106 protein-coding genes, 2 tRNA genes, 3 pseudogenes and 1 other annotated feature (1 of these 112 running past the window's edge) are annotated in these 115,343 nt (G+C 53.1%); of the genes and pseudogenes, 67 read left to right on the forward strand and 44 right to left on the reverse strand.

The genetic code is table 11. The annotated features are described in order from the left end of the window. The 17 genes and pseudogenes from GYRE_RS15730 to ugd all read left to right on the forward strand — a co-directional run. Window positions 1-620, forward strand: a 620-nt coding sequence (locus tag GYRE_RS15730) for an MOP flippase family protein (protein ID WP_038256511.1), incomplete at its 5' end; no start/stop codon positions are given. Window positions 621-633: 13 nt separating this feature from the next. Continuing rightward, complete coding sequence (gene wcaK / locus GYRE_RS15735; RefSeq protein WP_038256678.1) at window positions 634-1,914, forward strand: colanic acid biosynthesis pyruvyl transferase WcaK; 1,281 nt, start codon at window positions 634-636, stop codon at window positions 1,912-1,914. Beyond that, window positions 1,911-3,130: pseudogene (wcaL, locus tag GYRE_RS23900) on the forward strand (colanic acid biosynthesis glycosyltransferase WcaL). The gene wcaK and the pseudogene wcaL overlap by 4 nt, the downstream one beginning before the upstream one ends. Before the next feature lie 12 nt (window positions 3,131-3,142). Continuing rightward, window positions 3,143-4,555: a colanic acid biosynthesis protein WcaM gene (gene wcaM / locus GYRE_RS15750; RefSeq protein WP_038256517.1), complete on the forward strand. Its 1,413-nt coding sequence runs from the start codon at window positions 3,143-3,145 to the stop codon at window positions 4,553-4,555. A 145-nt stretch (window positions 4,556-4,700) separates the two neighbouring features. Then, complete coding sequence (gene galF / locus GYRE_RS15755) at window positions 4,701-5,594, forward strand: GalU regulator GalF (protein WP_006820750.1); 894 nt, start codon at window positions 4,701-4,703, stop codon at window positions 5,592-5,594. A 363-nt stretch (window positions 5,595-5,957) separates the two neighbouring features. After that, window positions 5,958-7,040, forward strand: a complete 1,083-nt coding sequence (rfbB, locus tag GYRE_RS15760) for a dTDP-glucose 4,6-dehydratase (protein WP_038256520.1) — start codon at window positions 5,958-5,960, stop codon at window positions 7,038-7,040. A gap of 59 nt (window positions 7,041-7,099) precedes the next feature. Continuing rightward, window positions 7,100-8,044 carry an NAD-dependent epimerase/dehydratase family protein gene (locus GYRE_RS15765; protein ID WP_038256521.1) on the forward strand — a complete coding sequence of 315 codons (945 nt, stop codon included), beginning with the start codon at window positions 7,100-7,102 and terminating at the stop codon, window positions 8,042-8,044. Then, entirely contained in the window at window positions 8,044-9,087 is a 1,044-nt protein-coding gene (locus GYRE_RS15770) for an MraY family glycosyltransferase (RefSeq protein ID WP_006820747.1), read from the forward strand. The genes GYRE_RS15765 and GYRE_RS15770 overlap by 1 nt, the downstream gene beginning before the upstream one ends. Then, window positions 9,080-9,640, forward strand: coding sequence for a PglD-related sugar-binding protein (locus tag GYRE_RS15775; protein ID WP_038256523.1), 561 nt, complete (start codon window positions 9,080-9,082; stop codon window positions 9,638-9,640). Before GYRE_RS15770 ends, GYRE_RS15775 begins: the two co-directional genes overlap by 8 nt. Before the next feature lie 38 nt (window positions 9,641-9,678). Continuing rightward, window positions 9,679-11,574 (forward strand): polysaccharide biosynthesis protein, encoded by a 1,896-nt coding sequence (locus tag GYRE_RS15780; protein WP_038256524.1) that lies wholly within the window; start codon window positions 9,679-9,681, stop codon window positions 11,572-11,574. A 73-nt stretch (window positions 11,575-11,647) separates the two neighbouring features. Next, window positions 11,648-12,187 (forward strand): dTDP-4-dehydrorhamnose 3,5-epimerase, encoded by a 540-nt coding sequence (gene rfbC, locus GYRE_RS15785; protein WP_006820743.1) that lies wholly within the window; start codon window positions 11,648-11,650, stop codon window positions 12,185-12,187. After that, a complete protein-coding gene (locus GYRE_RS15790; RefSeq protein WP_038256526.1) occupies window positions 12,184-13,002 on the forward strand; it encodes an NAD-dependent epimerase/dehydratase family protein in 819 nt (272 codons plus the stop codon). The genes rfbC and GYRE_RS15790 overlap by 4 nt, the downstream gene beginning before the upstream one ends. 36 nt (window positions 13,003-13,038) lie before the next feature. Further along, the gene (locus GYRE_RS15795) at window positions 13,039-13,575 is read left to right on the forward strand and encodes a serine O-acetyltransferase (protein WP_038256528.1); all 537 of its coding nucleotides are present in this window, start codon (window positions 13,039-13,041) and stop codon (window positions 13,573-13,575) included. A gap of 1 nt (window position 13,576) precedes the next feature. Next, window positions 13,577-14,587 carry a WaaS/CpsH family glycosyltransferase gene (locus GYRE_RS15800; protein ID WP_038256530.1) on the forward strand — a complete coding sequence of 337 codons (1,011 nt, stop codon included), beginning with the start codon at window positions 13,577-13,579 and terminating at the stop codon, window positions 14,585-14,587. Window positions 14,588-14,627: 40 nt separating this feature from the next. Continuing rightward, window positions 14,628-15,497, forward strand: coding sequence for a glucose-1-phosphate thymidylyltransferase RfbA (gene rfbA / locus GYRE_RS15805; RefSeq protein WP_038256531.1), 870 nt, complete (start codon window positions 14,628-14,630; stop codon window positions 15,495-15,497). Between the two features lie 230 nt (window positions 15,498-15,727). Next, window positions 15,728-17,134 carry an NADP-dependent phosphogluconate dehydrogenase gene (gene gndA, locus GYRE_RS15810; RefSeq protein ID WP_038256533.1) on the forward strand — a complete coding sequence of 469 codons (1,407 nt, stop codon included), beginning with the start codon at window positions 15,728-15,730 and terminating at the stop codon, window positions 17,132-17,134. A gap of 238 nt (window positions 17,135-17,372) precedes the next feature. Next, complete coding sequence (gene ugd / locus GYRE_RS15815; protein WP_006820737.1) at window positions 17,373-18,539, forward strand: UDP-glucose 6-dehydrogenase; 1,167 nt, start codon at window positions 17,373-17,375, stop codon at window positions 18,537-18,539. Between the two features lie 50 nt (window positions 18,540-18,589). Here ugd and GYRE_RS15820 read toward each other — a convergent pair whose 3' ends face one another. Then, window positions 18,590-19,594 (reverse strand): NAD-dependent epimerase, encoded by a 1,005-nt coding sequence (locus tag GYRE_RS15820; protein ID WP_006820736.1) that lies wholly within the window; start codon window positions 19,592-19,594, stop codon window positions 18,590-18,592. A gap of 232 nt (window positions 19,595-19,826) precedes the next feature. Here GYRE_RS15820 and wzzB point away from each other — a divergent pair. After that, a pseudogene (gene wzzB, locus GYRE_RS15825) lies at window positions 19,827-20,812 on the forward strand (LPS O-antigen chain length determinant protein WzzB). Between the two features lie 50 nt (window positions 20,813-20,862). On the opposite strand, the gene hisIE reads toward wzzB, so the two are convergent. The 9 genes from hisIE to hisL form a co-directional block, all read right to left on the reverse strand. Further along, window positions 20,863-21,462, reverse strand: a complete 600-nt coding sequence (gene hisIE / locus GYRE_RS15830) for a bifunctional phosphoribosyl-AMP cyclohydrolase/phosphoribosyl-ATP diphosphatase HisIE (protein ID WP_038256535.1) — start codon at window positions 21,460-21,462, stop codon at window positions 20,863-20,865. Then, window positions 21,456-22,232 carry an imidazole glycerol phosphate synthase subunit HisF gene (gene hisF / locus GYRE_RS15835; RefSeq protein WP_038256538.1) on the reverse strand — a complete coding sequence of 259 codons (777 nt, stop codon included), beginning with the start codon at window positions 22,230-22,232 and terminating at the stop codon, window positions 21,456-21,458. Before hisF ends, hisIE begins: the two co-directional genes overlap by 7 nt. Next, complete coding sequence (gene hisA, locus GYRE_RS15840; protein ID WP_038256541.1) at window positions 22,214-22,951, reverse strand: 1-(5-phosphoribosyl)-5-[(5-phosphoribosylamino)methylideneamino]imidazole-4-carboxamide isomerase; 738 nt, start codon at window positions 22,949-22,951, stop codon at window positions 22,214-22,216. Before hisA ends, hisF begins: the two co-directional genes overlap by 19 nt. Then, window positions 22,951-23,541: an imidazole glycerol phosphate synthase subunit HisH gene (gene hisH / locus GYRE_RS15845; protein WP_006820731.1), complete on the reverse strand. Its 591-nt coding sequence runs from the start codon at window positions 23,539-23,541 to the stop codon at window positions 22,951-22,953. Before hisH ends, hisA begins: the two co-directional genes overlap by 1 nt. Then, window positions 23,541-24,608, reverse strand: coding sequence for a bifunctional histidinol-phosphatase/imidazoleglycerol-phosphate dehydratase HisB (gene hisB / locus GYRE_RS15850; protein WP_038256542.1), 1,068 nt, complete (start codon window positions 24,606-24,608; stop codon window positions 23,541-23,543). Before hisB ends, hisH begins: the two co-directional genes overlap by 1 nt. Then, a complete protein-coding gene (gene hisC, locus GYRE_RS15855) occupies window positions 24,605-25,666 on the reverse strand; it encodes a histidinol-phosphate transaminase (RefSeq protein WP_006820729.1) in 1,062 nt (353 codons plus the stop codon). The genes hisB and hisC overlap by 4 nt, the downstream gene beginning before the upstream one ends. Beyond that, the gene (gene hisD / locus GYRE_RS15860; RefSeq protein WP_006820728.1) at window positions 25,663-26,967 is read right to left on the reverse strand and encodes a histidinol dehydrogenase; all 1,305 of its coding nucleotides are present in this window, start codon (window positions 26,965-26,967) and stop codon (window positions 25,663-25,665) included. The genes hisC and hisD overlap by 4 nt, the downstream gene beginning before the upstream one ends. Before the next feature lie 5 nt (window positions 26,968-26,972). After that, on the reverse strand, window positions 26,973-27,872 hold the full coding sequence (gene hisG / locus GYRE_RS15865) for an ATP phosphoribosyltransferase (RefSeq protein ID WP_038256543.1): 900 nt from the start codon (window positions 27,870-27,872) through the stop codon (window positions 26,973-26,975). 45 nt (window positions 27,873-27,917) lie between these two features. Next, window positions 27,918-28,042, reverse strand: a sequence feature (His leader region). Beyond that, the gene (gene hisL, locus GYRE_RS24570; RefSeq protein ID WP_112471448.1) at window positions 28,018-28,068 is read right to left on the reverse strand and encodes a his operon leader peptide; all 51 of its coding nucleotides are present in this window, start codon (window positions 28,066-28,068) and stop codon (window positions 28,018-28,020) included. (Overlaps the previous feature by 25 nt.) Before the next feature lie 174 nt (window positions 28,069-28,242). Here hisL and GYRE_RS15870 point away from each other — a divergent pair, with 174 nt between their 5' ends. The 4 genes from GYRE_RS15870 (at window position 28,243) to plaP (ending at window position 31,670) form a co-directional block, all read left to right on the forward strand. Further along, entirely contained in the window at window positions 28,243-29,067 is an 825-nt protein-coding gene (locus tag GYRE_RS15870; RefSeq protein WP_006820725.1) for an SDR family oxidoreductase, read from the forward strand. 41 nt (window positions 29,068-29,108) lie between these two features. Further along, entirely contained in the window at window positions 29,109-30,023 is a 915-nt protein-coding gene (locus GYRE_RS15875; protein ID WP_006820724.1) for a LysR substrate-binding domain-containing protein, read from the forward strand. A gap of 236 nt (window positions 30,024-30,259) precedes the next feature. Further along, window positions 30,260-30,322 (forward strand): membrane protein YoeI, encoded by a 63-nt coding sequence (yoeI, locus tag GYRE_RS24575; RefSeq protein ID WP_112471449.1) that lies wholly within the window; start codon window positions 30,260-30,262, stop codon window positions 30,320-30,322. Continuing rightward, the gene (plaP, locus tag GYRE_RS15880; protein ID WP_038256546.1) at window positions 30,312-31,670 is read left to right on the forward strand and encodes a putrescine/proton symporter PlaP; all 1,359 of its coding nucleotides are present in this window, start codon (window positions 30,312-30,314) and stop codon (window positions 31,668-31,670) included. Before yoeI ends, plaP begins: the two co-directional genes overlap by 11 nt. A 58-nt stretch (window positions 31,671-31,728) precedes the next feature. Here the strand turns inward: plaP and sbcB are convergent, their stop codons facing one another. Continuing rightward, window positions 31,729-33,165 carry an exodeoxyribonuclease I gene (gene sbcB, locus GYRE_RS15885; protein ID WP_087943287.1) on the reverse strand — a complete coding sequence of 479 codons (1,437 nt, stop codon included), beginning with the start codon at window positions 33,163-33,165 and terminating at the stop codon, window positions 31,729-31,731. A 193-nt stretch (window positions 33,166-33,358) separates the two neighbouring features. On the opposite strand from sbcB, the gene dacD reads away from it, so the two are divergent. The 8 genes from dacD (at window position 33,359) to cobT (ending at window position 40,820) form a co-directional block, all read left to right on the forward strand. After that, entirely contained in the window at window positions 33,359-34,531 is a 1,173-nt protein-coding gene (gene dacD, locus GYRE_RS15890) for a serine-type D-Ala-D-Ala carboxypeptidase DacD (RefSeq protein ID WP_006820720.1), read from the forward strand. A 146-nt stretch (window positions 34,532-34,677) separates the two neighbouring features. Next, a complete protein-coding gene (gene sbmC / locus GYRE_RS15895) occupies window positions 34,678-35,151 on the forward strand; it encodes a DNA gyrase inhibitor SbmC (RefSeq protein ID WP_038256550.1) in 474 nt (157 codons plus the stop codon). A 104-nt stretch (window positions 35,152-35,255) separates the two neighbouring features. Then, complete coding sequence (locus tag GYRE_RS15900) at window positions 35,256-36,314, forward strand: FUSC family protein (protein ID WP_038256553.1); 1,059 nt, start codon at window positions 35,256-35,258, stop codon at window positions 36,312-36,314. A 165-nt stretch (window positions 36,315-36,479) separates the two neighbouring features. Next, the gene (locus GYRE_RS15905; protein WP_006820717.1) at window positions 36,480-36,800 is read left to right on the forward strand and encodes a DUF496 family protein; all 321 of its coding nucleotides are present in this window, start codon (window positions 36,480-36,482) and stop codon (window positions 36,798-36,800) included. 179 nt (window positions 36,801-36,979) lie between these two features. After that, complete coding sequence (locus GYRE_RS15910; RefSeq protein WP_038256555.1) at window positions 36,980-38,473, forward strand: cobyric acid synthase; 1,494 nt, start codon at window positions 36,980-36,982, stop codon at window positions 38,471-38,473. Next, window positions 38,470-39,012, forward strand: a complete 543-nt coding sequence (gene cobU / locus GYRE_RS15915; RefSeq protein ID WP_006820715.1) for a bifunctional adenosylcobinamide kinase/adenosylcobinamide-phosphate guanylyltransferase — start codon at window positions 38,470-38,472, stop codon at window positions 39,010-39,012. The genes GYRE_RS15910 and cobU overlap by 4 nt, the downstream gene beginning before the upstream one ends. Continuing rightward, window positions 39,009-39,749: an adenosylcobinamide-GDP ribazoletransferase gene (gene cobS / locus GYRE_RS15920; protein WP_038256556.1), complete on the forward strand. Its 741-nt coding sequence runs from the start codon at window positions 39,009-39,011 to the stop codon at window positions 39,747-39,749. Before cobU ends, cobS begins: the two co-directional genes overlap by 4 nt. A gap of 15 nt (window positions 39,750-39,764) precedes the next feature. Further along, window positions 39,765-40,820, forward strand: coding sequence for a nicotinate-nucleotide--dimethylbenzimidazole phosphoribosyltransferase (gene cobT, locus GYRE_RS15925; RefSeq protein ID WP_038256557.1), 1,056 nt, complete (start codon window positions 39,765-39,767; stop codon window positions 40,818-40,820). Window positions 40,821-40,823: 3 nt separating this feature from the next. Here the strand turns inward: cobT and GYRE_RS15930 are convergent, their stop codons facing one another. Next, on the reverse strand, window positions 40,824-41,702 hold the full coding sequence (locus GYRE_RS15930; RefSeq protein WP_051860971.1) for an ABC transporter substrate-binding protein: 879 nt from the start codon (window positions 41,700-41,702) through the stop codon (window positions 40,824-40,826). An 11-nt stretch (window positions 41,703-41,713) separates the two neighbouring features. Continuing rightward, complete coding sequence (locus GYRE_RS15935; RefSeq protein ID WP_038256560.1) at window positions 41,714-43,684, reverse strand: TonB-dependent receptor plug domain-containing protein; 1,971 nt, start codon at window positions 43,682-43,684, stop codon at window positions 41,714-41,716. A gap of 556 nt (window positions 43,685-44,240) precedes the next feature. Here GYRE_RS15935 and GYRE_RS15940 point away from each other — a divergent pair. The 3 genes from GYRE_RS15940 to GYRE_RS23905 all read left to right on the forward strand — a co-directional run bounded on the left by GYRE_RS15940 (window position 44,241) and on the right by GYRE_RS23905 (window position 46,713). After that, window positions 44,241-44,540 (forward strand): SymE family type I addiction module toxin, encoded by a 300-nt coding sequence (locus GYRE_RS15940; RefSeq protein ID WP_038256562.1) that lies wholly within the window; start codon window positions 44,241-44,243, stop codon window positions 44,538-44,540. 538 nt (window positions 44,541-45,078) lie between these two features. After that, window positions 45,079-46,104: a RelA/SpoT domain-containing protein gene (locus GYRE_RS15945; protein ID WP_038256564.1), complete on the forward strand. Its 1,026-nt coding sequence runs from the start codon at window positions 45,079-45,081 to the stop codon at window positions 46,102-46,104. Window positions 46,105-46,506: 402 nt separating this feature from the next. Next, the gene (locus tag GYRE_RS23905) at window positions 46,507-46,713 is read left to right on the forward strand and encodes a hypothetical protein (protein WP_072009081.1); all 207 of its coding nucleotides are present in this window, start codon (window positions 46,507-46,509) and stop codon (window positions 46,711-46,713) included. Between the two features lie 70 nt (window positions 46,714-46,783). Here GYRE_RS23905 and GYRE_RS15950 read toward each other — a convergent pair whose 3' ends face one another. Next, entirely contained in the window at window positions 46,784-47,605 is an 822-nt protein-coding gene (locus GYRE_RS15950; RefSeq protein ID WP_038256565.1) for a DUF4145 domain-containing protein, read from the reverse strand. 391 nt (window positions 47,606-47,996) lie between these two features. On the opposite strand from GYRE_RS15950, the gene ldtA reads away from it, so the two are divergent. Together ldtA and GYRE_RS15960 are read left to right on the forward strand one after the other, a co-directional pair. Beyond that, a complete protein-coding gene (ldtA, locus tag GYRE_RS15955; RefSeq protein WP_071777546.1) occupies window positions 47,997-48,935 on the forward strand; it encodes a L,D-transpeptidase in 939 nt (312 codons plus the stop codon). Window positions 48,936-48,955: 20 nt separating this feature from the next. After that, window positions 48,956-50,140 carry a hypothetical protein gene (locus GYRE_RS15960; RefSeq protein ID WP_038256569.1) on the forward strand — a complete coding sequence of 395 codons (1,185 nt, stop codon included), beginning with the start codon at window positions 48,956-48,958 and terminating at the stop codon, window positions 50,138-50,140. Window positions 50,141-50,199: 59 nt separating this feature from the next. Here GYRE_RS15960 and GYRE_RS15965 read toward each other — a convergent pair. Beyond that, window positions 50,200-50,275: transfer RNA gene (locus GYRE_RS15965), tRNA-Asn, on the reverse strand. Window positions 50,276-50,281: 6 nt separating this feature from the next. On the opposite strand from GYRE_RS15965, the gene GYRE_RS25320 reads away from it, so the two are divergent. Together GYRE_RS25320 and GYRE_RS15970 are read left to right on the forward strand one after the other, a co-directional pair. After that, a complete protein-coding gene (locus GYRE_RS25320; RefSeq protein WP_220124640.1) occupies window positions 50,282-50,443 on the forward strand; it encodes a DUF5951 family protein in 162 nt (53 codons plus the stop codon). A gap of 26 nt (window positions 50,444-50,469) precedes the next feature. Next, window positions 50,470-51,891, forward strand: a complete 1,422-nt coding sequence (locus GYRE_RS15970; protein WP_038256572.1) for an EmmdR/YeeO family multidrug/toxin efflux MATE transporter — start codon at window positions 50,470-50,472, stop codon at window positions 51,889-51,891. A 90-nt stretch (window positions 51,892-51,981) separates the two neighbouring features. Here the strand turns inward: GYRE_RS15970 and GYRE_RS15975 are convergent, their stop codons facing one another. From GYRE_RS15975 to puuD, 4 genes are all read right to left on the reverse strand, one after another. Then, a complete protein-coding gene (locus tag GYRE_RS15975) occupies window positions 51,982-53,262 on the reverse strand; it encodes an NAD(P)/FAD-dependent oxidoreductase (RefSeq protein WP_038256574.1) in 1,281 nt (426 codons plus the stop codon). Next, window positions 53,259-54,752, reverse strand: a complete 1,494-nt coding sequence (gene puuC / locus GYRE_RS15980; protein WP_038256577.1) for an aldehyde dehydrogenase PuuC — start codon at window positions 54,750-54,752, stop codon at window positions 53,259-53,261. The genes GYRE_RS15975 and puuC overlap by 4 nt, the downstream gene beginning before the upstream one ends. Before the next feature lie 124 nt (window positions 54,753-54,876). Continuing rightward, window positions 54,877-55,434 carry an HTH-type transcriptional regulator PuuR gene (gene puuR, locus GYRE_RS15985; protein WP_006820700.1) on the reverse strand — a complete coding sequence of 186 codons (558 nt, stop codon included), beginning with the start codon at window positions 55,432-55,434 and terminating at the stop codon, window positions 54,877-54,879. A gap of 26 nt (window positions 55,435-55,460) precedes the next feature. Beyond that, a complete protein-coding gene (puuD, locus tag GYRE_RS15990; RefSeq protein WP_038256683.1) occupies window positions 55,461-56,225 on the reverse strand; it encodes a gamma-glutamyl-gamma-aminobutyrate hydrolase in 765 nt (254 codons plus the stop codon). A 212-nt stretch (window positions 56,226-56,437) separates the two neighbouring features. Between puuD and GYRE_RS15995 the strand changes: the two genes are divergently transcribed. From GYRE_RS15995 to GYRE_RS16010, 4 genes are all read left to right on the forward strand, one after another. Continuing rightward, window positions 56,438-57,856: a glutamine synthetase family protein gene (locus GYRE_RS15995; protein WP_006820698.1), complete on the forward strand. Its 1,419-nt coding sequence runs from the start codon at window positions 56,438-56,440 to the stop codon at window positions 57,854-57,856. Window positions 57,857-58,235: 379 nt separating this feature from the next. Next, window positions 58,236-59,621: an APC family permease gene (locus GYRE_RS16000; RefSeq protein ID WP_006820696.1), complete on the forward strand. Its 1,386-nt coding sequence runs from the start codon at window positions 58,236-58,238 to the stop codon at window positions 59,619-59,621. A gap of 132 nt (window positions 59,622-59,753) precedes the next feature. After that, window positions 59,754-59,829, forward strand: a tRNA-Asn gene (locus tag GYRE_RS16005). Between the two features lie 184 nt (window positions 59,830-60,013). After that, window positions 60,014-62,188 (forward strand): TonB-dependent siderophore receptor, encoded by a 2,175-nt coding sequence (locus GYRE_RS16010; protein WP_276329943.1) that lies wholly within the window; start codon window positions 60,014-60,016, stop codon window positions 62,186-62,188. Window positions 62,189-62,231: 43 nt separating this feature from the next. Here the strand turns inward: GYRE_RS16010 and GYRE_RS16015 are convergent, their stop codons facing one another. The 6 genes from GYRE_RS16015 to GYRE_RS16040 form a co-directional block, all read right to left on the reverse strand. Next, window positions 62,232-63,179: an alpha/beta hydrolase gene (locus GYRE_RS16015; protein WP_038256582.1), complete on the reverse strand. Its 948-nt coding sequence runs from the start codon at window positions 63,177-63,179 to the stop codon at window positions 62,232-62,234. A 33-nt stretch (window positions 63,180-63,212) separates the two neighbouring features. Continuing rightward, window positions 63,213-64,457: an alpha/beta hydrolase-fold protein gene (locus tag GYRE_RS16020; protein ID WP_038256589.1), complete on the reverse strand. Its 1,245-nt coding sequence runs from the start codon at window positions 64,455-64,457 to the stop codon at window positions 63,213-63,215. Window positions 64,458-64,570: 113 nt separating this feature from the next. After that, window positions 64,571-68,233, reverse strand: a complete 3,663-nt coding sequence (iroC, locus tag GYRE_RS16025; protein WP_038256592.1) for a salmochelin/enterobactin export ABC transporter IroC — start codon at window positions 68,231-68,233, stop codon at window positions 64,571-64,573. Window positions 68,234-68,295: 62 nt separating this feature from the next. Further along, entirely contained in the window at window positions 68,296-69,420 is a 1,125-nt protein-coding gene (gene iroB / locus GYRE_RS16030) for a salmochelin biosynthesis C-glycosyltransferase IroB (RefSeq protein WP_038256595.1), read from the reverse strand. Window positions 69,421-69,607: 187 nt separating this feature from the next. Next, a complete protein-coding gene (locus GYRE_RS16035; RefSeq protein ID WP_038256598.1) occupies window positions 69,608-70,240 on the reverse strand; it encodes a winged helix-turn-helix transcriptional regulator in 633 nt (210 codons plus the stop codon). Between the two features lie 87 nt (window positions 70,241-70,327). Further along, a complete protein-coding gene (locus GYRE_RS16040; RefSeq protein ID WP_038256600.1) occupies window positions 70,328-70,957 on the reverse strand; it encodes a winged helix-turn-helix transcriptional regulator in 630 nt (209 codons plus the stop codon). Between the two features lie 419 nt (window positions 70,958-71,376). Between GYRE_RS16040 and GYRE_RS16045 the strand changes: the two genes are divergently transcribed. From GYRE_RS16045 to GYRE_RS16070, 6 genes and pseudogenes are all read left to right on the forward strand, one after another. Then, entirely contained in the window at window positions 71,377-71,910 is a 534-nt protein-coding gene (locus GYRE_RS16045) for a fimbrial protein (RefSeq protein ID WP_373896534.1), read from the forward strand. A gap of 54 nt (window positions 71,911-71,964) precedes the next feature. Further along, window positions 71,965-72,641 (forward strand): annotated as a pseudogene (locus GYRE_RS16050) (fimbrial biogenesis chaperone). Window positions 72,642-72,707: 66 nt separating this feature from the next. After that, a complete protein-coding gene (locus GYRE_RS16055; protein WP_038256603.1) occupies window positions 72,708-75,236 on the forward strand; it encodes a fimbria/pilus outer membrane usher protein in 2,529 nt (842 codons plus the stop codon). 34 nt (window positions 75,237-75,270) lie between these two features. Next, entirely contained in the window at window positions 75,271-76,203 is a 933-nt protein-coding gene (locus tag GYRE_RS16060; RefSeq protein WP_146748711.1) for a fimbrial protein, read from the forward strand. Between the two features lie 14 nt (window positions 76,204-76,217). Continuing rightward, a complete protein-coding gene (locus GYRE_RS16065; protein WP_006820684.1) occupies window positions 76,218-76,736 on the forward strand; it encodes a fimbrial protein in 519 nt (172 codons plus the stop codon). Between the two features lie 102 nt (window positions 76,737-76,838). Continuing rightward, a complete protein-coding gene (locus GYRE_RS16070) occupies window positions 76,839-77,483 on the forward strand; it encodes a helix-turn-helix transcriptional regulator (protein ID WP_081874664.1) in 645 nt (214 codons plus the stop codon). A 42-nt stretch (window positions 77,484-77,525) separates the two neighbouring features. Here GYRE_RS16070 and GYRE_RS16075 read toward each other — a convergent pair whose 3' ends face one another. Further along, window positions 77,526-77,834 carry a monooxygenase gene (locus GYRE_RS16075; RefSeq protein WP_038256605.1) on the reverse strand — a complete coding sequence of 103 codons (309 nt, stop codon included), beginning with the start codon at window positions 77,832-77,834 and terminating at the stop codon, window positions 77,526-77,528. Window positions 77,835-77,925: 91 nt separating this feature from the next. Then, window positions 77,926-78,726, reverse strand: a complete 801-nt coding sequence (locus GYRE_RS16080; RefSeq protein WP_038256608.1) for a PhzF family phenazine biosynthesis protein — start codon at window positions 78,724-78,726, stop codon at window positions 77,926-77,928. A gap of 275 nt (window positions 78,727-79,001) precedes the next feature. Between GYRE_RS16080 and GYRE_RS16085 the strand changes: the two genes are divergently transcribed. Further along, complete coding sequence (locus GYRE_RS16085; protein ID WP_038256610.1) at window positions 79,002-79,991, forward strand: aldo/keto reductase; 990 nt, start codon at window positions 79,002-79,004, stop codon at window positions 79,989-79,991. Window positions 79,992-80,025: 34 nt separating this feature from the next. On the opposite strand, the gene GYRE_RS16090 is transcribed toward GYRE_RS16085, so the two are convergent. After that, a complete protein-coding gene (locus tag GYRE_RS16090) occupies window positions 80,026-80,919 on the reverse strand; it encodes a LysR family transcriptional regulator (protein ID WP_038256612.1) in 894 nt (297 codons plus the stop codon). 148 nt (window positions 80,920-81,067) lie between these two features. Between GYRE_RS16090 and GYRE_RS16095 the strand changes: the two genes are divergently transcribed. Continuing rightward, on the forward strand, window positions 81,068-81,859 hold the full coding sequence (locus tag GYRE_RS16095; protein ID WP_038256614.1) for an SDR family oxidoreductase: 792 nt from the start codon (window positions 81,068-81,070) through the stop codon (window positions 81,857-81,859). Window positions 81,860-81,921: 62 nt separating this feature from the next. Here the strand turns inward: GYRE_RS16095 and GYRE_RS16100 are convergent, their stop codons facing one another. The 4 genes from GYRE_RS16100 to GYRE_RS16115 form a co-directional block, all read right to left on the reverse strand. Further along, window positions 81,922-82,296, reverse strand: coding sequence for a cell envelope integrity TolA C-terminal domain-containing protein (locus tag GYRE_RS16100; RefSeq protein ID WP_038256616.1), 375 nt, complete (start codon window positions 82,294-82,296; stop codon window positions 81,922-81,924). Between the two features lie 64 nt (window positions 82,297-82,360). Beyond that, window positions 82,361-82,585, reverse strand: a complete 225-nt coding sequence (locus tag GYRE_RS25200; RefSeq protein ID WP_038256618.1) for a hypothetical protein — start codon at window positions 82,583-82,585, stop codon at window positions 82,361-82,363. Between the two features lie 359 nt (window positions 82,586-82,944). Next, complete coding sequence (locus GYRE_RS16110; protein WP_038256620.1) at window positions 82,945-84,696, reverse strand: hypothetical protein; 1,752 nt, start codon at window positions 84,694-84,696, stop codon at window positions 82,945-82,947. 240 nt (window positions 84,697-84,936) lie between these two features. Further along, window positions 84,937-85,284 carry a hypothetical protein gene (locus tag GYRE_RS16115; protein ID WP_006820669.1) on the reverse strand — a complete coding sequence of 116 codons (348 nt, stop codon included), beginning with the start codon at window positions 85,282-85,284 and terminating at the stop codon, window positions 84,937-84,939. Between the two features lie 133 nt (window positions 85,285-85,417). Here GYRE_RS16115 and GYRE_RS24740 point away from each other — a divergent pair, with 133 nt between their 5' ends. The 4 genes from GYRE_RS24740 (at window position 85,418) to GYRE_RS16130 (ending at window position 87,272) form a co-directional block, all read left to right on the forward strand. Beyond that, on the forward strand, window positions 85,418-85,591 hold the full coding sequence (locus tag GYRE_RS24740; protein WP_167829700.1) for a hypothetical protein: 174 nt from the start codon (window positions 85,418-85,420) through the stop codon (window positions 85,589-85,591). 105 nt (window positions 85,592-85,696) lie between these two features. Then, entirely contained in the window at window positions 85,697-86,200 is a 504-nt protein-coding gene (locus tag GYRE_RS16120) for a DUF1543 domain-containing protein (protein ID WP_038256622.1), read from the forward strand. 84 nt (window positions 86,201-86,284) lie between these two features. Then, window positions 86,285-86,632, forward strand: coding sequence for an HNH nuclease YajD (gene yajD, locus GYRE_RS16125; protein ID WP_006820666.1), 348 nt, complete (start codon window positions 86,285-86,287; stop codon window positions 86,630-86,632). Window positions 86,633-86,891: 259 nt separating this feature from the next. Continuing rightward, complete coding sequence (locus GYRE_RS16130) at window positions 86,892-87,272, forward strand: DUF4354 family protein (protein ID WP_006820665.1); 381 nt, start codon at window positions 86,892-86,894, stop codon at window positions 87,270-87,272. A 40-nt stretch (window positions 87,273-87,312) separates the two neighbouring features. Here the strand turns inward: GYRE_RS16130 and GYRE_RS16135 are convergent, their stop codons facing one another. Next, window positions 87,313-88,152 carry an NmrA family NAD(P)-binding protein gene (locus GYRE_RS16135; RefSeq protein WP_038256626.1) on the reverse strand — a complete coding sequence of 280 codons (840 nt, stop codon included), beginning with the start codon at window positions 88,150-88,152 and terminating at the stop codon, window positions 87,313-87,315. Window positions 88,153-88,250: 98 nt separating this feature from the next. Here GYRE_RS16135 and GYRE_RS16140 point away from each other — a divergent pair, with 98 nt between their 5' ends. Continuing rightward, window positions 88,251-88,880, forward strand: a complete 630-nt coding sequence (locus GYRE_RS16140) for a TetR/AcrR family transcriptional regulator (RefSeq protein WP_038256692.1) — start codon at window positions 88,251-88,253, stop codon at window positions 88,878-88,880. 15 nt (window positions 88,881-88,895) lie between these two features. Here the strand turns inward: GYRE_RS16140 and GYRE_RS16145 are convergent, their stop codons facing one another. From GYRE_RS16145 to GYRE_RS16155, 3 genes are all read right to left on the reverse strand, one after another. Further along, the gene (locus tag GYRE_RS16145; protein ID WP_038256628.1) at window positions 88,896-90,668 is read right to left on the reverse strand and encodes an aminopeptidase P family protein; all 1,773 of its coding nucleotides are present in this window, start codon (window positions 90,666-90,668) and stop codon (window positions 88,896-88,898) included. Between the two features lie 15 nt (window positions 90,669-90,683). Continuing rightward, complete coding sequence (locus tag GYRE_RS16150; protein WP_038256631.1) at window positions 90,684-92,138, reverse strand: AMP nucleosidase; 1,455 nt, start codon at window positions 92,136-92,138, stop codon at window positions 90,684-90,686. Between the two features lie 141 nt (window positions 92,139-92,279). Continuing rightward, window positions 92,280-93,623, reverse strand: a complete 1,344-nt coding sequence (locus GYRE_RS16155; RefSeq protein ID WP_038256633.1) for a cation:dicarboxylate symporter family transporter — start codon at window positions 93,621-93,623, stop codon at window positions 92,280-92,282. A gap of 415 nt (window positions 93,624-94,038) precedes the next feature. Between GYRE_RS16155 and GYRE_RS16160 the strand changes: the two genes are divergently transcribed. Both GYRE_RS16160 and GYRE_RS16165 read left to right on the forward strand, forming a co-directional pair. Then, complete coding sequence (locus tag GYRE_RS16160) at window positions 94,039-94,392, forward strand: type II toxin-antitoxin system RelE/ParE family toxin (protein WP_038256634.1); 354 nt, start codon at window positions 94,039-94,041, stop codon at window positions 94,390-94,392. A 4-nt stretch (window positions 94,393-94,396) separates the two neighbouring features. Beyond that, window positions 94,397-94,699 (forward strand): helix-turn-helix domain-containing protein, encoded by a 303-nt coding sequence (locus tag GYRE_RS16165; RefSeq protein WP_006820658.1) that lies wholly within the window; start codon window positions 94,397-94,399, stop codon window positions 94,697-94,699. 149 nt (window positions 94,700-94,848) lie between these two features. Here the strand turns inward: GYRE_RS16165 and GYRE_RS16170 are convergent, their stop codons facing one another. Next, on the reverse strand, window positions 94,849-95,268 hold the full coding sequence (locus tag GYRE_RS16170; protein ID WP_038256636.1) for a GNAT family N-acetyltransferase: 420 nt from the start codon (window positions 95,266-95,268) through the stop codon (window positions 94,849-94,851). A gap of 378 nt (window positions 95,269-95,646) precedes the next feature. Between GYRE_RS16170 and GYRE_RS16175 the strand changes: the two genes are divergently transcribed. Continuing rightward, window positions 95,647-96,180 (forward strand): GNAT family N-acetyltransferase, encoded by a 534-nt coding sequence (locus GYRE_RS16175; RefSeq protein WP_006820656.1) that lies wholly within the window; start codon window positions 95,647-95,649, stop codon window positions 96,178-96,180. 237 nt (window positions 96,181-96,417) lie between these two features. Here GYRE_RS16175 and GYRE_RS16180 read toward each other — a convergent pair whose 3' ends face one another. Further along, window positions 96,418-96,819 (reverse strand): rhodanese-like domain-containing protein, encoded by a 402-nt coding sequence (locus tag GYRE_RS16180; RefSeq protein WP_038256637.1) that lies wholly within the window; start codon window positions 96,817-96,819, stop codon window positions 96,418-96,420. 81 nt (window positions 96,820-96,900) lie between these two features. Here GYRE_RS16180 and ftrA point away from each other — a divergent pair, with 81 nt between their 5' ends. From ftrA to GYRE_RS16200, 4 genes are all read left to right on the forward strand, one after another. Beyond that, on the forward strand, window positions 96,901-97,890 hold the full coding sequence (gene ftrA / locus GYRE_RS16185) for a transcriptional regulator FtrA (RefSeq protein ID WP_038256638.1): 990 nt from the start codon (window positions 96,901-96,903) through the stop codon (window positions 97,888-97,890). A gap of 244 nt (window positions 97,891-98,134) precedes the next feature. After that, window positions 98,135-99,151, forward strand: coding sequence for an iron ABC transporter substrate-binding protein (locus GYRE_RS16190; protein ID WP_038256641.1), 1,017 nt, complete (start codon window positions 98,135-98,137; stop codon window positions 99,149-99,151). 94 nt (window positions 99,152-99,245) lie between these two features. Beyond that, the gene (locus GYRE_RS16195; RefSeq protein WP_112471382.1) at window positions 99,246-100,748 is read left to right on the forward strand and encodes an ABC transporter permease; all 1,503 of its coding nucleotides are present in this window, start codon (window positions 99,246-99,248) and stop codon (window positions 100,746-100,748) included. Window position 100,749: 1 nt separating this feature from the next. Then, the gene (locus tag GYRE_RS16200; RefSeq protein WP_038256645.1) at window positions 100,750-101,787 is read left to right on the forward strand and encodes an ABC transporter ATP-binding protein; all 1,038 of its coding nucleotides are present in this window, start codon (window positions 100,750-100,752) and stop codon (window positions 101,785-101,787) included. 192 nt (window positions 101,788-101,979) lie between these two features. Here GYRE_RS16200 and GYRE_RS16205 read toward each other — a convergent pair whose 3' ends face one another. The 3 genes from GYRE_RS16205 to GYRE_RS16215 all read right to left on the reverse strand — a co-directional run bounded on the left by GYRE_RS16205 (window position 101,980) and on the right by GYRE_RS16215 (window position 104,945). Further along, window positions 101,980-102,486 carry an SRPBCC family protein gene (locus GYRE_RS16205; RefSeq protein ID WP_006820650.1) on the reverse strand — a complete coding sequence of 169 codons (507 nt, stop codon included), beginning with the start codon at window positions 102,484-102,486 and terminating at the stop codon, window positions 101,980-101,982. Window positions 102,487-102,619: 133 nt separating this feature from the next. Next, the gene (locus GYRE_RS16210; protein ID WP_038256647.1) at window positions 102,620-103,528 is read right to left on the reverse strand and encodes a LysR family transcriptional regulator; all 909 of its coding nucleotides are present in this window, start codon (window positions 103,526-103,528) and stop codon (window positions 102,620-102,622) included. A 208-nt stretch (window positions 103,529-103,736) separates the two neighbouring features. Next, window positions 103,737-104,945, reverse strand: coding sequence for an MFS transporter (locus tag GYRE_RS16215; protein ID WP_038256650.1), 1,209 nt, complete (start codon window positions 104,943-104,945; stop codon window positions 103,737-103,739). Window positions 104,946-105,048: 103 nt separating this feature from the next. Between GYRE_RS16215 and GYRE_RS16220 the strand changes: the two genes are divergently transcribed. The 5 genes from GYRE_RS16220 (at window position 105,049) to GYRE_RS16240 (ending at window position 111,572) form a co-directional block, all read left to right on the forward strand. Then, window positions 105,049-105,966: a LysR family transcriptional regulator gene (locus tag GYRE_RS16220; RefSeq protein WP_038256653.1), complete on the forward strand. Its 918-nt coding sequence runs from the start codon at window positions 105,049-105,051 to the stop codon at window positions 105,964-105,966. A gap of 112 nt (window positions 105,967-106,078) precedes the next feature. Continuing rightward, window positions 106,079-106,561: a GNAT family N-acetyltransferase gene (locus GYRE_RS16225; RefSeq protein WP_038256655.1), complete on the forward strand. Its 483-nt coding sequence runs from the start codon at window positions 106,079-106,081 to the stop codon at window positions 106,559-106,561. Between the two features lie 374 nt (window positions 106,562-106,935). Beyond that, window positions 106,936-107,787, forward strand: coding sequence for a formate transporter FocA (gene focA, locus GYRE_RS16230; protein WP_006820641.1), 852 nt, complete (start codon window positions 106,936-106,938; stop codon window positions 107,785-107,787). Between the two features lie 988 nt (window positions 107,788-108,775). After that, complete coding sequence (gene glpT, locus GYRE_RS16235; protein ID WP_006820640.1) at window positions 108,776-110,155, forward strand: glycerol-3-phosphate transporter; 1,380 nt, start codon at window positions 108,776-108,778, stop codon at window positions 110,153-110,155. Between the two features lie 22 nt (window positions 110,156-110,177). Then, window positions 110,178-111,572: a glycerophosphodiester phosphodiesterase family protein gene (locus tag GYRE_RS16240; protein WP_038256658.1), complete on the forward strand. Its 1,395-nt coding sequence runs from the start codon at window positions 110,178-110,180 to the stop codon at window positions 111,570-111,572. A 445-nt stretch (window positions 111,573-112,017) separates the two neighbouring features. On the opposite strand, the gene GYRE_RS16245 is transcribed toward GYRE_RS16240, so the two are convergent. From GYRE_RS16245 to GYRE_RS16255, 3 genes are read right to left on the reverse strand one after another with little or no spacing between them, the layout of a single operon-like run. Continuing rightward, window positions 112,018-112,737 (reverse strand): DUF554 domain-containing protein, encoded by a 720-nt coding sequence (locus GYRE_RS16245; RefSeq protein ID WP_006820637.1) that lies wholly within the window; start codon window positions 112,735-112,737, stop codon window positions 112,018-112,020. Further along, window positions 112,734-113,348: a UbiX family flavin prenyltransferase gene (locus GYRE_RS16250; RefSeq protein ID WP_038256659.1), complete on the reverse strand. Its 615-nt coding sequence runs from the start codon at window positions 113,346-113,348 to the stop codon at window positions 112,734-112,736. The genes GYRE_RS16245 and GYRE_RS16250 overlap by 4 nt, the downstream gene beginning before the upstream one ends. Window positions 113,349-113,358: 10 nt before the next feature. After that, window positions 113,359-114,843, reverse strand: a complete 1,485-nt coding sequence (locus tag GYRE_RS16255) for a UbiD family decarboxylase (RefSeq protein WP_038256660.1) — start codon at window positions 114,841-114,843, stop codon at window positions 113,359-113,361. Between the two features lie 188 nt (window positions 114,844-115,031). Here GYRE_RS16255 and GYRE_RS16260 point away from each other — a divergent pair, with 188 nt between their 5' ends. Next, window positions 115,032-115,343, forward strand: partial view of a LysR substrate-binding domain-containing protein gene (locus GYRE_RS16260; protein ID WP_038256664.1) — the 5' end (the start) only. It continues 570 nt past the right edge of the window; only the first 312 of its 882 coding nucleotides appear in the window; its start codon is at window positions 115,032-115,034; the stop codon falls past the right edge of the window.

Consider the following 115,343-nt stretch of genomic DNA (forward strand, 5'->3'; position numbering starts at 1 on the left):
ACAAGCTGCTGTCGATAGTGGGCATTCTTAACTTCCCGGCGCTGCTTGGTCTGATGGTGGTCAGCAATAACTTTGTGCCGCTGGTGTTTGGGGAAAAGTGGGTCAGCATCGTGCCTGTCCTGCAATTGCTGTGCGTGGTCGGGCTGTTACGCTCGGTGGGCAACCCTATTGGCTCGCTGCTGATGGCCAAAGCGCGGGTGGATATCAGTTTCAAATTCAACGTCTTTAAAACGTTCCTGTTTATTCCGGCAATTATTGTCGGCGGGCATCTCGCCGGGGCGCTCGGCGTGACGACAGGCTTCCTGTTGGTACAAATCATCAACACCATTCTGAGCTACTTCGTGATGATAAAACCGGTGCTGGGCTCCAGCTACCGGGATTACATCCTGAGCCTGTGGCTGCCGTTCTGGCTCTCGATACCCACGCTTGTAGTGAGCTATGGGCTTGGCGTCGCACTCGATCAGCATCTGCCGCTGGGCGTGCTGCTGGCCGTGCAAATTGCAGGCGGTATTGCGGCGTTTCTCGCCATGCTGGTGGTCTCGCGCCACCCGCTGGTTGTGGAAATCAAGCGTCAGCTGTGCCGTAACGAAAAAATGAAAACGCTGCTCCGTGCAGGCTAATAAAGAGAAAACTATGAAATTACTCATTCTTGGCAACCATACCTGCGGCAATCGCGGCGACAGCGCTATTCTTCGCGGCCTGCTTGATGCCGTGATGACGCTGGAGCCCGAAGCGGAAGTCGATGTGATGAGCCGCTACCCGGTGAGCTCGTCGTGGCTGCTTGACCGCCCGGTGATGGGAGATCCGCTCTATTCCCAGATGAAACAGCACAACAATGCCGCCGGGGTGATGGGGCGGATCCGTAAAGTGCTGCGTCGGCGCTATCAGCACCAGGTGCTGCTTTCGCGGGTGACCGACAGCGGCAAGCTGCGCAACATTGCGATTGCCCAGGGTTTTACTGATTTCATCCGTCTGCTCTCGGGCTATGACGCCATTGTTCAGGTTGGTGGGTCATTTTTCGTTGATTTGTACGGCGTATCGCAGTTCGAGCATGCGCTTTGTACGTTCATGGCGAAAAAGCCGCTGTACATGATTGGCCACAGCGTGGGGCCGTTCCAGGAGTCGCAGTTCAACCAGCTGGCGAACTATGTCTTCGGCAACTGCAATGCGCTGGTGCTGCGCGAGTCCGTCAGTCTTGAGTTGATGAAGCGCAGCAGCATCGATACCCGTAAGGTGGAGATGGGCGTCGATACCGCCTGGCTGGTGGCGCATCAGGAGCAGGCGTTTGTGCCGGGCTACGCCGTGCAGCACTGGCTCGATCTGATTCAGGCGAAGAAAACCGTGGCCATTACGCTACGCGAGCTGGCTCCGTTCGATAAACGTCTTGGCACCACTCAGGAAGCGTATGAAAAAGCGTTTGCTGAGGTGGTTAACCGCATCACCGAAGAGGGATGTCAGGTCGTTGCGCTGTCGACCTGTACCGGTATCGACAGCTACAACAAAGATGACCGGATGGTCGCGCTGAAGGTGCAAAAACATCTGCGTCATCCGGAGCGCTATCACGTGGTGATGGATGAACTTAACGATCTGGAAATGGGCAAACTCCTTGGCGCCTGCGACCTGACCGTCGGCACGCGCCTGCATTCCGCCATTATCTCGATGAACTTTGGTACCCCGGCTATCGCCATTAACTATGAGCACAAGTCTGCGGGCATCATGCAGCAGTTGGGGATGCCGGAGATGGCAATCGACATCAGGCATCTGCTGGACGGCAGTTTATGCGCGATGGTGAGCGACACGCTGAGCCAGCTTCCGGCCATCAACAGCCGTCTGGCGCAGGCGGTTGCCATCGAGCGCGAGCACGGCATGCAGATGGTGCAGTCGGTACTAAAACGCATTAAGGAGCAGGCATGAAGGTTGGTTTCTTCTTACTGAAATTCCCGCTTTCCTCCGAGACCTTCGTACTCAACCAGATTGTGGCGTTTATCGAGATGGGCTACGAGGTGGAGATAATCGCGCTGCAGAAAGGGGATACCACCAATACTCACGCGGCCTGGCGCCAGTACCGACTGGCGGAGAAAACCCGTTGGCTGATGGAAGAGCCTGATGGTAAAGCCGGAAAGCTTAAACACCGCGCGCTCAGCACGATGCGCGGGTTGCTGCGCGCTTCCACCTGGAAGGCGCTCAACGTCCGCCGCTATGGCGATGAGTCACGTAACCTGATCCTCCCGGCTATCTGCGGGCTGAACCCGCAGCCGCTGGAGGCCGACGTGTTTATTGCACACTTTGGTCCGGCGGGGGTAACGGCAGCAAAGCTGCGTGAGCTTGGGGTAGTGAAAGGCAAAATTGCTACCGTGTTTCACGGCATTGATGTCTCAAGCCGCGCGGTGCTCAGGCATTACACCCCGGAATACCAGCAGCTGTTTCGCCGGGGTGACCTGATGCTGCCGATAAGCAATCTGTGGTCAGAGCGTCTGCAGGGAATGGGCTGCCCGAGCAGCAAAATAGCGGTCTCCAGAATGGGGGTCGATATGGGCAACTTCGCGCTGCGGCCGCTGAAAACGCCTGGCGAAACGCTGCAGATTATCTCCGTGGCGCGGCTCACCGAGAAAAAGGGCTGCACGTGGCGATTGATGCCTGTCGTCAGCTCAGGGATATGGGGGTGAACTTCCATTACCGGATCCTGGGGATTGGCCCGTGGGAGCGCCGTCTGCGGACGCTTATCGAACAGCACCAGCTTGAGGGAGTGGTCGAGATGCCCGGTTTTAAACCGAGCCACGAGGTGAAAGCGATGCTGGATGCCGCCGACGTATTCCTGCTGCCCTCCATCACCGGTGCGGATGGCGATATGGAAGGTATTCCGGTGGCATTGATGGAGGCGATGGCGGTGGGTATTCCGGTGGTATCCACGCTGCATAGCGGCATTCCGGAACTGATTGATGCTAACCAGTCGGGCTGGCTGGTGCCTGAGAATGACGCCACGGCGCTCGCCGAACGCCTGTGCACATTTTGCCATATGGATACGCAAACGCTGCGCCCGGTGGTGCAGCGCGCAAGGGAGAAAGTAGAAACCGAATTCAATCAACAGCGCATTAATCAGCAGCTGGCCTCGCTGCTGGGCACGCTGTAAGAGAGAGACATTATGGCTAACAACGTTCTCACGCTGAGCCGACGCCGTTTTCTTGTCGCGGGCTCAGCGCTTGCCGCACTCCCTTTGCTTCACAGCTCACTGGCTCGCGCCGCGACCGCTGATGACGGAGCGGATATCCGTACCTTTGTGCGTAACAACGACTGGGTAGCCGCTTTCCGCCAGGCCTTCGACCAGCATGATGTGGTTTCCGTACCCGCCGGGGTGGTGTGCGATACCATCAATACCCGCATCGATATGCCACCGGGCAAAACGCTGCGGGTGGCGGGTGAACTAAAAGGAAGCGGTAAAGGACGTATCGCGCTGCAGGATAACTGCAACATCATCGGGAGTGCCGGCGGGAGCCTGCACAACGTTAACCTCGACGTGCGCGGATCTAACGTGCTTATCGAGGGGCTGAAGATGAGTGGTTTTGGCCCGGTATCGCAGATTTTCATCGGCGGGAAGCAGAACCAGCCTGCCGTGATGCGTAATCTGATAATCAAAGCGCTGACGATCACCCAGGCCAACTACGGCATTCTGCGGCAGGGTTTTCAGAACCAGATGGAAGGGGTCAAAATCGTCAACTGTCACTTCAGCGATCTGCAGGGCGATGCCATCGAATGGAACGTGGCCATCAATGATAAGAACATCCTGATCTCTGACCACGTCATCAACAACATCAACTGCACTAACGGCAATACCAGCTGGGGGATCGGGATTGGGCTTGCGGGCAGTACCTACGATAATGACTACCCCGAACATCAGAGCGTGAAAAACTTTGTGGTGGCAAACATCACCGGCAGCAACTGTCGCCAGCTCGTCCATGTGGAAAACGGCAAGCATTTTATTATTCGTAATATTAAAGCGACGAATATCCTGCCCGAATTCAGCAAACAGGCGGGGCTTGATAACGCGACGGTGGCGATTTACGGCTGCAATAACTTCGTGATTGATGACGTGCAGATGGTGAACAGCGCCGGGATGCTGATTGGCTACGGCGTTATCCGTGGCGCTTATCTCTCTATTCCGCAGAATTTCCGTCTCAACAACGTGCAACTGGATAACAGTACGTTGCCCTATAAGGTGCGTGGCATTCAGATCTCGGCAGGGAATGCGCCGTCGTTCGTCTCTGTCACCAACCTCAATCTTAAACACGCCTCGCTTGAGATACTCAATAAACCGCAGCACCTCTTTATGCGCAATATCCATGTGATGCAGGAGGCCAGCCGCGGCCCGGCTTTGAAGCTCAACTTCGACATGCGTCGCGACGTGAGGGGCCGGTTTATGGCGAAGGACGACACCCTGCTGGCGCTGACAAACATTACTGCTGTGAATGAAAACGGTCAGCCGTCGGTGGACATTGACCGGATAGACCAACACGTGGTGAACGCAGAGCGGCTGAATTTTCACTTGCCAGGGCGCTGATTTCCGACGATTCCTGGAAACACTGGTTAACTCTCGGAACAAAGCGGATATTTTACCGCCGCAAGCCAGGTACAATCACAAAACCTACTGGATAAAACGGCTTTAAAGGCTATAATTCTTCAACGATTTACAGGTGGATACGCTAATGGTTAATTTGAAAGCAGTCATTCCGGTAGCAGGTTTGGGCATGCATATGTTGCCCGCCACAAAAGCCATTCCGAAAGAGATGCTGCCGATTGTCGACAAACCAATGATTCAATACATTGTCGATGAAGTTGTTGCTGCAGGAATCAAAGAAATCGTCCTGGTCACCCATGCCTCAAAGAATGCGGTGGAAAACCACTTCGACACCTCCTACGAACTTGAGTCACTGCTTGAACAGCGCGTGAAGCGCCAGCTGCTGGCTGAGGTGAAGTCTATTTGTCCGCCAGGCGTGACCATCATGAACGTCCGCCAGGCGCAGCCTCTGGGGCTTGGCCACTCTATTTTGTGCGCGCGCCCAATCGTGGGCGATAACCCGTTTGTCGTGGTACTGCCGGATATCATCATCGATGATGCTACCGCCGATCCGCTGCGCTATAACCTTGCCGCAATGGTGGCTCGTTTCAATGAAACTGGTCGTAGCCAGGTACTGGCGAAGCATATGGCAGGCGATCTCAGCGAGTACTCGGTCATTGAGACCAAAGAGCCGCTGGACAGCGAAGGTAAAGTCAGCCGTATCGTCGAGTTCGTTGAAAAACCGGATCAGCCGCAGACTCTGGATTCTGACCTGATGGCCGTTGGCCGCTATGTGCTTTCTGCGGATATCTGGCCTGAGCTGGAACGTACCGAGCCGGGTGCCTGGGAGCGTATTCAGTTGACAGATGCTATCGCCGAACTGGCGAAAAAACAGTCTGTGGATGCCATGCTGATGACCGGTGACGCCTACGATTGTGGCAAGAAAATGGGCTACATGCAGGCTTTCGTACAGTACGGGCTGCGCAACCTGAAAGAAGGGGCGAAGTTCCGCAAAAGCATCGAAAAGCTGCTGGCTGAGTAAGGCCCCGCAGCGATGCTATACATTGATTAAATGTATACCTATGAACGGCAGTTGGGTATTTAAAAACCAAACGGGTTTTTAGAATGCCGCTGCCGTTTTGTCATTTAAATCAATCACTAAAAAAAGCAGTTGCATTTATTTTTGATGATTGTACGTAGGAATTGTCCTTGTCATAAAGTGCGATTAGGACCACAATGCGTCATCAAATTTTAACATGTTCTGACTGCGTAAAAACGCGGCAGGGCAGCAGACTTTCTATGCGTTTAGTGCACTGGTAGCTATTGAGCCAGGGGCGGTAGCGTATCTCGCATTAGCGAATAAGCATAACTCATTGTTTCTGAATATCTTAAGAGCGAAATAAACGTGAAAATTCTGGTCACTGGTGGGGCAGGCTTTATTGGGTCTGCAGTGGTACGACATATTATCAATGATACGCAGGATTCCGTGGTCAATGTCGATAAGCTGACTTATGCAGGCAATCTTGAATCACTGGCCGACGTCGCGCACAGCGATCGCTATCGTTTTGAACATGCCGACATCTGCGACAGTGATGCGATGGCGCGTATTTTTGCCGAGCACCAGCCGGATGCCGTGATGCACCTGGCGGCAGAGAGCCACGTTGATCGTTCGATCACCGGTCCGGCAGCTTTTATCGAAACCAACATTGTGGGTACCTACGTACTGCTGGAAGCCAGTCGCCAGTACTGGTCATCATTAAGCGCTGAGAAGAAAACCGCATTCCGTTTCCACCATATCTCTACTGATGAAGTGTATGGTGACCTTCCTCACCCAGATGAAGTAGCGGAGGGCAGTGAACTGCCGCTGTTTACCGAAAAAACAGCCTACGCACCGAGCAGTCCTTACTCCGCATCAAAAGCCTCCAGTGACCACCTGGTTCGCGCCTGGCTGCGTACCTACGGTTTCCCGACCATTGTGACCAACTGTTCTAACAACTACGGTCCTTACCACTTCCCGGAAAAACTGATCCCATTGGTTATCCTCAACGCCCTGGAAGGCAAATCCCTGCCGGTTTACGGTAAAGGCGATCAGATCCGCGACTGGTTGTATGTTGAAGACCACGCGCGCGCGCTTTATACCGTGGTGACACAGGGTAAAATTGGTGAAACCTACAACATCGGCGGCCACAACGAGAAGCAAAATCTGGATGTGGTGCACACTATCTGCTCCCTGCTGGATGAAATCGTTCCGAAAGAAGGCTCCTATCGCGACCAGATAACTTACGTTGCTGACCGCCCGGGACACGATCGCCGCTACGCCATTGATGCCGAGAAAATTGGTCTGGAACTGGGCTGGAAACCGCAGGAAACCTTCGAAAGCGGGATCCGCAAAACGGTGGAATGGTATCTGACCAACACCCAGTGGGTAGAGAACGTGAAAAGCGGCAGCTACAAGTCGTGGATTGAAGAAAATTACCAGAATCGCTAACAGCGGCTCGCTTTATTTTAGATAGTGATGTATGCGTTTTTAGCTGACAGGGGATGGCAATGAAAGTATTGGTGACTGGCGGAACCGGGTTTCTTGGTACTGCGTTAGTCCAGGCGTTGAAATCATCAGGGCATCAAGTGATATTAACAACGCGTCGGCAGGAAGATATTGAACAGGGAATTTACAACCTGGGTGATATTTCAGCGGAAACCAACTGGGTAAACCTTCTGCAAGGATGCGATACCGTCATTCATACTGCAGGAAGGGCACATATCCTGAATGATAATGCTCAGGATGCATTAGCTGAATTTCGCCGTGTTAATCACGACGCGACCTTGAAATTGGCTAAAGATGCCGCCAACTGCGGCGTAAAGCATTTCATTTTCATCAGCTCGATTGGTGTGAACGGCAATGCTACCTCAGGAACCCCCTTTACTGAAGCATCAGAACCTCGGCCAACTTCTGACTACGCCATTTCTAAACTTGAGGCTGAGCAAAGTCTGCGGCAAACCTTTACCAATAGCGAAATGGCGGTAACCATCGTCCGTCCGGCGCTGATCTGTGGTGAAAATGCGCCAGGTAATATCCAGCGCCTGTTAAAACTGGTGTCGAAAAATCTGCCGTTACCGTTTAAAAACGTGAATAACAAGCGTGCGCTGGTGTCGCTGGACAACGTTGTCAGCTTTATTAATGAATGCGTCGTGAATGATAAGTCGAAAAATCAACTCTATCTGCTCGCCGATGCAGAGCGACCCTCAACCGAGGATATGATTAACGCCTTTGCGACTGGAATGGGTATTCACGCAAAAATTATCTATTTCCCGAAGAGCGTCCTGAAATTATTGCTTTCGGCCGTGGGTAAAGCTGGCATTTACGATCAGTTATTCGGCGATCTTGAAGTTGATGCCAGTAAATCGAGAGAGCAACTGCACTGGACACCGCCGATAACGCTGCATGAAACTATGAAAAAAACGGCGAAATATTATATCGAAGGTAATAAATAATGTTGGATTTAGGGATCGTAATATTCGCATTTTTAGTGTCATGTGCACTGACCTGGGGGTTACGCGGTTATGCGATTAAACATAACGTGATTGACCGACCAAACCAGAGAAGCTCGCATTCTGTGCCAACGCCGCGTGGGGGTGGGGTGGCTATTGTCCTGACGCTTTTAGCCGCACTGGTGTGGTTTTATTTCAGCAACGCGCTGACGGTAGATGGTTTCTTAGGTTTATTCATTCCGGGGTTAATTGTTGCCGTAATCGGGTTCCTGGATGACCACGGTCATATTGCGGCACGCTGGCGTCTGCTGATGCATTTCCTGGCAGCGGCAATTGGCCTGTATTTCTTAGGTTCTTTCCCGATTATTACTCTGTTTGGTTACGATCTCTCATTATCATGGATTGGGATGATTCTGGGCTGCTTCTATTTGGTCTGGATGTTGAATTTATACAATTTCATGGATGGGATTAACGGTTTAGCCAGTTCGGAAGCGATCACCTTTGCGGCAAGCAGTGCGATGTTAATGGTCGTTAACCAGTATACGCTTGCTCCTGGTAGCATCTATCCACTGACACTTGCCCTTGTTGGTGCTGCTGCCGGTTTTATTGTCTGGAACTTCCCGGCTGCCAAAATCTTTATGGGGGATGCCGGAAGCGGTTTCCTCGGAATAACCATCGGGCTGATGATCCTCCATATTGCGAAAGTTGATTCACACTTCTTTATTGCAGAGCTATGTTTGCTGGGTGTTTTCATCGTCGACGCCACCACCACGCTGCTGCGCAGAGTGGTTGCCGGTAAGAAAGTCTACGAAGCGCATGCGAGCCATGGTTATCAGATCCTTGCCCGGAAATATGGCAGTCATGTTCCGGTGACGCTGATGGCGATTGCCGTTAACCTGCTCTGGCTCTTGCCAATTGCTTATCTGATTGCAGCAGCCAAAATTGATGGCATTGTGGGTCTGATTATCGCCTGGTTACCGCTGTTCTTTGTGGCATTCAAATGTGGTGCTGGCGTGAAAGACAAAGAGAGCAACGTCAATGCATGACCTGATGATTTTGGGGGCTGGTGGCCATGGACGCACGCTATGCGAAATGGCCAGACTACTGGGCTATGCGGATATTGTGTTTCTCGATGAGAATGCATCCCTTTGCCATGAGACCAACAAACTCATTATTGGTAAAATTTCAGAGCTACCGTTACATATCAAAAAGGCTAATAACGTCGTTATTGGCATTGGAAATAATAAAGTCAGAGAACAACTCTATCAGCAGGTTATCAGCTTAGGTATCCAACCTGTCACGCTAATACATCCGTCGGCTTTTGTCAGCTCGTCGGCAACAATAGCTGATGGCTCAGTGGTATTAGCGATGGCTGTGGTGGGTGCTAACGCAACATTAGGTACATGCACGATTGTAAATAGTCATTCGACAGTAGACCATGATTCCATTCTCGGTGATTTTGCTCACTTAGGTGTTGGTGTTCACCTTGCAGGAAGTGCTGACATTGGGAAATCAGCTTTTCTGCAGGCTGGTACAGTGGGTGGTTATAATGCAAAAGTGGACGATGACTCAGTGTGCCCTGCTGGTTCTATTTTATAAACTGAAGGCAAGCTTTAACGAGGCGACTAGTTTTTAGTATGCTAACTTATTTAATATCTTTACCAAGACCAATAAAACGAATCATTACGTTATCTATCGATGTTGTACTGCTCTTATGCGCGTTCTGGTTTGCGTTTTGGGTACGTATAGATTCACTGACACCGTTATATAGTACGCCGCATTGGCTATTGATATTTTCAATAATCGTCGTCACTTTGGCAATATTTGTCAGGCTGGGGCTGTACCGTGCAGTTATTCGCTATATTACGGCTAAGATTCTACTGGTCGTGGCAGTTGGTATGTGTATATCATCCATATTGCTGATTATTGCGGCGTTCTATACCAATCTTTATCTGCCGAGAACGATTCCATTCATTTACTTCTCATTTGGCTTACTGCTTATCGCCGGTTCAAGACTCGGAATGCGAATGCTGGTAAACCGCGGCATGAAGCGGGGCACCCGAGTCGTCATTTACGGTGCTGGGGCGTCTGGTCGTCAGTTGCTGCCAGCGTTGAGCCAGATGGATGAATATTATCCGGTTGCATTTGTCGATGACAACCGTGCCCTGCAGGGACAGGTTATTCACGGCGTCAGCGTCTTTGCACCAGAAAAACTGGCCTGGCTGGTTGAGAAATACGAAGCGAAGAAAATTTTGCTGGCGATGCCAAGTGCCAGTCGTGCCAGAAAAAATGAAGTGATTAAGACACTGGAAGGTTTACCTTGTGAGGTGCTTTCTATTCCTGGGATGGTCGACCTGGTAGAAGGTAAAGCGCGTATCGATGCGTTACGCAAAGTGGTCATCACCGATCTCCTGGGACGTGACCCTGTTTCGCCAATTCCGGAATTAGTATCCCGTAATATCAACGGGAAAACGGTTATGGTTACAGGTGCAGGCGGTTCCATTGGTTCTGAACTGTGCCGGCAGATAATCAAAAATAAGCCCGATCAGCTTATTCTGTTCGAGCTGTCAGAGTTCTCACTGTACTCCATTGATTCTGAACTGCGTAATCTGAATCTCAGCCAGGATTTGCAGGTTAAGATTTACCCAATTCTTGGCAACGTGCAGGATAAAGAGCATCTCGAAAGATTAATTAAAGCATTCAACATCGACACGATTTATCACGCCGCGGCGTATAAACATGTGCCTCTTGTTGAGTTCAACGTCCTTGATGGCGTTCGCAATAATATCTTCGGTACTTTGTGCTGTGCCCAGGCGGCGGCGACCTGCGGTGTGGAAAACTTTGTTTTAATTTCCACCGATAAAGCGGTACGACCTACAAATACAATGGGTGCGACCAAACGTATGGCGGAGTTGGTGCTGCAGGCATTAGCGAAGGAATACAGCAAGACCTGCTTTAGCATGGTTCGTTTTGGCAACGTGCTGGGTTCTTCGGGCTCAGTTGTGCCGCTGTTTGAAAAACAGATTGCCTCTGGTGGTCCGGTCACGTTGACTCACCAGGATATCACACGTTACTTCATGACTATCCCTGAGGCGGCGCAATTAGTGATTCAGGCAGGAGCGATGGGAACCGGCGGCGATGTTTTTGTTCTCGACATGGGTGAGCCGGTGAAAATTATCGATCTTGCGCACCGTATGATTGCGCTACAGGGGCTCTCCGTTCGCGATGACAAAAATCCGTACGGCGATATTGCGGTTAAAACGACGGGTTTGCGTCCGGGTGAAAAACTTTATGAAGAGTTGCTTATTGGCGACAATGTGTCCACGACGCAACACCCGCGTATTAAGACTGCTAACGAAGTGATGTTACCGTGGAGCGAGATGAGCGCTATTCTTGCGGATCTGGACAGTGCCTGTCGTGAATTTGACTACGAGCGGGTGCGTGAGATCTTACTGAAGGCACCAACAGCATTTAACCCTACTGATGGCATCTGTGACTTACTCTGGAAAGAAAAAACGGTTTCTACCCACTAATCACTTTTGCAGCGTTGAGTGTTAACTCTTTATTCAGGTTGGAAAGACGAGCTTTCCAACCGAAGGAACAAAAATGAACGTCATTAAAACACCTTTAAAAGACTGCGTTATTATCGAGCCAAAAGTTTTTGGCGACTCCCGGGGCTTTTTCCTGGAAGCATGGCATAAAGAAAAATATGAGCAGGCCGGAATTACAGGTAACTTTGTTCAGGACAACCGCTCTCGCTCGAGCCGTAACGTACTGCGCGGATTGCACTTTCAGCGCACTAAACCACAGGGTAAGTTAGTGAGCGTGATTAGTGGTGAAGTTTATGACGTTGCTGTGGATCTTCGCCCGGGCTCCGAAACCTTTGGGCAATATGTTGGCGTTATTCTTTCTGGTGAGAAGAACAACCAGCTTTACGTTCCGCCTGGCTTTGCGCATGGCTTCTGTGTATTGAGCGAATATGCTGATTTTCATTACAAATGTACTGATTTCTACGATCCGTCAGACGAAGGCGGCATTATCTGGAACGATCCTGATATTGGTATTGAATGGCCTGTTACGTCGCCGCTGCTGTCTGATAAGGATATTAAATTAATGACTCTTGCTGAATACGGAAATTCATTATGAAATCGCATTATACGGTAATTGGTGGACGAGGATTTATCGGCAGTGAGATCGTCGAAAACCTGAAGGCGAAAGGTGAAACTGTGGTGGTGCCACCACGTGATGACGATTCATTATTCAATAGCGAACTGGGTATCGTCATCTATGCTGCGGGTAATGGTGATTGTGCTAATACCCCGTTTGATGTTTATAAATCCAATACCGAACTGCTGGCAGCTCTTTTAGAAAAAGCCAGCTTTGATAAGCTCATCTATATTTCCTCAACTCGTCTTTATATGGAGCAAGAAGGAGCGAGTGAGTCGGATGATTTGACTGTATGCACCAATGACAACAGAAGATTATTCAATCTTACTAAACTGGTGAGTGAAGAGCTGTGTCTAAAAAGTGCACGTGAAACAATTATTGTCAGACCTAGTAACGTCTACGGACTTGCGTTAAAGAGTAAATTATTCCTGCCAAGCATTATCAGAAATGCCATCTCTAACCATCATATTGATATGTATGTAGCTCCTGAATATGCAAAAGACTATGTTGCTGTTAGCGATGTTGCTGAGGTGATTTACCAAATCAGTCGTCACAGTCAGCATAAGATTTACAACATTGCTTCTGGTGTGAACACCACGGCTGCAGATATTGCGGAGCTTATTTCAAATAAAACTGATTGCACCATCAAATGGCATGACGGTTTTAAGGGCGAATATTTCCCTCCTACGGATAACTCGAGAACAGTCACTGAATATAGCCACACTTATCGGAACGTGCTGGCTGATATCGAAATAATGATTGATAATTTTAAAAAGATCATTACTGCGGTCTGATTTTACTATCAACCATAACAAGTTGGAGTTGTTCTCATGTTTGATCTGGTAAAATCCGACATTCTTCGTTATTACCAATTAACCGGGCGTAATAAATCAACAGTTTCTTTCGGCGGTATCGTCGGCGCATTTTTGGGAATGAAAATGACACCGGTTATTCTGTATCGAATGAGTCATTTTTGCTTTAAGAAAAGAATTCCTATTGTTGGGAAGATCTTTGCATTAGTTAACTTTATCGTGTTCGGTGTTGAAATTGCGGCGAACTGCAAAATTGGCGGGGGATTCTTTATTCCTCACTCACAGGGTATCGTCATTGGTGCCTCTGAGATTGGCAAAAATGCAACGATATATCAGCAGGTTACCCTGGGCGCTAAGAACATCGATATTCCTTTCAACCATGCTAACCGCCCGGTGCTTGGAGATAACGTTGTTGTTGCCTCCGGTGCTAAGATTCTCGGTGGAATACGTATTGGTGACAACGTTATCGTTGCTGCTAATGCCGTTGTAATGCAATCTTGTGATAACAACGTGCTTTTGGTAGGGATCCCGGCTGTAGTTAAGAAGAGTATTTGAAATGAAAGTGTTGTTCCTGTGTCCTCGCTTTTTTAACTATGAAAACGAAATTTCTGATGCGTTAAGACGCGCCGGTGCGACTGTCGATTATTTTGATGAAAAACCATTTAACAATGTTTTCTTTAAAATAATTTTAAGGTTGTGGAAAAACAGTAATTTCATTCGCCGAATCTCAGATACCTACTTTGAGAAGATCCTTTCACAAGCGAACGAGCAATACGATTATGTGATAGTATTGAAAGGCGAGTCTCTTGACAGAAAAAGTCTTTTAAAATTTAAAGAGAAATACAAGAGTGCAAAGTTTATTTATTACGCCTGGGACTCAATTAAAAACTACCCTCATATCCAGGAATATTTGAATCTGTTTGACAGTGTGTTTACGTTCGATGATAACGATGCAAAAGCATATCATTATATGACGCATTTGCCATTATTCTTCTCACCGGATTTTGTTAATCACCATCAGCGGCCTTCATTGGAAGGGAAAAAACCAACCATTGCTTTCCTTGGTACTGTACACAGCGACAGATATAAATTACTGGGTGAAATATATCAAAAACACAAGAATGATTATAATTTGAATTTCATTCTGTTTTTTCCTTCCATCGTTGTGTTGTCAGGTTTCTTAGTTGCAAATATTAAAGATGTTATGAAATACAGACTTTGCAACTTTACCATCCGTTCCCGGAATAAAGCTCAGATCGCAAAATTTTTCTCTGATGCAGATGCCGTTCTTGATATACAGCATCCCAGGCAGTCTGGTTTGACGATGCGAACCATTGAGTGCTTACCGTTGAAACGTAAATTCATTACCACTAATGCTAATGTTAAGGGTTATGATTTTTACTCGGTAAATAACTTTTATTTTATAGATCGTTCAGATGTTAAGATTGATGCTTCATTTTTCAGTATCCCGTATAACGATGAGCATGCTGCTGTTATCGATAAATACAGTGTGGACTCTTGGGTAAGAACACTCTGTTCTGTTAAAGCTGAAAAAGCAGAGTTTTAACGTTATCTTTTTTGGAAGTATAGAGTATTGAGGTAGTGGAATGAAGGGTATTATTCTTGCTGGCGGTTCAGGAACACGCTTGCATCCTATTACACGTGGTGTGTCCAAACAACTTTTACCTATTTATGATAAACCAATGGTTTATTACCCAATGTCAGTGCTGATGCTTGCCGGCATTCGTGACATTTTATTGATTACCACTCCGGAAGATCTCCCATCATTCCAGCGCCTGCTGGGAGATGGAAGTCGCTTTGGCATTAATCTCTCTTATGAAGTGCAACCTTCACCGGATGGCCTGGCACAAGCTTTTATTATCGGTGAGGAATTCATTGCAGGTGATAAGTGTGCTCTGGTGTTAGGCGATAATATTTTCTTTGGTCAGAGCTTTGGCCGTAAACTCGAGTCAGTGGTTGCCAGTGACGCTGGAGCAACGGTCTTTGGCTATCAGGTGATGGATCCGGAACGTTTCGGCGTTGTTGAATTTGATGACAAGTTCAAAGCCCTTAGCATTGAAGAAAAACCATTGAAACCTAAATCCAGCTGGGCTGTGACTGGCTTATATTTCTATGATGAAAACGTTGTTGAGATGGCCAAACAGGTTAAACCGTCTGAGCGTGGTGAGCTGGAGATAACAACACTGAACCAGATGTACCTTGAGAAAGGCGATCTGCAGGTTGAGTTGCTAGGCCGAGGATTCGCGTGGCTCGACACCGGCACCCATGACAGCCTCATTGAAGCCTCCCAGTTTATTCACACTATTGAGAAACGTCAGGGATTCAAAATCGCGTGTCTTGAGGAAATTGCCTATCGCAAAGGCTGGCTGACTGTAGAAGAGGTTATCGCCCATGGCAATGACATGGCGAAAACTAATTATGGTCAATACTTACTGAATTTGGTTAAAAACCAATAATCAAATTCCATGCTGAACCCAACTCATATTTTATATTCAGAAGGCTGATCCGGTTTCTGGAAATTCCTAATTGCAGCGATACTTTAAACCCTGCAGTGGCTATTGTTTTTACTGTGATCAGGGCCACAAATGCCTATCTCTGACCCTGATTTATGAGTTAAGATTCTTGCAAATTATATCTGTCGGGGTTACCCGACCCCGACAGTGACCACACCTGACAGGAGTATGTAATGTCCAAACAACAGATCGGCGTCGTCGGTATGGCAGTGATGGGGCGCAACCTGGCGCTCAACATCGAAAGCCGTGGTTACACCGTCTCCATCTTCAACCGCTCCCGTGAGAAGACTGAAGAAGTTGTTGCCGAGAATCCCGGCAAGAAGCTGGTTCCTTACTACACGGTAAAAGAGTTTGTCGAATCTCTGGAAACGCCGCGTCGTATCCTGTTAATGGTGAAAGCGGGTGCGGGTACCGATGCTGCAATCGACTCCCTGAAGCCGTTCCTTGATAAAGGCGACATCATCATTGATGGCGGTAATACCTTCTTCCAGGACACCATCCGTCGTAACCGCGAACTGTCTGAAGACGGTTTTAACTTCATCGGTACCGGCGTTTCCGGTGGCGAAGAGGGCGCACTGAAGGGCCCATCCATCATGCCAGGCGGTCAGAAACACGCCTACGAGCTGGTTGCACCAATCCTGACCAAAATCGCTGCTGTAGCCGAAGACGGTGAGCCGTGCGTGACTTATATTGGTCCGGACGGAGCGGGTCACTATGTGAAAATGGTGCACAACGGTATCGAATATGGCGATATGCAGCTGATTGCTGAAGCCTATTCCCTGTTGAAAGGTGGCCTGAACCTCTCTAACGAAGAACTGGCCCAGGTCTTCACTGAGTGGAACAACGGCGAGCTGAACAGCTACCTCATCGACATCACCAAAGACATTTTCACTAAGAAAGACGAAGAGGGTAAATACCTGGTCGACGTCATTCTTGATGAAGCCGCAAACAAAGGCACCGGTAAGTGGACCAGCCAGAGCTCTCTGGATCTTGGCGAGCCGCTGTCTCTTATCACTGAATCCGTATTTGCGCGTTACATCTCATCTCTGAAAGATCAGCGTGTTGCCGCTTCCAAAGTGCTGTCTGGCCCGAAAGCGCAGCCAGCAGGCGACAAAGCAGAGTTCGTTGAGAAAGTTCGCCGCGCACTGTACCTCGGTAAAATCGTCTCTTACGCACAGGGCTTCTCTCAGCTGCGCGCCGCTTCCGACGAGCATAGCTGGGATCTGAACTACGGCGAAATCGCGAAGATCTTCCGCGCTGGCTGCATCATCCGCGCCCAGTTCCTGCAGAAAATCACCGACGCGTATGCGGAAAACAAAGACATCGCTAACCTGCTGCTGGCACCGTACTTCAAGAAAATTGCTGACGAATATCAGCAGGCGCTGCGTGATGTCGTGGCTTATGCAGTACAGAACGGTATTCCGGTACCGACCTTCTCAGCAGCCGTTGCCTACTATGACAGCTACCGCTCTGCGGTACTGCCAGCGAACCTGATTCAGGCTCAGCGCGACTATTTCGGTGCGCATACCTATAAGCGTACGGATAAAGAAGGTGTCTTCCACACCGAGTGGCTGGATTAATCTGATTTAATCTCCGTCACTTACTAAGCCCGAAGCTTGTCTTCGGGCTTTTTTGTGCCCGCTATTGCTGGGGTCTGGCAATATCGCTGAAATTGCTTTTCGTCAATCGAGGCTCAACGTCGTGCCCGGGGAGGGCGCTCTGCCTTGACAGTACCTCGTTGTAAGAGGTAAAAATCCCTGATTCTTGTGATGGCGAAGCGGCCATCCTTACGGTTTAACTCACATAAGTTGCTATCGAATGAAAATAACAATTTCCGGTACTGGTTACGTCGGCTTATCCAACGGCATCCTGATCGCCCAACACCATGAAGTGGTGGCACTGGACATCGTGCAGGCGAAGGTAGACATGCTTAACAAAAAGCAGTCGCCGATTGTTGATAAAGAGATTCAGGAATACCTGACCACTAAGCCGCTGAACTTCCGCGCGACCACCGACAAGCACGATGCCTACCGCAATGCGGACTATGTGATTATTGCTACCCCGACCGATTACGATCCGAAAACCAACTACTTCAACACCTCTTCGGTTGAAGCGGTGATCCGTGATGTCACCGAAATCAATCCGAACGCGGTGATGATTATCAAGTCGACCATCCCGGTAGGCTTTACCCAGTCAATCAAAGCACAGCTGGGTATTGATAACATTTTCTTCTCGCCGGAGTTCCTGCGTGAAGGCCGCGCCCTGTACGATAACCTGCATCCGTCACGCATCGTGATCGGCGAACGCTCCGAGCGTGCTGAACGCTTTGCCGCGCTGCTGCAGGAAGGCGCCATTAAGCAAAACATCCCGACGCTGTTCACAGACTCCACCGAAGCCGAAGCTATTAAGCTGTTCGCAAACACCTATCTTGCAATGCGTGTGGCCTACTTCAATGAACTCGACAGCTATGCCGAAAGCCTGGGACTGAACTCAAAGCAGATCATCGAAGGCGTGTGCCTGGATCCGCGCATCGGCAACCACTACAACAACCCGTCCTTCGGCTACGGTGGCTACTGTCTGCCGAAAGATACCAAGCAGCTGCTGGCTAACTATGACCAGGTGCCAAACAACCTGATTTCCGCCATTGTTGATGCTAACCGGACGCGTAAAGACTTCATCGCTGATTCGATTCTCGCGCGCCATCCGAAGGTGGTCGGGGTATACCGTCTGATTATGAAAAGCGGGTCTGATAACTTCCGTGCATCTTCCATTCAGGGGATCATGAAGCGTATCAAGGCGAAGGGTGTTACGGTCATTATTTATGAACCGGTGATGCCGGAAGATGAGTTCTTCCACTCCCGCGTGGTGCGAGATCTTGAAGCGTTTAAGCAGGAGGCCGATGTGATTATTTCTAACCGTATGGCCGAAGAACTGGAAGACGTTGCGGATAAAGTGTATACCCGCGATCTGTTTGGTAATGACTAAGTTACAATAAAATCGCTGCGATAAAAAAGCCCTCATCAGAGGGCTTTTTTTTACACCTTATAAAACTCACGGTACCAGTCAACAAAGTTTTTAACCCCTTCCTTCACCGAGGTCTGCGGCTTAAAGCCGGTGACATCGAAGAGTGGGGTGGTGTCGGCGCTGGTCTCCAGGACGTCACCCGGCTGTACCGGCATCATATTTTTCTGCGCCGGGGTGCCAATAGCTTCTTCCAGCGCGGTAATGTAGTCCATCAGCTCCACCGGCGAACTGTTGCCGACGTTATACACCTGATAAGGCGCAGAGCTGCTGGCGGGCGAACCGGTTTCAACCGTCCACTCCGGGTTGGCAACCGGAACCACGTCCTGCAGGCGCATCACCGCTTCAGCGATGTCGTCGATGTAGGTGAAATCGCGCTTCATCTTGCCGTAGTTGTATACGTCGATGCTTTTACCCTCGAGCATCGCTTTGGTAAATTTGAACAATGCCATATCCGGACGACCCCACGGACCATAGACCGTAAAGAATCGCAGACCGGTGGTCGGCAGGCCGTACAGGTGTGAGTAGGTGTGCGACATCAGCTCGTTGGCTTTTTTAGTTGCCGCGTACAGCGATACCGGGTGATCGACGGCGTCGTCGGTAGAGAACGGCATTTTGCGGTTCAGACCGTATACCGAACTAGAGGAAGCATACACCAGATGCTGCACCTTATTATGGCGGCAGCCCTCAAGCACGTTCAGATGACCCATCATGTTGGACTCCGCGTAGATGTGCGGATTTTCCAGCGAATAGCGCACACCGGCCTGTGCGGCGAGGTGGATAACGCGGTTGAATTTCTCGTCAGCAAACAGCGTTTCCATCGCTTTGCGGTCGGCCAGATCGATTTTATGGAAGCTGAACAGGGGCGACTGCAGCAGGTCAAGGCGTGCCTGTTTGAGGCTGACATCGTAGTAATCGTTAAGATTGTCGATACCGACGACCTGATGGCCCGCATCCAGCAGGCGTTTGCAGATGTGATAGCCGATAAAACCGGCAGCTCCTGTAACCAGATATTTCATAGAATTCCTCAGTACACGCGTTCAGGAAGGCAACCACACCTTCGGCTGTAACGAAAGGCGAAATCATACCCGCCGGGCGCCAAAAAAGATAATCGTAATCTACAATTAGCGTTGCCGCTACGGCAGGTAAACAAAGTCTGGAATCGGATAAAATCCGATAGTAATTCCAAAGCGGATGAGTAAACTACCAAAGTTTATGGGTCTCCTTTTTTCATTTAATGTTAAGGTTTGTATGACGCAAGAAACCAATAATGGGTCGAACGGATTTCGCCCGGAAGCTGAGCAAATCGATCTTATTGATTTAGTTGTGCAGGTCTGGCGTGGGAAAATGACGATTGCAATCTGTGTTGTCGTTGCTGTTCTTCTCGCCGCCGTCTATCTGTTTGTTGCAAAAGAAAATGGACGTCTACCGCGATCATCTCCCAGCCGGATGCGGCACAAATTGCTTCGTACAATACCGCGCTGAATATTCTTTATCCCACCACCTCACCTAACATCAACGATGTCCAGGTACGGGTGATTGGTCGTTATAACGCGGCGATGTCAGCTTTGGCTGAATCGCTGGATAATCAGACCATCCCTGAAAAACTGACGGTTGAACAAGCGGTAAAAGGCCAGGACCTCCCGATTAAGATCTCTTACGTCGGCTCTTCTGCTGAAGCGGCGCAGAAACAGCTGACCCAGTATATTCAGCAGGTTGATGAGCAAATCGCCAAAGAGCTGGATACTGACCTGAACGATAACATTAAGCAGCAGACCGCTACGCTGCAGACTTCGTTGCAAACTCAGGAGAAGGTGGCTCAGGAGCAGAAAGATCTGCGTATCAAGCAAATCAAAGAAGCGCTGAAATACGCCGAGCAATCCAATGTCACCAAGCCGCAGGTGCAACAGACTCAGGACGTTAACCAGGACACTCTGTTCCTGCTCGGCAGCGAAGGGTTGAGCTCGATGGTGCAGAACGAAGCCACCCGTCCGCTGCTTTTTGCCAGCAGCTACTATCAGACCAAGCGTAACCTGCTTGATATCCAGAGCCTGCAGGTGGATCCGAAAACCATTCACGCCTATCGCTACGTGATGAAACCAAGCCTGCCGATTCATCGTGACAGCCCGAAACGTGGGCTCGTGGTGGTTCTCGCCGTACTGCTTGGCTTAATGGTCGGGGCAGGGCTCGTGTTGGGCCGAAACGCACTGCGAACCTATCAGGCAGAACGCCGCTAAATACAGATGAAATGAAAAAGGCCCGGCGCAACGGCTGCCGGGCCTTTTTTTTATTTGTGCCGTGCTCTAAGGTTCTCAATCACGGTGGTTAAATCGAGCTCCTGGTCCTGCAGCAGCACCAGCAGGTGATAGATCAGATCTGAGGCTTCGTTGGTCAGCTCGTGGCGATCGTTGACCGTGGCGGCAAGGGCGGTTTCAACACCTTCTTCACCTACCTTCTGGGCAATCCGCTTGGTACCGCTGGCGTAAAGCTTCGCGGTGTATGAACTTGCCGGGTCGGCGGATTTACGTTCTGCCAGCAGCTGTTCGAGCTGCCAGAGGAACAGCCACTGGTGGCTGTTCTCGCCAAAGCAGCTGGAGGTGCCTTTGTGACAGGTTGGGCCAGTCGGGTTGACCAGCACCAGCAGGGTGTCGTTATCGCAGTCCGGGGCAATACTGACCACGCTGAGGAAATTGCCTGAGGTTTCCCCCTTGGTCCACAGACGCTGTTTGGTGCGTGAAAAGAACGTCACCTTGCCGGTGGCCTGGGTCTTCGCCAGCGCTTCCTGGTTCATATAGCCCAGCATCAGCACTTCACCAGAAACCGCGTGTTGAATAATGGCGGGCATCAGTCCGTCGGTTTTTTGCCAGTCCAGTTGCTCTGTTAACATACCCTTATCTCCACGCCCTGTGCGGCCAGGTACGCTTTTAGTTCACCAATATTAATAATCTGCTTGTGGAACACCGAGGCCGCCAGCGCCCCGTCGACGTTCGCCACCCGAAAGGCGTCGAGGAAGTGCTCCATGGTCCCGGCGCCGCCGGAGGCAATAAGCGGCACGTGGCACACCTCGCGGACCTTACGCAGTTGTTCAAGATCGTAACCGTTACGCACGCCGTCCTGGTTCATCATGTTCAGGACTATCTCACCCGCGCCGCGTTTTTGCACTTCCTGCACCCAGTCGAGGGTTTCCCATTGCGTAACGCGGGTACGGCTTTCATCACCGGTATACTGATTGACGTGGTATTTGCCGGTGTCGCTATCAAACCAGGTATCGATACCCACGACAATACACTGCACGCCGAAGCGGTCCGCCAGACGAGTGATAAGCAACGGGTCCGCCAGCGCCGGGGAGTTCACCGAAATTTTGTCGGCACCAAATGAGAGAATTCTGGCGGCGTCGTCGAGAGATTTGATCCCGCCTGCCACGCAAAACGGAATATCGATAACTTCCGCCACGCGCTCAATCCAGCTTTTATCTACCACCCGGCCATCGCTTGAGGCGGTGATATCGTAGAACACCAGCTCATCGGCGCCTTCTTCTGCGTAACGTTTTGCCAGCGGGACGATGTCGCCGATGATTTCGTGATTGCGGAACTGCACGCCTTTTACGACCTGACCATCACGCACGTCCAGGCATGGGATTATCCGTTTTGCCAGCATTGGATGGCCTCCGTCACGTTGAATTTACCTTCCAGCAGCGCGCGCCCGACGATCACGCCACGCACGCCGGTTCCACGCAGGGCGGCGATATCGGCAAGCCCGCCGATCCCGCCCGAGGACTGAAACGCCACCTGCGGATAACGGGCGCAGATCTCTCCATACAGCGCCACGTTGGAGCCTGCGAGGGTGCCATCGCGAGAAATATCGGTACACAGCACGTGCTGCAGCCCAACCGACTGATAGATTGCGATAAGCGTCTCCAGCGTCACGCCGGAGTTCTCCTGCCAGCCGCTGACCGCCACCTGCTTCACGCCGTTTTCATCTATACGCACGTCCAGCGCCAGCACTAATTTGTCGGCACCAAAGCGTTTAAACCAGCCCTGAACGATGTCCGGGGATTTTACCGCCGTTGAGCCAATCACCACCCGCGCGACCCCCGCGTTGAGCAGGGCGGCCACGTCATCTTCGGTCCGCACGCCGCCGCCAACCTGCACCGGCACACTGACTCCGGCAACGAGATTTTTCAGCAACGGGATTTGCCGCTGGCTCGGGTCTTTTGCGCCGGTCAAATCAACCAAATGCAGCACTTCCGCACCCTGGGCGGCATACTCCTGCAGGCGCGGCAGCGGATCGTTACCGTAGTCGCGCTGCCGGGCGTAATCCCCCTGGTGGAGACGCACGACCGTGCCATCAATTAAATCTAAAGCCGGAATAATCATCACATCTCCAGGAAATTTTTCAGCAGCTGCGCGCCGGCGGCACCGGAACGTTCCGGGTGAAACTGCACGCCGAAGAAATTATCTTTCTGCACCGCGGCGGTAAAGGGGTCACCATATTCGCACTGGGCGATGGTCCACGCGTTCACCGGCATGGCGTAGCTGTGCACAAAGTAGAACCACGCGCCGTCGTCGATACCGCGGAACAGCGGGTTCCCGGCTTTTGCCGAGACGCGGTTCCAGCCCATGTGGGGCAGGGGAAGACCACGGTCGAGCATCTTCGGCACATCCGCATCGATAATGCCCAGCATGTCCACGCCGCGCGTCTCTTCGCTGCGGCGGGCTAATAATTGCATACCCAGGCAAATGCCGAGCACCGGCTGGGTGCACACCTTAATCAGCTCAACCAGTTCGCGTTCGCGCAGCTGGTCCATCGCCGCCTGCGCGGTACCGACGCCGGGTAAAAAGAGCTTATCGGCGCGCAGCACCACGTCGGGCTCGCGGCTGACCGTTGGCGTATAGCCGTGGCGGCCGATGGCCGATTTCACCGAGTTGAGGTTGGCGCAGCCGGTATCGAGGATAACGACGTTCATCACAGCACCCCTTTAGACGACGGTAGCGTATCACCCTCAACGCGAATGGCCTGGCGCAGCGTACGGCCAAAGGCTTTGAACAGGCTCTCCACGCGGTGGTGATCGTTTTTGCCTTTGGTTTTCAGGTGCAGGGTCACGCCCATGGTGTAGGAGAGCGAGCGGAAGAAGTGCTCGATCATCTCGGTGCTGAGATCGCCCACGCGCTGGTAGGTGAACTCGGCTTTATATTCGAGGTGTGGACGCCCTGAGATATCCAGCGCGCAGCGCGCGAGACACTCGTCCATCGGCAGCACAAAGCCGAAGCGATTGATGCCGCGCTTGTCGCCGAGCGCCAGCTTCAGCGCCTCACCCAGCGCCAGACCGGTATCTTCCACGGTGTGGTGATCGTCAATATACAGGTCACCTTTGACGGTTATCTCCGTGCGGAAGCCGCCGTGGGTGGCAATTTGATCCAGCATATGGTCGAAGAAACCGACGCCGGTGTTAATCTTGCTGCCCCCTTCGCGATCGAGCCAGATTTTCACGTCGATCTGCGTTTCTTTAGTATTACGCTCAACGTGAGAGTAGCGGTCACGGGCGGTGAGCTGTTCCCCAATGGCGTTCCAGCCCAGCGTGTCGCGCGCATAGCGCAGACCGCCGATGCCCATGTTGTCGGCAAGCGTAATATCGGTGGCGCGATCGCCAATCACATAGCTGTTGGCAACGTCCATCATCCCCGGCTCAAGCCAGCGGCGCACGAGGGTGGTTTTCGGCTTACGACAGTCGCAGTTATCCGCTGGCAGGTGCGGGCAAATAAGCACTTCGTCGAAGGCCACGCCCTGAGAGGTCAGCACCTGCATCATCAGGTCGTGCGGTCCATCGAAGTCTGCCTGCGGGAAGCTGTCGGTCCCCAGCCCGTCCTGATTAGTAATCATCACCAGGCGATACCCGGCTTTCTGCAGCTTGAGCAGCGTCGGGATCACCTCCGGCTCGAAGGCGAGTTTATCGAAGCGGTCGACCTGATAGTCGCTCGGCGGCTCGGCAATCAGCGTGCCGTCACGGTCAATAAAAAGAAACTTCTGGGTCATACACTCTCCGCTCTCAGGGCATCAATCACACGCTGGCTCTCTGCACGGGTCCCGATGGTTATCCGCAGGCAGCCGCTCAATGACGGTTGTTTGTTCTGGTCTCGTAAGATAATGCCCTGATCCCACAAAGATTTAAATACGGCACTTGAGGCGGTAATGCGCACCAGAATGTAGTTAGTTTCTGAATCGAAAACCTGCTCGACGCACGCTGTCTCCTGAAGCTGGCTCACCAGATACTGGCGCTCGCTCAGGATCTGCGCCACTCGCTCGCGCATCTGGGTAATGCCCTGCGGCGTTAACGCCTGGGCGGCGATATCGGCAACCGGGGTTGAGAGCGGGTACGGCGCAATCACCTTCAGCAGCAAATTAATCACCTGCTCGCTGGCGAGGGTGAAGCCGCAGCGCAGGCCTGCCAGCGCAAAGGCTTTCGACAGCGTGCGCAGCACCACGAGGTGCGGGTAATCGGCGATCCAGCCAGCGAGCGTTGCCTGCGGGCAAAACTCAATGTACGCTTCGTCGGCGACGACCAGCGCTTTACCGCGGGTCATCTCCAGCAGCACGCGCAGATCCTGCGGATTGATAATCTGCCCGGTCGGGTTGTTCGGGCTGCACACATAAACCACCTTCACGCCGTCGAGCTGCTCTGCGATGGCCGGGAGGTTGAGCTGCCAGTCGTCCAGAGCCTGCACGGTGCGGTACTCCACGCCGAAGGTTTCGGCGCTGACGCTGTACATCCCGTAGGTTGGCGGGCAGAACAGAATGGCATCTTTGCCCGGCTCGCAGAAAGCACGAATCAACAGCTCAATCCCTTCATCCGCCCCGCGGCTTACCAGAACCTGCTCCGGCTTCAGCCCGGCGTACTGGGCGTAGTTCTCAATCACCGCTTTTGGCTGACACTCCGGATAGCGGTTCAGCGTCTGCTGGGTCAGGCCAAACGGCACCGCCGTCGGGAATTCATTGGCATTGAGCCAGACGTCACCTTTACCCCCCAGGCGGCGCGCAGACTGGTATGGCGTCAGATTACGGACATTCTCACGGGCTAACTCTTCGATGCTCATGCTTGCTCCTTGAGGGCGGCAACGCGCAGCGTTACGGCGTTTTTGTGGGCCATCAGACGCTCAGCGGCGGCCAGGGTTTCGATAGTGCTGGCGAGGCTTGCAAAGCCGTCGCGGGACAGCTCCTGCACCGTCATGCGTTTCTGGAAATCCGCCAACCCAAGGCTTGAACAGGTGGCGGTATAGCCGTAGGTCGGCAGCACGTGGTTGGTACCGGAGGCGTAATCACCGGCGGATTCCGGCGACCAGTCGCCGAGGAATACCGAACCGGCGCTGGTAATGTCATCCACCAGGCTGCGGGCATTGCGGGTCTGAATAATCAGGTGCTCCGGGCCATACAGGTTGGAGATTTGCACACACTGAGCCAGACTTTCGGCAACAATCAGGCGGCTTGCCGCCAGCGCCTGACGCGCGGTTTCGGCGCGCGGCAGGTCGGCGAGCTGGCGCTCTACGGCCTGTGCGACCAGGGCCGCCATACCGGCATCCGGCGTCAGCAGGAGAACCTGCGAGTCCGGGCCGTGTTCGGCCTGAGAAAGCAGGTCAGAAGCCACGAAGTCCGGGGTGGCACCGCTGTCGGCGATCACCAGCACTTCCGAAGGACCGGCGGGCATGTCGATGGCCGCACCGTCCAGACGCTGGCTGACCTGGCGCTTCGCTTCGGTCACATACGCGTTGCCCGGGCCAAAAATCTTATCCACCGCCGGAATACTCTCGCTGCCAAACGCCAGCGCGGCGATGGCCTGGGCGCCACCGACGTTGAACACGTCCTGCACGCCGCAGAGCTGCGCGGCATAGAGAATTTCATCGGCAATCGGCGGCGGCGAGCACAGGACCACGCGCGGGCAGCCGGCAATGCGCGCCGGGGTGGCGAGCATTAAAACGGTCGAAAAGAGCGGGGCACTGCCCCCGGGTATATAAAGGCCGACGGAGGCCATCGGGCGCGTCACCTGCTGACAGCGCACGCCGGGCTGGGTTTCGATATCAACCGCGGGCAGCAGCTGAGCGGTGTGGAAGCGCTCAATATTGCGCACCGCAACCGCCATCGCTTGTTTCAACTCCGGGCTCAGGCGCTCACCGGCGGCGGCGATGTCTGCCGCGCTGACCTTAAGGGCGGTGACGGTGGTTTTGTCGAACTTTGCGCCATACTCGCGCAGGGCCGCGTCGCCGTTGGTTTTAACGTTTTCCAGGATCTCCGCTACGGTGCGGGTAATGCTCTCTGAGGCCGCCACCGCCGGGCGCATCAGCAGAGCGTTTTGCTGCTCTGCGCTGCACTGGTTCCAGTCGATAATCGTGTTGAAGCTCATTGGCGTTACTCCATCATCTTCTCAATTGGCAGAACCAGAATGGAGCTGGCGCCCAGCACCTTCAGTTTTTCCATGGTTTCCCAGAACAGGGTTTCGCTGCTGACCATGTGCATTGCCACGCGCTGCTGATCGCCTGCCAGCGGCAGAATGGTCGGACGCTCGGCGCCCGGGAGCAGGGCAATCACTTCGTCCAGACGCTCGGTTGGGGCGTGCAGCATGATGTACTTCGATTCACGGGCCTGGATAACCCCCTGAATACGGGTCAGCAGCTTATCGATGAGCTGCTGCTTCACGTCCGACATTTCGCCGTCGCGCTGGATCAGGCAGGCTTTAGAGCGGTAAATCACTTCCACTTCACGCAGACCGTTGGCTTCGAGGGTGGCTCCGGTGGAGACGAGGTCGCAGATAGCGTCAGCAAGTCCGGCGCGCGGAGCCACTTCGACAGAGCCGTTCAGCAGGCAGGATTTAAAAGCGATGCCTTTCTGATCGAGGTAGCGCTTCAGCAGGTGCGGGTAAGAGGTGGCAATACGTTTGCCGTCGAGGGCGGCAGGGCCATTCCAGGACTCATCCACCGGGGTGGCAAGCGACAGGCGGCAACCGCCGAAATCGAGGCGACGCAGGGTGAAATAGCGAGGGTCTTCGCCCTGGGCGCGGCGGTTCAGCAGCTCTTCTTCCAGCACGTTTTCGCCGATAATGCCGAGGTCGACCACGCCATCCATCACCAGGCCCGGGATGTCGTCATCACGTACGCGCAGAATATCGATCGGCATATTTTCCGCCAGCGCAATCAGACGCTGGGTGTGCAGGTTGATTTTTATGCCGCAGCGGGCCAGTAATTCGCATGAATCGTCGCTAAGACGCCCGGATTTCTGCATAGCTATGCGTAAACGATTGTTGTCTGACATTGTGGTTTCCTCGTTAACCTGTCTAAATCTTCTGGATCCGACCCAATAAAAAAGCCCCCGGAAGTATTCTCTTCCGGGGGCTCTCTCTTGCGTTCATGCACCACTGGAAGATCTGAATGTCTTCCAGCACACATCGCCTGAAAGACTAGTCAGGATGATGGTGATGATGATGGTTTTTAAATTGAACGCAGATCATAATTTTCTCGTTGAATGCTTATTCACTAGATGTCTTTTAACCTAAACCAGTTCGTCTACCGAAAGCAAGGGCTTTTTTCTATGATTAATTGATTTCATATTGATGCTATAAATTGTCAGCAGGGGCACGCTGGCGTAGCCTGTTAACTGGAGTGAACACCTCAGGAGATAACGCATGAAAAAGGTCGCGATTGTCGGATTAGGCTGGCTGGGTATGCCGCTGGCGCTGTCATTGACGGCGCGGGGTTGGCAGGTCACCGGCAGCAAAACCACTCAGGACGGAGTGGAAGCGGCAAGGATGTGCGGTATCGACAGCTATCCTTTACGTCTGGAGCCGCAGCTGGTCTGCGAAGCCGATGACCTGGATGCGCTGATGAACGTTGATGCCCTGGTGATTACGCTTCCGGCACGCCGCAGCGGGCCGGGCGATGATTTCTATCTGCAGGCGGTGCAGGAGATTGTCGACTCTGCGCTGGCGCATCAAATTCCTCGCATCATCTTTACCAGTTCCACCTCCGTGTATGGCAACGTCAGCGGTACGGTGAAAGAGAACACCCGGCGCGAACCGACGACGCTCAGCGGTAGGGTGTTGAAAGAGCTGGAAGACTGGTTGCATAACCTGCCGGGCACTTCGGTGGATATTGTGCGTCTCGCCGGGCTGGTAGGGCCGGGGCGTCATCCGGGCCGTTTCTTCGCCGGAAAATCAGCGCCGGACGGCCAGCATGGGGTCAATCTGGTGCATCTGGAAGACGTTGTCTCCGCGATTACGCTGCTGTTACAGGCTCCGAGCGGCGGACACATCTATAATATATGTGCACCTAAGCATCCAACGCGTGCGGAGTTCTACCCGCAGATGGCCCGAGAGCTGGGGCTTGAACCCCCGACGTTCGGCGTGGGTGACAAGAACGATAAAGGCAAAATTATTGATGGCAACCGGATCTGCAACGAACTGGGATTTGAATATCAGTACCCGGACCCGCTGGTAATGCCGATGGAGTGACATTCGTGTGGCGGGAGTAGCCTTTTGCAGGGGAGGCGACGATGAAGCCACTACTGGATGTCCTCATTATTCTTGATGCTCTTGAAAAAGAAGGGAGCTTTGCCGCGGCGTCGGCAAAGCTCTATAAAACGCCTTCCGCCCTCAGCTACACCATTCATAAACTCGAAAGCGACCTCAATATTCAACTGCTTGACCGCAGCGGCCATCGTGCAAAGTTCACCCGAACAGGACAAATGCTGCTTGAGAAAGGGCGTGAAGTGCTGCACAGCGTGCGCGAACTGGAACAGCAGGCGGTAAAACTCAACGAAGGCTGGGAGAACGCGCTGGTGATTAGCGTCGATGATACGTTCCCGTTTTCGCTGCTGACGCCGCTGATTGATACCTTCTGCCAGCAGTATGGCGTGACGCGGTTGACCTTTGTGCGCGGCGAGCCGGAGAACCCCTGGGAGCGGCTGATGCAGGGCAGTGCCGATATCGTCGTAGGTGCGCTCGGAACGCCCCCCTCGCTGAGTGGTTATGCCTTCGCTCCGCTTGGCGAACTGGAGCAGGTGTTTGTGGTGGCACCGCAGCATCCGCTGGCGCAGGAGCCGGAACCGCTGAGCCGCCGGATCCTGAAGCGTCATCGCGCCGTGGTCGTGGGGGAGCCACACGCTTCAGCCACTTCGGCGCATCGCCAACGGCTGGACGATCAACAAGCCATCACGGTTTTCGATTATAAGACTAAACTTGAGCTGCAGTTGAGCGGTCTGGCGTGCGGCTATATACCGCGCTATATGGCGCACCGGCTGCTGGAAACCGGTGCGCTGGTGGCGAAAAAAGTCTCACCGGAACAGGTTCTTGACCCTGCATGGATAGGCTGGAATGAGCAGGCTGCCGGCCTCGCCAGCGCCTGGTGGCGGGAGTCTATTTTAGCAAATAGTGCTATCGCCAAGGTTTACCAGAAATCGGGTGATTGAAAATCAGCCATTTAGGCAAAACTTTTGCGTGAGCATGCACTCATTGTCTTGTTTTTGCTAAATGTTGAGGGCACAATACGCCGCCTGCAAAATCAGAGATAAACCGACGAAATTAAACGCGTCGGTTATTTTTTTGCATCGAGCAAAGTCATTCAAAAAAACCAAGAGGCCGGGCTTCGTACCGGATAGATATTTACTAAAAATCGACAGTTGTTGTCGCCGAGGATTCCACAAAAATGGGGCAATTTTTTGCTTACGCGACGGTTATCACCGTGAAAGGAGATTTCCATGTCGCTTAACGTTACTCCAAACACCTCTCGCGTAGAATTACGTAAAACGCTTACGCTGGTTCCGGTTGTCATGATGGGCCTTGCCTATATGCAGCCGATGACGCTGTTCGATACATTTGGTATCGTCTCTGGTTTAACAGACGGTCACGTGCCGACGGCTTACGCCTTCGCGCTGATCGCGATTCTGTTTACCGCACTGAGCTACGGGAAGCTGGTTCGCCGCTATCCGTCTGCGGGCTCAGCCTATACCTATGCCCAGAAATCCATTAGCCCGACCGTTGGCTTCATGGTGGGTTGGTCCTCTCTGCTCGACTACCTGTTCGCGCCGATGATCAACATTCTGCTGGCGAAAATCTATTTTGAAGCCCTGGTGCCGTCGATACCCTCGTGGATGTTCGTCGTGGCGCTGGTCGCCTTCATGACCGCCTTTAACCTGCGTAGCCTGAAATCGGTTGCCAACTTCAACACCGTTATCGTGGTGCTGCAGGTGGTGCTGATTGCGGTGATCCTCGGCATGGTTATCTTCGGTGTGTTCGGCGGTGAAGGTGCCGGTACGCTGACCAGCACCCGTCCGTTCTGGTCCGGCGATGCGCACGTGATCCCGATGATTACCGGGGCGACTATCCTGTGCTTCTCGTTCACCGGTTTTGATGGGATCAGTAACCTGTCTGAAGAAACCAAAGACGCAGAGCGCGTGATCCCGCGGGCGATTTTCCTGACGGCGCTGATTGGTGGTCTTATCTTTATCGTTTCCACCTACCTGTTGCAGCTGTACTTCCCGGATATCTCTCGTTTCAAAGATCCGGATGCATCTCAACCGGAAATCATGCTGTACGTGGCGGGTAAAACCTTCCAGGTTGGGGCGCTGATCTTCTCCACCATCACCGTTCTGGCTTCCGGCATGGCAGCACACGCCGGTGTGGCACGTCTGATGTACGTGATGGGTCGTGACGGCGTGTTCCCGAAAAGCTTCTTCGGCTATGTACACCCGAAATGGCGTACTCCGGCGATGAACATCGTTCTGGTGGGGGCTATTGCCCTGCTGGCGATTAACTTCGATCTGGTGATGGCGACGGCGCTGATTAACTTTGGTGCGCTGGTGGCGTTTACCTTCGTGAACCTGTCGGTTATCTCGCAGTTCTGGATCCGTGAGAAGCGCAACAAAACGCTGAAAGACCACTTCCAGTATCTGTTCCTGCCGATGTGTGGTGCCCTGACCGTGGGCGCGCTGTGGGTGAACCTGGAAGAGAGCTCGATGGTACTGGGTCTTATCTGGGCGGGTATCGGCCTGATTTACCTGGCCTGCGTGACTAAAAGCTTCCGCAACCCGGTTCCGCAGTACGAAGATGTAGCGTAATCGCAGCATCGCATCAGTTAAAAAAAACCGGAGACTGAGTCTCCGGTTTTTTTATGCCTCAGACAATGTCCTGTGCATACTGCCAGAGCGCTTTCAGCTGCCCCAGCTTCTCGTTATTCCCTTCATACTGACCGTACAGCATCTCGAGCTCCTGGGCGTAGGCCTGCAGGAATTCCGGGGTAAACACATTGCGACGATGCTCCAGCCAGCGCTGCTGCTCGGCTTCGTCCAGCGTGCCCGGGAAGTTGCGCGCCCGGTAGTTAAACAGCAGACGTTCGATGCGTTTATCGGCGAAGGTGATGTCCAGCGCCGGCAGGTTGCGCGGCTCGGTCTCCAGCACGATACGCATCGCGGCGCGATCGGCGTCGCTGAAAAAGCCGTTATACAGCTGGGCGTCGACGTTCTCTGACGGCACAAACGGCTCGGCGTCGGCAAAAATGGCCACCACCTTATCGCGCACCTGCGGGTTATCGCGCAGCAGCTTCAGGTTATCAAGGCAGTGCTGGCGGTTAATGCCCAGACGGTCGGCATCTTCCGGACGCAGGGTATTGCCCTGCGCCAGCACCGGGCACTTGTTGAGGTGTACCAGTTTTACCGGTACGGCGGCATCGTCACCCAGGTCGGCTTTGGCGGTGTACAGGCGCTCGCGCAGCGCATCGCTGTCGAGCTCCAGCAGCGGGGTGACGTCGCCCGCGAGATCAACCATGATCACGGCGTTACGATTTTCCGGGTGCCAGGCCAGCGGAGCGACCCAGCTGGTGTTGCCGCGCCACGCGCCAAACATGCCGGAGATATGCACCAACGGTTTCATCTGCGGCACGTCAATCAGCGCCGCCAGCTTATGCTTACCGCGATGCGACCACAGGTAGTCGAACAGGCGCGGCTGCTGGGTTTTCACCAGCTTCGCCATCGCGATGGTGGCATAGACGTCGGCCATCGCGTCGTGGGCGTTGCTGTGCTCAATGCCGTTGGCTTTGGTCAGATGCTCAAGGCGGAAGCTCGGCAGACCGTCGTCGTTCTCCGGCCAGTTGATGCCTTCCGGGCGCAGGGCGTAGCAGGCGCGCATCACGTCGAGCAGATCCCAACGGGAGTTATCGTTCTGCCAGCTCCAGGCATAGGGATCGTAAAAGTTGCGATAGAAAATATTGCGCGTGACTTCGTCATCAAAGCGGACGTTGTTGTAGCCCACTACGCAGGTTTTCGGCACGGTAAAGAGGTCGTGAATACGGCGGGCGAAGGCGGCTTCGTTCTCGCCTTTTGCCAGCGCTTCCTGCGGCGTAATGCCGGTGACCATCACCGCCTGCGGCTGCGGCAGATAGTCGTCAGCGGGCTTGCAGTAAAACACCTCTGGCTCGCCGATGATGTTGAAATCAGCATCGGTACGGATTGCCGCAAACTGCGCCGGTCGGTCCAGCGACGGGCTGATACCGAAGGTTTCGTAGTCGTGAAAGAGAAAAGTTGGCTGCGTTGCAGAATCAGACACCCGAAGCTCCATCCTGAATGAGATTGACCCGCTATGGTAAACCATCCGGCCATCACATCCGAAGTAAAAGGCGGGCTTTCTCGAGTAAATGCACAAAAAACCACGCGCGGGTAGTGGGGGCTGTCACACTTTTTTGCAATTAATTGCTGCGAAGCGGCGCGAACTTCCGTAAAAAGGTCAACGATTTTAAAACGACATTGAGGATATGCTGTTGAAACGCCGTTTGTTTATTGTCGCATCTGTATTTGCGATCGGTATCTCGTCTGCGCAGGCCGCCGACCCTATTGAGTTCACTCCTGCAGCGCCGGCGATTCAGGCCGGATCGTGGGTGTTAATGGATTACACCACGGGCCAAATTTTAAACGCCGGCAACGAACACCAGCAGCGCAACCCCGCCAGCCTGACTAAGCTGATGACGGCCTATGTCGTCGACCGCGCTATCGACAGCGGCCGTATTTCATCCAATGACATGGTCACCGTGGGCCGCGATGCGTGGGCCAAAGGCAATCCGGTCTTCGAAGGTTCCTCGCTGATGTTCCTGAAGCCGGGCGACCGTCTGACGGTGCGTGACCTGAGCCGTGGGATGATTATCGATTCCGGCAACGACGCCTGCGTGGCGCTGGCGGACTACATCGCCGGTGGCCAGCCGCAGTTCGTGAAGATGATGAACGACTACGTGAAGAAGCTGGGTCTGACCGACACCAATTTCGAAACCGTGCATGGTCTGGATGCGCCGGGCCAGCACAGCTCCGCCTACGATCTGGCGGTGCTATCCCGCGCCATTATCCACGGCGAGCCGGAAGTCTATAAGATGTACAGCGAAAAGAGCCTGACGTGGAACGGCATCACCCAGCAGAACCGTAACGGGCTGCTGTGGGATAAAACCATGAACGTCGATGGTCTGAAAACCGGGCACACTTCCGGCGCGGGCTTCAACCTGATTGCCTCAGCCGTAGACGGCAACCGCCGCCTGATTGCGGTAGTGATGGGCGCCGAAAGCCCGAAAGGGCGTGAAGAGCAGGCGCGTAAGCTCCTGCAGTGGGGCCAGCAGAACTTTTCTACCGTGCAGATCCTGACTAAAGGTAAGCAGGTGGGCCTGGAGCGTATCTGGTACGGCGATAAAGAGAAGATTTCGTTAGGCACCGACCAGGACTACTGGCTGGCGCTGCCGAAGGCGGAAATTCAGAACATTAAAGCGAAATACGTGCTCGACCGTAAAGAGCTGGAAGCGCCGATTGCCGCGAATCAGCGCGTGGGGGAAATCGAGCTTTACGATCGCGATAAAATCGTGGCCCGCTGGCCACTGGTGACGCTGGAAGGCGTTGAAAAAGGAGGCATTTTCTCCCGCTTTAGCGACTGGCTGAAGCACAAGTCCTGATCCTGATAACCACCAGGTGGTCATCGCGCCACCTGGTTCCTTCCCGCGGTTCTCAATTCTGTGAAATATCGCACATACTTCTGCTCAGACCCTGGCTACATTTTATATGTATATTTATCCAGTATCTCAACATGGGTGGAGGCACAATGAACTACAGCATCAGAGAACATGACAAGCGTACGATCGCCGGTTTTCACATGGTTGGCCCCTGGGAAGAGAAGGTCAAAGAGGGGTTTGAACAGCTGATGAAATGGGTGGATGGCAGGCAGATCCCGGCGCTCGAGTGGCTGGCGGTGTATTACGATAACCCTGAAGTCGTTCCGGCAGAAAAGCTGCGCTGCGCCACCGTTGTGGCGGTGCATGAAGATTTCGTTATTCCTGCGAACAGCGAAGGCGTGATCAAAACCGAAGTGGAAGGGGGAGAGTACGCCGTGGCGAAAGCGCGGGTCACTAACTTTGATTTCTCCACCCCGTGGTACCAGTTCTTCGAAAGCCTGCTGAAAGACGAAGACTGGCAGTGCGCGCCGAAACCCTGCTTTGAAGTGTACCTGAACGACGGCAACCAGGATGGCTTCTGGGACATTGAAATGTACGTCGCCGTAGAGCGCAAGGCCGGGTAGCATTTTTTTGACCCTGCAATGGGCAAGGTTTTTGGCAGTCATGTGATGCGTTCAGCAGAAAACCCGTTACAATTGTGCTTTCTACAGCTTGCCGGAGTGCGGGTGTGCGTGCTGACAAATCCCTGAGTCCTTTTGAGATTCGGCTATACCGCCATTACCGTGTGGTTCACGGGGTGCGGATAGCCCTGGCGTTTATACTGACCTTTCTTCTTGTCCGCTGGTTCGATATCCCGGAAGGCACCTGGCCGCTCATTACCCTGGTGGTGGTGATGGGGCCTATCTCCTTCTGGGGCAACGTGGTGCCGCGTGCGTTCGAACGCATTGGCGGCACCATCCTCGGCTCCGCGCTGGGCCTGGTGGCGCTGAAGCTGGAGCTGATGTCTTTACCGCTGATGCTTATCTGGTGCGCCGCCGCCATGTTCCTCTGCGGCTGGCTGGCGCTCGGGAAGAAGCCCTATCAGGCGTTGCTTATCGGTATCACCCTCGCGGTAGTGGTCGGCGCACCGCCGGGGGATTTAACCACCGCGCTGTGGCGAAGCGGTGACGTTATCTTCGGCTCGCTGCTGGCCATGCTGTTCACCGGGGTCTTTCCGCAGCGAGCGTTTCTGCACTGGCGCATTCAGATGGCGAGCTTCGTCACCCAGTACAACCGCCTCTATCAGGCGAGCGTGTCGCCCAACCTGGTCGAGCGCCCGCGTATCGACAAACACCTGCAGAAAATGCTCGGTGAAGTGGTGAAGATGCGCGGCTTTATTACGCCCGCCAGCAAAGAAACGCATATCCAGAAGGCCATTTTCGAAGGCATTCAGACCGTCAGCCGTAACCTGGTGTGTATGCTCGAGCTGCAAATCAACGCCCACTGGGCCTCGCGCGCCAGCCACTTCGTGATGCTGAACGCCCACACGCTGCGCGACACGCAGCAGATGACTCAGCAAACCCTACTGACCATCGCTCATGCGCTGTACGAGGGCAACCCGCAGCCGATCCTTGCGAATACCGAAAAACTTAACGACATCGTCGCCGAGCTGCGCCAACTGATGCAGGAGTACCAGGGAGAGAAACTGTCGGAGACGCCCATTCACGGCTACGTGTGGCTCAGCATGGAGCTGGCACGCCAGCTTGAGCTGCTGTCGCATCTGATTTGCCGGGCATTGCGCAAATAAAAGACTAATGAGCTGGCTTTTACGCCAGGTTGTTTCGATTCAGCAGCATTTAGGGTTATGATGGGCCCAAAGCAAAAACCATTGTCATCAGCGATTGCTATGCGTAATGTAGCCCGATAGCAGCCGCTTTAACGAATCCGAAGCTCAAAAATCAGGGGTGTAAAAATGGAAACAACTAAGCCGTCGTTCCAGGACGTACTGGAGTTTGTTCGTCTGTTCCGCCGCAAAAACAAGCTGCAGCGTGAAATTCAGGACGTTGAGAAAAAGATCCGTGACAACCAGAAACGCGTTCTGCTGCTCGACAACCTGAGTGATTACATCAAGCCGGGCATGAGCGTTGAAGCCATTCAGGGCATCATCGCCAGCATGAAGACCGACTACGAAGACCGCGTTGATGACTACATCATCAAAAACGCCGAGCTCTCCAAAGAGCGTCGCGACATCTCTAAAAAGCTGAAAGTGATGGGCGAAAACAAAGCTGAATAATGCATGACGGCGGTGAGAGTCTCCCTCTCACCGTTTTCTTTTTTCTTGTTACCTTTCTTGTCAAAATCCTGCACAAATCATAGGAATACCGTTTCCGCTTATTTATCATAGCGCTCATTCATGCGCTTTCGATTCGGTGGGTCAATACGGTGAAACAAAAACCACAGGTGTTATCCGTCATGCTGCAGGGCACGGCATCGGATGTCGGAAAAAGCGTTCTGGTCGCCGGGCTTTGCCGGATCTTTCACCAGGACGGTCTCAAATCAGCTCCTTTCAAATCACAAAACATGGCGCTCAACTCCGGCATTACCGATGACGGAAAAGAGATGGGCCGTGCACAAATCTTTCAGGCTGAAGCGGCGGGTATTCGCCCCGACGTGCGGATGAACCCTATTTTGCTGAAACCAACCACCGACCGTCAGGCGCAGGTGGTTCTGATGGGCGAAGTGGCACAGTCGATGGACGCGGTCAGCTACCATCACTACAAACCGCAGCTGCGTGAAACGATCCTCGGCGCATGGCGCAGCCTGGCGGAAGCGTTTGACGTGCTGGTGCTGGAAGGCGCGGGCAGCCCGGCGGAAATCAACCTGCGCGATCGCGATATCGTCAATATGGGCATGGCGGAGATGGCCGAATGCCCGGTTATTCTGGTCGCTGACATCGATAAGGGCGGGGTGTTTGCCTCGATTTACGGCACCCTGGCGCTGCTGCAGGAGAGCGAGCGCTGGCGGGTGAAGGGCGTCATCATCAACAAATTCCGCGGTGACGTGTCGCTGCTGCAGTCGGGCCTTGAGCAGATTGAATCGCTCACCGGTGTCCCGGTGCTGGGGGTCATGCCGTGGCTTAACGTCGATCTCGAAGAAGAGGACGGCGTGGCGCTGCAGTATCGCCGGGCGCGGCTGTCGCCGGAGGCCTCGGTGAATATCGCGGTGGTTGAATTCCCGCATATCGCCAACTTCACCGATTTCAACCCGCTCAGCGCCCAGCCGGGCGTTAACGTTCACTACGTGCGCCACCCGGAGGCGCTGGCGGACTGCGACCTGATTATCCTGCCCGGCAGTAAAAACACGCTCGGCGATCTCGACTGGCTGCGTCAGACGGCGATGGCGCAGGCGGTGCTGGAAGCGCACCGCTGCGGCGTGCCGGTGATCGGCGTTTGCGGCGGCTATCAGATGATGGGTGATGTGATTTTCGATGAAATAGAGTCCGGGATGGGGCGCCAGTCCGGGCTTGGGCTGCTCAATGCCACCACCCGCTTTGAAGCGGTGAAAACGACGGTGCAGACCACCGTTCAGCTCAGCGAAAACCTGCCGGGCTGGCTGGCGCCGCTGTCAGGACTTTCCCTGAACGGCTATGAAATTCACATGGGGCAAACCACTCTTCAGCCGGGCTGCCAGAAGGCGATGCAGTACGACACCGCGCTCGGGGCGGTGGACGACAGCGGGCTGGCATTCGGCACCTATCTGCACGGCCTTTTTGACAACGACGCCTTTACCGGCGGGGTGGTCAACAGCCTGCGCGCCCGCAAAGGTCTGCCACAGCAGACGGTGGTGCAGAGCTATGCCGATTATAAAGCACAGCAATTTGATGTGCTGGCGGCGGGAATGCGCGAGAATATCGATATTCAGCGAATCTATCAGATAATGCGCGAACATCAGGAACCCACAGCATGATCCTTATAACCGGCGGAGCGCGCAGCGGCAAAAGCCAGCACGCGGAATCGCTGCTGCATGACGCACGAGAAGTGATCTACATCGCCACCTCGCAGATTTACGATGATGAAATGGCGCAGCGGGTGGAGCATCACCGCGAGCGCCGCCCGGCGCACTGGCACACCGAAGAGCGCTGGCAGCACCTCGATACGATTATCACCCCACAGCGCTCTGCGGATGACGCCATCCTGCTGGAATGCGTCACCACGCTTATCACTAATATTCTGTTTGCCGAAGGCGGCGACGGCGATCCGCAGCACTGGGATTATGACGCCCTGGAGAAAGCCGTGGGGAATGAAATAGACACGCTTATCGCGCTGTGCCGGCAGTGTCCGGCGCAGGTGGTGCTGGTGACGAATGAAGTGGGAATGGGCATTGTGCCGGAGAATCGCCTGGCGCGGCATTTTCGCGATATCGCCGGGCGGATGAATCAAAAACTGGCGCAGGCGGCAGACGACGTCTGGCTGGTGGTATCAGGACTGGGAGTCAAAATAAAATGAACAGGGTTTTCTTCGCCATGTTGTCCTTTATGAGCCGTCTGCCGGTGCCACAGCGCTGGTCGCAGGGGCTGGACACGCCGGATTACGTGCGTGGTATCGTCACCTTTCCGGTTATCGGCCTGCTGCTGGGCGGCCTGAGTGGGGTGGTGTTTGTGCTGCTGAACCACTGGTGCGGCACCCCGCTGGCGGCGCTGTTTGCCGTGCTGGCGCTGGCGCTGCTGACCGGCGGCCTGCACCTCGACGGGCTGGCGGATACCTGCGACGGCGTGTTCTCCGCGCGCCCGCGCGAGCGGATGCTTGAAATTATGCGCGACAGCCGCCTTGGCACCCACGGCGGGCTGGCGCTGGTGTTTGTCCTGCTGGCGAAAGTGCTGGTGGTAAGCGAGCTTGCCCTGCGCGGCGAGAATATGCTGGCGGCGCTGGCGGCGGCCTGTGCCTGCGGGCGCGGCATGTCGGTACTTCTGATGTACGGCCAGCGTTATGCCCGGGAAGAGGGCATGGGCAACCTGTTCATCAACAAAATCAGCTTTAAACAGACGGCCATCACGCTGGCCCTTGCCGCCGTTGTCGTCATCGCGCTGCTGGGGATTAACGGTCTGACCGCGCTGTTGTTCACCTTCGTGGTGGTCTGGCTGTTCGGCCAGTGGCTCAAACGTATTCTGGGCGGACAAACGGGCGATACTCTCGGTGCAGCCATCGAAGTGGGTGAAATCGTTTTCCTGCTGGCGCTGCTCTAACAAAGGATCCTGTCGATGCAAGATTTGCACACCTTACTGAACTCGATACCCACTCCGGACCATGACGCCATGGCTCGCGCGCAGCAGCATATTGATGGCCTGCTGAAGCCCCCCGGCAGCCTTGGGCGGCTGGAGTCGCTGGCGGTACAGCTGGCGGGAATGCCGGGGCTTGGCGGCAAACCGCAGGTTGATAACAAGGCCATTCTGGTGATGTGCGCCGACCACGGCGTGTGGGATGAAGGCGTTGCCATTTCACCACAGGTGGTCACGGCTATTCAGACCGCCAACATGCTGCGACACAGCACCGGCGTGTGCGTACTGGCGGCCCAGGCGGGCGCAAAGGTGCACGTGATTGATGTGGGTATCAACGCCGATCCTATTCCCGGCGTCATCGACATGAAGATGGCACGGGGCTGCGGCAACATCGCCCGCGAACCGGCAATGACCTGCGAACAGGCGGAGTCTTTGCTGCGTTCTACCATCAACTACACCCGCGACCTGGCCGCCAGCGGCGTCACGCTGTTTGGCGTGGGCGAACTGGGAATGGCGAACACCACCCCGGCGGCGGCGGTGGTGAGCGTGCTGACCGACCACGATCCGCAGGAGGTGGTGGGCATTGGCGCCAACCTGCCGCAGAGCCAGATCTCCAACAAGGTAGCGGTGGTGCGTCGTGCCATTGCCCACAACCAGCCGAACGCCGCAGATGGCTTTGACGTGCTGGCGAAGGTGGGCGGGTTTGATCTGCTGGGAATGACCGGGGTGATGCTGGGTGCCGCCTCCTGCGGCTTGCCGGTGGTGCTTGACGGTTTCCTCTCCTACGCTTCGGCGCTGGCGGCGTGCCGGATCGCTCCGGCGGTGAAGCCGTACCTCATTCCTTCACATTTTTCTGCCGAGAAGGGCGCGCGTATTGCGCTCAACGCACTGCAGCTTGAGCCATATCTCAACATGGAGATGCGCCTTGGCGAAGGGAGCGGGGCGGCGCTGGCGATGCATATCGTCGAGGCCGCCTGCAACATGCACAACAACATGGGCACCCTGGCGGGCAGCAACATTGTGCTGCCCACGGCGTAAGGGTTAGTGGCACCACGCGGTCTGGCGGCTTTTACACTGCGGCCAGACCGGGTAAAACAGCGGCCTGCCGTCCTTCACGCTGCCGTCATAGTTCAGCAAAAAGCGCTGGGTGTCGGGGCTTAGCAGAAAATCTGCCAGCGCCCGGGCTCCGGCGCTGTTCACCCCCGGATGGCGATGCGGATTGGTTTCCATCACGATATACGGGCGGCGCATCGTCGGGTCACCGTCAACGAGGATCTCGATACGCGGATCCGGCGTCCACTTACCCAGCAGCACCGGCATCCGCCCGGTGATGATGTAAGCGTGGCGATCAGCAACCTGGCTCAGGATCCCGCGCCCGCCGGGTAAATCGTCTTTCAGCACCCAGTCACCCACCGGTCTTACCCCGGCGCGGGACCACAGGCTGTGCGCCATTTCGCGCGGCCCGACGCCCTGAAAATCTACCCACGGGCTGCGGCTGGCGGCAATTTTCGCCAGCGCCTGTGCACCGTCTTTCATCCCGCGAATCCCCGCCGGATCCTCCCTCGGCCCCCAGATAACCAGATCGTTACGCGTCCACGGGCGCATATGTATACCATGGCCGTTAGCAACCAGATCGGTCGTGATATCGCCGGAGTGCATGGTCAGCAGGTCAACTTTCCCTTCCTCCATCGCCTTCGCCAGTTTTGGCCGCTGGCCTTTCGCCACCACCTCAATACGGTATTCCGGGTGCTGCTGCTCGAAGCGGGCGCTGAGCGTCTGCCACAGATTCGAGTACATCATCCCACCGATCACCGCCACCCGAATGGGTGCAGGCGAAGTCTGCCGGGCGCTGGCAAACGAGGGGATGAGCAGGCTGGTCAGCAGCAGCGCGCCGCAGAGGTGCTTTCGATGATTCAACATGGTCCGTTCCTTTAAAAATTCATTTTTAGCTGCAACAGGTACTCGCGGCCGGGGCGCGGGAAGTTCAGCGCCTGGGCATAGTTTTCGTCGAACAGGTTATTGACGGTGAACTGCCAGGAGAGCGGCGCCCACGGCGACGGCCCGGAGAGGCTGAGACCCACGAGGGTATAGTTGTCGAGCTTCACTGGCGTCTCACTCTGGCCCTGGTACTGCACCGAATCCCGGAAGCTCTCCACCCTGACCGAAGCCGAGAGATCCAGCGGCAGACGGGTGTTCAGCGCAAGCCATGCGCTGTGGGTGGGGCGGCCCTGCAACGCCGAACGGGTGGAGTCATCGCCCTTGTTCTCCGCCTTAAGCCACGCGTAGCCGAGGCTTAAGTCGGTATCTTCAGAGATAAAATAGTGAACACCGGGCTCAATGCCCCAGAAGCGGTAATGGTCAAAATTAGTGAAGCGATCGGTCAGCGCTGATTTTTCGATATGGTGATAGACGTCGCTGACCCAGGCGCTGAGCCGAAGCTGCACACGGTTTAACAGAGCCTGCTCGACGCCGGCCTCGAAGTAGTGCGAGGTCTCAGGCACCAGCGTACTGTTGCCGTACTCGATGTCGTAAAGCTGGCTGAGATCGGGGAAGCGGATGCGCCGCGCGGCGGTAGTGAAGAGGCGCGTGTCGTGCCAGGGATACCAGTAGCCAGTAGCCTGCGCGGCGTAGTCGGTGCCCCCGGCGCGATCGTTGTGGTATAGCGCGCCGCTGAGCGTCAGGCCAAGGGTATCGTCGGGCTGGAACAGGTATTCCGCCACCCAGTCCTGCTGGCCGATACTCTGGCGGTTTTGCTGCGCGTCGCAGTCGTCGCCGTTGCAGCGCCAGCGGTCTTCCGCGAGCGTGATACCGTTGGTGAGCGTGTGCTGGCGGCTCAGCTGGTTTATCCATTGCAGATTGCTGCCGTAGCTCTCCGTACGGGTGCGTTGCTGGCGATCGGCAGATTTCCCGCGGTACTGATTATCGCGGGTTTCGTGGCTGTACCACGCGTAGCCGCGCAGGGTGTTGCTGCCCGTGAGCTGGTGGGAGAAGGTGGTCTGCACATCGTAGTGCTCCAGCGGCTCGACCCGCATATCGCTCCACGCCGGACCATTACCGCCGCCTGCACTCCCTCCGGCTTTTGCGTTACCTTTTCCGCCACCGCCACCGCCACCGCCACCGCCACCGCCACCGCCGCCGCCGCCCAGCTTATCGGGAACGCCCCAGCTGTCGTGGCGATAGTTGAGATTCAGCCCCAGGCGGGTGTCTTCGCTGACCTGCCAGTTGAGGGAGGTGGCGAGGGCGTGGTTGCGGTTATCGCTGTTGTTGCGCCGCCCGTCGCCCTGCTGCCCGCTGGGGGTAAAATCTGCTGCCATCGGAAAGCCGTCTTTGCCGTCGTAGGCGTAGCTTGCGGCATAATCCAGCGCCCCGGCGGCTCCGCTGGTGCTGGCGTTTGCGGTGTAGTGCCCGCCGTTGCCCGCGCCGACCGCGAGTGCGCTGTGCGGTTCGCCATCGCTCTGACGGGTGATGACATTAATCACGCCGCCGAAGCCGCCGGACCCGTACAGCAGCGACCCGGAGCCGCCTTTGGTGATATCGATGCGTTCAATCAGTCCCACCGGAATCAGCTGCGGATCGAACTGGCTATCCCACGCGCTGTTCTGCGGCACGCCGTTGACCAGAAAGGTGATATCCCGCGACTTATAGCCACGGATATCAAGCTGCGGAACGCCCTGACCGCCGTAGCGAAGCTGAATGCCCGGCACATGCTGCAGGGCATCGACCACCGTCAGGCTACCCTGTTGTTCCATCGTTTCGCAACTCACTGAGACCGAGGACGATGCCTGTTGCTGTGCGTTACGGTTGTCGCCGGTCACCACGATGACGTCTTCGACATCCGAAACTGCGGCGAGAGAGAGCGGGGTAAAGAGGTAAAGTGCCAGAGGCGAGAAAGCAGTGCGCATTAAGAAAACCTTTATATTTATAGTGTTAGAGTTATGAGGTACAGCGAGCACAGTTAAAGGGAAAACCGTGAACCGTTTTTTGATGAGGGTCATTTCATCGCTATATAACTAAAGATATAGCGAGGTGAGGTGATGATTTTGCGATCTGGGTGGCAGGGGCAAGGGCAGTGGCTTTATGGGAGTGGTATACATATTGATGATTATTTATGGAGTGTCATTTCTGGCTTGAATAAATAGTGAGGCTGTTTTCTTAATATGCGATCGCCATTCCGGAACAAGGTATTGTTGCAAACGATTTAGCGGGGTATCTTTTTCCCGTTCCTGCACAATCAGGAGCCGGGATTGGAACCCTGTGAATTACACTGGCGATACAAGACGCGCTGCGTCTTTTTTTGTGTCGTGCGCTTAGTTGTGCCAAATTATGGTGGGCTGAGCAGGGGCACCGTCAGGTGCGCTGGTTTCAGTGTAGCCGGTAGTTCCAACCCTGTTCAGTCCGCCACCTACGAGATTGGAACCTCCTGTGGCGGAATTTAAGACCTACACTGGAGATAACCGCATGACTACTGTCTCATCCCAAAAGCAGGCAACTACCGAAGCTGCTTCTAGCAAAACACAGCGCCGCTACACCGTTGGCTACCTGCCAAACCGTGGCGACACCAGCACCCCTGCAATCAATCTTTCCGGCAAATGGCTACGCGAAGCCGGGTTTGAAACCGGCAATGGCCTGACGGTTAAGATCGCGGGCGATTGCATTGTGCTGATCCCGGATAACAACGAAACCCAGGAGCTGCGACAGCAACTGAAGCAGTACAAAGAGGTACTGAAAGGGTTAAAGGCGGGGATGAGTAGGGTTTGATAGGGTAAGAGCTTGCTCTTAGCAGTTAAGATGCCTGCCGCAGGCAGGCTCTTTGTATAAGGGAACCAAGCTATTAAGGGACCGATGATGTCAGTTTGACAGTCTGTTAAGTGCCAACAGCGGACGTTACTAACGAAACTGTGAGTTAAAAACGGGAGCAGGTCACCTCCATCCCGCGAAATGGCATTCACAAATGCCCTCATGGACGGTACTTCTAATCTGATGTGAGCATTTTCGTCGATTTTTTCGAGCCACTCCAACGAATGATCACATTCAGTTTCGGGCACTAAAACGCCATAAATCCGCAAGTTGAGGAGTAGCGACCAGCCAATTGGTTAAAAAATAGCTTTAATTCCCTTTTTCAAGCGGGCTCCTTGTAGCACGTCTGGTGCATCCAATTCATTTCAGTTACCCTGATGCCATACCTGCACGGGCTAGCCCCTCTTAATTGGCGGTGGTTTGGTACCCTTGCCCGCTGTCGGGTCTTTGTAAGTTGTAATTCCTAAATTAGCATAATCTTATTATAAGGCCTCTTACTATGCACACTTTATCTGTTTCAAAAAAGGAAGTTGGAAGAGCTGGGGATAGATTAGTTTCTCAGTTTGGTACAGGTGAAAAATATAAAGAAGAAGATGTACAAATTCTTCATGAGTGGAGGATGTTGCATTTATACCCTTTAAGTAAAATACAATTTTATATGGAAAGAGAGGCTGTTTCCTTAAACAAAAATGCGTTACTATCCTCTAGAATTAAGAGGATGCCTTCCATTGTTACTAAGCTTTCTAGATTTCCTGATATGAAGCTAAATAAGATGCAGGATCTTGGTGGGTGCCGGGCTATTTTAAATAATCTAGATCAAGTGTATGATTTAGTTAATAAAATAAAATCATCTAAATTCTCACATGAACTAGTTAGAATGGATGATTACATGATAGACGTGAAGGATTCCGGTTATAGAAGCTTTCACATGGTCTATTCATTCAAAAATAAAAAATTTCCATCTTTAAATGGATTGCGCATTGAAATGCAAATAAGAACAGCTATTCAACATAGCTGGGCTACAGCAGTTGAAATGGTAGGTTTGTTTCGAAAGGAATCATTGAAATCTGGTTTTGGTGATGCAAGATGGCTTAGGTTTTTTGAATTAGTATCAGAGCTTTTTTATAAAGTTGAATATGAAAAAGAACCATCTGGGAGTTATATAAAAATATCAGACGAATTAAGTTATTTATCCGTCGAGTTGAATGTTTTCGATATATTAGCTGCTTATAATGCCGTAGTTAGCCATATTGAAGGTAGCAAAAAATATGATAAAGGACTTTGTATAATTGTTGTTGACACCGTAAAGCGGAATATAAATATAAAGAGCTTCGAAAATCACAATCATGCAAAGGCGGCAGAAGCTTATGTCGAGTCTGAAAAATACTGTGCGGAAAATAAAGGCTGTGAAGTAGCTATGGTTTCTGTTAGTTCAATTAGTGAATTAAAAAATGCATATCCTGCTTATTTTTTAGATACGAAAACTTTTCTAAATTACCTCAGCAGGTATGTTTTCATAAAATAAATACTATTATCTGGAGTGGTCTAAATTCTACTAACTTAGGTTTTTTTTAGACCGCTTCTGACCACAATGGCCTGTGAGGATCTGCTGATAGTCAACGTAAAATAATAAAGCCGGCAGGTGGTGGCTGTTGTAAAGTTATTCAATGAAATTCATGGAGGTTTAAGTGAAATATTTGTTCCTGGTCGGTATGGTGGCGACAGCTTGTTGCGAGAATTTGTCTATTGCACTGCATGTCAAAGCTCAGCGAAATTCTTGTTGATTATACACAACGCACATCTTAACTTAGCCCAAGACGGATATTACAACTTTGCTTGTAAAGAATTCTGTCAAAGTTAAATTCAAATTTAGTTGAGTTTTTTATAGAAAAGTACTATCCATCATGCGTGGAGTACGACATTTTGTTTGACGGAATTAACCGTTATCAAGAAGTATGATCCGAACTACAAGCCTTTTATAGATTTGACACCGCGGGGTGATCAGCCACCAACTCCTCAGTTGAGTAATTTCAAACTGTCTAGTCATGACTATTTCACCGGCAATCGGGTAGAGCAAGAAGCCGATCTGGGCGGTGGTCTTTTTGTTGACTTTACAATAGGGCTGCAGAGATAAAGATACGAAGAGGGCAATGTAGATTGGTACGAACCTAAATAGGCTGGCGAAAGTCCAGCCTATACTCTTTTCATTGAACAGTTGATGTTCGGGAAAACTTCTTTTTTTGCTTTTTCACGCCTTTGTTTTTTACTATTTCCCGCGCCCTTTTCTGAAGGTCTACACCTGATGGATAGAGCGCGTTGAGAATGTGCTCAGTCAACCGGTACGCATCAAAGAGATCACTTTGAGTTAAACCTGATGTTGCGTGACTCCCTTCATTACCCAGCCATTTAACGGCAAATAAAAGCCCATTTAACTTTTCAAATATTTTCTTTCTATGTGCAGCTAAGGCAATTCGTTCGTGCAGAGATATGAGGCGCCGCTCGCGCTTGGCCTTACCTTTCGGCTTAACTAGTTTGTATTTTGGAATATTGTATTCAGACAAAAGGTTTTCTATCGCCGCTCTTACCTTGTTTGCTGCTGACCCAGGCGAAAGTAGTGTCAGTGAAAATGCCTCTTGTAAATTCTCACATACTTCTGATGGGCATTCTGTGGGGATATCTATATACTGTAGTGTTGGTATGAATACTTTGGGTGTGTAATAGCTAAAGTATTCCTGTATCTGCTCGCCGCGTTCATTTACGGCAATATCCATCTCAACATGACCTGTGCCAGAGCAGACAACAACTTCCTCACATTCATGATTTTCGCAAACCAGAACCGATGTAAAAACCTCTTTAATCAATTCTGTTTCAAAGCCGAGAAATTCAATAATGCTATGTGATTCACCGGTCATCCTTGCGTTAAATGTTTCTTTATCGAGTTTCAGGCTGCTTCTTCCGCAACCTGGGCACGGGTATACAACGTAGTCATTAAGTTTGAAAGGTTTACCAAATGAAAACTTATCCATTTCTTTCTCGCTGATTCCTCTATGAATGGTCGCGAATGAGTTTACCACATCCAAACTGAGGGGTTGCCCCCTTCAGGTGAGTCGATGGTCGAGTGCGGGACACAATCAGGGGACTTTGTGCGACAAAACTATCTAAAAAAGGTGTATTCAAGTAAATCTAGTAGGATGTCATCAGATATCGATCGCACATTTTGAATTTCCACTGCTTTAGTAGTCATTTTTTGGCTAATTTGGACTGACTTCCGCTCCTCGCTCATAACTGCCGAAACGAGTCCTACACCAATGCCCCAATCTACCAGGCATTTCCCCCTCAAATTCTTAGACTTTCCTCACAAAATCCGCGCTGGCGCGTTATATTTAACGTATCTTAATCATGTTCGAGAACAGGGAAATGATGATTCGTTTAACCTCGCTGGCCTTCGTGCTGGCCGCCGTGACCCACAGCGCACTGGCGGTTACCTATCCTCTGCCGCCGGAAGGGAGCCGTCTGGTCGGTAAATCGTTTGTTATCACCGTACCGGAAGGGAACACCCGGCCGCTGGAGTATTTTGCTGCTCAGTACGATCAGGGGTTCAGCAATATGACTGAAGCCAACCCCGGCGTGGATCCGTTCCTGCCGCGTGCCGGAACGCAGCTGACCATTCCGCAGCAGCTGATTTTGCCGGATACCGCGCGCCAGGGCATTGTGATTAACGTTGCGGAGATGCGCCTTTACTACTATCCGGAAGGGAGCAACACGGTGCAGGTTCTGCCGATTGGTATCGGTCAGGCCGGGCGGGAAACGCCGCGTAACTGGGTAACTCACGTGGAGCGCAAACAGGAGGCTCCGGCCTGGACACCGACGGCGAACACCCGCAAAGAGTACGCCCGCGAGGGGAGAACCCTGCCCGCGTTCGTACCGCCAGGGGAAGATAACCCGATGGGGCTGTACGCCATTTACATCGGCAAGCTGTATGCCATTCACGGTACCAATGCCAACTTTGGTATCGGCCTGAGGGTGAGCCAGGGCTGTATCCGCCTGCGGAAAGACGATATCAAATATCTGTTCGATAACGTGCCGGTCGGTACGCGTGTGCAGTTTATCGATCAGCCAGTGAAAACCACCCTTGAACCGGATGGACAGCGCTGGCTCGAAGTGCACGAGCCGCTGTCGCGTAACCGCGCCGAGTTCGAATCTGACCGCAAAGTTCCGCTGCCGATGACCACGCAGCTGCGTAACGCCACCGAAGGGGCGGGCGTGGATGCAAGCGTGGTGAGCGCTACGCTGACGCGTCGTTCCGGTATGCCGGTGCCGATTAACACCGGCTCGGTAAAAGCCGGGCAGTTCTGAAACCAGCAGGAGCGAGAACGGTGCAGGATTTAGAAAAATCAATAAGGGAAGTCCTCGGATATATTGAAGACCGGCAGCAAAGAATCGATTTTGTGAACCAGGTTTTCGCAATCAGACGTATGCAGGAAGACGATCCGTGCTGGTGTGGGAGCGAAAAAACGGTGTCCAGCTGTCACTGGAAGCGACAGGACGCCCGCCCGGTGAGCGTGGGGCACCAGGTTGGCGTGCGGGTGGGCATTTTTAAGCGCAAGAAGTTCTGCAGCGCGACTTACGACAGCGCTAACTGTGAGACGAAAAACATCGTTGGGGCGCATACCATCCAGAAAAGTGCCGTACTGGAGGCGATGGCTGAAGAGGGCCATGTCGGCAGCTTGTATCAGCAGGTGGGAGAGGTGTCAGACGTCAATCTTAAGCGTGGGGTGACGAACATCGCCTCCGTGTTTTATGGTTTCTGTCGCAAACATGACAACGATCTTTTTGAATGCCTGGAGAAACGGCCGGTTGTTTTAAATGCTGAATGCCTGTGGGCCTCTTCGTATCGCGCCGTGTGCCATGAGCACTATCAAAAAATGGCCGCCATTGAGGGCACGAAGGCACAGCGGGATTTTGCCGACAATGGTCTGCCACTACCGTGGCAGCTGATGATGCAGGCAGAAATCAGAAACTCACAGGCGCAACTGCGCCTTGGCCTGGAATTTATCGGCACCATCAAGCAGCGTTTTGAACAGATCTCCGCAGATCCGCAGGGGAAGCTGCTGGGATGGCTGGTGACGTTTAACGGCCCGCCGAAGCTGGCTGTGAGCGGCACCTTCTCACCATTTTATTCGTTAGACGGGCAGCTTATTCAGGGTGGGGAAGCGACTCAACATGTAGAGCATTTTGCGATTTCCACCGTAATGTATGAGGGGAAAGCGGCGTGGATTGTCGCCTGCCTGCCCGAGCAGCATATTGTGGTCCGTTTTCTTGAGCAATTATTCAGCCGCAGCCATCGTGAAATCATGGATATCCTGAGCTGGGCGGTTTTTGCCTGGAACGAGAACGTCTACTTCCCGTTGAGCTGGTGGGATGGATTAAGTGAAACAGACAAAGAGGCGCTGCTGGCGCTGGCGCAAAAAGCTAACTGCACCACGCCCTATGAAAACCAGACCTTCCCGGGCTCGGTGATTGACCAGCATATTCAGAGCGTTATCCCGTTCCCATGCTGATGCGTTTGGGCGAAAAACAAAAAGCCCGCTTAAGTTTCCTTAAGCGGGCTTCTTAAATATGGCTCCTCTGACTGGACTCGAACCAGTGACATACGGATTAACAGTCCGCCGTTCTACCGACTGAACTACAGAGGAATCGTTGTGGAGGCATATCTTAGCGGCGAAAAAAACTTTGTCAAACCCCAATTCCCGCGTTTATGTTCAACTGCTTCTTCTGTCTACAATTTGTCGTCATTTGCAGCACTTTTTATCACAAAAACCTTTTGCAGCTTTCGGGATCCTCCGTCATTATTTGAAATGTAGTTTCAACTTTCTCACTAAGGTTCACCTTGAACGTCACCGCAGCAGTTCGCCAGGCCGTCGTGCGCACGCCCTGGTTCAAAAAACGCAAAAGTTATCGGGTTCTCTTCTGGCGTGAAATCACCCCTCTGGCGGTGCCCATTTTCCTCGAAAACACCTGCGTGCTGTTAATGGGGGTACTGAGTACCTTCCTCGTCAGCTGGCTGGGCGCGGAATCCATGGCGGGGGTGGGGCTGGCAGACAGCTTCAACATGGTGATAATGGCGTTCTTTGCCGCCATCGATCTCGGCACCACGGTGGTGGTCGCCTTCAGCCTCGGTAGGCTCGATAAAAAGCGCGCCCGCTCGGCGGCGCGGCAGTCGCTGGTGATCATGGCGATATTCTCCACCGTGCTGGCGGCGGTGGTGCACTATTTTGGTCGTGAGATTATCGATTTTATCGCCGGGGCCGCCACGCCACCGGTGAAGGCGCTGGCGCTGACCTATCTGGAACTCACCGTGCTCAGCTACCCGGCGGCGGCGATAGCGCTTATCGGCAGCGGCGCGCTGCGCGGGGCGGGTAATACCAAAATCCCGCTGCTGATTAACGGCGGGATGAACATCCTCAACATCATCATCAGCAGCATCCTTATCTACGGTATCTTCTCCTGGCACGGGCTGGGGTTCGCCGGCGCGGGGCTGGGGCTGACTATCTCGCGCTGGATCGGCGCCATCATCATCGTGGGGGTGCTGATGCGCGGGGTGAAGGCGCTGCGAATACCGCTGAAAAGTTACCTGAAGCCGCTGAATCTGGCGGTTATCTGGGAAGTGATGGGGATCGGTATTCCGGCAAGTATTGAGTCGGTGCTGTTTAACAGCGGTAAGCTGCTGACGCAGATGTTCGTTGCCGGCATGGGGACCGACGTTATCGCGGGTAACTTTATTGCCTTCTCGGTGGCCTCGCTGATTAACCTGCCGGGGAACGCCCTCGGCTCGGCTTCCACCATTATCACCGGCAGACGGCTGGGAAAAGGGCAGATAGCCCAGGCCGAGCGCCAGCTGCGCCACGTGTTCTGGCTCTCAACCATCGGCCTTACCGCCATTGCGTGGGGCACCGCGCCGCTCGCCGGGCTGTTCGCCTCCTTCTACACCCACGAACCGGAGGTCAAAGAGGTGGCGAAGGTGCTGCTGTGGCTGAACGCGGCGTTTATGCCTGTCTGGGCGGCCTCCTGGGTGCTGCCTGCCGGGCTTAAAGGGGCACGAGATGCACGTTTTGCGATGTGGGTCTCAATGTTCAGCATGTGGGGCTGTCGGGTGGTGGCGGGCTATGTGCTCGGGATCTGGCTCGGCATGGGTGTCGTCGGCGTATGGCTCGGGATGTTCCTCGACTGGGCGGTGCGCGGGGCGCTGTTCTACTGGCGGATGGTCAGCGGGCGCTGGCTGTGGAAATATCCAAAAGTGAAATCCAGCTAGAAAAAAACGCACAGGAGGGGATCCTCCCCTGTGCGTGGGTATTAATCGTCATTCTTCAGTGTCGAAGGATGCGAGCGATGGGCATGCCCATCAAACCCCAAGGCGATCGCGGAGACTGTAGTACGCGGCACCCATGGCGGTGAACGGAATGCGCAGGTTGCGCCCGCCAGGGAACGGGTAGTGCGGCAGTTTAGCGAAGGAGTCGAAACGCTCCGCATCACCGCGTAATGCTTCTGAAACCAGACGGCCAGCAAGGTGCGTACAGGTGACGCCGTGGCCGCTGTAACCCTGCATGTAATAAATGTTGTTCGCCAGACGACCAAACTGCGGCATGCGCGACAGGGTCAGCAGGAAGTTGCCGGTCCAGCGGTAGTCAATCTTCACACCCTTCAGCTGCGGGAAAGTTTTGAGCAGTTTTGGCATGATCAGGCGCTCAACGTCATCCGGATCGCGTGCGCCGTACACCACGCCGCCGCCGTACAGCAGACGGTTGTCGCCGGTCAGGCGGTAGTAATCCAGCAGATAGTTGCAGTCTTCCACGCAGTAGTTGTTCGGAATGAGCGATTTAGCGACCTCCGCCGACAGCGGTTCGGTGGTGACCACCTGCGTGCCGCACGGCATGCTGCGTTTCGCCAGCTCCGGCTCCACTTTGTCACCCAGGTAGGCGTTACCGGCCACGATCACGTAGCGCGCGGTCACCTGACCTTTCTCAGTGCTGACTACCGCCGGGCTGGTGTGCTGAATTTTGGTTACCGGAGACTGCTCATACACGCGGCCCCCGTTAAGGCGGATAGCATCGGCTTCACCAATCGCCAGGTTCAGCGGGTGAATATGGCCGCCGCTGTGGTCGAGCAGGGCGCCAACGTAGCGGTCGCTGCTCACTTCTTTGGCGATGGCATCGGCGTCCAGCATTTCCAGTTGGGTGTTACCGTAACGCTCCCAGTTCTCTTTTTGCTCTTCAAGCGTTGCCAACTGCTTGTGGTTCAGCGCCACGAACAGGCCGCCCGGGCGGTAGTCGCAGTCGATCTGGTAGCGCTTGATGCGTTCGCGGATGATCTCGCCGCCTTCGAACATCATGCTGCCGAGCATTTTGGCGGCTTCCGGACCGTAGCTGTTCTCAATCACGTCGATGTCACGGCTGTAGGAGTTCACCAGCTGGCCGCCGTTGCGTCCGCTGGCACCGAAGCCGATACGGGCTGATTCCAGAACCACCACGTCATAACCGAGCTCTGCCAGGTGCAGAGCGGAAGAGAGGCCGGTATAGCCGCCGCCCACCACGCACACGTCGCAGGTGATGGATTCCGTCAGCGTGTCAAACGGCGCGTACTTGTTGGCGCTGGCGGCGTAATAGCTTGTGGTATGTTCGGTCATGATGAAGGCTCCAGGGCAATCCAGATGGTTTTCAGTTCACTAAACTTCTCAAGGGCATGCAGGGATTTATCGCGGCCGTTGCCGCTTTGCTTGTAACCGCCGAACGGCACGGTCATATCCCCGTCGTTGTAGTTGTTCACAAATACGGAACCGGCTTTCAGACGGCGGCTCATGCGGTGCGCGCGGTTGAGCGAGCTGGTCCACACCGCGGCGCCCAGGCCGTAGTCGCTGTCGTTGGCCATTCGCAGGGCTTCTTCTTCGCTGGTGAAGCGGTTAACCACCAGCACCGGGCCGAAGATTTCGTCGCGGGCGATGTGCGAAGTGGGATCCACGTCGACAAAAATGGTCGGGCCGATAGCCGCAGGATGCTTGTTGCTGCGTCCATCGAGGAACAGGGTGTTGTTCGATTCCCCGTCGCGGATAAAACTCTGCACCGAGTCGGCGTGGGCGTTATCAATCAGCGTGCCCATGGTGCAGGACGGGTCGAGCGGGTTGCCCGGCTGCCAGTTTTTCGCCTGCTCTTTTAACAGCGCGAGGAAGCGGTCGGCGATGCTTTCTTCAAGCAGCAGGCGCGTACCGGCAATGCACACCTGGCCCTGGTTGTAGAAGATCCCGGCGGCGGTGGTGGCGGCGGCTTTTTCTAAATCCGGGCAGTCGGCGAAAATGACGCTGGCGCTCTTCCCACCGGCTTCGAGCCAGACGCGTTTTAAGTTGCTGTCGCCGGCGTCGCGCAGCAGCTGTTTGCCGGTGCGGGTAGAGCCGGTGAAGGTGATAACGTCAACGTCCGGGTGCTGAGAAAGCGCCTGCCCGGCCTCGTGACCGTAGCCGCTGATAACGTTCAGCACGCCGTCCGGCAGTCCGGCTTCTTTCGCCAGCCCCGCCAGGCGCAGCGCGGTCAGCGGCGATTTCTCCGAGGGTTTTAAAATCACGCTGTTACCGGCCGCAAGCGCCGGGCCAAGCTTCCAGCAGGCCAGCAGCAGCGGGAAGTTCCACGGTACGACGGCCGCCACCACGCCAATCGGCTCGCGGACGATCATCGCCAGTTCGTTATCTGAGGTGGACGCCACTTCGCCATACACTTTATCAATGGCTTCGGCATACCAGCGGATAGCGCGGGTCGCGCCGGGAATATCATCACGCAGGCTATGGCGAATTGGCTTACCGGTGTCGAGCGTTTCCAGTAGCGCCAGCTCCTCGTGATGCTGCTCCATCAAATCCGCGAGCTTGTTCAGCACCGCTTTACGTTTTGCCGGGGAGGCCTGCGACCAGTCGCCGTTTTCAAAGACCTCGCGGGCACCGCGCACGGCGATGTTGACGTCTTCCTGCTTGCCGCGGGCAATGGCGGAGATCGGGCGCTGAGCGGCCGGGTCGAGGGTGGCAAAAGTGCTGTTATCCTGGGCCTCACAGTATTCGCCGTTAATAAATAAGCGGCTTTCCGGGACCAGGTTATTCACTTTTTCCTGCCAGTAGTTCAGAGAGTGAAAATCCATAAAAACCTCGTAATTCAATCGGATACGTTTTTGTTTCGGCGAAATTTGGCCGCAGAGTGCCGCAGGAGTTATTTCCTGTGGCAGCCTGTGTTAAAAGCGGCCTGAGAAATTCAGGCCAAAAAAATCAGAACGTGGTGGGAGTGTGGGCGCTGATGATGCGGCAGATGCCTGCCGAGGTGTTGCTGAAACTATGCGGAATGCCGGTGTTAATGGCATAACTTTGTCCTGCAACTAAGTGATACGTTTGACCGTTAATCGTCAGTACCACTTCACCTTCCAGTATTGTGCCAATCTCCTCACCCTGGTGTTTGATCCGCTCGCCGGTCGTGGTGCCAGGCTGGTAAGTCTCGAGGATCATCGCCAGTGTGCGATTAGGATTTCCGTTGTGAATCAGCCTCATGGATACACCCTGGCTGCCGATTTCAATCAGGTCGTCTTCATTAATGACCACCTGCGGCTCGTCGGGTTTTTCCGGTTCGGCAAAGAACTCAGAGAGCGATAACCCGTATACTTTCAGTAATTTTTGTAGAGAACTGATTGCCGGGCTGACCTTATCTTGTTCTATGGTGCTGATTGCACTGTGTGTTAATCCAGACAGTTCGGCTGCGCGACGCTGAGAAAGACCCAGTTGTTGTCGAATCTCTGCCAGTCGTTTCCCCGGAGCCAGGCCGTCATCGCTCATATTTCTATTTCCTTAACAGTAAGTTGTCAGAGTCGCTTTTTTTCAGCGATGTAGTGCTGACAGGCGGTGATAAATCCTTCAAGCAACAAACGCGACAGGGCGTATTCGCTACTGTTCCACTCCGGATGCCACTGCACACCGAGCGCATACGGATGATCGTGGACGCTGACCGCCTCCACCAGGCCATCCTGCGCGCGCGCTTCAACACGCAGCAGCGGCCCGAGCGTTCTGGCGCCCTGGCCATGTAAAGAGTTCACCCAAAACGTGTTGCAACCGGGTATAAGCTTCGAAAGCAATCCTCCTTCCTGCACCTGAACTTCGTGCGATGGCGCATACTGCTGCTCCACCGGTAACTCGGCATCTTCACGATGTTCCAGGAACTGAGGGTGTTCGCACAGGCGACGATACAGAGTCCCGCCGGTGGCGACAACCAATTCCTGCAATCCCCGGCAGATGGCGAAAAGGGGGATGCGCCTTTCAAGCGCGGCGTTGATTAGCGCCAGGCTTAGTTCATCACGCCCGGGATCGGCGTCAGGCTCATCGCCGTTTTCACCATAGTGGTGCGGCTGCATATTGCTGGGGCTTCCCGGCAGGAAAATGCCGTCGAGTTTTGGCAGAAGGGTGTTAAGAAGTTCTGGCTCGGCCAGCGCGTGGGGCAGGGCGATGGGCAGGCCACCGGCGTTCAATACTGCATTCAGGTACTTCTCTTGCACGGTCTGGGTCCAATGACCCTTTATACTGTTCCTGCACATCACTACGCCAATTAACGGCCTGTCAAATATATTACCCATGATCGCCCTCACATACTGGAATAAATTATTGCCAAACTCTTCCATGTGGCCCGTTTCCGTTCAATATTTTATCAATCTAGCAGCGAGATAACTTGTTTGCAAACTACATTTAACATTTGACAAACAATTTGTTTGCATACAAAGTCGAAGAGTGGACATTATATTTAACGGTCCGACCCAGTGACTGTACCTCATAGCAACGGCGGTGAATCATGGAAACCAATATCGTAGAAGTAGAGAACTTTGTTCAGCATTCAGAAGAGAGGCGAAGTAGCGCGTTTGCCCGCGAAGTGAAGCACTATCTGGAACGCTATCCGCAAACGCAGTATGTCGATGTTCTGTTAACTGACCTGAACGGTTGCTTCCGCGGCAAACGCATTCCGGTAAACAGCCTGCGCAAGATTGAGAAAGGTTGTTACTTCCCGGCTTCCGTCTTTGCGATGGATATTCTCGGTAACGTAGTAGAAGAAGCGGGCCTCGGCCAGGAGCTCGGCGAGCCGGATCTGACCTGCGTGCCGGTGCTTGGTACGTTAACGCCTTCGGCGGCAGACCCGGAATTTGTCGGTCAGATGCTGCTGACCATGCTGGATGAAGATGGCGCTCCCTTTGACGTTGAGCCGCGTAACGTTCTGAACCGACTCTGGCAGCAGCTACGCCAGCGCGGGCTGAACCCCGTGGTAGCGGTAGAGCTGGAGTTCTATTTACTGGACCGGCAGCGTGACTCCGAAGGCTATCTGCAGCCGCCGTGCGCCCCGGGAACTGAAGATCGTAATACCCAGAGCCAGGTGTACTCCGTCGATAACCTGAACCATTTCGCGGATGTCTTAACGGATATCGACGATTTGGCGCAGCTGCAGCTGATCCCGGCCGACGGCGCGGTGGCGGAAGCCTCTCCGGGCCAGTTCGAAATCAACCTGCATCATACCGATAACGTCCTCGAAGCCTGTGACGATGCGCTGGCGCTGAAACGCCTGGTGCGCCTGGTGGCAGAGAAGCACAAGATGCACGCCACCTTTATGGCGAAGCCTTATGAAGAGCACGCCGGCAGCGGTATGCACATTCATATTAGTGTGCTGAATAATAAGGGCCAGAACGTGCTGGCAGAGGACGATGGCGAAGATTCGACCACTCTGAAGCGCGCGCTTGCAGGAATGATAGACCTGATGCCCTCATCTATGGCACTGTTAGCGCCCAACGTAAATTCTTACCGTCGTTTCCAGCCTGGCATGTACGTGCCAACGCAGGCGTCGTGGGGCCACAATAACCGCACCGTCGCGTTACGCATCCCGTGCGGCGATCGTGATAACCATCGTGTTGAATACCGTGTTGCAGGTGCAGATGCCAACCCATACCTGGTGATGGCGACTATTCTTGCGGGCATTTTACATGGTCTGGATAACGATTTGCCGTTGCAGGAAGAGGTGGAAGGCAACGGTCTGGAGCAGGAAGGGCTGCCGTTCCCTATCCGCCAGAGCGATGCGCTGTGGGAGTTTGCTGAGAACGATGCGCTGCGCAAGCTGTTAGGTGAGCGCTTCTGCCACGTGTACCACGCGTGTAAGAACGATGAACTGATCCAGTTCGAGCGTCTTATTACTGACACTGAGATTGAGTGGATGTTGAAGAACGCTTGATGCCGGACCCGTCCCTCCGGTTTTTTCCGGCCCGGAAACGGGCACAGTAGTAACGTGTATTGGCATCATACCGTCTGCGCGGAGCCAGACGGTCACACTTTGCAGGATTTCCTGCCATTTCCCGTATGTCGCGTAATGGAGCGCAGGCGGCAGCGGGTCTTCAGAATAACGACGATTTTGTGACGAGGAAATGAGATGATGCAGATGTTTAAATACCCACATGGCGAGGGCGCGAGCCTGCGCGGGGGAGGCTGCTGGCCTCTCTGTGAACGTGAATCTACCCCTTCTTCTGACATTATGCGATTAACCCCTTTGCTAAGCAGGTTTGCGACCAGGAAGTTCCGAACGCAAATCAGTAGTGGCAAAGGGGGGTCGCGTCATGGCGTCTAATCTCTCCCTCAACGAGCAGGCGGGAAAACCGCAGCTGCGAAAATCGTTAAAACTCTGGCAGGTGGTGGTGATGGGCCTCGCCTATCTGACCCCGATGACGGTGTTTGATACTTTCGGTATTGTTTCCGGCGTGAGCAATGGTCACGTTCCGGCTTCTTACTTGCTGGCACTGGCGGGCGTGTTATTTACCGCTATCAGCTACGGCAAGCTGGTGCGTCAGTTCCCGCAGGCGGGTTCTGCCTACACCTATGCACAAAAAGCAATCAACCCCCACGTAGGCTTTATGGTCGGCTGGTCGTCGCTGCTGGATTATCTGTTCCTGCCGATGATTAACGTCCTGTTGGCAAAAATCTATCTCTCCGCGCTGTTCCCGGGCGTTCCGCCGTGGGTCTGGGTCGTGGGTTTTGTGGCCATTCTGACCGCCGCGAACCTGAAAAGCGTTAACCTGGTGGCCAACTTCAACGCGCTGTTTGTGTTGGTGCAGGTCGCGATTATCGTGGTGTTTATCTATCTGGTGGTGGATGGCCTGCATAAAGGTGAGGGCGTCGGCACCGTGTGGTCGCTGCAGCCGTTTATCAGCCAGAACGCGCATCTCATCCCCATCATCACCGGGGCGACGATAGTCTGCTTCTCGTTCCTCGGCTTTGATGCGGTAACGACGCTCTCGGAAGAGACGCCGGATGCCGCACGGACTATCCCGAAGGCGATTTTCCTGACCGCGCTGTACGGTGGGCTTATCTTCATCGCCGCTTCGTTCTTTATGCAGCTGTTCTTCCCGGACATCAGCCGCTTTAAAGATCCTGATGCCGCGCTGCCGGAGATTGCTCTGTACGTCGGCGGGAAGCTGTTCCAGTCTATCTTCCTGTGTACCACCTTCGTCAACACGCTGGCCTCGGGCCTGGCGTCGCACGCCAGCGTCTCGCGTCTGCTGTACGTGATGGGGCGTGATAACGTCTTCCCGGAGAAGTACTTCGGCTACGTGCATCCGAAGTGGCGCACCCCGGCGCTGAACGTGATTATGGTCGGGATTGTGGCACTGTCGGCGCTGTTCTTCGATCTGGTGACCGCAACGGCGCTGATTAACTTCGGTGCGCTGGTGGCGTTTACCTTCGTGAACCTGTCGGTGTTCAACCACTTCTGGCGTCGTGAAGGGCGTAACAAGACCTGGCTTGATAAGCTGCACTACTTTGTACTGCCGCTTATCGGTGCTGCTACCGTCGCGGTGCTGTGGATTAACCTCGAAGTGACGTCGCTGACCCTTGGCCTCGTGTGGGCCGGTGTCGGGATTGTCTACCTTGGCTGGTTGACTCAGCGCTTCCGTAAGCCGCCGCCGCAGTTCGATCGCACGAAAGCGGAGCAGGCCTGGGAGTCGTAAGCGTCGGGATTTTCACCACATTTTGCCAATAATTGTGCATTGTGGAGAATAAAGCGGCAAACGACAGAAAATGTGAAAACAGGCTTTGACAAGCCGGGGGCGCGTCGATAATATGCGCCCCGTTCACACGATTCCTCTGTAGTTCAGTCGGTAGAACGGCGGACTGTTAATCCGTATGTCACTGGTTCGAGTCCAGTCAGAGGAGCCATATTTAAGAAGCCCGCTTAAGGAAACTTAAGCGGGCTTTTTGCTTTCCAGGAATTACCCCTTCCCATTTCAAATGATATTAATTATCATTAGCAAATAACAATTATTATTATATAAAAACAATCTGGCAAGGATGTGGGCTTAACGACAACAGCTTAACGTTAGGCATTTTTTAGGGAATGGGTATGAGAGTTAACAAGATCCTCTGGCCAATAACTGCGGTACTGGTAGGGCTGAATAGCCCGCTTTCCGTGGCGAAATCCTCCGACGACAGCAGCGAAACCATGGTAGTTGAATCCACCGCCGAGCAAGTATTAAAACAACAGCCAGGCGTTTCGATTATTACTCGCGAAGATATTGAAAAGAACCCGCCGGTCAACGATCTCTCTGAGATCATTCGCAAGATGCCGGGGGTTAACCTCACCGGCAACAGCGCCTCGGGCACGCGCGGTAATAACCGCCAGATTGATATTCGTGGCATGGGGCCAGAAAACACCTTAGTGCTGATTGACGGCGTGCCGGTCACGTCGCGCAACTCGGTACGCTACAGCTGGCGTGGCGAGCGTGACACCCGCGGTGACACCAACTGGGTGCCGCCCGAGCAGGTGGAACGCATTGAAGTTATCCGCGGGCCTGCCGCCGCGCGCTACGGCTCTGGTGCCGCAGGCGGGGTGGTGAATATCATCACCAAACGCCCGACCAACGACTGGCACGGCTCGCTGTCGCTTTACACCAACCAGCCGGAAAACAGCAAAGAGGGCGATACCCGACGCGGGAACTTCAGCCTCAGCGGCCCGCTGGCCGGCGATGCGCTGACGATGCGCCTGTACGGTAACCTGAACAGAACCGACGCCGACAGTTGGGACATCAACTCCTCCGCCGGAAGCAAAAACGCCGCCGGGCGGGAAGGGGTGACCAACAAAGATATTAACGGCGTCTTTTCATGGAAAATGACCCCGCAGCAGATCCTCGATTTTGAAGCGGGATACAGTCGGCAGGGAAATATCTACGCGGGTGATACGCAGAACAGTTCCTCCAGCGCGGTGACCAAAAATCTGGCGCAGTCCGGGCAGGAAACCAACCGTCTGTATCGGCAGAATTATGGTCTTACCCATAACGGGATCTGGGACTGGGGCCAGAGCCGCCTGGGGTTCTACTATGAAAAAACGAACAATACCCGCATGGACGAGGGGCTTTCCGGCGGCGGCGAGGGGCGCATTACCAACGACCAGCAGTTCACCACCAACCGCCTGACCTCGTATCGCACCAGCGGTGAGCTGAATTTCCCGATGAGGCTGCTGTTCGAGCAAACGCTCACCGTCGGCGCCGAGTGGAACCGCGATGAGCTCGACGATCCGTCCTCGACGGGCCTGACGGTGAAGGAGAATAACATCGGCGGGATCTCCGGCTCGGCGGCCAATCGTAGCAGCAAGAATAAGTCGGAAATCAGCGCGCTGTACGTTGAAGACAACATCGAGCCCGTTGCCGGGAGCAACATTATTCCGGGCCTGCGCTTTGATTATCTGAGCGAATCCGGCGGCAACTTCAGCCCGAGCCTCAACCTGTCTCAGGAGCTGGGGGAATACGTCAAAGTGAAGGCGGGGATCGCCCGGGCCTTTAAAGCGCCGAACCTGTATCAGACCAGCGAGGGGTATCTGCTCTTCTCAAAAGGCAACGGATGCCCGAAAGATATCACGTCGGGTGGCTGCTACCTTCTCGGCAATAAAAACCTCGATCCGGAAATCAGTATCAACAAAGAGATCGGACTGGAATTAGCCGTAGACGATTACCACGCCAGCCTGACCTATTTCCGCAACGACTATCAGAATAAGATTGTCGCCGGTGACAACGTTATTGGTAAAACCTCCTCCGGGGCTTATATCCTGCAGTGGCAGAACGGCGGGAAAGCGCTGATTGAAGGGCTTGAAGCCAGCATGGCCATTCCGCTGGTGGAGGATCGTCTGAGCTGGAATACCAACGCCACCTACATGATAACCTCCGAGCAAAAGGACACCGGGAACCCGTTATCCATCATTCCGAAATATACGGTGAATACCTCTCTCGACTGGAATATCACCAGCGCGCTTTCCGCTGGCGTCAACTGGACGCTGTACGGCAAACAAAAACCACGTACTCATGCGGAATCGCGTAGCGAAGATACCGGGGGGCTTTCCGGCAAAGAGTTAGATGCGTATTCGCTGGTGGGCACCAACGTGAATTACGATATTAATAAGAACCTGCGTCTTAACGTGGGTATCAGTAATATCTTCGATAAACAGATCTATCGCTCCACCGAAGGGGCAAATACCTATAACGAACCGGGCCGGGCTTATTATGCCGGGGTGACGGCGTCGTTCTGATGGCTGATGCCCGCCGGTGGCGGGCATCTTTCCTGGAGCAGAATTAAAGACAGGCGGCTTTTTGAGTCGCCGGTTCGCGGCTGATATCGAGCAGCGCACGCTGGAAAGAGACGTTAAACATTGGCCCGTGACCGAGTCCCGGGTAATCCACGTACGAGGTGTTAACGCCCTTGCCCTCAAGGGTGGTGACGGTGGCGTGGACTTTTTGCAGGATCTCGACCATCTGATTTTGTCTGCTGTCTCCGGTTGAGGCCGAGCCTTCTATAATTATCAGATTCTTATGGCAGTACTGCGCCGGGTTGACCGTCGTAAGGCGGTTTAACAGGGCAAAATTATCCCTGCTGAGCGACGGGCTGGCGCTGTAGTACTGATGAAAGAACGATGACGATAACCACGATCCGAGGACAAACAGACCGCCGTAGGAGTGCCCCCAGATCCCGCGCCGTTCGGGGTTGATACGTACACCTTGCTCTACCTGCGGGGCGATGCGGGTTTCCAGTAGCTGGCGGAATTCAGGCCCGCCGCCGGTTTTACGTTGAAAGCGAGGGGTGTTTGCATTGCCTGCGCTCACCGTCCCGAGCACCGGCGTGTAGTCATAGGCTCTGCCGTTGAGATCGAACGGCAGGCTGGTCTGATAGCCCACCGCCACAATCACCGGCGGCGAGTCCCCGGATAACTGTTTGAGTAGCGTTTCCGGCAGGCGGTCCATCACCGCATTACCGTCCAGCATATACAGAACCGGGTACCCCGACGCTGGCGCAGCTTTCCTGGGGACGGCGGTCCATACCCGGTAGTGTCTTGCGCCATCGGCAGAATCAAAGTCATTGACCCTGAAATGGTAATATTCAGAGCCTTTATCGGCGATATTCGGCCCTAATGGCTGCATATCCGGCTTCGCAAAACCCGGCGCGCTATAGCCGAGTGCGAAGCAAAAACTCGCGGTAAATAACGCCATGCGGTGGCGCTTAGGGTGTTGCTCACGACCAGACATCGGATAATTTTTCCTTGTTCGCAGGTGATGTTTTTATTGATTCAGCAGGCTCAGACCGTCAATCAGCGCGCCGCGCCACCACGCATAATCGTGGCCGCCGGTATAGACGCTGCAGTGGCTTTCCACCCCGGCGGCAAGCAGTTGTTCATGCAGCTGCTGCACCTGCGGGACGGTGGAGCCTTCCAGCGATCCGACGCACAGGTGGGTTCGCACGGCCGGCGAGGGGGCGGAAAGCACATGTTCGCTCACCCAGGAGACATCGCTCGCGGCAAAGTGGCCCGGTCGGCTGCGGCTGTCCGGCGTCCACCACATCGACGGCGAGTGGCTCAGCACCAGGCCAAAGCTCTCCGGCGCATGGCGGGCGGCCATCAGCGCGGTCACGCCGCCCAGGCTTTGTCCGGCGAGCACCGTCTGCGAACGACCCGCCCACTGGCGTTCCGGGTGTTCGGCACGAATGGCCGGCAGTAACCGGTCGGCGATATCGCACACCAGTTCGCGACGGCCGCCGAGTATTGCAGTGCGCTCACGTTCATCGAGGTTATCGATGCCGATTGCCGCCAGCGGCGGAATGCGCCCGTGCGCGATAGCGGCATCGATGGCGGCGCTTACGCCAACGCTCCCGAACCAGATTTCGCCATCCGTCAGCACCAGTAACCCCAGCGGCTGCGAGGCGGGAACTGCGGGAAGGTACAGCCGTACCTGGCGTAATTGCCCGGCGAGCCGGTGTTCTGAGGTAAAAAGTTGCCCGCGGCTGGCGTGGCTGCCCGCCCACTCATCCTGCGCGGGGGCGTTATCCAGTGCCAGCACCGACTCCAGCTTATCGCCGCGGACGTTCATTCCCGGCGTGTGGTTTAGCGGATCTGCCCGTCCGGCCAGGGTGGCAAAGCGGGTTCCCAGTTGAGAAACCGTGTCTTCGTCGGTGCCCGGTGGGATTTCCACCATCGTGTAGGAGCCGCAGTAGGAGGCGGGTAAGCGCAGCGTCAGGTGCCAGATATCCGTTCCGGGGAGTGGCTGCATCATGCCTTTTGCCAGGCTGTCTTTATCGGTGACGCGATTGAGGCGCAGGTACACCCCCTGCAGTGGGTGAGCGGCGCGCCACAGGAAGGTGACTTCCCGCTCGTCATCCATGCCGTCCATCGTGCTCACCAGCGGTAGCGCAAGCGACTGCGCCTCCTGCCAGAAACGCGTGGCGTCAATCGGGGTTCCGGCCGCAAGCTGTCGGCGAAGGCGCGCGGCGGTCTGAAGCGCAGCGGCTGCTACGGGCGGGCTCAGTCTCATTATCGGCATTCCATCTCATTCATCATTTGGTCATCAGTATAAATAGCTAAAGCGGCTGTTCGGGGGAACAGCCGCCTGCGGGCTTTGTTAATCGTCAGTGATGCTGATGAAAACTATCCCACGAGCTCTCCTTGCGTATCCTGGGCGTGGCTGGCTGTGCCGACGCTGTCCTGCCACAGACGGGCGTACAGGCCACCCGCGGCCATTAATTCGTCATGACTACCGTATTCGGCGAGTCGCCCGTTGTCGATCACGGCAATGCGATCGCAGCGGCGGGCGGTCGTCAGCCGGTGGGCGACGATAAGCGCGGTGCGTTTCTCATTGTGCGCCACTTCAGTCAGCGAGGTCATTAGCCGCTCTTCTGTCGTGCGGTCAAGTCGGGCGGTGGCTTCGTCGAGCAGCAGCACGTGCGCCTGGGCCAGCTGAGCGCGGGCAAGGGCAATCAGCTGACGCTGACCGGCGGACAGCGAAGCACCGCCGTTACTCACCGGGGTGCGGAAACCCTGCGGCAGATGCTGTACGGTCTCAAACAATCCGGCCTGCCGCGCCGCGGTTTCCACCTCCGTGTCGCTGCTGGCGGGCCGCGCATAGCGGATGTTTTCCGCAATATCGCTGCTGAACAGCGCCACATCCTGGGAGACCAGCCCCGTCTGGCGGCGGTAATCGGTAAGCGACGCCGCATCAATCACCCGTTTGCCGACGCGGATTTGCCCACCGGTGGGGGAGTAGAGCCCCGCCAGCAGCTTGATAAGCGTCGATTTACCGGCCCCGCTGCGCCCGACCACGGCGACCACCGTTCCTTCAGGGATGGTGAGCGACAGATTATCGAGCGCGGGCTGCTGGCTTTCAGGGTAGCGGAAGGTCAGCGCCTCGAGGTGCAGCGCGCCGCTGGCCGGAGCGGCGGAGGAGGGTTCGACATTTTCCGCACCTTCCGTCGCCAGCAGTTCATTAATATGTTTGCCGCTGGCGGTCGCCTGCTGCCAGGAGTCAACAATGCCCGACAGCTGCTGCACCGGGCCATAGAACTGCCCCAGCAGCAGGAAGAACGCCGCCAGCACCCCGGCGGTCATCTCACCTTCGGCGACCCGGGACGCCCCCACCAGAAGTACGGCAGCATAGGCGGCCTCGGTGCAGAAGGTGAGGAACGGGAAGTAGACGGCCAGGTATTTCTGCGCCCGCACGCGGGTGGCGCGGAATTTATCGGACAACGCCCGCAGCCTGGCAGCCTCTTGTTCCTGCTGACCATGAGACTGCACTACCCGCAGGCCGGAAACTTTCTCCTGCAGCGTGCTGTTGACCTTACCAATCTCAAGGCGCGCCTGTGCGTAGGCCGGGGAGCTGAGGCGGCGATAGATCCACGTTGCCAGCACCACCACCGGCACGGCGCTGAGCGCGGTAAGCGCAAGGACCGGATCGAGCCAGAACATGGCGGCGGCGATAGCCACCATCGTCACGATGCTGGTGGCCGCTCCGGCAAGGCCGTTTTGTAAAAAGCGGGCGAGGGAGTCGACGTCGACGGTCATGCGGGTCAGGCGTGAATCGACGTGCTTTTCGTGCCAGGGCAGACCCAGGCGCAGCAGGTGTCCGAAGCTGCGCAGGCGCACCGTATGCTGCACCGACTCTGCCGCACGGGCGGCGAAGACCGTCTGTAGCGCATAACAGCACCAGCTAATGACCACCAGGCACAGGGCGAGCAGGGCGCAAATGCCGATGGTTGCCATATCCCCGGCGGCGACGCCGGAGTCGATGCCGCGCTGTAAAAGCACCAGCACACCAACGCCCGCCGCAGAGTCGAGCGCAATAAGCAGCGCAGCGATGATGAACATCCAGGCAACCGGCGTCAGCAGCGACGAAACGCGCCGTCCTTTACCAGAAAGCGCCATCTCAACGGCGCTTTCCGGCACGCGGGTCATCCGGTCGACAAAGCCCTTGCCGGCAGGCGTCTGGCGCGCATCCGGGTCTTCAGTGTGTGAAGCACTGGATGCTGGCCACAGTTCGCGCGGTTCCGCCGACGTGGGTTCGAGAAAATCGCTGCTGCCGCTCATCAGCGCGCGGAACGCCGGGCAGCGCGCCTCCAGTTCAGCCTGGGTGCCGCTATCCACCACCCGGCCTTTATCCAGCACCACAATCCGGCTGGCAAGCTGCAGCGTAGAGCGGCGGCGGGCAATCACCAGCAGCATATGTTGAGCATCGGCATAGCGCCCAAGGGCGGTGTTGATCTCCGCTTCGGTACCGGCATCGACCGCCGACGTGGTGTCATCGAGAATGAGCACTTCCGGCGTGGTGATCAGCGCCCGGGCCAGCGCAATACGCTGGCGTTGCCCCCCGGAAAGGTTGGTCCCGCGTTCGGTAAGCCGGGTGTTGAACCCCTGCGGCAGCGCGTTGATAAACCCGCTGGCACCTGCGGCATCGGCGGCGCGGCGGATATCGTCCTGGCTTGCCTGCGGGTGCCCGTAGGCGATGTTTTCCGCCACCGTCCCGGCAAACAGAAAGGCATCTTCAAACACCACGCCGACCCGGCGGCGGAGCGCCGTCAGCTGCAGGTCGCGAATATTTTGCTGCCCGCCGGTGGTGTTAAGCCATACCCCGCCGGCGCTGGGATCGTAAAACCGCGCGAGCAGCATCAACAGCGTCGATTTCCCGGATCCAGAGGCACCCACCACCGCCACGGTTTCACCCGCGTGAATGGAAAACGAGACATCATCAAGGATGCGGCGTCCGCTGCCATAGTGGAAGCTCATCTTCTCCACCTCCAGGCCGATAACCTGGCCGTCGACCGGCTCCGTACCGTCTTCCATCAGCGAACGGGTGTCGATAAGCGCGAAGACCCGCTCCACCGACGCCTGGGTGCGCTGGGCGATCACCAGGAACGAGGCCAGCACGCGGGTCGGGCCGGTCAGCATGGCGAGGAAGCTGGCAAAAGCAACGAAGGTCCCGAGATCGATACGCCCGTTCATCACCGACCAGCCGCCGTAGCACAGCAGGACTATCTGCCCCAGCACCGGCAGCGCCAGCATCGTTGCGCCCGGCATCGCCTGCGAAATCGCCGCGCCGATGCGCACGCGCACCATCTGCCGCGACTGGCGGTCGAGCCAGCGCGTTTCGCGCAGCTCCGCCACGCAGGACTTCACCACCGAGATTTGTTCCAGCACCTCACGCATATGCTCTGTCATCTGCGCCAGCCGGTCTGAGGCAAGCCCGGTTTGTGCGAACACGCGACGGCGGGCGCGCAGGGCGGTGACGGCAAGGGCTGCCAGCACGCCGACGACGATGAGGGTCATCGACGGCGACATCCACAGCATCACCGCTATCCCGGCGATGTAATAGGTGAACACCGCAAGCGGCACCGGGGACATCTGTAGCAGGGTGTGTACCTGCTGCAGATCGCTGTTGGTCCGCGATATAACCTGCCCGGTGCGCAGTGCGTCCTGGCCCGCGCCATCGAGCTTCTGAATACTGTCGAACGCGCGGCTGCGTAGCGTGTGCTGCACCCACAGCGACAGCTCTCCGGCATAGCCGCGGCGCACGTAGTTACCGATAAAATCAAACAGGGCAATCAGCAGCAGGCCGCAGGCGAGCCACGGCAGGCGCGTCGGATCGCCGGCCATGGCATCGTTGACCGCCTGACGCGTCAGCAGCGGCGTCAGGGCGGCCAGCAGAATGGTTGATACCGATGCCACAATGACAATGGTGCTCAGTTTTTTGCGTTCCCAACACACGCGGGCAAGGCGAACTATCCAGGCGCGAGCGGGCATGGGGGAGTGAGTCGCAGGCATTACGCCTCCTTCATTTTTGAACGATTGGCGACGACGGCCGCGGCCGCCATCGCGTGACTTAACTACTGCGATGAGCCTTTTTGCAGCGCGGCGATAAGACGTTTCGCCACCTCGGTCGGGCACGGCTGCGCGGCCATTTCCGCCGCCACCTCCAGCGATGCGTCGCGAAGCGATCGATCGTTCAGGAAGTTGTTGATCATGCCGCTCGTCAGCCCGCCGTCGCCGGGGATGATGCCGCACCCGCGCTCGACCACGGCGCGGGCGTTCACCGGCCTGTCGGCGCCCTCGCCAAAGACGATTTGTGGAATACCGGCATGCAGCGCCGTCAGGGTGTTCCCGGCGCCACCGTGGTGAATAAAACCGTCGGCACCGTTGAGGAAGGCCCCCATCGGGATCCAGTCGACCAGACGAACGTTCGGGGGCAGGGAGCGTAAATCCGACCGGGCGTTTGCCGAGAGGTGCAGGATGATTTCGGCGTCGACCTCGCTGGCGGAATCCATCACCCAGGAGATGAGATCCAGACCATCGACCATCGGTTTAACGGTGCCGAGGCTTACCAGCAGACGCTTGCGGCCCGGCGTGCGCTCCCACCATGATTCCCAGACGGCACCGCCGTTATAGGGGACGTATTGCATCGAAATGACCGGCTCGCCGTCGTTTTGCAGTATGCTCATGCTCGGCGGGGTGACATCTATCCACGCCAGATCCTGCGGCGGGGTGCTGACCCCGTGGCGGCGATAGGCATCAGAGAGCGATTTTGTGACCCCTTTGATGTGCCAGGGCGTGTGGCCGAAGCCGACGGTTTGCATCACTACCGGAATGCCGTACTTCGCGGCAATCAGCGGCCCGACAACCCCAAGGGGAGGGTAGACAATGAGGTCGGGACGCCAGTGCCCGGCAAACTCCACCAGCTGGTCGGCCATCTCTTCGCTAAAGAACGAGAAATTCCCCATTTTGGTTCCGATGTTACTTTCCTTCCGCAATGCTTCCCGGCGGCGATAGTCGGCTTCTGAATCGAAGCCTGGCGCGGCATCAAACACCACAAGCCCTGCCTCTGCCGCTTTTTGTGCGAATTTCCCGCCGCTGGCAATCAGGACTTCGTGACCATTCACACGAAAAGCCTGTGCCAGAGACAGCACCGGATACAGCAGCCCATACAACGGTGGGCCTACAAACAGAATACGCATGAGAAAATCCCTCTCCACGTCTCGAACCAGGTAAATCACCAATGAGAATGATAATAATTACCAATATCATTTACTAATTGCAACGATTAGTAAGAACTTAATGGAACGTCAGAGGGGGATAATGAAGGTCGGATCAGGACTCAGAGCCGCCTGGGCTCTGTGGTGGCGGCTTAGCCGGGAGGACTTATTAAAATCGATTGGGCAAGTGATGAATGGAAAGCAATTTACCATTCTCCAGTTTGATGTAATTTCCTTTTTTAAGCTCGGACAGCATCTTCATAATGCTGCTGCGCGAGAGTCTTGTACGATCGAGAATATATCGATACACCGAGGTGTTCTCGCGGACGCTATCTGGCTCCTGAATAAGCATCAACAGCTGATAGCGCAGAATTTCGAAACTGGTGGGAGCCGTCAGCATCTCGTTATAAATAAATAGCTTATTCGTGATAAACATAATATGGCGGGCTATCAGATCCCAGGCTTTCTGCTCTTCAATCAGCGCCATCACTGTGTTGTACGGCAATGATGCGATTTCGCATTGGGCCAGGGTGTGAAGATAGATATGTTCGCTCAGAGGAAGCGTGAAGCCTAACGCTATCGGGGCGGAGAGGATCCCAAGCGAAAAGGCATCGTCGCGACGTGCAAGCAAAACTGAACCCTGGCGTATGAAATGGCAGGTAGCAACCCCTTGTTGGCGGAAAAACAGTTTGCTGCCTTTTGGCACCGTTCGGTAGTCTTCGTCGCGAGTCAATATACTGAGCAGACGCTGCAGGTGCGGTGAAAGGGCTTTGACATCAATATGGCGTTCGCGTGTTGTCATGACGGGCTACGACCTGCAAGCCAATGGGGTTTCATCTGCGACAAACCTGCCTTCGGGGGCAATCCGGGAACCCCTAGCGCCCGCAGGCTAGTATTTCAGCGGGATGCCCTGCTTAATCTGCAAAAGGAGTCCTCGCTCGGTAGTGATATAGCTTCCTTTTTTTAATTCAGCAAGGATTTTCATAATGCTGCTGCGGGAAAGAAAAGTTCGCGACTGAATATAATTAGCGGCCGTAATACTGCTGCGAAGCTCCTCTGACTCCTGCATCAGTTCATACAGCTGAGAGCGAATAATGGCGTAAGACGATGGCGCAGAAATACGAGTGCAATGCTCATAGACGCGCCCGGCAGTGTAAATGAGCAGGTGGGCTAAACTTTCCCACAAGTCTTTCTCGGCAATAATGGTATTGGCCGCTGAGAGTGAAAGACACGCGATGCGTGAAGGTTCCAGCGTCTGCATATGCAGATAGTCACTCACAGAGAGTTGGTTGCTTAAGCCAAACACATAGGGCGCCGATTCTGAGTTCATCATAAAGCTATCTCGGGTACGACAAAGTGCAATACTCCCTTCAAGAAGCAAATAACATTTGCGCGCTCCATCATTTGAATAGTTAATTTTTTGCCTTATTTTTGTTTCAATTATGTTAGCCTCCGGGGAGAGGTGATAGATCAGGTTTTCTATATGTTGATCAGGTTTACAGATTGATGCGTTATACATACTTGTTTTGATTGGTTTTTTATTTCTGGCATCCAAATATACTCCAACACTGCAATGGAATCAGAAACAGGTGTGTTCTCCGATAGATGAATTATCTGCCAGTTGTCTTCTTCGAGTGAATATCAGGCGTGGTGTAAAATTACACCGAAAAATAACTTGAGATAATGAGTGTATCTATATCAATATTTATCTAAGTAGAAAAAATACTGATTGTTGATGTGCTTCGATAACGCTTTATGTGGCGGTAATGACTGGCACCTTATAGTGCAAGGTAAGGATGTTGTTTTCTCTGATATTATCGTGGTTATTACAATCTTAATGATGTAGCACTGGAATGCTGCAGGGAACTGTTTTTTCTGACACGAGGATAAATACGTCATTCCTGCAGGAAAATATAAAAATATAATCAAGGAAATAATATGATTAACAAAAAGATGGTACTGGTTGCTTTGGCAACCGGCGCGGTACTGACCGCGGTAAATGCAAACGCGGCCGATGGTACGGTTAACTTTACAGGAGAAATTATCGATCAGGCCTGTACGGTTGATATTGGTAGCAATAATACCATGACCGTTGACCTGGGGCGTGTCGCGCGTACGGCTTTTCAGAATACAGGTGATGAGTCTGACTCAACAAAATTCACCATTAAATTAATCAACTGCCCATCTACCGTGACATCAGCACAGGTGAAATTTGATGGTGCCAATGATTCAAACAATAGCGATCTGTTAGCCATTACCTCAGGCTCTGCCGCCGCAGGCGGGGTAGCGATTAAATTGATGACCGCAGATAAATCGCTGCTCGGCCTTAATCAGGTCAACAGCTACAGCTATCCGCTGGTGACGACAGCGGATAACAATCTTGATTTCTATGCGGCGTATAAATCGACAGCCGCCAGCGTGTCAGCGGGAACGGCGAACGCGGTAGCTAATTTTACGGTCAACTATAACTAAGTTGGCTAAGCGATAAGCGGGGCCGGTCTTCGGCCCTTTTAACTGGACAAGCACATGAAGTTTTTCACTGGTGTGATGGTAGGGGCGCTGTTAATAACATCTGCATTTTCCCAGGCCAAAGCGGGTGTGATTATCGGTGGAACCCGCGTGGTTTATACCGGCGATAAAAAGAGACATCGTTAAGCATCACCAATCCGGACGCGTTACCCTATTTAATTCAATCTTGGGTTGAAGCGTTAGCACCGGGAGGAAGCAAACCCCCATTTATTATTACACCGCCGCTGTATCGGCTTGATAAAGGCCAGCAGAATATGATGCGTATTGTTCTGGTGGGGAGGTTATCGCAGGAGAAGGAATCATTGTTCTGGCTAAATATTAAGTCAATTCCCTCTGTTACACCCCGTGATAACACCCTGCAGGTGGCCGTAAAAACCAGAATTAAACTGATTTATCGACCGCAGGCGTTAGCCGGTTCAGGGCCAGAGGAACAGGCCGGGAAGTTAATATGGAACAGAAGTGGCGCTCATGTGCAGGTACATAACCCAACGCCGTATTATATCAACTTCAATGAAATTAAAGTCGGCGAGATAAAACTGGAGGAGGCGACCTATGTTGCGCCTGGCTCAACCGCTATGTTCACTTTGCCAACCGGGAATACATCATCACAGCTGGCGTTTAAAATTATTAATGACTATGGCGGAATAGGAGAAGTGCATGCTGCCCGGTTGTAAATAGTCGCGCCACAGACGATAGCTGAAATAAAAAATATAAAAGCTATCGCAATGGAGTGAAGGCTCATGAATATATTAAAACGAACATTTATACCCATTCCGCAATGTCTTGCTGTTGGAGTGACCTTAGCCTTAACGTCATTGCTCCCGGGCGCTGAAGGGCGCGAGTTTTTTAACCCTGCGCTCCTTGAACTGGATGATCCCAGGATGAAAGGTGCCGATCTTTCGGTGTTTGAAAGCGGGTCTCAGGCCCCCGGTAGCTATCATGTCGATGTGATTATTAACGAGAAGCAGGTTGATACCCGCGATATCACGTTTTTTAGCGTGGCAGCCTCAGATGGCGAAGCGGTGCTGACACCGTGTTTATCCACTGCGCTGTTACAAAGCTACGGGGTAAAAACAGATCAGTACCCGGGATTGTCCGTCGAGGGACATTGCGCGCAGCTTTCGGCAATACCTGGTGCGTCATTCGATTTTTTATTCAACACCCTGAAACTGCAGTTGAGCATTCCACAGGCGGCGCTGGCGCCCGTCGCTCGCGGATACGTTGCCCCGGAACTTTGGGATGAAGGAATCAACGCTGCCATGCTGAACTATATGCTCAGCGGTGCCAACACCAGGGGGCACGAAGAAAGTGGCGGAGACAGTGAATACGCGAACCTGCGCCCCGGCGTCAATATTGGACCATGGCGCCTGCGCAACTATACAACATGGAATCGCGATGAGCAGGGACACGAGCAGTGGGATACGGTTTATAGCTATCTCCAGCGCGACATTATTCCCCTTAAGGCGCAGCTCACGCTGGGGGATGGCTCCGCACCGGCCGATGTGTTTGACAGCATGCCATTTCGCGGCGGCCAGGTGGCTTCTGACGACGATATGTTACCGGAGTCAATGAAAGGGTACGCGCCGGTAGTCCGTGGTATTGCGCGCACCCGTGCGCAGGTCGTTATCCGTCAGAATGGCTATATCATTTACCAGAACTATGTCGCGCCTGGCGCATTCGAAATCAGTGATATGTATTCCACCGGAGGTTCCGGGGATCTGTCTGTCACGATTAAAGAAGCGGACGGTAGCGAGCAGAATTTCACCGTACCTTATGCCTCACTGCCGGTACTGCAGCGTGAAGGGCGGGTGAAATATGCCATCAGCGGCGGACAGTATCGTTCGTGGGACAGCCGGGTCGATAAAACCCCCTTTGCTCAGATGACGGGGATCCTCGGGCTGCCGGCGGGATTTACTGTGTATGGCGGATTTCAGGAGTCGACTAAATATCAGTCGATCGCAGGCGGAGCAGGAAAGAACCTGGGGGAAGCGGGGGCTATTTCAAGCGACGTTATCCAGGCCTGGTCACACCCTCAGGGCGCGGAAAAGCAGTCCGGTCAGTCGTGGCGGTTACGCTATAGCAAAAACGTTATCGCGACCGGTACCAATGTGGCGATTGCCGGGTATCGTTATTCGACCCGTGGTTATTACAGCATGCCGGAGGTGCTCGACTCCTGGGGAGACAGCCGTGCGCCCGTCGACCGGCGGCGCAACCGAATGGAAATGACGCTCAGCCAGTCGTTAGGCGATAGCGCAGGTTCATTGGCCTTAAGCGCGGTACGGGAAGACTACTGGATAAGCAACCGTTCCGCGTCATCGCTCAGCGCAGGGTATAACAACTCCTGGCGGGGGATCAGTTATGGGATCAATGGAACATGGAGCACAAACGGTGGCACATCGGGGGGGCAGAGCGGTAATACACAGGGTTCCGACCGGCTGATTTCACTGAGTTTCAGCGTTCCACTACATCGATTTCTTAATAATAGCTGGGCAAATTATGCGATGAATGCCAGCCGCCACGGCGGGACCACTCATAGCATAGGTCTTAATGGGATGGCGCTGGAGGGCAATGCACTGAACTGGAGCGTGCAGCAGGGGGGCGGCACCGACAACGTCGGCTATACCGGCAGCGCCAACGCTGATTACCGCGGTACCCTGGCTGAAATGACGGCAGGCTATAGCTATGACACGCACGGTGCGCGTGTGAATTATGGTCTTGCTGGCGGCATTCTCGCTCATGCAGATGGCGTTACGTTTTCCCAGCCGCTGGGGGAAACCAACGTGCTGGTAAAAGCGCCGGGAGCCGCTGGCATCGGCGTTAATAACCAGAACGGGGCTAAAACCGATTTTCGTGGCTACACCGTGACCAGTAACTTATCACCGTATCGTAAGAACGATATCGGTCTTAATACCGCCACACTGCCGGATGACGTAGAGCTGGAGCTAACGAACCTAACCGTGATCCCAACACGCGGTGCCGTGGTACGGGCGAACTATGTCGCTAATGTCGGTAACCGTGCCCTGTTGACCCTCACTCTGGCGAATCAACAGCGGGTTCCTTTCGGATCGCTGGTCAACCTCGCTGGGGGAGAAGGGCGAAGTGCGATTGTGGATGAAGGCGGGCAGGTGTATCTGACCGGGCTCGCGCCGCAGGGCACGCTTGATGTGCGCTGGGGGGCAGAAAATACCCAACACTGTCGGGTGAATTATGTTTTAAATACCCATGATCAGGTGAGCGGCATTAATATTTCTCACTACACCTGCTTGTGATCCTGCATCGTGGAAAATACAAAGAGTATTTATTATGTATGACATGATTAAATGGCTGGCATTAATATTAGTCCTCGTCGCGCAACCTGCGGCTGCAGTGACATGTAATATTCTGGCCACCAAAATAAATACGGTTGGTTTTGGTCTGGTGAATGTGCAACGAGATACGCCGGTGGGGGCAACGCTCGCCACGACGGTATCGACAGGTTATGCGCAGGTACAGACGCTTTCCGACAGCGGAGAAGTTTGTCCGGGAAATTACGCTATCACCTACTTATCCGCTATTGAGTCGCCAGTTAGCGGGGTTTTTAAAACAAATCTGGATGGCGTTGGTATCAAAGTGTCTGGTATGCCGGGTAATTTTACTCTGCCAGTTTATCAAAACTCAGGCTTCTACAATCTTGGCTATTACATTATATCTCTGGTGAAAACAGGTGAGATAACCGCTGGTGTGTTGACCCCTGGGTTAATCGCCCAGGCCTGGTTTGGCTCTCCAGGGAATTATTTTACGCAGATATCCCTCGATGCGACTTCCCGGGTCAGTGTCTTAAGCTGTTCGCTCTCCAGTCAGGTGATTACCTTTGATTTGGGGACGCTCAGTGCGTCAGAGTTTAGCCATGCCGTGGGCTTTAGTCCGCAGCGGACAGCAACGCAAAATATAGGACTCTACTGTAACCCCGGCGCCAACATTAATATTGAGTTAAAAGGCACACCGAACCCGGATGCCGCAGGTGAGGGCAGCGTTCTGGCATTGACCGGGCAAGGGGGTGAAAACACGGCGGACGGCGTAGGGGTGCAGCTGTTATACAATGATATACCGCTAAAAATGAATAACCGAATGCTATTGAAGCAATCCCCAGGTGGCCAGGAGATGTTTCCCGTCACCGCGCGATATTATCAAACTAAAACGATAGTGACCGCCGGTGAAGCGAATGCGACCGCGACTTTGGATATTACCTATCAATAATCGGGTGATGCAGTATGAAAAAGAGAATTAACGGGTTGCCGCTTGCCATGTTTTTTATATCCGGATCGCTGTTTGCTGGCGATCCGCTGACGTTGAACGTCAAAGGAAAGATTGTTGCGGCTCCGTGCCAGATAAGCAGCGACAGTGTAGAAAAAACCGTGTTGTTGACGGGAGCCCAGGGAGTGCGGGCATCGGCTATGTATACGCCAGGTTCGGCGACGGACTGGGTGGCATTTGATTTTAACATTGAGCGCTGTCCGGCAGGGACCGTTCAGGCGACGATGTTATTCTCAGGCGCTGCGGATAGTGCCGGCCCCGATGATTTATACCAAAACAGCGGAAATGCGGGAAATATTGCAATCCAGCTGCAGACAATAGCAGGGCAACCTCTGGGTAATGGGAAATCCCTTACCGGAGTCATTATTAATGATGGATACCGTTACCATTTACGGGCAAGGGCCTATAGCCAGGAAGGACGGGTTACCCCTGGTACAGTGAATGCGGTTGTCACGGTCACATTTACATGGCAATAAGCGACTGTGAGAATCTCTCTGAATGGTATTTAGACATACTGCGCTGATTATTGTTCTGCTGCCTACTTTTATCTGGATACCTCTGGATATTTTCTCGATGTGATGTTTAAAGGTAATGCCATGATATGCGTCTATGTTGAATGTAATGATTATTTTTCCCGTGTTGGATTGCGTTTTTTACTCCAGAGTATATTTCAGGAATCGATGCTGAATGGCCAGCTGATTGCTGTGCATGGGATGGATAAACTTGCCGTCGCGGATATCGTTGTTGTAAATTTTGCTCCCGGCGAAGAGTTTATCTGCCACCCGGAGTTTTTACCGTGTCGGCCAGCTCTACTTATTGGTCTGATGGATGAGGTGCGTCGGGAACGAAGAGACATATTACCGTCATGCCTGAGGAATATGGTTTTTGTGCAGAAAACTGACAAGATTAACCGTACCGTAGAAAAGATTAAATATGCCCTCGATAATACCGATGAGGTGGCTCCGGCGTTGAGTGAAAATGTTTGCTGCGGTTGCCGGCACCGGACTTTTTCTCCGCAGCAGAAAATCATCGCTCAGTCGCTCCTGGAAGGCCAGAGCGTAAACATGATCGCCAGTGAAATGTCGTTGTGCCATAAAACGGTGTCTGCGCATAAACGGACGATCATGGAGAAGTTTAAATTGCGCAATGACCTTGAGTTGTTTCTGTTTATTAAACGTTTGCAGATGTACTATCCTGCGGTTATCTCTGAGTTTCAGCTATAGGTGAGGAGCGGACTAAGATTTTTAGCCCGCTATCATTAAGGATTAACTGAGCTTACCGTGGTTGAGCGTGGTTAATGGCTCGTTGACATCGAAAATCTTGAAGATAACTTCCTCCACGCCCAGCGGTTTCAGGCGGGCGGTGTGTTTTTTGACGTACGCCATCGCGGTGTTTTCATCCTCAAACAGGTAGATACCACCGGCTTCCTGATTTGCTGCGCTCTCTGTCCAGACTTTCCAGATGAATCCCGGCTCATGGTTAATAGACTCGGCAAGTTCAACCAGTTGTTCTGACATCTCGGCACCAAACGGGCCGTGAAAAGCGAAGTGCAGCTGCAGTAATTTCTTCGACATAGTTCCCTCCTGGGGTAAGACCTGAATCGTGTTGATTATCGGGTATCCTGGCACGTTTTGCGGCTAAAGGCATAAATATGCCGGGCAACATTCAGCCGTTCTGGCGCAACAGTACTTTGCCGATCAAATAGGTGGTTGCCTGGCCGCCGATGTAAACGCGGGAGCCCTCGAGCTGGCAGCGTAAATCCCCGCCGCGCTCAGCGCCCTGATGGGCAAACATCTGTGTCTTTTGCAGTTTTTCCGCCCAGTAAGGGATGAGCATGGTATGCGCCGAACCGGTGACCGGATCTTCCGCGACGGCCTCTCCCGGGCAGAAGAAACGGCTGACAAAATCGTATTCCCCTTCGCCCGGCGCCGTGACGCACACCATTTTATCCAGCGGGATCATGGCGTGGATATCCGGGCGCAATTCCTCAACCTGCCGTTGAGTTTCCAGCACCACCAGGTAATCACGCGCTACGCGCACTTCTTTGTATTCCGTAATGCCTAACCCTTCCAGCAATAGTGCGGGTGGCTCGGTGGGTTCGGTCTCCCAGGCCGGGAAATCCAGCGTCAACCATTCACCGTTGCGCGTTACCGTCAGCGGGCCGACAAAACGGGTATCGAAATGGATAACCGTGTTCGGATAATCAAGATGCTCAAAGATAACGTGCGCGGCCGCCAGTGTGGCATGCCCACACAGATTGATTTCACCGAGCGTGGTGAACCAGCGCAGCTCAAAGCCATCATCAGTGATGACGAAAAACGCGGTCTCTGACTGGTTATGCTGCTGCGCCATTTTCAATAATGTCTCATCTGGTAACCAGTCTGTCAGCGGGCATACCGCGGCGGCGTTACCTGCAAAAGACCTGTCGGCAAAGGCATCTACCATGTAAAAATCAATGTGCTGCATAGCGGAAATCTCTTGTTATTCTCAGGGTAACCCACACTCTACCACGGCCCGGTAACGCGTTTTTTTTAATTTGTATGCACTTTGGGTTATGGGGACAAAGCGTACATCCTGATGTTCAGCCGACCGTCAGACACGTTTAAATTAATGAACCCATCTAATTAACCCTAGCTCATTACCCTATCTAATCGAATAAATCACTTTACGTTATGCTTTTTCGGGACAACATCTGAACGCAAACCTGAAGTTTAAGCCGCGATAAAAGAGGTATTCATTCAATGCAAAAACGTTATTTGGGTAAATCCGGACTCGAAGTCTCCGCGCTGGGGTTCGGTTGCATGGGCTTAAGCCACGGCTACGGCCCGGCGACCGATACTCGTCAGGCGATCGAGCTCATTCGCGCTGCGGTTGAACGTGGCGTGACATTCTTTGATACCGCCGAAGTCTATGGACCTTTCATTAATGAAGAGGTGGTTGGTGAAGCTTTAAAACCGTTTCGTGACCGTGTGGTCATTGCCACCAAGTTTGGTTTTACCTTCGGTACGGATAACAAGCAGCAGGTTTTAAACAGCCGTCCTGAGCATATCCGTGAAGCTGTGGAAGGATCATTACGCCGCCTTAAGACTGATGTTATTGATCTGCTGTATCAACACCGTGTCGACCCGGATGTCCCTGTTGAAGACGTTGCGGGAACCGTCAAAGACCTGATAGCGGAAGGCAAGGTTAAACATTTCGGTCTGTCCGAAGCGGGTGCGCAGACCATACGTCGGGCGCATGCGGTACAACCGGTCACTGCCCTGCAAAGCGAATACTCGATGTGGTGGCGCGAGCCTGAGCGGGAGATCCTGCCGTTGCTGGAGGAGCTGGGTATTGGTTTTGTGCCCTTCAGCCCACTAGGTAAGGGCTTCCTGACCGGATCGATTAAGCCAGGAACGACGTTTGGCAAGGATGATTACCGAAGCACCGTGCCGCGCTTCGCCGAACAGGCAATTGAGGCCAATGAAAAGCTGGTTTCTTTGTTAGGTGAACTGGCGGCCGGGAAAGGGGTGACGTCTGCGCAAATCGCGCTGGCATGGCTGCTGGCACAAAAACCGTGGATTGCTCCCATCCCTGGCACCACGAAACTACACCGGCTGGAGGAAAACCTGGGGGCTGCCGATATCATCCTTTCGTCGGATGACTTGCGACAGATAACTCGGGCGCTTGAAACGATTAACATTGTCGGCGATCGTTACTCCCCTGAGCACCAGGCTCGCGTGGGCCGTTAATACCGGCACGGGTCCACGGCGAAGGGGGGACCCGTTATTCCGAGCAGCGAAGGGCGTCGATCATCAGCGCAAACGCGGGCGGGTGCTGCTTACGGCTGGGGTAGTAAAGATAATATCCGGGGAAAGAAGGGCACCAGTCCTGCAAAACCTGAATAAGTTCTCCTGACTTTACCCCCTCCTGCACGCTCTCTTCAGGCACGCAGGCGAGACCAAAGCCGGATAAAACCGCATCAATCCTTTCTTCCAGCAGATTAAATGTCAGCTGTCCTTCAACCCGAACTCGTAACGGTTTTCCTTCCCGCTCAAACTCCCAGTGGTAAAGTCCACCGGCGGTTGGCAGGCGCATATTGATGCACCGATGGTGCTGTAGCTCGTGCGGCGTTTCAGGAACGGGGAACGCGGCAAAATATGACGGTGAGCCCACCACGGCCATTCGCATATCCGGCCCAATCTTCACGGCGATCATATCCTTATCCACGCTTTCGCCCAGACGGACCCCGGCATCAAAGCGCCCCTCAACAATATTGACAAAGCCGTTATCAACCACCAGTTCGAGATTAATTTCCGGATATTCCCGGAGGAAGGGTTTTAGCTTCGGCCACACCAGACTGCGCGCGGCATGCTCCCCGGCAGATAAACGGATATTGCCGGAAGCGATGCCGTTCAGTTGCACCAGCGATTCCAGCTCCTGCTCAAGGGAGGCGATACGGGGTTCAAGGCAGGCAATAATTCTCTCACCGGCTTCTGTAGGCGCAACGCTTCGGGTCGTGCGGGTCAGGAGACGGATGTTTAGCCTTTCCTCCAGAGCCTTCATCGCATGGCTGAGTGCAGACTGAGAAACACCCAGTTTGCCCGCTGCTTTGGTAAAACTTCGCTCCCTTGCCACCATTAGAAAGATTTGCAGTTCGTTGAAGTTTTCTTTGAGCATCGGCGATTTCCTTATGGAAGCATTCCCTTCAATGCGCACTCATGAAGGGTGTTCATAGACGCAATCATTTTAGCCCCATTACTGACAATAATGATAATTGATATTCTGATGGTATCGGAAATAAGTCTGAGTTATCAGAAGGTTTATCATGAAAATACTCGTTGCCGGGGCGACAGGAAGTATTGGTCTTCATGTTGTAAATACCGCTATAGAAATGGGCCATCAGCCCATAGCGCTGGTCAGGAATAAGCACAAAGTAAAATGGCTTCCTCGTGGAGCGGATGTTTTTTATGGCGATGTTGCAATGCCCGAAACACTCACCCATTTACCGAAAGATATTGATGCCATTATTTTTACGCTGGGTTCCGATGGCCAGGGACATATTGGTGCCAGAGCGATAGATTACGGCGGCGTGCGTAATATTTTGCAGATATTCAAGGATACACCGGTTCGCATCGCCTTAATGACCACCATTGGCGTGACCGAGCGGCTTGGTAGCTGGAATCAACGCACTGAGGTTCATGACTGGAAAAGGCGCGCCGAACGTCTGCTCAGAGCGAGTGGTCACCCCTATACCATCGTCAGACCCGGCTGGTTTGATTACAACAATGAGGATGAGCACAGAATCGTGATGCTGCAGGGCGATCGACGCGATACGGGGACGCCGGAAGATGGCGCGATCTCCCGTGAGCAAATCGCCCGGGTTCTGGTTAGTGCCCTGACCAACGACAAGGCCAAAAATAAAACGTTTGAGCTGGTGGCGATACGCGGCGAAGCACAGCAGGATCTTACTCCGCTGTTTGCAGACCTGCAGAGTGATGATCCACAAAAGAATGATGGAGTTTTAGATACAGACAATATGCCCCTCAGTGAAGAGCCTGAGTGCATTATTAATGAGCTGAACCGGTATTCAAAAAACTTAACGAATCTGACATCGTGAAAATCTCGTCTTATCGCGGCCAGCCTTAAGATAAGAGCCCATCCTGGCGGGCCATTAGGTGGCTAACCTTGCATATCGAAGCCTGATTTTTGAAAGTCTCGATATACCTCCGGATTAGCGAAGGCCGGGAATTTGGCATTCCGGGCCGCTGATTTTAACGCATCACAATAGGCTTTATTACCGTTACTGGTTGATATGTTTGAAGCCGTGCCATCCTGTTCAAATTCGATATGCAATCTGCATTTCTTCCCCTTCCAGTTTTGTGGGGCAACAATTTTGGCATTGATTGCTGCTCTGATTGCACGCGCCTGCGCCCCCCATTCATCCTGATCGTCCCAGCGGCCAGAACTGCAGCTTCCAGTTGCCGTGGTCTTATGGCAGCCGGAAGGAGATAACGGTGCACAACCCGCAACCAGGCTGCCCACAACGGCCAGCATAGCGATTTTCTTTACTGTTTCAGACGGTCCCACGTCTTGCTCCCTCTGTCCACGCCTTTGGTATCTATCTTAGTAATAACTGAAGCAGCTGAACTACGATATACACCGTCGCTGCCGCTTGTATTGCCCGAAACCCCCATCTCAGATAGCGCCATTGATGGCGTTCTCTGGTATCAGCTTCTTCAATGGCAGGTTCATCCTGTTTTTTTTTCTTTGTCCTGAATACATCTATTACCCACAGGACGAGAATAACGATAATGATGGTTTTCTGAAGTAAGGGATTGACCACAAAGAGTGACTCCAGTCCGCTCCTGACGAAGGCAGAATAGATGAACCACCTTCACGTAGCTACCACCAAATGTAGGGGGAAAATTAATTTTTGGCCTGACTGGGCTTTGAAGTGATTCAGGCCATAGCCGGTTGCTCCGCTGCTGATGCACAGTCTGCAGTGCAAAACTTTTTACCGAGAGGTTTGAGCGAGGAGCGGACATTAGCAATTAGTCCGCAACTGTTGAATGTATTACTAACGCCCTTTTATCTGCACAAAGATTCCAGAAGACATAAAAATTACTTGTTAATGGCACCAATAAGTATTAACTGAATAAAAAGCTTTAGAATATCATCTAAAGCTTATATTGCACTTTAACATTAATGCAGGACTTCATTTAAAGTTGCATTAAAATTCTTCAAGCTCTCAATGACTTGATCAAATATAAAATCTAAAGCATGGCTATAACCTGATGCCAAAGTAGCACTATCAAAACCAAGACTAGCTAAATGTTCAATGGATTTATTGACTGCTTCATGAGCTTCAGCGTTCCTCAAGTCATTATTTATAAATAGAGCTGCTAACGTATGATTGGATGAATTATAATTTGCAAGTTCATTGGCATGTCTTAGCGCGGATTGCTCTTCATTTTGTTCATTAATAAACCCTGTAAGGTTTAATATTCCTTGCAATAATTTTAGCGTTTGCAATCTTTCAATATCCTTAGCCTTTACACCCATAGCAATACTTAATTTCTTTAATGAACCAGTTTTAATCTTATTAATGATCTCGTTTATAGTCTTGCATCTAGCCAGGAAATCTTGCTCTTGCATATCGATTGAGGCTACATGAGCAAGCTTTTGCAGTACAGGATAGTTTCTAATACCTTCATCATCAAGTTCATCTTTGTTGTATTCAAAAATATCAGAACTCGACAGGGGAACATCTAAAACTCTACCCAGAGATACTAGGTTTTCATTAAGCTCAGCTAGTTCTCTAGCAAATCTAAAAGTCTTAGAAACAATATGCTCATCATCTAATGAATTAGTATCAATAAGGCTTTGGTCTTTCGCATAATCAAACACATGATATATTTCCTTTTCTGGAACTCCTCGGTAAAGCTCATAAAAAGGTATTTTCACTAAGTTTCTACCGACTCTGACACAGTCTCTAAATGCCCATTGCCCGCCATAGCTAGGGTTTGCATGATAGTGATTACCATCAAAAAATGGGATGGCTTCGTATGTCTTATCTTTCTCATATTTAGTAAGAAAAGCATCATCAACATATACGTATTCGCCACTACGATAATCGGTCGCTCGTGACATTGTCATCGGTGACTTGTGACCGGGCCATACTAATGTGTTGACGTCTAATTCAAAGCAAAGCTCTGGCTGAACAGATTGAACAGTTCCCCATGCTTGAAGCAATATCCTATCTGTATGATCAACTATTTCAAATTCAATCCAAGGAAGTTCGATTCTAAAGTGATTAGAACCTGATAAGAGTTCGAGTACCTCTTTAGTTCGTTCGATATAGGCTTCGAAGAAGAAAACTTTTACTCCAACACAACCTTTCATCCATAAATATTTTCTGAGGTAATCATTCCTCATCGTCCATTTAACATCTTTGTTGCTTTTGAAATAATATTCGCTTGAGACATCGCCTTGTGCGACTCCATATGATGGCGAAGAAACCTCATCAAAAATTACTTTTTGTTCATCATCCCCTATGAGTCTTGGTTTCAATCCCAGTTTCATCCAGACATCTTCGGCCAAAAAAAAGGAGTAGTGAAGACTTGATCCCCAAGAAGCTACAATATACCCATAACCGGAGATAGATATATCTGTACCCCAAGCCCCACCTTTCTCTGTGCAGTCCTGCGTGGAAAATGTGACGACACCTTCACAGGATTCACGTAACACACTTAGATTTGCGACATCATCCTCGGGAACTACGGCCATGATCATATGAGTGTAATCATAATCATCTTGATATTTATTTCTTTCGTACCGATGGGTTACAGTAACTTCTCGCTGGGGGTTAGAATTGTCTTCAACAAATAATAGATCCTTTAAACCCTGAGGTATTTGCTCAGCCGGTAAAGGAAGCTTTGATAAATAATCAAGCACTTAATAGCCCTCCGTGATAACCATGAGTTTTTGCTAACACAGTAATCATATCCATTTTGGATGGTTTGTGTCTAACCTACTTTTGTCCGTAGAATCATTGCAGGGCTGTAAAATTTATAAAAACAGAAACTACTATGTACCTGTTGCTGGGTAGCACAGTTATTTTTCAAACTGTCTGCTCTTGGACAGAGCCGACATACACTTCAAAAAAAGAACCCCGTATTTACGGGGTTCTGTCATTCAGTTCACAACGATGCGCCGTTGCTGGAGATCCGTTAGCAGATACCGTGACAGGTCGGTGAGGGCCGGGACCAGATGGCTGATGGCGCTCAGGGTATGGGCAATCTCCTGCGGTGAGGTGACTTCAGCAGTGGTTTTTGCGTTGCTGAGCACATTGCTCAGGACGGAAAGGCAGTGGCACAGGCCGTTGCGGCTTTCGTCGCAGCAGTACATTAGCGTCAGGCAGTCTTCATCGCTCATGTCATCAAAGCTGATGCCGGCAAGTGCGCCCGCCATCATGGAGTAGTGGATGTCTGAAGCAGGGAGTAAATCCGGGCAGGCTTCTGTGGTAGTATCGGCGTTAGCCATGGCATTACCTCGTTTAATGGTGTGGTCAGAGGCCCGGTATGTGTTGCAGCACTGCCGGGTTTCGTTGTTTTATGGTTTCGACGTATGTACCATGGTCGTTACCATGTACAAAAACTACTCGTGGTAATTACCAATGTCAATACCAGAAGAAAAACGATCTCCTCAATATCAGATGCGCCTTCCAGAAAAGTTTCGTGAGCAGTTGGAAGAGGAGGCGCGTAAAGATGGTGATACATCACTTGCTACGTGGATAAAGCGGATCCTGCGCAAAGAGCTGCACTCTCGCGGCATCGAGCCGAAGGGGTAAACCACGCCCGAAGAGACTTCATTACTGCACCTTCCTTATGCGCTTGCGGTCCAAATCGTTATATAGTTGAATGCATAACGAATTGGCGCATGAAAGAGAGTCTCTATGAACCTGTATATGTTTTATGTCGGCGGGAATGCCGGAAAATCTAACATCGAAGTCCATGACATTCAGTTTGTGGCGGCCCGTGAGCCGCAAGAAGCCTGGCCTGCGCTAAGAGAAGCGTGGTTCGGCGATAGCGATAAGATTCATATCGATGGCTACAGCCGCGTGACGTGGGTTGATGGCCATGCGGTTACGCTCTCAGCGGAACCATCTGCATCGGCAAACCGGTTATTTTTTGTGAACGTCGGCGGCTACCGGCCCGATACGCTGGCAGAGTTACACGCATTTGACCTCTTTGTGGCAGAAGACGCGCAGCAGGCGAAGCAAAAAGCGCTACAAACCCTGCTGTGCGGCACTTCGCAGCAGCATAAAGACAACCTCAAAGACGTTGACGACTGCCTGCTGCTGGAAAAGGTGGGGGAGTTATTCATTCATTTAACACCCTGTGCAACAGGGCAGCGTGATGAGCCAGAGTGGCAGGGGTATCAGCCGATTGGTAAATAACACCGGCGATGCCGTAAAGCCTGCTAACAGGCAGGGATGATGTGATAATCTACGCCAATCACTTTATTACAGGTAATCCCGGCAATGGCTCTGATCCCTAAAAACTACGCGCGGCTGGAAAGCGGCTACCGCGAGAAGGCACTCAAAATCTATCCATGGGTATGCGGACGCTGCGCTCGCGAGTTTGTGTACTCAAACCTGCGTGAGTTAACCGTTCACCATATCGATCACGATCATACCAATAACCCGGAGGATGGCAGCAACTGGGAGCTTCTGTGCCTGTACTGCCATGACCACGAGCACTCGAAGTACACCGAGGCGGATCAATACGGTACAACCGTGGTTGCGGGTGAAGATGCACAAAAAGATGTGGGTGCCGCAACCTATAATCCCTTTGCCGATTTACAGGCGATGCTGAATAAGAAGAAGTAAGTAAGGTCTGCCAGCCTCGTAATATTGAGCCGAGCAATTTACCCCTGTCTGAGCCTGCTTTCACGCAGGCTTTTGCTTTTATTTATGTGTTTAATGTTCCGGGTTTTTTATTATTCCAGGTTGAACATGTTAAACATTCCTAAAACATCCAGTGTAAATGCTTATCAATTGCTTTTTGAGTGGTGCATTATAATATTGCACTCCGTCGCCATGAAGGCGAACGGTCAGGAAAATACACTCAGTTAATTAAGGGAATTATATGAAACTTTCTACTGTTGTTGCATCTGCTGTACTGGCTGGTTTTAGCTTTGCGGCGAATGCGTCTGCGATTGATAACGTTGCCGTCTATGCGACCGAGAAAGCCAACGGCTCGATGTTCGTTGCAGGGAAAAGTGCATTTACTAAAACCTTTGATGTGACGATTGCTAACCTGTCCTCCGAAGAGGTGGACCTGTCCAGACTGTGCCTGAAAGCGTATACCGCGGATAACAAAGCGTTCAAGCTGGATACCGTTGATGAAACGCTCACCGAGGGTAAGCTGAAGGAAGGTAAACCGGTGAAGGGTATCGCGGTCTTTGCATCTGAAAAAGAAGATGTGATGAAAGCGGGGCTTATCAAGCTTACCGCTGACTGCAAATAATCGTAAGTCAGGGGCAGGCGTTTAGCCAGCCCCTGCCTGTTTACTGCACCTGCCAGACTCCCGTCGCGGCGGCTGCGGTGGTGTAGCGATTAAAATCGCGCGGTGCGCGGCCAAGCCCACGCTGCACGCCGTCGGTCAGCCGGGCGTTGCGCCCGTCCAGTACGGTGCTGAAGAGATAATCCAGCAGTGCCACCAGGTCTGCAGGCAGCTGCGCTTCACGCAGGTATGCCACATAATCTTCTACCGGTACCGGCTGATAGTGGATCTCACGCCCGCTCGCGGCGGCGATACGTGCGACGGCCTGCCTGAAGGTCAGCAGCTCCGGCCCGGTCAGTTCATACAGCGCGTTGCGATGCCCCGGCTGGGTGAGGGCGGCGATCGCCACTTCGGCAATGTCATCCGCATCCACGAACGGCTCCGGGATCTCATCCGGCGGCAGCACTACGGTGCCTTCCAGCAGCGAATCCAGAATAAAACTCTCGCTGAAGTTCTGCATAAACCAGCTCGCGCGCAGCACCGTCCAGTCGGCACCGCTTTGCTGAACCACCTGTTCTGCCTGCTGTGCTTCCTCTTCTCCGCGCCCGCTCAGCAGCACGATTTTCTCCACGCCGCCGTTCACCGCCTGGCGACAAAAGGCCTCGACGGTGGCCACCGCCCCCGGCACCGCCAGGTCGGGCTGATAGCTGAGATACACCTTTTTGACTCCCGCGAGGGCGGCAGGCCAGCTGGCGCTGTCTTCCCAGTCGAACGGAATGGCGGCGCCACGATGCCCCGGGCGCACTGCGAAGCCTGACTGCTGCAAACCTTCCACCACGCGACGACCTGTTTTGCCGGTGGCACCCAGAACCAGAATCGGTGAAGCACTTTCGTTACTGTTCATACCGTCTCTCCAGATGTGAGCATTGCTCATGTTCTTAAAATATGATAAACACTCATATTACTGTCAAGGTGGTTTTTTGGCCGGGTGAGGGGATGCTGATGAATGACAAGCAAAAAAAAATTACGCCGCTGAGGCGTAAGCCCAGCCAGACGCGCAGCCGCGAGAAGGTGAAGCTTATTCTCGAATGCGCGGTGGCGCTGATTGCGCGTCAGGGCAGCGATGCGATGCGCATGAGCGAAGTGGCGCAGAACGCCGGGATCTCCATCGGCGCGCTGTATCAGTACTTTCCTGATAAAACCGCGATCGTGCGGATGCTGGCGCAGCGCTATAACCAGGAAGCACGGGTGTGCATTGAGCAGGGGCTGGCGCAGGCCGAAACGCTGCCGCAGCTGATGGCCGCGTTTAATACTCTCATCGACGAATATTACGCGCTGTTTATCGCCGAACCGGTGATGCGTGACATCTGGGCGGCAACCCAGACCAGCCAGGCACTGCGGGAAGAAGAGGTGGCGGAGAGCCGTTTAAACGGGGCGCTGCTGGCGGCAGCGATCCTGCGCCTGCGGCCTGAGGCCCGCCGCGAACAGGTGGAGCAGGACGCCTTCCTGCTGATGCACCTCGGCGAAGCGACCATGCGGCTTGCGGTCAGCACTGGCCCGCAGGAGGGACAGGCGCTGGTGGAAAGCTATAAGCGAATGGCAGAAACGATGCTGGCGGAAACCGGAAGGTAACCGCCAGCGGTGAGATTACCCCACCTGAATCGGCGCGGTGGCTTCAAACAGCCACGGACGCGCGCTGCTCTCCACGCGCGGCGAGAGGGTTTCCCGCACCTGCAGGTGATAGTCGTTGATCCAGTGCTTCTCCTGAGAGTTCAACAGGTTGAAATCAACCTGGCTTAAGTCAATCGGGATAAGCGTCAGCGACGCAAAGCGGCAGAATCCCGGGCGTGAGGCGACAATCTCTACCTGGTTTTCAATGCGGATCCCGTACTGATCTGCCAGGTAGTAGCCCGGTTCGATAGTCATGATATTACCGGCGGTGAGCGGCCACGGACTGACCTTCTTCGCAATACGCTGTGGGCCTTCGTGGATAAGCAGCTGATGCCCCACGCCGTGCCCGGTGCCGTGGTCGAAATCGAGACCCAGCTCCCACAGCGGGCGGCGGGCGAAGGCGTCAAGCTGGTGGCCCTGCGTACCGTCCGGGAACTGCAGGGTGATGAGCGACAGGAAGCCCTTCAGCACCGCGGTATAGTGCAGACGGCGCTGCGGCTCCTGCGGGCCATAGGCCAGCGTACGGGTGGCGTCGGTGGTGCCGTTGCTGTACTGGCCGCCGGAGTCGTTCAGGTAGAAGTTAGCGCTGGTGATGGCGGCGTTGGTGGCTTCGCTTGAGTGGTAGTGGCACATAGCCGCGTTGCTCGCGGAGGCGGAAATAGTGCCGAAGCTCTGCTCGATAAACCCTTCCTGCTGTTCACGAAACGCCAGCTGTCTGGCCTGGGCCTCAAGCTCGGTCAGCGGGTTGCCCGCGGCTTCACGGGCCGGAACCTCATGCGCCAGCCAGGCCAGGAAATTCACCCACGCCGCGCCGTCTTTACGGTGGCTGTCGCGATAGCCTTCCAGCTCAACGTCGTTCTTGTGCGCCTTGATGAAGGTCACCGGGTCGTGCTGCCAGATAACGCTGCCGCCGTGTTCTTCCACCGCAAAGCGCAGGGCCACCGGCGAGTAGTCGGTATCGAGGCAGATATGTTTACCACGGGCGAGGGCGCTGAGGCGCGGCACAAAGTTGTCCATCGGCAGGATAGTGAGCGACGCGAGCAGGCTTTGCGGCAGGTTCACAGTTTTTTCCTCGTTGACGAACCACTCCACGTCGCCGTTGCGGCCGAGCAGCGCGAAGGAGAGCGTCACCGGGCTATGGGTGATATCCGCGCCGCGAATGTTCAGCAGCCATGCGATGTTGTCCGGCTGGGTGATGGCGAGGTAGTCTGCGCCGCTCTGCTCAAGCTCCACCGCGACCCGGGCGCGTTTGGCACTGCTGCTTTCGCCGCTGATGCTGTCCGGCATCAGGCGGAATGGGGCCTTTGGCGGTGCCGGGCGGTCGTGCCAGATGGCGTTGAACGGGCACTCGGCCAGCGGAACCAGCTCGCAGTGGGTCTCTTTCAGCTCTTCATACTGGCTGTTGACCATTAGCATCGGGTCAAAGGCAATACGGCTACCGGCAGGCACGAGGGTGTTGAGAAGCGCTTCCAGCGGCTCATTATGCAGATGGTGGATCTCCCAGGCGCTTAAATCCACCTCATTGCGCACCTGTACCTGATAGCGGCCATCAACAAAAATCAGCGCTTTGTCGCGCAGCACCAGCGCCTGCCCGGCAGAGCCGGTGAAACCGGTAAGCCAGGCCAGGCACTCGTCGTGCGGCGCGCTGTACTCACTTTGAAACGCATCGGCGCGGGGAACAATCATCCCGTCCAGATTCTGTGCCTGTAGCAGAGAACGCAGGGCGGAGAGCGGGCTCGTTGTTGTCATTATTTCTCCAGTGGATCAGCGGAACGGTGGTTCGTTAAAGGTACGTAATTTACGGGAATGCAGGCGTTCACCCTCGGCGCGCAGCAGATCGATGGCACGAATGCCAATCTGCAGGTGCTCGGAAATCGCGCCTTCATAGAAACGGTTAGCCTGGCCCGGGAGCTTAATCTCCCCGTGCAGCGGCTTATCAGAGACGCACAGCAGGGTGCCGTAGGGGACGCGGAAGCGATAACCCTGAGCGGCGATGGTGGCGCTTTCCATATCGATTGCTACCGCGCGGCTCAGGTTAAAGCGTAGCGCCGAGGCCGAGTAGCGCAGCTCCCAGTTGCGATCGTCGGTAGTCACCACGGTGCCGGTGCGCAGACGCTGTTTGACCTCTTCGCCCGGCATGCCGCTGACCTGTTTGGTGGCGTCGTACAGCGCGCGCTGCACTTCGGCGATGCTCGGAATCGGGATATCCGGCGGCAGCACGGCATCCAGTACGTGGTCGTCGCGCAGATACGCGTGCGCCAGCACGTAATCGCCAATCATCTGGCTCTCACGCAGGCCGCCGCAGTGGCCAATCATCAGCCAGACGTCCGGGCGCAGCACCGCCAGATGGTCACAGATCGTTTTCGCGTTCGCCGGACCCACGCCGATGTTAACCAGAGTGATACCCTGACCGTCTTTGGTGATGAGGTGCCAGGCGGGCATCTGGTGTTTCTTCCACGCCAGATCGGAAATCGCCTGTTCGGGGGCTTCGGTTTCAGCGGTTATCCAGATCCCTCCGGCGCAGGAAAGCGCAATGTACGGACTCTCCGGATCGAGGATCTGGTTACAGCCCCAGCGCACGAACTCGTCGACGTAGCGGGTGTAGTTGGTGAACAGTACGAACGGCTGGAAATGCTCGACCGGCGTGCCGGTATAGTGGCGCAGGCGCGCCAGCGAGAAATCAACGCGGCGGGCATCAAAATGCGACAGCGGATAGAACTCACCCGGATGGAACAGGCCATCTGCCGTTTCATCGCCAATCTGTGAGAGTTCGGTGGTCGGGAAATGGCGGGTCAGCCCGGCGCTCATCGAGCGGTCAAGGGCCAGCGTTGAGCCATCAATCACATACGGGTAGGGGATCTCGTGCTGAGAAAGCCCGACGGAAATGTGCGCGCCGTAGTCCTGATACAGCAGGTTTAACTGCTCAGCGAGATAGGCGCGAAACAGCGCAGGGTGGGTGATGGTCGTGGTGTAGCACCCGGCGTGGGTGAAGCGGGCGAAGGCGCGGGTTTTTTGCGCGCTGCCGGCGGAGCCATCCCAGGAGACGGAGAGCTCAGGGTAGACAAACAAACCGCGGGCGCGGGCGTCGGCGTCCGGCAGGGTGCTGTGATTAATGTAGTCGCCGATGGCGCTACGCAGCGCACTGACCGATTTATCATACAGCGCTTCGAGTTGTTCCAGCGCTTGCTCAGGGGTCAGACTGGCACCCAATGTGTTCATCATTCACTCCTTGTTTTCAGCTGTGCTGCTCTACCGATAGTATGTCAGCGGCGGGCGAAACAAAAGCTGAGAGAAGGAAGAATCAGAAAAGGCGAATCAGCCCGACAGAGGAGGTTATCGGGCCTGAAAAGTGAGTGGAAATTATTGCTCTGGCGCGGTTTCTGCCAGGTTTGTTTTCTCTTTTTCCAGCAGCCGTGAAGCCAGTACGCCGGACATCATCGAGCCGTTGACGTTAAGCGCGGTACGCGCCATATCCACCACCGGTTCAATGGCGATAAAAATCCCCACCAGCGCCACCGGGAAGTTGAGCGTCGAGAGCACAATCAGCGCGGCAAAAGTACCGCCACCGCCGACGCCCGCCACGCCAATCGAGCCCAGCGCAATGGCGGGCAGCATGGCGGCGAGGAAGGTGAGAGACAGCGGATCGATACCAATAGTCGGCGCAATCATCGCCACCATCACTGCCGGATAGATCCCCGCACAGCCGTTCTGCCCCATGCTGGAGCCAAACGATGCGGCGATATTGGCAATGGTATTTGGCACCCCGCATTTTTCCTGGGCGGCGATCGCCAGCGGAATAGACGCGGCGCTGCTGCGGGAGACAAACGCAAAGGTCAGCGCGGGCCACACGGTTTTGTAATACTGCACCGGGTTCTTCCCGGCGAGGATCAGCAGAATGCCGTGGACAATAAACATCATCAGCACCGCCAGGTAACAGGCACCGATAAAGCCGAGCAGGCTGGCGAACTGCTCCAGGCGATAGGTGGAGAACACCTTCGCCATCAGCGCCATCACCCCGTACGGTGTTAACGCAATGACGATGCGCACCATTTTCATCACCCAGAACTGCACCGCGTTGATCCCGGCGCTCAGTCTGGCACCTTCTTCCGGCGCCTCTTTTTTCACCTTCAGCAGCGCGACGCCCGCAAGCAGGGTAAAGATGACGATCCCGATAACCGAAACGCTGCGCGCCCCGGTCAGATCAAGAAACACGTTGGTCGGGATAAGCGAGGTAATCAGCTTCGGCAGCGATACCGCCCCGGTTTTAGCAACATCATCGGCGGTGAGCGTTGACTGTAAATGCGCAAACGCGCTGGCATCAAGGCCGATGGTGTGGGCGGTCAGCAGGCCGATAAACCCGGCCACCATCACCAGGCACAGCATACAGCCCACGATGGTCAGCGACATTTTGCCGATCCCGGCGCTGTTTTCGAGCTTGTTAATAGCGGAGAGAATCGAAATAAAGATAAGCGGGATCGCGACTAGCTTCAGCAGATTCACATAGCCGTTGCCGACAACGCTGTACCACTCAATAACCGACTGGTTGTGCTCCATCGGCAGCAGATGCAGAGAAAGCCCCAGCAGGGCACCGAGGAAAATGGCGATAAAAACGCTTTTTGAGAGAGACGCGCTGCGCTTGTCGATTTTGTACACGCCGTAGCAGCAAACAAGGAAGACCGCGATATACGCGAGAGTGATGAACATAGATGTAGCCTCTTGCCCCATTCAGCACCTGAAATGCCGGAAAGAGATTGTTTTCATTGAAGTAAACCTGAGCTGCAAACCAGCGTCAGAACCGCCAGGGATTATAAGGCGTTAAATTTCAATTCACTATCAATAGCAGGGATATTATGCGGAAAATTGTAACGAAGGGCGCATTTTCGGAGGCTAATAGCAAGCCGCATGGCGGGTAAGGGCACCTGTTACCTGTCACCACCACCCTGCACTTATGCGAGCCGTCACGCAAAACGATGAGTCGTTTTCAGCTTCTGTCATCAATGGCTGGAATGCGCTATCCATTTGCCAAAAATGCCACATGCACTTCCTCAGTCGAGTCGTCATTATCCCTGTTATCGATTTGCATCTATATAGCTTGTGATCTATATTGTCGGGAGGACTTGTGTGGGAGATTAAAACTACGGATTGGTTTGACGGTTGGTTTAGTGCGCTTTGTGCAACCGATCGGACTTGTGTACTGGCGGCATTACTTGTATTGCGCGAAAAGGGACCAGGATTGCCCAGACCTTATGCCGATACGCTCAAAGGTTCCCGCTACGGCAACATGAAAGAGTTGCGTGTTCAAAGCCGGGGCGATCCGATACGAGTATTTTTTGCCTTCGATCCCTATCGGACCGGTATTTTGCTTTGTGCTGGTAACAAGGCCGGTAATGAAAAACGTTTTTATGACCAGATGATCCCGCTTGCCGACCGGGAATTTACAGATTATCTGAATACGTTAGTTGACCAGGAGTAACACAATGGGCAGAACGCTCGAACAGCTTCTTGTGGATGAAAAACCGGATGTCGTGGCCGATGCACAGGCGATGGCGGTGGACATGCTGCTCAACATCCATCTTGCCGAACTGCGAGAGAAAGTGCAGAAAACGCAGGTAGAAATGGCGGAAACCTTAGGTATCCGGCAGCCTACCGTCGCCAGCATGGAAAAACCGGGGCGCGATCTAAAACTGTCTACGCTCAAACGCTATGTTGAGGCAGCAGGCGGTAAGCTACGTCTTGACGTGGAGTTGCCGGACGGCTCTCACTACGGCTTTGCTTTATAAATACGCGAGAATAGAAAAAGCCCGCTTAAATTTCTCTAAGCGGGTTTCTGTTGCCGTCAGCTTAGTGCCAGACGTGGGCAATGATGCTGGTTATGTGTGGAAAGTCAAAGCTACCTGTAGGCAGCTTTGATAAAGCGAAAGCAGCAATACTATAAATTCGTTTTTATTAGATAGTGCCTTTGTGAGCCTATTTTAGGGAAGTCAGGTAATGACATTTGAAGTATATAACCCTGTTTTTCATAAAAAGGGAGAGCCTGGAAGCTAAAGGTATCTACAAGTCCATGAACACATCCTTTCCGCAAACCTTCTTTTTCAGCCACATCCATAAGTTTGCTCCCCAAACCGCTGCTCCTTGCAGATTCACTTACCCAAAGATAGTCGATGCAGAGCCACGGACCTTTTCTGTCAGCAATTAACCCGCCTACCATTTCACCGCTTTCGTTTCTGCAGTAGACCCCAAGCTGCCCATTTTTACTAAAATCGATGAACTGAGCATTGTAGCTTCTTAATCCGGTTAATAGTTCTTCTTTATCATATTCAGTAACTTGATGTGTGATTTGAATGTCCATACATATCCAATTGAACAAGTTTGCATCTGGAACTTAATGTTATAAATAAGTTAATAAAATATTTCAATGGAAGGTTTGTATTTAATTCTGGGGGGCAGGTCACGTCCGCTTCTCGCTCTCAGGTGATCTTACAACACTTCAACAGTTCGGCGTCATGTCGAAGCAGAAGTAGCTTACATCATGCTGTATTTACATATGAGATGCAGGCATATTTCACAGCTAATTTCATACATTACTTGCATGATTAATTTATACTATTGTAATATTCATCACTTGAATATCGTTTCTCAATTTTTGCTTTGTAATAATAACTTCCCATTAACTTATCGTTTAACTAAGCGCCCTCTGAGAATAAAATAAATAACAACAAGGAAAAATGTGAATATTTATATAAATGAAGAAAACATTGAAGACATTCTACAAGTAGAACACGTTATCACTGAAGCATTTGGCTCAAGAGAGGAAGCTGACCTGGTCAGCGCATTGCGCGATGATTCTGGCTGGATATCGGCTCTTTCTTTGGTTGCAAAAGATGAAAAGGGCAATATTGTCGGACACGCACTGTGTACACGATCAAGCATTGGTACACATCCTTCCCTGACGCTCGCACCTGTTGCAGTTCTTCCTGAGCACCAAGGAAAGGGCATTGGTTGCGACCTTATTAAGGCATGCATTGATATCGGCAGGAAGATGGGGGAAAAAACGATGACTGTTCTTGGGCATCCGGGCTATTACCCACGTTTTGGCTTTGAACAAGCTTCAATATACGGAGTAACTTGTAGTCTGAGCGCGGGCCCTGATGAAGCAAAAATGATAATGGCTTTGGACGAAACCCCAATCCCTACCGGGGAGATGGGGTTTTGCAAACCGATGTCCGATGCAGTTAAGGCGTATCAGCCACACGATGAGTAACCATCTGTATACATTCAGCTTTAAAACTGCCGTTCAATTTGAGCGGCATTTTTAACTTGCACAGCTTTAGCCCCCATTCTTCAGGCTGACAAATATAACGTAAGACCATCGTTCAACGTAGATAACGTCCGCTCTTCGCTCGTTGCGGGCTTAGCTGTCCTTCTACCCGACAGCTAAGCGCTATGAACGGACGTCGTTCAAATTCCATTGCATTAATACATTCGCTGCCGTGAGTGGTCAGCTATGATTTCCGGCGAAGGCCAGTCCTTCATCTTCCCATCCCGTCAGTCCTCCAATCATTATCTTTACCGGCAGGCCAAGCTGAGCCAGCTTCAGTGCGGCCCGGTCAGCGCCGTTGCAGTGTGGCCCGGCGCAGTAGACGACAAACAGCGTCTCTTTTGGCCATTTATTCATCGTCTCTGCGGTAATCATTTTGTGTGGTAAATGAATGGCGTTGGGAAGATGGCGACGGGTAAAGGTTTCCTCGCTGCCAACAACATGCAGCAGCACGAAATCCATTTCCCCTGCATTCATGGCGGCGTTGACATCAGAGCAGTCTGTTTCGGTGCTAAGGCGGCGGGAAAAATGGTCGATCGCTTCAGAAGCACTGGCGGTAGGGGTTGCTGTTACTGTACTCATGGTATTCCTTCTCGTGGTGGTCTGGTGTAGTGTGTTACGTCTTATCTCACCAGATATCCGCTAACTCCACCGCCGCCAACCATGACAGAAATCGCCAGGATTGTGACAACAGCTTCCCGCCCACTGGTCGTCGTTCTGGCTTACGACGGACTATGTACCTTTGAATTTGGCGTTGCCGTAGAGATCTTCGGTCTGCCACGTCCTGAACTGAGGGAAAACTGGTATCGCTTTGCTGTCGCTTCTATTGATGAAGGCGAATTGCGGGCCACTGGCGGGATCAGAGTGGTGGTGGATGGTGGCTACGAGTTACTGGAGCAGGCGGATATGCTGGTCGTCCCCGGTTGGCGCGGAGTACAAACCCCGGTACCTGAAGCACTTTGCATTGCGCTGAGCCAGGCTCACCAACGCGGTTGCCGCATTATGTCTATCTGCTCTGGCGTATTTGTCCTTGCCGCCGCGGGTCTGTTGAACGGACGAAAGGCAACAACACACTGGCGGTATACCGAAGCGCTACAGCAGCGTTACCCGGAAATCGACGTCGTGAATGATGTGCTGTACGTCGGTGATGACAATTTGATGACATCCGCGGGCAGCGCTGCCGGTATCGACCTTTGTCTGCACGCCGTGCGCTGTGACTACGGCCTGGAAATCGCCAATAACGTGGCGCGCCGACTGGTTATCCAGCTTCATCGTGATGGCGATCAGTCGCAGCAGATAGCGCATCCTGTCGCCCGCGCTCGGGAAAGCCGGCGTCTGGGTTTATTGTTTGACTGGCTGCAAACACATATCGCCGAGCCGCATACCTTAGAAATCATGGCGAATCGTGCAGGTATGAGTCCACGCACCTTGCAGCGCCGTTTTCAGGAAGCTACGGGGCTGACCCCAGCCCAATGGTTGCTTGAGGAACGCCTTAAGCGTGTGCAGCTGGCATTAAGAAGTAGCCGCCTGAGTATTGAACACATTGCAGAACAAAACGGGTTTGGTACCGCGGGCACACTCCGGCATCACTTCCAGAAACGATTTACCCTCAGCCCGCAAGCCTGGCGCAAACAGTTCAGGTCAGAGCGTTAACTCACTGAGTCTGGGATCCTGCGCTCTTGTCCGGCGGATAATGCCATCTTAAGGTTTTCTTCATCTTATTGAACCCCTCGGTTGCGGTTCAGGATTTTTATTGCAGCAATGTTGCCATTCGCCCTATTTCACACTGTTGTGTGGAAATTAAAATCATTATCATTATAACTATCATGTCGATGTGCTTTAATCCGCTCGCTACGCATTCAGGTGTTATGTAATCATTTCTATAAAGGATTAACGTATGAAGTTTGGTTTATCATCCCTTTGCTCCATTGCGGTGCTGACCTCATCTGTTTTGTTAACACCGTTCGCGAGTGCCGCGGACAGCAGCGGTGGGCTTGTGGTTTACAACGCCCAGCATGAAAATCTGGTGAAGTCATGGGTCGACGGCTTCACTAAAGAAACCGGCATCAAAGTGACGCTGCGTAACGGCGGCGACAGCGAGCTGGGCAACGCTCTGGTGCAGGAGGGCAGCGCGTCACCCGCTGACGTTTTCCTGACCGAGAACTCACCGGCGATGGTGCTGGTGGATAATGCAAAACTGTTTGCCCCGCTGGATCAAGCGACCCTGGACCAGGTGACTCCGGCATTTCGCCCGCAGCACGGGCGCTGGATTGGTATCGCGGCGCGTAGCACGGTCTTCGTCTATAACCCTGCGAAACTGAACGAATCTCAGCTGCCAAAATCGTTGATGGATCTGGCGAAGCCAGAGTGGAAAGGGCGCTGGGCGGCCTCTCCATCCGGTGCGGATTTCCAGGCTATCGTCAGCGCAATGCTGGCGCTGAAAGGCGAGCAGGCGACGCTGGAATGGCTGAAAGCGATGAAAACTAACTCTGTCGCCTATAAAGGCAACAGCACGGTGATGAAAGCGGTGAACGCGGGTCAGATTGATGGCGGGGTGATTTACCACTACTACCGCTTTGTTGACCAGGCGAAAACCGGTGAAAACAGCAAAAATACCCAGCTGCACTACTTCAAACACCAGGATCCTGGCGCCTTCGTCAGCATTTCCGGTGGCGGCGTGCTGGCTTCCAGCAAGCATCAGCAGCAGGCGCAGGCCTTCGTGAAGTACATCACCAGCAAAGCCGGGCAGGACAGTCTGCGTACCAACGATGCATTTGAATATGCGGTAGGCGTGAATGCGGCGTCTAACCCGAAGCTGGTTCCACTGAAGGATCTGGACGCGCCAAAAGTTGAGCCTTCAACACTCAATAACAAAAAAGTCATTGATTTGATGACGCAAGCTGGCCTTCTTTAATTGATGTAGTGGTGAGTGCCTGATGTCAGTAGTCAATATTACCCACGCGCCTGGCGTTCGGCGGCGTGGGGTGCAGCGCCGCCCGGCGTTGACGATGATTTTACTTGCAATACTGTTCTCGCTGTTCTCGCTGATCCCACCCGCCTTTGTGGTGGTAATGGGGTTTGACACCGGCTGGGAAACGGCCAGGGCACTCATTTTCCGCCCGCGTGTTGCTGAGCTTCTCAGCAACACGCTGCTGTTGGTGATTATTTCCGTTCCGCTCTGTGTGCTGGTTGGCGTTATGCTGGCCTGGCTTACCGAAAGAACGACCCTTGCCGGACGCCGCGTCTGGTCGGTTCTGGCCGTTGTGCCGCTGGCGATCCCGGCCTTTGTGCAAAGCTATGCCTGGGTCAGCGCGGTGCCATCCCTTCACGGTTTAGGCGCCGGGGTTTTTCTCTCGGTACTGGCCTATTACCCATTTATTTATCTCCCTGTCTCTGCGGTATTGCGCCGCCTCGACCCGACGCTGGAAGATGTCGCTGCGTCGTTAGGCACGCCGCCGTGGGCGGTCTTTTTCCGTATCGTCCTGCCGCAGCTGAAGCTGGCTGTCTGGGGCGGTGCCCTGCTGGTCACACTGCATCTGCTGGCCGAATACGGCCTGTATGCGATGATCCGCTTTGATACTTTCACCACCGCTATTTACGATCAGTTCCAGTCAACCTTCAGCGGCCCGGCGGCGAATATGCTGGCGGGCGTACTGGCGCTCTGTTGCCTGGTGTTCCTGACGCTTGAGGGGACCACGCGCGGTAAAGCGCGTTATGCCCGCGTGGGCTCGGGGTCGCCCCGCGAGCAGCACCGCTTGCAACTGAACCTGCCGCTGAGCGTGGTGGGGCAGCTTTTCTCGCTGACGGTGCTGATGCTGGCATTAGTCGTGCCGCTGGCGGTGCTGTGTCGCTGGCTATGGCTGGGCGGCGTTGCAAACTGGACGCATGCCGATCTCTGGCTGTCATTGCGCCAGACCATCATGCTGGCCTCCGGCGGCGCGTTGCTGATTATCCTGGCGGGGATCCCGGTCACCTGGCTGACGGTGCGTTATCCGCGTCCGCTGTTCCGCGCGCTTGAGGCATGTAACTACTTCACCAGTTCGCTGCCGGGGATTGTGGTGGCGCTGTCGCTGGTGACGGTGACCATCCACTACATGCGTCCGGTTTATCAAACGGAGTTCACCCTCTTTCTGGCCTATCTGCTGATGTTTATGCCGCGCGGCCTGGTGAATCTGCGCGCAGGTATCGCTCAGGCTCCCCTGGAGCTGGAAAATGTTGCCCGTAGTTTGGGCAAAACCCAGGCCAGCGCCATCTGGGGGATCACGATACGTCTGGCCGCGCCAGGCGTGGCCGCCGGCGGTGCGCTGGTGTTCCTCGGCATTACCAACGAACTCACGGCTACGCTGCTGCTTTCACCGCTGGGAACCAGAACGCTCTCCACCGGATTCTGGGCGCTGACCAGTGAAATCGATTATGTCGCCGCGGCGCCTTACGCACTGTTGATGGTGCTTATCTCGCTGCCGCTGACCGGACTTCTGTATGTGCAGTCGCAAAAATTAGCGGGCCTGTAAGATGATTGAATTAACGAATATTTCCAAGAAATTTGGCCAGACGTCGGTGCTGGAAAATCTGAATCTCACGGTGATGCCGTCGTCCCGCACGGTGATCGTCGGGCCTTCCGGTTCGGGTAAGACCACCTTGCTGCGCATCCTCGCCGGGTTTGAATCACCGGACAGCGGGCAAATCATTCTTAATGGCAGAACGCTGTTTGACGAGCACACCTTTATTCCGGCGCATCAGCGTGGGATCGGCTTTGTGCCGCAGGAAGGGGGGCTGTTCCCGCATATGAAAGTGGGCGACAACATTGCCTACGGTTTGAAGGGAACAAAACAGGAAAACCAGCGCCGGGTGGCAGAGCTGATGGATCTGGTCTCCCTGCGTCATGAACTGGCGGGTCACTGGCCGCATGAGATCTCCGGTGGTCAGCAGCAACGCGTGGCGCTGGCCCGCGCGCTGGCGCAAGAGCCGGCGCTGATGCTGCTGGATGAACCCTTCTCTGCGCTGGATACCGGGCTGCGCGCCGCCACGCGCAAAGCCACGGCAGATTTGCTGGACGAAGCGGGGGTGGCGTCGATTCTGGTCACCCACGACCAGCAGGAGGCACTCTCCTTTGCCAGCCAGATTGCGGTTATTCGTGAAGGACGTTTTGCCCAGGTTGGCTCGCCGATGGAGGTTTATTCACAGCCGGTGGATGAAGCCACGGCGCTATTTCTCGGCGATGCGCTGATTTTCCGGGCGCAGGTGAGCGGTGGGGTGGCGAACTGCGAGCTGGGCACCCTCCCGGTGGATAACCCTGCCGCCCTGGGTGAAAAACGTATCATGCTGCGCCCTGAACAGGTGGTGATTACGCCCTGCAAGCCCGGCGGCGATCCGACCCAGGCCGTGACCATCACCGATGTCGATTTCACCGGATACCTGTCAACGCTGACACTCGGCTCCCCGGCGTGGCCAGGAGGGTTGCAGGTGAAAACGGTCAGCCAGCAAAGATGGCAGGTGAATATGGCGGTGGTGCTGAGGGTAGAGGGTTCTGCTTGTGTGTTAGGGAGTTAATGACCGGTTACACCCGTACGCCAGTGTTTTGTCCGCTTCGTGCCAGGAGGGGACATTACAGATATGGCCGCGCGGTGTCACTTGCGGGGGTTACATGATTTACCTGTAATCAAGTGCAATAGCAAACGGGCAAATATTCTTGAGGCTGCGGGGAAGTGCAGCCTCAGTGATATGACTGTGGAAAGCGGTTTATTATTTCTTTGCTGCTCGAATCAGGCCGTCAAGCCATTCCTGATGACCATTAAGCATTGGGTTCGGGCGGGTATTTGCCAGATCTTTTGCCGGGACTCCGTTCTGTGTTTCCTGCGTTAGGATACGGACCCTGTGACCGGAAAGGTCCTCCAGTAGCCACGCATGATGGACATCGAGTCGTTGAGCGGTATCTTTTTCACCGGCCCATCCGTGCCATGCCAGACGAGCAGGTTTACCTTCAGAAGGTGGAACAAACTCCACAACCTGAGCTTCAACTGGGAAACCAAACGTGCTGAAGTAGAAGCGAACCCCATTTTCCAATTCTGGACCTTTGTTGTCATAAAAGCGCACATCGGCGGAATTTTTATAGTATTCCGGCCATAGCAATGGCTGACTCAGTAGCGGCCAGACATCATTGACGTTCAGACCTGAGATGATCATTTCATTAGAAACAAAGTTATCGGTAAAACCCGGAACAAAGCCTTCTGGCCAGTTAATCGCGTTCATCAATTTCTCCCATTGCGATAGTGAATTGCACTGCGTGTGCCGTTACGGCAACAACGTGATGGCAGTGATTATTGGCGCAATGGAGTTATAAGACTAATTGTCATTACTTATATTCTTAATAAGATAAATTATATCAGGGGCCAGGGTGTTGGCTAACTTCTACGCATAAAGCACGAATCCACTGATGACCCGGGTCACGATGGGTTCGTTCATGCCAGGCCATGCTCTTGGTAAAACCAGGTACTTTCAGGGGCAAAGGGAGAATGATGAGATCGTTGTTAGTCAGGACCATGCGGTGAGGCACAACGGCAATCATGTCGGTCAATCGCAATATATCCGGTATCACTTGAAAACTATTAACCGACATGCCCACTCGTCGTGTCAGATTGAGCTGAACCAGTGCTTCATCTGTTACACCGGTAAAGTGACCTTCTGTCGACACCAGAATATGTTCCTGCTTGCAGAATTGTTCGAGCGTCATTTCCGAATTCGCTGCCAGAGGATGATGACTTCGCGCTACGCAGACATACGCTTCTTCATAGAGCGATCTTCCGTGCAGGTCATCGGGGGTTGTTTGCGGAGTAACCAAAGCAAGATCCACTTCGCCCCGAGACAACTGCTGATACATTCGCTCATTGTCCACAGGCCGCACGGCAATTTTAATATGCGGCGCACGTTGTTTCAGCGCAGCCATCAACGGAACGACAACGGCCTTAAGCGCATAGTCCGTTGCGACGATGGTATAAGTCAGTTCCGCCGTCATGGGATCAAATTGCATTGGTTTCAGCAGGATAGCGATATCGGTGAGGATTTGTTTTACCGGCATAGCAAGTTCGTTGGCCCGCAGAGTGGGGACCATACCGTGACTGGTGCGAACAAAGAGTGGATCGCCAAAATAATCACGCAAGCGGGTAAGCATACCACTGACGGCAGGCTGCGTCAGGGAGAGCCGCTGTGCAGCCCGAGTCACGCTTCCCTCATCCAGTAACGCATTAAGTGCCTTAAGAAGGTTAAGGTCGAGGGTTCTGATATCATTTTTCATAATGAACTAGCCTGACAGATATTAAAATTTTAATTCAGGCTAAATGCTCGGGAAAAGGTTGTCTAGAAGGTTTGCGAGTGTTTTCCTTTTGGGGGAACTTCCATTTCTGGATGGTAAGCCTTGTACGGATAAGTCCGCTGTTCGCTCACAGCGGACATCCTACTTCTGAATCTGCTCTGTCCGCTCCGTATCAGGAGCGGACGTTATGCTAATCGATGATCAGATGCTTCGGCTGGATCTTACGCTTAGCCAGTTTCTTTTGCAGAATGATAACGATAATGGGGAACCCTGATGCGGAAATTGCGCATACCGCCAGCAACGTGTTCATATTTTGTGGTGCAATGACATGTCCAGGTAACAGGAAAGCGGACAGGAAAAATGCAACCGTTGTAACCAGATACATGATGGATGTCTGTAGTGAAGAGAATCCCGCTCGGTGCCTGTCATCAGGAAACTGAATGGTCACCGCCGAAGAGGACACCAGACGACTGTATGATGCAGCAAGAAAAACAGTAATAAATAGCCCCGCATGCGGATAGCCCAGAATGGGGATTAACAAACTCAGTATAAAGACGATGGTTGACCCGGTAGCCAGAGTCAAAGCAGAGCAACGGGAAGTTAACGCGCCTGTCATTTTTGTAGATAGGTACCCCGTCACGCCCCCGGCGAAAAACAGCCAGGGCAACAGCTCTTGAGACGCGCCCAGCAGCTGGGTCATTAATGGTACCAGAACAGGAATGACCAGCATCGGGCTAAACTGCACCAGCGCATTACCGGAAGCGAACAGCAACGTATCAACGTCGAGAGGCAGTGCGTGGGGGGTATCGAAAGAGACCGGGTCCTGAGGGATGATGGAAACAATCAGTGGCAATGCCAAAAGGCACAGGGTACTGATTAACCACAAAGCGACATGCCAGCCGTAATGAGCACACAAAAATAATATCGTGGGCATGCCGACAATACTTACCATCGAAAATGATGCAATGATCGTCGCCAGCATTCTTCCGCGCAGGTTAGCCGGTGCGTGGTTTATTAATATACTGATACCCACCCCCATTGTTGTGCCTCCGACTAATCCCGCACAGAATCGTAGCGTAAGCAGAAGGCTAAAGCTGGAAGTGAATGTCGTCAAAAGCGTCAGCAGGCCGAGTAGTGCCATATTGGCGATTAGAAAACGTTTCTTGTTGAAACGAGAAATCCAGTAAAAGGCGATAATTCCCGACAGGACTGCCCCGGAGGTGTACATGCCGGATACGTAGCCTGAGTATGATACGGGAACGGCGAAGTCTGCTGCCATAAAAGCAAAAATAGGGTTGAACATCATATATTCCAGTGCATTGGTGAACTGGATAAAAGCCATGACAACGGCTATCCGGATGAGGACTTTAGGGTTAAACGTGGTTGTGACCAGTGGCATAGCAAGCAACCTGTGGATGAAAGATATCCGAGTTTAACCGCTATCAATGCTGTTCATTAGATGGTAAAAATGGCACTTATTATTATCATTTATGGGATAGTTAATGCGACCGGCACTTGATTTTAATACCCTGAAAGTGTTCATTGCTGTGGTTGAAAGAGAAAGTTTTGTGGGGGCATCGAAAGTCCTTGAAATGCCGACATCAAACGTGAGTCGTTGTATTGCTCAGTTAGAAGACAAACTGAACCTTCAGCTTATAGAGCGCAGTACCCGACATATGAAACTCACCCAGGCGGGACACCTGCTCTATACCCGGGCGAAGCCATTACTGGAGGCGCTTGAGCAGACTGAAACAGAATTAACGCTGCGGCAAATGCAGCTCAAGGGCCCATTGCGTCTTTGTATTCCCAGTGAAATAGGTCCTGCATTGCTGGGTTCTGTTTTCGCCGATTTCGCCTGTCAGTACCCGGATCTGGAAATAAGCTGCGTCACAAATTTGTCTGGTTTTGAATCCCTGAGAGATGATCTGGATTTAGCTATTATTGTTAGTCGTGGTCAAATGGATGACAGTGACTACATAGCCCGCCATCTGGTGACTATCCCTTGTACCATCGTTGCAGCCCCCTCCGTGATTCAGCGCTATGGCATCCCTTCTCGTATACAGCAATTTGAGGAATTACCCTGTATTACAACGGTCAGTGCACTTAAAGGTGCCCCCTGGCAGTTTGTGAATAAAAAAGGGGGATTCGAGACGATTAAGGTTAAAGGGCATTATCGGGTCAACAGCGGAGAGATGGCGGGGCGAGCGGCGGTAGCAGGAGTCGGTTTTGCCATTCTATCTAAACAAGCCTGCCAGCCTTACATTAACGATGGAAGGTTGATGGAGGTTGAGTTTGAGCAATCGCCAGCCCCCTTGCAATTGTTTGCCCTTTATTCTAATCGGCGTTATTTGCCCGCTAAAACACGAGCGCTGATTGATTTCATCCAGCAGACATTGAGCAATACATCGTTAGCCACATAAGGCGGCATGGAATGGCCACAGAGAAGGGCGCCATAAGAAATAGATATTAGACAAAGAAATTGACGCTTGTTTTTATGTTAACCATAGCCCGCCAATTTCTCTGAGAACTCTCATGTTTATAATTAAAATCGACGATCTCTCGCATCCGGCAGTGCAGGCGTTAGTGGCCTATCATATTTCCGGCATGCTGGAACAGTCTCCGCCAGAAAGCAGTCATGCGCTGGATGTTCAAAAACTGCGCGATCCGGCAGTGATATTCTGGTCAGCATGGGAAGGTGAACAGCTCGCGGGAATTGGTGCACTGAAGATGCTTGACGATCGGCACGGTGAGCTGAAATCAATGCGTACTGCGCCAGATTTTTTACGTCGCGGTGTCGCAAATCAGTTTTTATTGCATATCATGCAGGTTGCGCATGCAAACGGCCTGCAGCGTCTGAGTTTAGAAACGGGGACACAGCCAGGGTTTGCTGCCTGCCATCAACTTTATCTCAAGCACGGTTTCGTTGACTGCGAGCCGTTTGCCGATTATCAGCCCGATCCAAACAGCCGTTTTATGACCCTGGTTTTACGTAATCCAGCCCCGAAATCCTGTTGAGCAGTAACTTGCTATGTATCATTTTTGAGTGTCCTTCAGCGACCATTCCTCTGTATTTTATATCACCGTGACAATCGGTTCTGGAGCTGCCGACTCTTTGACCAGACGGTCTGGAGGCCTGTGCTTTACTTTCGATCTCATTCCGATTGTTGTTTGTGGGGGGACGTTTTTACTTCGACAGTTATGACGATCATGGAAAAAGCCAGAGGCTTGATGAGCTGGTGAAAGTTATAGCTTTCTGTGCAGGTAAACCGTGTTCTATATCTAAATTGGCGCCTGAAACTATATCAATTTATGGGGCAGGGCCACTCTGGCACGCATTATGCTTATATTTAAGCAACTATGTATAGTTTAATGCTATCCAGGAGCCTTCTATGAAAAATGACATTTCTTTTGATTTGCGAATGCCTGTCGAAATGGCAAAAGTTGCAGAACAGGCCGGGGTCTATAAAGTTTCGAAAAAGAAAGGCATTACCTTCTTTTTGGCGGTAACTGCAGGAGTGTTTATTGCAATCGCTTTTGTATTTTATATCACCGTGACCACTGGTGCTGGCCCGACGGACTCGCTGACCAAACTGGCTGGTGGCCTGTGCTTTACACTCGGTCTCATTCTGGTCGTTGTATGTGGGGCTGATCTTTTTACTTCGACAGTTATGACGATCATGGCAAAGGCCAGCGGCTTAATAAGCTGGCGACAATTAATCATCAACTGGACTATCGTGTATTTTGGTAATCTTGTAGGAGCGCTTTTTTTTGTATTACTCATCTGGTTTTCTGGACAAATAATGAGTAGCAACGGCTTGTGGGGGCTTAACGTTCTGCAAACTGCCGATCATAAAATGCATCATACGTTTGTTGAAGCTGTTTGCCTGGGTACGTTATGCAATTTAATGGTCTGTCTTGCCATCTGGATGAGTTACTCAGGTCATACGCTAACTGACAAAATCATTGCGATGCTGCTACCTATAGGGATGTTCGTTGCCAGTGGTTTTGAGCACAGTATCGCAAATATGTTTATTATACCCTTAGGAGTTATGATACGTAACTTTGCGCCTGCTGCGTTCTGGAACATGACGCAGACTACAGCAAATAATTTTCCGGCGCTGACGGTACAAAATTTCATTACAGATAATCTCATTCCGGTAACGATTGGTAATATTATTGGCGGCGGAATTCTGGTCAGTATTACTTACTGGATAATCTATTTACGGGAGCAAAAACACTGAAATTTTTCACATCTAACCATCAGTGGTGCAGCACGGCGCCAGGAGGCCGTGCTGCAGGCCCTCACTAATGCCGAGACCCTTATTTACGCCGTGGCATTAGCCGTCGTTCCTCAGCTTTCATCCATTCGTTCTTGCCTATAGTACTGTATATATATTGCCCCTGACCACGCCCGTCATGCCGGCCAACTATTTCATAATCATTTTTTTAAGTGAAGCGACTACTTGTTCTGCAGCCTGGTCCTCGACATCAACTTTCTACGTTTCCAGTAAGTTATACAACTTTGGCCGAGAAAGTGCTCGAGGTATAATATCAACTTTGCAAATGCCACAAGATATATCTTTTAAATTTCGAGTCATTATCCCTACGAAACATCACGGGATGTCCCTGTTGTCGCATAACCTGAGACTACTTAAAAAACGGGCTTTGTATATGATATTCTCATTCATTGGCAGGATGAGCATATCGGAAGCGGTATAAATCCGAATGGCACGACCAGACCAGGTATTTACACCACTTACTGTCGAGAGAAATTATTTCACTTTCGGTATTACATTCTGTATTACTCTGAAAATAGTGCATACATTAAAATATGGAAATTCAGGGTCAGGGTGTTGACGTCTGGTTGTTCATTAAGCAATTGATTTTATTGATTTAATATAACTAACTTTAAGTGTGCTTTGAATCATTATTGATAATTAATTCAGGAGTTAATAACGTAATGTGAAAGTGGTCACAATATAGCACGTATTGCATGCTATAAGGTCTGCTTGTAGTATTAAGTCTCGACTTTAGTCTGTGCTGGGTGAATATTTGCCACCTGAGTGGCTTCTGCCTGTTGATATTAATGAATGACTATTTCTAGTCATGGGTTATACGGTCCGGAGACCTGCTGGAATAATTTTCCTAAGCACGGGGTATTATTGCAAGGCTATGGTGTCAGTTGAGGGATATTAGAGGAGTTAGTGATTTTATAATGGAGTGTCAATTATGTGGAAATTATTTGAACCACCCAGGCATAAAGAAAAAATCTCCGATAAGAAAATTGATAGCGAATACAAAAAAATGCGCTTTCAATTATTTATCGGTATATTTCTTGGTTATGCTGGTTATTATTTTGTACGGAATAATTTTGCGTTGGCTGAACCACATCTTATTCGGCAGGGATTTTCTCATGCCGATGTGGGAATTGCATTATCTGCAGTTGGGATCGCATACGGACTGTCGAAATTTTTTATGGGTAACATTTCTGACCGAGCCAATGCCAGAATATTCCTCCCATTTGGTTTGCTGTTGTCTGGTCTTGTCATGTTATTCATGGGGTTTGTCCCATGGGCTATGTCAAGTGTTACAGTGATGTTCATTTTGCTGTTTATTAATGGCTGGTTGCAGGGAATGGGATGGCCACCTTGTGGACGAGTTATGGTTCACTGGTGGACGAAGAAAGAGCGAGGGCGAATTGTAGCTGTGTGGAACTGCGCACATAATGTTGGTGGTGCCGTTCCTTCCCTGCTATTTATTTTGGGAATGTGGTGGTTAAAAGATTGGCGATCTGCTATCTACCTTCCTGCATTTGCAGCCATTGTGCTGTCAGTTATTGCTTTCATACTGGTGCGTGATACTCCACAGTCCTGTGGACTACCTTCGGTAGAGGAATGGAAAAACGAATACCCTGAAGATTACGATGCTAAAAGAGATGAGGAAGAATTCAGTGCCAGAGATATCTTCGTTACTTATGTTCTGAAAAACAAAGCATTATGGTTGATTGCATTTGCAAATATTTTCGTTTATCTGATGCGATATGGGATACTAAACTGGTCCCCCGCATACTTACAGGAAGTTAAGCATTTCACAGTAACACAGTCGTCTCTGGCCTATGCTTATTTTGAATACGCAGGTATCCCCGGCACTATAATTTGTGGCTGGGTATCAGATAAAATCTTTAAAACAAATAGAGGAGCTGCTGGTGTAGTATTTATGATTTTAGTCCTTATCTGCACGATTATTTATTGGATTAACCCCCCGGGCCACTATGGTATAGATGTTGCGTGTATTACAGCAGAAGGGTTCCTAATTTATGGGCCTGTAATGCTGATTGGTTTACATGCGTTAGAGCTTGTTCCTAAAAAAGCTGCTGGTACTGCGGCAGGATTTACTGGGCTATTCGGTTATTTAGGTGGTTCTACTGCTGCGAACGCTATCGTAGGTATAATGGTCGATCATTTTGGCTGGAATGGTGGTTTTTTAACAATGATAATAGGTTGTATCATTGCAATTATTCTACTTGCGTGGACCATGTTGATTGAGAAAAAACATCATCTAGAAATCCAGAAGAAAGAAACCGAATTGTTAGCACCAAGGGGAATTTAATAAAGCATAAGGTATAATATTTATGAAAAAGAAAACGCTAGGCATTTTAATAACACTGTTTTTACCTACAATGTTGTTAGCGCAAGAGGGTATTGCCAAAAATGAAATAGCATATAAAAAAACACAACTTAATCATAAGATTTTAGTTGTAGGACATCGTGGTTATCCGGGTATAATGCCTGAAGAAACACGACCTTCTTATGAATCTGCGGCAACAAATGGTGCCGATTACCTTGAACTTGATTTACACATGACTAAGGATTGTCAACTAATCGCACGTCATAATCCCTGGATGAAGGACAACACAAACGTTGAGCAAGTTGCTAAAACTAATCCAGAGGTTGCCAAAAGGATAAGAACTACTCCAGGTCGTTTTGTAACTATAAAATGGCAGCGTGAAGATAAAGATCATGGGCCTGATAAATATTTAACTGATTTAGTTGACCCTAAAGATTATAAATCACGCCTAAAAGCATTGGTAGTAGATGGTGAAGATCACACCAATGATTGGTCTGTTAGTGACTTTACTCTTAAAGAATTAAAAGATTGGATCGGTGGTACATCATTTGATGCTGCTGCCGATAGACCATCTTCTTTAAATGGTAAATTCCCAATTTTAACTTTCCAGGAAGTTATTGATATAGCCAAAGAGGAAACAAAACGTACAGGACGTACAATTGGTATATATCCTGAATCAAAAAATCCAATTTGGAATAATGGTCAGGCTATAGCAAATGGTTGCGGGGCATTGGGTTCACACCCATTTGAAGATTCAATATTGAAAGTCATTGAAAAGAATGGATTGAACTCAAAAGAATCCCCCATTATTGTGCAAAGCTTTGATCCCCAAAGTTTAAAATATATGAGATCTAAAGGATTAAAGACCAAGGTTATTCAGTTAATGGATGGTAATGATGTGGATTATTACACGGGGAAAGTCATTTACAATACCAATAACTATCTCACGTTTGTGTCTGGCCGTCCATATAGTTGGACTGTTGCAGGTAAGCCTGATTATTTCGGCAGTATGTTGACACCTGCAGGATTAAATGAGGTTGCTACATACGCTGATATTATTGGGCCATGGAAAATGGAAATCATGACATTTCTTAATACTAAAAAACAAGGCGCTCGGAATGATATTAATTTAGTGGATTTAGTCAGGCCAAATCAAGTAATTGCTGATGCGCATAAATTAGGATTGTCAGTGCATCCATTTACGTTCAGGAATGAAAAACAGTATTTGGCAGGAGTTTACCATAACCAACCGATTAATGAATATCTTGACTTTTATGAGGCTGGCGTCGACGGCGTGTTCACTGACTATACCGGGACCGCAATAGATGCGCGTAGTATATTTGAGGGTTCTATAAAGTTGAACTCATCTATGGATACTTCAGGGCTGAATAAATTATGATAATTGACAATTAAATTTGGTCGAGAAGTAGAAATCGCCCCTGAAGCTTAAAGGTTGGAGTCAGAAAACTGAATCGGCAGGGTAGTAGATTACTGAACCTGTTACAATGAAGGGCATTTTAGACAATGGTTATATATTTGTCCTGGCTACGGGGCGATACTATTATCGTCTTTATTCATAATAAAGCCTCCGTTTTATGTTAGTTGTCCTCCGGATGCTTCGGACATTGGATGCCCGTAACATCTGGAGGCTGCGATTACGGGTAGCAACGAACCCGCTAATTTTGCGGTGGTATTTTTGATGTACTGGTCTGTTTGAGTACTTGCCCATTCTGGCCCGTTACGATGCCCGGAATGACCGGAAAATTCATTCAGTAAATGAAGAAGATACGCAATCAATGCCGGGCATACTTTTTGCTTCAGTCCAGATGAAGTACTTCTTTCTTTCAGAAATAGGTTGTCCAGAAAGTAGAAACTGGCATCGCCAGTACCAACGCGGGAAGCATACTGGCTACCGGAAAGACCTTGATCCCGGAAATACGCAAGCCAGTAGCCACCATTAGAACCCCACCCACGGCTGAAAAGTCGGCCTGCATGGCGGGCGTGGTCAGGGGCAATATATATATCGCGCTATAGGCGAGAGCTAGCTGGATGATGAGCTGAGGCACGGCAACTAATGCCACGGCGTAACCAAGGGTTGTGGCAAAAATGAGGGCGGTCAGTAAGTCCAGGAATGCCTTCGCAATAAGGATACTCGAGTCCCCCGTCATTCCTTCGTGCATTGCGCCAAAAATACCGGTACCACTGGCACAAAAAAGGACGATGATCGCCACATAGCTTTGTAAAAACTGTGCCTGTGAGCCCTCATCTCCGGGGTCGCTTTTCACGATGAGTTCCACCAGCCCACGAGCTTTCCCGCCCAGGTGGCTTATGCCTTTTTCCAGATAACAGAGCTCGCCCACCAGTGTGCCGAGAAGGACAGAAAGAACCATGACGGGCATATGGCTGACACTTGTCACCAGAACGATCCCCATACACAGGGAGGCCGCGCCAAAAATGAGCGGCATTGAGGTACGTAACCTTTCAGGTAAACGTGAGCTAATAATGGCTCCAGCCATGCCGCCGATCGCGACGGCAGAGCCGTTGAACCATGGGCCTGTAATCATAGCGATTTACTCCTGTTAATCAGGTTGGGAGTTTCACCCCAGCGCGGCAATGCGTCGCAATCAAGGTCAAGTAAACTCAGCGCTCGCGCAACACTATGGGCGATGATGTTTTCAGTGCTAGCGGGACGTGCATACCAGGCTGGCACGGGTGGAAAAATGATGCCACCGGTTTCGGTTACCTGAAGCATGTTACGAAGGTGCCCGGCATGTAGCGGCGTTTCCCGGACCATCAGAACCAGCCGACGGCGCTCTTTCAGGGTCACATCTGCCGCCCGCGCCAGCAAACTGCGGGTAAAACCTGCCGCGACAGCGGCGAGGGTATTCATAGAGCAAGGGGCAATCAACATCCCAGATGTTCTGTACGAACCGCTGGCGATGTCGGCGGCAATATCATCAAAGGGATAAACTACATCAGCCAATCCGTGAACGTCGTCTTCTGACAGCGTGGTTTCCAGACGGCGGTTCAGATGAGCGGCAGGAGAGATCACAACGTGACTTTCAACGTTAAGTTGTCGCAGATAACGCAGAGCCTGCACACCGTATAAAAAACCGGATGCACCACTGATCCCAATGATGATGCGCTTGCGAGGAGAACTTTCTGATGTCGACATTATGTCACCCTCAGTACTTGAAGTTATCCGGGAGAAAACGATCGATCTCGACCTCCATGAATTCGCTGCGACAAAACTGGCTTTTCATTGTGAACGGAACGGTACAGTCGAATATCGTTTTACAGGCGATCCCGTGATCGCGGACGGAGTAGCTAAAAGCCGGGTCTGAGGACGGATCAAGGGGATGGCACCTTACGCCGGGTATGAAGACCGTGCTGATATCACCCTGATAGCGTGTTGTCATTGCCCATATCACGTCATTGAGATCAAAAATATCCACATCGTCATCAACCAGGATTACATGTTTGAGTTCCGAGAATGCGGAGAAGGCCAGTAGGGCAGCCTGACGTTGACGACCTTCATCGTTTGCCAGACGTTTTTTGACCTGTAACACGGCAAGGTATTTTCCGGTTCCGGGTGATGGGCAGTGAACATTCTGCACAAAGCCGGGAAGGGCGCGTTCAACCAGTTGCAGAATACTGGCCTCGGTGGGGATCCCCGCCATATTGGTGTGTTCATCACTGGGACCGATGCAGGTCTGCAGGATCGGGTGGCGGCGGTGGGTGATAGCTTTCACTTTAATAACCGGTACCGCTTGCTGTGCCTGGCCGGTATAGCCGGGGAATTCGGGCATGGCTTTACCACTGTTGGTATTCTGATCTTCCCTGACCCGATAGTTCGGGATGAGTTCCCCCTCGATAACCACTTCGGCGTTCGCAATGGCCCGGGCATTGACAGTCAGACACTGGCACAGCTCGACAGGCTGTTTACGCAGGCTCCCTGCCACTGACAGTTCGTCAAAACCAAGTGGAGTAGTGGGGGGTTCAAAGCAGGCACCGATTTCAATGGCCGGGTCGACACCAATGCTGATCGAGATGGGAAGTGGAGCTCCGTCGTCCTCTGCCTTCTGGCGGAACACATCCAGATGACGACCGGGAACGAAGTACATGGATATTTCATCCTTGCTCTGTACGCACAGGCGATGGATGGTGATGTCATGATCGCCAGTATGTGGGTCGGCGGCGTAGCACATTCCGAGAGTGAAGTAAGGACCGGCATCCTCTGGTGTATTCGTGGGGGCAGGGAGGATGTTCAGGATGTTGAAATCCGGATCGGATGCCAGATGGACCACTTCCTGGCAGACGGCATTCTCCTGCGGAATAACGACAGGACTTATCGGGGTGCTCACTGCGTCTTTCAGCAAAAAGGCCAGCTTATCCGGTGTGGTATCCAGCAGTCGGGCCACGCGTTTTCGCGAGGCGAGAAGGCCAATCAGTACACGCATATCGGTATAGCCTTTGATCTGGTTAAAGAGCATGGCTGGACCGATACGGGTTGGCCGCATGACAGTACCGTGTGCTCCTACGTAGCGGTACACCCCCGACAACTCCGCACTTGGGTCAACGGGTTCATCGGTTTCGATAAGCTCATCATCAAAATTGCGCAGTACGGCAAGTGCACTTCGCAGGTCAGTCACTTTTTGTATTTGAGACATTATGTTTTCCTCAGTTAGCCACCGGGAGACAGCAAGCCCGACGTGCTTATATCTTCATCCTGCAGGTAATGACAGGATGAGCCGTTACATCGCTGACAGTATGTAAGGCAACAGAAATACCCGTCTAATCACATTAACAACGTTTTTAATGTGGGATTGTTATTGAAAAATAGTGACTGGAGAAAAGGGTGGACTATCGGTATTGGCACGCATTTGTAGTGCTTGCCAGAGAGCTGCATTTTGGAAAAGCTGCACTGAGACTCAACATCACACAGCCAGCCTTAAGCCGCCAGATTAGGGTGCTGGAAGATCAGCTTGGCATGGCGCTATTTACACGCGATCGCCGTCATGTGGCGCTTACTGTGGAAGGAAGTCAGCTTGCTGAGGAGGCGCGGAGCGCTGTCAGTCATTACGAAAAACTGCTGAACCGCGCGAATAGCCTCCGAAAAGGGTATAAAGGCCAGCTCATACTAGGTTATGTCGGATCCTCAATTCTTGAT

It is taken from the genome of Yokenella regensburgei ATCC 49455 (genome assembly GCF_000735455.1).
GTDB lineage: Bacteria > Pseudomonadota > Gammaproteobacteria > Enterobacterales > Enterobacteriaceae > Yokenella > Yokenella regensburgei.

Excerpts from the sequence above, each read along its gene's own strand:
- galF (WP_006820750.1), top strand. The coding sequence starts at position 4,701 with ATGGTTAATTTGAAAGCAGTCATTCCGGTAGCAGGTTTGGGCATGCAT.
- GYRE_RS16100 (WP_038256616.1), bottom strand. The coding sequence starts at position 82,296 with ATGCTGGCCGTTGTGGGCAGCCTGGTTGCGGGTTGTGCACCGTTATCT.
- puuC (WP_038256577.1), bottom strand. The coding sequence starts at position 54,752 with ATGGATTTTCACTCTCTGAACTACTGGCAGGAAAAAGTGAATAACCTG.
- GYRE_RS15995 (WP_006820698.1), top strand. The coding sequence starts at position 56,438 with ATGGAAACCAATATCGTAGAAGTAGAGAACTTTGTTCAGCATTCAGAA.
- GYRE_RS16180 (WP_038256637.1), bottom strand. The coding sequence starts at position 96,819 with ATGAGTACAGTAACAGCAACCCCTACCGCCAGTGCTTCTGAAGCGATC.
- GYRE_RS16205 (WP_006820650.1), bottom strand. The coding sequence starts at position 102,486 with ATGAACGCGATTAACTGGCCAGAAGGCTTTGTTCCGGGTTTTACCGAT.
- GYRE_RS16065 (WP_006820684.1), top strand. The coding sequence starts at position 76,218 with ATGAAAAAGAGAATTAACGGGTTGCCGCTTGCCATGTTTTTTATATCC.
- GYRE_RS16090 (WP_038256612.1), bottom strand. The coding sequence starts at position 80,919 with ATGCTCAAAGAAAACTTCAACGAACTGCAAATCTTTCTAATGGTGGCA.
- cobU (WP_006820715.1), top strand. The coding sequence starts at position 38,470 with ATGATCCTTATAACCGGCGGAGCGCGCAGCGGCAAAAGCCAGCACGCG.
- GYRE_RS16155 (WP_038256633.1), bottom strand. The coding sequence starts at position 93,623 with ATGTTCATCACTCTCGCGTATATCGCGGTCTTCCTTGTTTGCTGCTAC.
- hisG (WP_038256543.1), bottom strand. The coding sequence starts at position 27,872 with ATGTCAGACAACAATCGTTTACGCATAGCTATGCAGAAATCCGGGCGT.
- sbmC (WP_038256550.1), top strand. The coding sequence starts at position 34,678 with ATGAACTACAGCATCAGAGAACATGACAAGCGTACGATCGCCGGTTTT.
- GYRE_RS16000 (WP_006820696.1), top strand. The coding sequence starts at position 58,236 with ATGGCGTCTAATCTCTCCCTCAACGAGCAGGCGGGAAAACCGCAGCTG.
- GYRE_RS16245 (WP_006820637.1), bottom strand. The coding sequence starts at position 112,737 with ATGATTACAGGCCCATGGTTCAACGGCTCTGCCGTCGCGATCGGCGGC.
- gndA (WP_038256533.1), top strand. The coding sequence starts at position 15,728 with ATGTCCAAACAACAGATCGGCGTCGTCGGTATGGCAGTGATGGGGCGC.
- GYRE_RS15765 (WP_038256521.1), top strand. The coding sequence starts at position 7,100 with ATGAAAGTATTGGTGACTGGCGGAACCGGGTTTCTTGGTACTGCGTTA.
- hisB (WP_038256542.1), bottom strand. The coding sequence starts at position 24,608 with ATGACCCAGAAGTTTCTTTTTATTGACCGTGACGGCACGCTGATTGCC.
- dacD (WP_006820720.1), top strand. The coding sequence starts at position 33,359 with ATGCTGTTGAAACGCCGTTTGTTTATTGTCGCATCTGTATTTGCGATC.
- GYRE_RS16035 (WP_038256598.1), bottom strand. The coding sequence starts at position 70,240 with ATGACAACACGCGAACGCCATATTGATGTCAAAGCCCTTTCACCGCAC.
- GYRE_RS15945 (WP_038256564.1), top strand. The coding sequence starts at position 45,079 with ATGCACACTTTATCTGTTTCAAAAAAGGAAGTTGGAAGAGCTGGGGAT.
- GYRE_RS16170 (WP_038256636.1), bottom strand. The coding sequence starts at position 95,268 with ATGGACATTCAAATCACACATCAAGTTACTGAATATGATAAAGAAGAA.
- GYRE_RS16130 (WP_006820665.1), top strand. The coding sequence starts at position 86,892 with ATGAAACTTTCTACTGTTGTTGCATCTGCTGTACTGGCTGGTTTTAGC.
- focA (WP_006820641.1), top strand. The coding sequence starts at position 106,936 with ATGAAAAATGACATTTCTTTTGATTTGCGAATGCCTGTCGAAATGGCA.
- ldtA (WP_071777546.1), top strand. The coding sequence starts at position 47,997 with ATGATGATTCGTTTAACCTCGCTGGCCTTCGTGCTGGCCGCCGTGACC.
- hisA (WP_038256541.1), bottom strand. The coding sequence starts at position 22,951 with ATGATTATTCCGGCTTTAGATTTAATTGATGGCACGGTCGTGCGTCTC.
- ftrA (WP_038256638.1), top strand. The coding sequence starts at position 96,901 with ATGACAGAAATCGCCAGGATTGTGACAACAGCTTCCCGCCCACTGGTC.
- hisD (WP_006820728.1), bottom strand. The coding sequence starts at position 26,967 with ATGAGCTTCAACACGATTATCGACTGGAACCAGTGCAGCGCAGAGCAG.
- iroB (WP_038256595.1), bottom strand. The coding sequence starts at position 69,420 with ATGCGTATTCTGTTTGTAGGCCCACCGTTGTATGGGCTGCTGTATCCG.
- GYRE_RS15770 (WP_006820747.1), top strand. The coding sequence starts at position 8,044 with ATGTTGGATTTAGGGATCGTAATATTCGCATTTTTAGTGTCATGTGCA.
- GYRE_RS16040 (WP_038256600.1), bottom strand. The coding sequence starts at position 70,957 with ATGTATAACGCATCAATCTGTAAACCTGATCAACATATAGAAAACCTG.
- puuD (WP_038256683.1), bottom strand. The coding sequence starts at position 56,225 with ATGGGTAATATATTTGACAGGCCGTTAATTGGCGTAGTGATGTGCAGG.
- GYRE_RS16070 (WP_081874664.1), top strand. The coding sequence starts at position 76,839 with ATGTTTAAAGGTAATGCCATGATATGCGTCTATGTTGAATGTAATGAT.
- GYRE_RS15820 (WP_006820736.1), bottom strand. The coding sequence starts at position 19,594 with ATGAAATATCTGGTTACAGGAGCTGCCGGTTTTATCGGCTATCACATC.
- GYRE_RS15950 (WP_038256565.1), bottom strand. The coding sequence starts at position 47,605 with ATGGATAAGTTTTCATTTGGTAAACCTTTCAAACTTAATGACTACGTT.
- GYRE_RS15930 (WP_051860971.1), bottom strand. The coding sequence starts at position 41,702 with ATGTTGAATCATCGAAAGCACCTCTGCGGCGCGCTGCTGCTGACCAGC.
- GYRE_RS16075 (WP_038256605.1), bottom strand. The coding sequence starts at position 77,834 with ATGTCGAAGAAATTACTGCAGCTGCACTTCGCTTTTCACGGCCCGTTT.
- GYRE_RS16195 (WP_112471382.1), top strand. The coding sequence starts at position 99,246 with ATGATTTTACTTGCAATACTGTTCTCGCTGTTCTCGCTGATCCCACCC.
- GYRE_RS16225 (WP_038256655.1), top strand. The coding sequence starts at position 106,079 with ATGTTTATAATTAAAATCGACGATCTCTCGCATCCGGCAGTGCAGGCG.
- GYRE_RS15800 (WP_038256530.1), top strand. The coding sequence starts at position 13,577 with ATGAAAGTGTTGTTCCTGTGTCCTCGCTTTTTTAACTATGAAAACGAA.
- GYRE_RS16145 (WP_038256628.1), bottom strand. The coding sequence starts at position 90,668 with ATGACAACAACGAGCCCGCTCTCCGCCCTGCGTTCTCTGCTACAGGCA.
- GYRE_RS16210 (WP_038256647.1), bottom strand. The coding sequence starts at position 103,528 with ATGAAAAATGATATCAGAACCCTCGACCTTAACCTTCTTAAGGCACTT.
- sbcB (WP_087943287.1), bottom strand. The coding sequence starts at position 33,165 with ATGGAGCTTCGGGTGTCTGATTCTGCAACGCAGCCAACTTTTCTCTTT.
- GYRE_RS16080 (WP_038256608.1), bottom strand. The coding sequence starts at position 78,726 with ATGCAGCACATTGATTTTTACATGGTAGATGCCTTTGCCGACAGGTCT.
- GYRE_RS24740 (WP_167829700.1), top strand. The coding sequence starts at position 85,418 with ATGTCAATACCAGAAGAAAAACGATCTCCTCAATATCAGATGCGCCTT.
- GYRE_RS16250 (WP_038256659.1), bottom strand. The coding sequence starts at position 113,348 with ATGTCGACATCAGAAAGTTCTCCTCGCAAGCGCATCATCATTGGGATC.
- wcaK (WP_038256678.1), top strand. The coding sequence starts at position 634 with ATGAAATTACTCATTCTTGGCAACCATACCTGCGGCAATCGCGGCGAC.
- cobS (WP_038256556.1), top strand. The coding sequence starts at position 39,009 with ATGAACAGGGTTTTCTTCGCCATGTTGTCCTTTATGAGCCGTCTGCCG.
- GYRE_RS16150 (WP_038256631.1), bottom strand. The coding sequence starts at position 92,138 with ATGAACACATTGGGTGCCAGTCTGACCCCTGAGCAAGCGCTGGAACAA.
- hisF (WP_038256538.1), bottom strand. The coding sequence starts at position 22,232 with ATGCTGGCAAAACGGATAATCCCATGCCTGGACGTGCGTGATGGTCAG.
- GYRE_RS16190 (WP_038256641.1), top strand. The coding sequence starts at position 98,135 with ATGAAGTTTGGTTTATCATCCCTTTGCTCCATTGCGGTGCTGACCTCA.
- GYRE_RS16165 (WP_006820658.1), top strand. The coding sequence starts at position 94,397 with ATGGGCAGAACGCTCGAACAGCTTCTTGTGGATGAAAAACCGGATGTC.
- ugd (WP_006820737.1), top strand. The coding sequence starts at position 17,373 with ATGAAAATAACAATTTCCGGTACTGGTTACGTCGGCTTATCCAACGGC.
- GYRE_RS16055 (WP_038256603.1), top strand. The coding sequence starts at position 72,708 with ATGAATATATTAAAACGAACATTTATACCCATTCCGCAATGTCTTGCT.
- GYRE_RS16015 (WP_038256582.1), bottom strand. The coding sequence starts at position 63,179 with ATGTCTGGTCGTGAGCAACACCCTAAGCGCCACCGCATGGCGTTATTT.
- GYRE_RS16220 (WP_038256653.1), top strand. The coding sequence starts at position 105,049 with ATGCGACCGGCACTTGATTTTAATACCCTGAAAGTGTTCATTGCTGTG.
- GYRE_RS16085 (WP_038256610.1), top strand. The coding sequence starts at position 79,002 with ATGCAAAAACGTTATTTGGGTAAATCCGGACTCGAAGTCTCCGCGCTG.
- GYRE_RS16140 (WP_038256692.1), top strand. The coding sequence starts at position 88,251 with ATGAATGACAAGCAAAAAAAAATTACGCCGCTGAGGCGTAAGCCCAGC.
- GYRE_RS16020 (WP_038256589.1), bottom strand. The coding sequence starts at position 64,457 with ATGAGACTGAGCCCGCCCGTAGCAGCCGCTGCGCTTCAGACCGCCGCG.
- GYRE_RS15975 (WP_038256574.1), bottom strand. The coding sequence starts at position 53,262 with ATGACCGAACATACCACAAGCTATTACGCCGCCAGCGCCAACAAGTAC.
- GYRE_RS15780 (WP_038256524.1), top strand. The coding sequence starts at position 9,679 with ATGCTAACTTATTTAATATCTTTACCAAGACCAATAAAACGAATCATT.
- rfbA (WP_038256531.1), top strand. The coding sequence starts at position 14,628 with ATGAAGGGTATTATTCTTGCTGGCGGTTCAGGAACACGCTTGCATCCT.
- GYRE_RS16120 (WP_038256622.1), top strand. The coding sequence starts at position 85,697 with ATGAACCTGTATATGTTTTATGTCGGCGGGAATGCCGGAAAATCTAAC.
- GYRE_RS15910 (WP_038256555.1), top strand. The coding sequence starts at position 36,980 with ATGCTGCAGGGCACGGCATCGGATGTCGGAAAAAGCGTTCTGGTCGCC.
- GYRE_RS16060 (WP_146748711.1), top strand. The coding sequence starts at position 75,271 with ATGTATGACATGATTAAATGGCTGGCATTAATATTAGTCCTCGTCGCG.
- GYRE_RS16135 (WP_038256626.1), bottom strand. The coding sequence starts at position 88,152 with ATGAACAGTAACGAAAGTGCTTCACCGATTCTGGTTCTGGGTGCCACC.
- yajD (WP_006820666.1), top strand. The coding sequence starts at position 86,285 with ATGGCTCTGATCCCTAAAAACTACGCGCGGCTGGAAAGCGGCTACCGC.
- GYRE_RS16200 (WP_038256645.1), top strand. The coding sequence starts at position 100,750 with ATGATTGAATTAACGAATATTTCCAAGAAATTTGGCCAGACGTCGGTG.
- GYRE_RS15935 (WP_038256560.1), bottom strand. The coding sequence starts at position 43,684 with ATGCGCACTGCTTTCTCGCCTCTGGCACTTTACCTCTTTACCCCGCTC.
- GYRE_RS15905 (WP_006820717.1), top strand. The coding sequence starts at position 36,480 with ATGGAAACAACTAAGCCGTCGTTCCAGGACGTACTGGAGTTTGTTCGT.
- GYRE_RS16095 (WP_038256614.1), top strand. The coding sequence starts at position 81,068 with ATGAAAATACTCGTTGCCGGGGCGACAGGAAGTATTGGTCTTCATGTT.
- rfbC (WP_006820743.1), top strand. The coding sequence starts at position 11,648 with ATGAACGTCATTAAAACACCTTTAAAAGACTGCGTTATTATCGAGCCA.
- hisIE (WP_038256535.1), bottom strand. The coding sequence starts at position 21,462 with ATGTTAACAGAGCAACTGGACTGGCAAAAAACCGACGGACTGATGCCC.
- GYRE_RS16115 (WP_006820669.1), bottom strand. The coding sequence starts at position 85,284 with ATGGCTAACGCCGATACTACCACAGAAGCCTGCCCGGATTTACTCCCT.
- GYRE_RS16255 (WP_038256660.1), bottom strand. The coding sequence starts at position 114,843 with ATGTCTCAAATACAAAAAGTGACTGACCTGCGAAGTGCACTTGCCGTA.
- glpT (WP_006820640.1), top strand. The coding sequence starts at position 108,776 with ATGTGGAAATTATTTGAACCACCCAGGCATAAAGAAAAAATCTCCGAT.
- GYRE_RS15775 (WP_038256523.1), top strand. The coding sequence starts at position 9,080 with ATGCATGACCTGATGATTTTGGGGGCTGGTGGCCATGGACGCACGCTA.
- GYRE_RS15795 (WP_038256528.1), top strand. The coding sequence starts at position 13,039 with ATGTTTGATCTGGTAAAATCCGACATTCTTCGTTATTACCAATTAACC.
- GYRE_RS16045 (WP_373896534.1), top strand. The coding sequence starts at position 71,377 with ATGATTAACAAAAAGATGGTACTGGTTGCTTTGGCAACCGGCGCGGTA.
- hisC (WP_006820729.1), bottom strand. The coding sequence starts at position 25,666 with ATGAGCATCGAAGAGTTAGCCCGTGAGAATGTCCGTAATCTGACGCCA.
- GYRE_RS15940 (WP_038256562.1), top strand. The coding sequence starts at position 44,241 with ATGACTACTGTCTCATCCCAAAAGCAGGCAACTACCGAAGCTGCTTCT.
- GYRE_RS15870 (WP_006820725.1), top strand. The coding sequence starts at position 28,243 with ATGAAAAAGGTCGCGATTGTCGGATTAGGCTGGCTGGGTATGCCGCTG.
- wcaM (WP_038256517.1), top strand. The coding sequence starts at position 3,143 with ATGGCTAACAACGTTCTCACGCTGAGCCGACGCCGTTTTCTTGTCGCG.
- puuR (WP_006820700.1), bottom strand. The coding sequence starts at position 55,434 with ATGAGCGATGACGGCCTGGCTCCGGGGAAACGACTGGCAGAGATTCGA.
- GYRE_RS16240 (WP_038256658.1), top strand. The coding sequence starts at position 110,178 with ATGAAAAAGAAAACGCTAGGCATTTTAATAACACTGTTTTTACCTACA.
- plaP (WP_038256546.1), top strand. The coding sequence starts at position 30,312 with ATGTCGCTTAACGTTACTCCAAACACCTCTCGCGTAGAATTACGTAAA.
- GYRE_RS15790 (WP_038256526.1), top strand. The coding sequence starts at position 12,184 with ATGAAATCGCATTATACGGTAATTGGTGGACGAGGATTTATCGGCAGT.
- cobT (WP_038256557.1), top strand. The coding sequence starts at position 39,765 with ATGCAAGATTTGCACACCTTACTGAACTCGATACCCACTCCGGACCAT.
- hisH (WP_006820731.1), bottom strand. The coding sequence starts at position 23,541 with ATGAACGTCGTTATCCTCGATACCGGCTGCGCCAACCTCAACTCGGTG.
- GYRE_RS15875 (WP_006820724.1), top strand. The coding sequence starts at position 29,109 with ATGAAGCCACTACTGGATGTCCTCATTATTCTTGATGCTCTTGAAAAA.
- GYRE_RS16010 (WP_276329943.1), top strand. The coding sequence starts at position 60,014 with ATGAGAGTTAACAAGATCCTCTGGCCAATAACTGCGGTACTGGTAGGG.
- iroC (WP_038256592.1), bottom strand. The coding sequence starts at position 68,233 with ATGCCTGCGACTCACTCCCCCATGCCCGCTCGCGCCTGGATAGTTCGC.
- GYRE_RS16215 (WP_038256650.1), bottom strand. The coding sequence starts at position 104,945 with ATGCCACTGGTCACAACCACGTTTAACCCTAAAGTCCTCATCCGGATA.